Origin of the sequence: Pantoea sp. OVA07A (assembly GCF_019969975.1) — a bacterium.
Classification (GTDB): domain Bacteria; phylum Pseudomonadota; class Gammaproteobacteria; order Enterobacterales; family Enterobacteriaceae; genus Pantoea; species Pantoea agglomerans.
The window spans coordinates 1,372,818-1,487,533 of record NZ_JAHXYM010000001.1; the positions used below are offsets into that span (position 1 = coordinate 1,372,818).

The following is a 114,716-nucleotide window of genomic DNA, read 5'->3' on the forward strand; positions in this document are numbered from 1 at the left end:
TACGCCGGACGCCAATCCTAAACCTTTACCGCCATCTATTTGCTTTTAAAGCGCAAAAAAGCGACGGACACTGCGCAAAACGGCATCGGGTTTCTCTGCATGAACCCAGTGTCCTGCGCCACCGATCACATGCGCCTGAGCGGCCGGGAACTGCTGCAGCAACGCATCGCGATAGCTGTTATCCAGGTAGCTGGAGTCGCCGCCGCGAATAAACAGCGCCGGGTGATTCCAGGCGGGAACCGGCTGCCAGCCAGAGATCGTGGTGTAGTTATCCCACAGCACCGGGACGTTGAAGCGCCACTCCCCCTCCTGGAAGGATTTCAGCAGGAACTGGATCACCCCTTCTTCCTCTATCAGCGTTCGCATGACCTTCGCCGCCTCGCTGCGGGATGAGACGCCCGCATCGGTGACGGCACGAATGCCGGCAAATATCTGGTCATGACGGCGCGTCTGGTAATCCACCGGGGCGATATCGATCATCACCAGGCGCTCAATGCGTTCCGGCACCAGCGCGCTCATGGTCATGGCGATTTTACCGCCCATCGAGTGTCCGATCACCGCGACACGATCAATGCCATGTGCATCCAGTGTTTCGACCATATCCTGCGCCATTACAGCGTAGTTCATCTCGTCAGATCGTGGTGAAAGTCCGTGGTTGCGGACATCTACCTGCAGCAACGGACCGGCATCTTTCAGCCCGCGCGCCAGCACGCCAAGGTTATCGAGACTGCCAAACAGACCGTGAATAAGCAGGATGGGCAGAGAATCAGCAGGGGATTGTTCAGTTTGCAGACGGGCGTTCAAAATCATAGCAAAGTTCTTAAGTTTGAGACCTGAGCTTAGGTTATCATGGTTTCACCTTTTCAGGCGCGCCGGTTCCGGCGGCATTAGGACATATTCTGACTTTTGCCCGTAAACCGTTTGATTGCTATCAACCCGCCTGACTTTAACTTTATAATCCTGATGTTAGAACCCACACACCCTTTGAATTGCCTGACTATACTCAGAGCTTTTCAGGAAACAGGTGGTTCTGTCATGAGAAAGAACCGTACGGAATAAGATGAAAACGATCGAAGTTGACGAAGAGCTCTACCGTTATATTGCCAGCCACACGCAACACATTGGTGAAAGCGCATCCGACATTCTGCGTCGCATGCTGAAGTTCACGGCCGGTCAGACTGCACCCGCTTCGCCTGCACAGCCAGCCTCAAAAGATGCAGCGAAAGAGTCCCAGCCTGCGTCTGTGGGTTCGCGCCCGCAGGATCGTGTCCGCGCGGTGCGCGAGCTGCTGCTTTCCGATGAATATGCGGAGCAGAAGCGGGCGGTGAATCGCTTTATGCTTATCTTGTCAACGCTCTATCGTCTTGATACCGCAGCCTTTGCTGAAGCTACTGCATCTCTGCAGGGCCGCACCCGCGTCTATTTTGCAGGTGATGAGCATACGCTGTTGCAGAATGGCACCCATACTAAGCCGAAGCATGTGCCCGGCACGCCGTACTGGGTGATCACCAACACCAATACTGGTCGTAAATGCAGCATGATCGAACACATCATGCTCTCGATGCAGTTCCCTGCGGAACTGACCGAGAAAGTTTGCGGCACCATTTAAAACTTAAGCGTCAGGGAGCAGCGCCAATGGCCAATCACCCACGTGCCGGGCAACCCGCCCAGCAGAGCGATTTGATTAACGTTGCACAATTAACGTCACAATATTATGTCCTGCAGCCCGATGTGGCGAACCCGGAACATGCGGTGAAATTTGGCACTTCCGGCCATCGCGGCAGTGCAGGGCGTCAAAGCTTCAACGAGATGCACATTCTGGCGATCGCTCAGGCGATTGCCGAAGAGCGTAAAAAGAATGGTATCACCGGGCCTTGCTACGTCGGTAAAGACACCCATGCGCTGTCAGAACCCGCCATCCTGTCTGTTCTGGAAGTGCTGGCGGCGAACGGCGTTGATGTGATTGTGCAGCAGGATAATGGCTATACGCCGACCCCTGCGATCTCGAATGCGATTCTTGAGCACAACAAAGCGGGTGGCGCGCTGGCTGACGGCATCGTGATTACGCCGTCGCATAACCCACCAGAAGATGGCGGCATCAAGTACAACCCACCTAACGGCGGACCTGCTGATACCAACGTCACCAAAGTGGTTGAAGATCGTGCCAATCAGCTGATCAAAGATGGCCTGAAAGAGGTGAAACGTCTGCCGCTGGAGCAGGCGATGGCCAGCGGTCATGTGGTCGAGAAAGATCTGATCCAGCCTTATGTTGAAGGTCTGGCAGAGATTATCGACTTCCCGGCGATTCAGAAAGCAGGCCTGAAGCTGGGTGTGGATCCACTGGGTGGTTCCGGTATTGCTTACTGGCAGCGTATTGCTGAGCACTACAAGCTGGATCTGACGCTGGTAAATGACGCGGTCGATCAGACCTTCCGCTTTATGCATCTGGATAAAGATGGCGTGGTCCGCATGGACTGCTCGTCTGAAAGCGCAATGGCAGGCCTGCTGGCTTACCGTGACAAGTTCGATCTGGCGTTCGGCAACGATCCCGATTATGACCGTCACGGCATTGTGACCCCGGCGGGTCTGATGAATCCAAACCACTATCTGGCGGTGGCGATTAACTATCTGTTCCAGCACCGTCCACAGTGGGGTCAGGATGTTGCCGTGGGTAAAACTCTGGTCTCCAGCGCCATGATTGACCGTGTGGTCAACGAGATTGGTCGCAAGCTGGTGGAAGTGCCGGTGGGTTTCAAATGGTTTGTTGATGGTCTGTATGACGGCAGCCTCGGTTTCGGTGGCGAAGAGAGCGCAGGCGCTTCATTCCTGCGTTTCGACGGTACGCCGTGGTCTACGGACAAAGATGGCATCATCATGTGTCTGCTGGCCGCTGAAATTACTGCAGTGACCGGTAAAAACCCGCAGCAGCACTATGACGAACTGGCAGCGCGCTTTGGCGCACCAAGCTACAACCGTCTGCAGGCATCAGCCACCTCAGCGCAGAAAGCCGCGCTGTCGAAGCTGTCACCGGAGATGGTCAGCGCTGATACCCTGGCGGGTGATCCTATCACCGCTCGTCTGACTGCCGCGCCAGGTAATGGTGCATCTATCGGCGGTCTGAAAGTGATGACGGAGAATGGCTGGTTTGCTGCCCGTCCTTCAGGCACCGAAGACGCTTACAAAATCTACTGTGAAAGCTTCCTGGGCGCTGAACACCGCGCGCAGATTGAGAAAGAAGCCGTTGAGATTGTCAGCGAAGTGCTGAAAAACGCCTGATTAGTCGGGCAGATAAAGAGGCGCATCGCGCGCCTCAGACTGCTGGTAAAGCGCGGCCTTCATCGCTGTGAGGCCGTGTAGCTAGCTCAGGAAACGCGGCCAGATCGGAAAGACGCAAAAGCCGTCATCCATGACACGCTCGGCCCACGCGATTACGCACCTCATCCCTGAGGTGCGCCCGTTGCCGGGCCAACGCGTTGCGTTGTTCAAAAACGCTCCCGGCGTTTTTGTCCCTGGCGTGGGACGCTTTCCTCTTCTGGCCGTGTTCCCTGCGCTTTGAATTTATTCATTGCGGTGAGATTCACAGGATTTGGCTTTATCAGCACTCTGAAGGCGCCTCTGGCGCCTTTTTTTATGGCATAAAGCGATAGCCGATCCCGGTTTCCGTCAGCAGATGAGCCGGTTGTGTCGGATTGGCTTCCAGTTTCTGGCGCAGATGTCCCATATAGATGCGCAGATAGTGGCTGTGCTCAACCGCATTGGGTCCCCAGACCTGGCTCAGCAACTGCCGCTGCGTCAGCACCTTGCCGGCATTGTTAAGCAGAATACTCAACAGACGAAATTCAATCGGGGTAAGGTGAATCTCGCTGCTGCCGCGCTGTACCCGTCGTGCGGCGAAATCGACGCTGACGTCGGCGAACGTCACCCTGGCATCCGGCTGCTGGCCACTATGACGACGCAGCGCAACCCGGACGCGCGCCAGCAGTTCGCCAATGCCAAAGGGTTTAGTCAGATAGTCATCTGCCCCCGCGTCCAGTGCGGCGATCTTATCCTGCTCATCGCTGCGCGCTGACAGCACAATCACCGGTATGGCGCTCCACTGTCGCAGGTCACGAATGAAATCGGTGCCATCTCCATCCGGCAGACCCAGATCCAGGATCACTAAGTCCGGCTTGCGGGTCGCCGCTTCAATCAGTCCGCGTTGCAGCGTATCGGCATCAAACACCTTAAGGGCTTCATTTTCCAGCGCCAGCCGGACAAAGCGCCGGATCTCTTTTTCATCTTCAACGATCAAAACCGTGGTCACGCAATACCTGCCTTGAGTGGGGACCGAAGCGCTACTTTATCAACATTTTATGCTGGCGTCCGCGACCATAATCTGTCGGCCCTTTCAACGCTCACGCAACCAGGCGGTAACCTTTTTGTAACTTAATTACAGGTTAATTCTTAAACAGCAAAAATAGCGATAAATAAGTGGTCAGATGAGTAGTAAAATTACACAACCTGGCGTAAAGTTGAACACAGATCACATTCACACTATTTCACTTACCGGGAGGAGAAACCATGTATTGGGCTTATCCACGTTATAAAATTATTGCGCGACGTACGCTGGTGGTTCTTCTCGGCGTACTGGCGCTTCCTGTTATGCTGTTTCGACAGGATCGGGCACGTTTCTACAGCTATCTGCACCGCGTCTGGTGTAAGACCAGCGCCAAGCCGGTCTGGCTGGCGCAGGCTGAAGCGGGTGGTGGCGCGTTCTGGTGATTTCCCCTGCCGCAAAACAGGCCTGGTCAACTGACCGGGCTTTTTTTTGCGTTTTTTCTGAGAATAAGCGATCCGGAATCCCGTTTTAACCCTTTATTCCTGACCATTTTACGCTACACTTAAACCTCTACAAGATTTCGGAGGTTGTACAAGTATGAGCAAAAAAATCCCCGTTGGAATCAGTGCATGCCTGCTCGGCGACCGCGTCAGATTTGATGGTGGGCATAAGCGTCTTACTTTTGCGACCGACGATCTCACCCCATTTGTCCGTTTTGAGCCCATCTGCCCTGAGATGGCGATTGGTCTGCCAACGCCGCGCCCGGCATTGCGTCTGGTGAAGCAGGGCGATGATGAGCTGCATCTCTGCTTCAGCAAAGATGGCGGAGAAGAGGTTACAACGCAGATGCGTGACTGGTCTGCTGAGCGGGTAAAATCGCTGCATCACCTCTGTGGCTATATCCTCTGCGCCAAATCACCCAGTTGTGGCATGGAGCGGGTGCGGGTCTATGAGCCCGATAACAACAATAACCGCAAAGCAGGCACCGGTATTTTTACTGAATTCCTGAAGCGCGAGATGCCCTGGCTGCCGCTGGAAGAAGATGGTCGTCTGCACGATCCCGCCCTGCGTGAGAACTTTATCGGTCGTGTCTGCGCGCTGCATGAATTTAATCAGATGTGGGAAAGCGGTTTGACCCGGCAGGGACTGATCGCCTTCCACAGCCGTTACAAGCTGATGATGCTGGCGCATTCGCAGGAGAAATACCGCGAGCTGGGACCCTTTGTCGCCTCCATGAGCCAGTGGGAGTCGCTGGACGCCTTTGCCTTTGAGTACCGCAATCGCATGATGGAACTGATGTCACGTCCCGCCTCACGTCGCAATCACACCAATGTGCTGATGCATGTGCAGGGCTACTTCCGCACGCACCTGAGTTCACCGCAGCGCCAGGAGCTGGCAACGCTGATTGACCGCTATCGTCAGGGCACACAACCGCTGCTGGTGCCGATTACCATTCTCAAACACTACATGGCGGAGTACCCGCACCCGTGGCTGGCCCAGCAACGCTATTTCGATCCCTATCCCGAAGCCTTGTGCTTACGCTACGGACAGTAATACAGGAGGAGTATGACCACCCATCTGGTCTGGCTGCGTAACGATTTACGCGTCAACGACAATCTGGCGCTGCACGCCGCCTGCCGCGACAGCGATGCAAAAGTGATTGCGCTCTACCTTGCCACGCCAGCACAGTGGCAGCAGCATGAGATGTCACCGAAGCAGGCGGCGTTTATCCACGCCAGTCTGTTGCAGGTGCAGCGTGCGCTGGCGGAGCGGGGCATTGAACTGCACTACCAGGCGTGTCACGCCTTCAGCGACAGTATTGATGCGCTGCTGCAGTTCTGCGCTAAGCAGCAGGTCGATCAGCTCTTCTACAATTACCAGTATGAAGTTAATGAACGCCAGCGCGATGCGGAGGCTGAAAAGCGTCTCGACGACGCGGGCGTGATTTGCCAGGGCTTTGATGACAGCCTGTTGCTGCCGCCCGGCAGTGTGCAGAGCGGCGATCGCTCGATGTATAAGGTATTTACCCCGTTCAGCAAAGCCTTTGTCCGCCGCTTGCAGCAGGGGCTGCCTGAATGCGTGCCTGCGCCGAAAGCGCGCGAAGGCGCACCGCTGAAAGCTACCCCGATTCCCGCCTTTGACTATCCAACCGAAGACTTTGATCAGGATCTGTTTCCGCCAGGCGAAGCGGCGGCGCTGAAGCGGTTGCGCCATTTCGCCACGCAACCGGTTATCGACTATCCCGCTAAGCGCGACCTTCCGGCGCTGGACGCCACCAGCCGTCTGTCGGTTTATCTGGCTACCGGCGTACTGTCGCCACGTCAGTGCCTGCATCGCGTGCTGCATGAACATCCCGATGCGCTGGACAACAGCCGCGCGTTCACCTGGCTGAACGAGCTGATCTGGCGTGAATTCTACCGTCATCTGCTGGTTGCCTGGCCGGCGCTGTGCCGACACAAGCCGTTTATCGACTGGACGCGAAACGTTGAATGGCAGCGTAACGACGCACATTTCGACGCCTGGAAAGCGGGTAAAACCGGCTATCCGATTGTCGATGCCGCAATGCGTCAGATGAAGGCGCTGGGCTGGATGCACAACCGCTTACGGATGATCACCGCCAGTTTCCTGGTCAAAGATCTGCTGATCGACTGGCGTGAAGGTGAACGCTATTTCATGCAGCAGCTGATTGATGGTGACCTGGCCGCGAACAACGGCGGCTGGCAGTGGGCGGCCTCGACCGGCACGGACGCGGCGCCCTATTTCCGCATCTTTAACCCGACCACGCAGGGCGAGCGCTTCGATGAGAAGGGGGATTTTATCCGTCACTATCTGCCGGAACTGGCCGGGGTCCCTGACAGTGATATTCACCAGCCCCATGTCTGGGCGGAGAAGCATCATAAGAAACTCGATTATCCGGCACCAATCGTGGATCATAAGGTGGCACGCAAAAAGACATTAGACGCCTTTGAGCGCGCCAAGAGCGCAGCCTGAGGCCTCGAAGGAGCCTGAATGAACCATTACGAATTAGAGACGCTGATCAATCAGCAACTCGATAGCCACAGTTTCAGCGATTACGCCCCCAACGGTTTGCAGGTTGAGGGACGCAGCGAGATCAAAACGATTATCACCGGCGTCACTGCCTGTCAGGCGCTGCTGGATGAGGCGGTGGCGCGTCAGGCCGATGCGATTATTGTCCATCATGGCTATTTCTGGAAAAGTGAACCGGCCGCGATTAAAGGTATGAAGCGCCGTCGTCTGCGGACCCTGCTGGCCAACGATATCAATCTCTATGGCTGGCACCTGCCGCTCGACGCGCATCCTGAACTAGGCAACAACGCCCAGCTGGCGAAACTGCTGGATATCGAAGTGCGCGGCGAAGTGATGCCGCTGGTGTTCTGGGGTGAGCTGGCTGAGCCCCTGTCCGGCGAACAGCTGGCCCGCCGAATCGGTGAGCGGCTGGGACGTGAACCGCTGCATTGTGGTGACAACGCGCCAGCGCTGATCCGTCGCATTGCCTGGTGCAGCGGGGGCGGGCAGGGCTTTATCGACCAAGCGGCGGCGGCGGGCGTCGATGCCTTTATCACCGGTGAAGTCTCTGAACAGACCATTCACAGCGCGCGTGAGCAGGGGCTGCATTTCTTTGCCGCAGGCCATCACGCCACCGAGCGCGGCGGCGTAAAAGCGCTGGGCGACTGGCTGGCGCAACACCACGATCTTGATGTGTCCTTCATCGATATCCCTAATCCTGCCTGACACTCTCCCTTGTCCTGCGCGCCTGCGCAGGACCTAAATCTGTTGACACATCCCTGTCACTTTCGCATAACTGTTTGCTTTACGTAGATAAGCAATGGGCTGCACCGGGCATCCGGTCAGGTCGGCCAGGCGCGATCTCAACTGAGCGGGAGGTAGCTGTTGCAACGAGCACGGTGTTATTTATTGGGTGAACGCGCTGTCGTGCTGGAGCTGGAACCGCCGGTCTCACTGGAGAGTCAGCAACGAATCTGGGGACTGAATCAGCGCCTGCACGCCTATGCCAGCGTGCTGGAGGTGATCCCCGGCATGAACAACATCACCCTGATCCTGCGTGATCCCCAGCAGAGCGCGCTGGACGCAATAGAGCGGCTTCAGCGCTGGTGGGAAGAGAGTGAAGCGCAGTTGCCGGAGTCGCGTCAGGTGGAGATCCCGGTGATCTATGGCGGCGAGTCTGGCCCCGATCTGACGGTGGTGGCGGAACACGCCGCGCTGACGCCCCGTCAGGTGGTTGAGCTGCACAGCAGCAGCGACTATGTGGTCTTTTTTATCGGCTTTCAGCCCGGTTTTCCCTATCTGGGCGGACTGGATCCGCGCCTGCACATTCCGCGGCGTGCTGAGCCCAGGGTTGCAGTGCCCGCCGGCTCGGTGGGCATCGGCGGCAGCCAGACCGGCGTCTACCCGCTGGCTTCGCCCGGCGGCTGGCAGTTGATTGGCCAGACGCGCACCGCGCTGTTTGATCCCCTGCAGCAACCGCCCACGCTGCTCCGTCCCGGTGACAGGGTTCGCTTTGTGCCGCAACAGGAGGGCGTATGTTAAACATTCTGCGAGCCGGCCTGGCCGCGACTATTCAGGATGCGGGCCGTTACGGCTGGCGTCAGTATGGCATCAGCCCTGGTGGTGTGCTGGATCATCCCGCGATGTTCACCGCCAATGTGCTGGTGGGCAATGATCCCGACAGCGCAGTGCTGGAGATGGTGCTCGGCCAGTTCAAAGCGGAGTTCACCCGCGATGGCTGGTTTGCGCTGACCGGCGCAGGCTGCCATGCGGAGCTTGACGGCAAGCCGGTCTGGACGGGCTGGCGTACCCCGGTGAAACGGGGGCAGCTCCTGTCACTGGCGATGCCGCAGCGCGGCATGCGCAGCTATCTGGCAGTGCAGGGCGGTTTTGATATTCCTGCGATGCTCGGCTCTGCCAGCACCGATCTAAAAGCAAAATTTGGCGGCTTTCAGGGGCGAACCTTGCAGGATGGCGATCAGCTCCCGCTGGGTAAACCGACCCGCACGTTTGACCGTAAAGTCGGGGTGCGGCAACTGCTATGGGGCAACCGCATCCGCGCACTACCTGGCCCGGAGTATCACGAGTTCAGCCGCGAAGCGCAGCAGGCGTTCTGGCGTACCGCATGGAAACTCAGCCCGCAAAGTAACCGGATGGGATACCGGCTTGAGGGACGCAAGCTTGAGCGCGAGAGCCCGCGCGAGCTGCTGTCACACGGCGTGATGCCGGGTGTGATTCAGGTGCCGCCGAACGGACAGCCTATCGTGCTAATGGCGGATGCCCAGACCACCGGCGGCTATCCGCGCATCGCCTCGGTTATCGAAGCCGATCTCTATCACCTGGCACAAATCCGGCTGGGTGAGCCGATTCATTTTATTCACTGCACCCTGCCGGAAGCGATGCTGGCACGTCAGCATCAGCAACGCGCACTGGACCAGATGAAGTGGGGACTCCATGAAAATTGATTTAAACGCCGACCTGGGCGAGGGCTGCGCCAGCGATCAGGCGCTGCTGCAACTGGTGAGTTCCGCCAACATCGCCTGTGGCTTTCACGCAGGTGATGCGCAGACCATGCTGCAGTCGGTGCGCTGGGCACAGGCATCTGGCGTCGCGATTGGTGCACATCCCGCTTTTCCCGATCGGGAGAACTTTGGCCGCAGCGCCATGCAGCTGCCGCCGGAAACGGTCTACGCCCAGATGATCTACCAGATTGGTGCGCTGAAAAGTCTGGCGGAAAGCGAAGGTGCGCGGCTGCTTCATGTTAAACCGCACGGCATGCTCTACAACCAGGCTGCGGCCGATCCGGTGCTGGCGGATGCCATTGCCCGTGCCATCAGGGCGGTCGACAGCCAGCTGATTGTGGTGGGACTGGCTAACAGCGAATCGATTCGTGCGGCGGCGCACTACGGCTTACGCACGCGGGAAGAGGTGTTCGCCGACCGTGGCTATCTCAGTAGCGGTGCGCTGGTGCCGCGCAGCGAGCCGGGCGCGCTGATTGAAGATGAACAGCAGGCTATCAGTCAGACGCTGACGATGGTGCAGCAGGGCAAAGTAAAAAGTATCACCGGAGAATGGGTTGCGGTGAATGCACAGACCGTCTGCTTACATGGCGACGGCGCGCACGCCCTGCAATTTGCACAGCGGTTGCGTGATGCGTTTGCCGATCAGCAGATTCGTGTCACCAGCAACTGAACAACCACACTTAGCCCGGCGTATGCCGGGTTTTTCAACTCTGAGGGAAACCCATGGATAGTGCAGTAAATCTCTGGCCATTACTGGGCATCGCCGCCATCGTCGTCGGCTTCCTGTTACGGTTCAATCCGGTGCTGGTGGTGATTGTCGCCGGGTTTGTGACCGGTCTGGCCGCGATGATGCCGCTGGCGGACATTCTGGAAAAGCTCGGGGCAGGTTTTCTCAACACCCGCAACCTGCCGCTGATCCTGCTGCTGCCGCTGGCGGTCATTGGCCTGCTGGAGCGTCACGGACTGAAAGAGCGGGCGCAGGCGTGGATTGCACAGATCAAAACGGCAACCGCCGGACGGCTGCTGATCGTCTACCTGTTTGTGCGCGAAATCACCGCCGCGCTGGGGTTAACCAGTCTCGGCGGACATCCGCAGATGGTGCGTCCGTTGCTGGCACCGATGGCGGAAGGAGCAACTGAAAGCCGCTATGGCGAGATCTCACCTGAGCTGCGCCATCGGCTGCGCGCGATGTCAGCGGCGACCGATAATGTCGGTCTCTTCTTTGGTGAGGATATCTTCGTGGCGTTTGGCGCGATTATCTTTATGCACAACTTTATGCAGGAGTCAGCCGGGATTCAGACCGAACCGCTGCACATCGCCTTATGGGGCATTCCGACTGCCGTCGCCGCGTTCCTGATCCACTCGGCACGTCTGGTGCGGCTGGATCGGCAACTGGCGCGAGAGCTGCAGCAGCTGAACCGTCAGGCGCTGAAAGCCAAAGGAGGTGAGTAATGTTCCAGCAACAATATCTGATGTGGCTGGCGGGCATTATCCTGCTGGTGGTGGCGGTGCTTTCCTGGCGTGACAGCGCGAATCCACGTCGCTTTACCACCGGACTGTTCTGGGCCTTGTATGGCCTGGTTTTTCTGGTCGGTGACTGGACGACGCAACTGATGAGCGCCTGGATGGGTTCAGATGCGGCGGGCACCCGTATGCTGCACATTGGCATCGGTGTCATTGTGGTGGTGATGGCGCTGATTGCCGGGTTTGGCGGTGTCAGGCTGGGTCGCTATCATCAGCGCAGCGATGAAGAGAAACAGGCCAGTGCGCTGCGTCTGCGCAATAAACTGTTTCTGCCTGCACTGTCGATTCCGGTCGTGACCGTGGTCGGTGTGCTGGCGTTTAACCATATTCCCGGTTTGCAGGATGCGGTGTTCGGCCCCGGTAACCACGCTACGCTGGTGACGCTGTTTTCAATGATGGTCGGCTGTGTGATTGGCTGGCTGGTGGCGTTAAAACTGACCCACGAGAAACCGGTGCAGTCGATGCAGGAGACCCGTCGCCTGCTGGATTCGATTGGCTGGGCCTTTATCCTGCCGCAGATCCTTGCCACCCTGGGGCTGCTGTTTACCAGCGCGGGCGTGGGCAGCGCCATTTCGCATCTGACAGAAACCTGGCTGGCGGTAGATAATCGCTTTGTCGCGGTCACCGTCTATGCCGTCGGGATGGCGCTGTTAACCATGATCATGGGTAATGCTTTTGCGGCGTTTCCGATTATCACCGCAGGCGTCGGCATCCCGATTCTGGTGTTGCAGCACGGCGGAAATCCGGCAGTGATGGCGGCAATTGGCATGTTCTCCGGCTACTGCGGCACGCTGATGACGCCGATGGCGGCCAACTTCAATATCGTCCCGGCGGCGCTGCTGGAACTGCCCGATCGTAACGCGGTGATCAAGGCTCAGATTCCGACCGGTGTGCTACTGTTAATCGTTAATATTTTCCTGCTCTATTTCCTGATGTTCCTGTGAGGTTGCATGAAAACTGTCCTGATGACCGCCTTTGAACCTTTTGGCGGTGAAACGATTAACCCTTCATGGGAAGCGGTGCGCGCACTGGAAGGTAAACAGATTAGCGGGGCGACGATAGTGATCCGCCAGTTGCCGGTGGTATTCAGCGACGTACTCAGGGTGCTGAATCAGGCGCTGGAAGAGGTGAAACCGGATGCGATTCTGTCGGTGGGGCAGGCGGGCGGCCGTAGCGACATTACCGTTGAACGTATTGGTATTAATGTCGATGACGCCCGTATCCCGGACAACGCCGGTCATCAGCCGGTGGATGAGCCCGTTGTAGCAGGTGGCCCGGCAGCCTATTTTTCCCGTCTGCCCATCAAAGCGATTGTGGCGGCGGTGCGTGAAGCGGGGATCCCCGCTTCAGTGTCGCAAACGGCGGGCACCTTTACCTGTAACCGCGTAATGTACGGCCTGCTGCACTGGCTTGAGCAGCATGACAGTCCGGTGCGGGGAGGCTTTATCCATATTCCTTATCTGCCTGAACAGGCGGCGCAGCATCCGGGCGCACCGAGCATGGCGCTGGCGTCCATTATTCAGGCGCTGGAAATTGCGGTAAAGGTTACGCTGGAGACCGGCGAGGATATCAGACAGGCTGGCGGCGCCACCCATTAAGAGGATGAACGATGCCTGAAGGACCGGAAATTCGCCGCGTGGCGGATAAACTTGAAGACGCCATTGTGGGTCAGCCGTTAACGGAAGCGTGGTTCGCGTTTCCTCAGCTCAAAACCTATGAACCGGCGTTGATTGGTGAGCAGGTTAATGCGATTGAGACGCGGGGTAAAGCGCTGCTGACTCATTTCAGCAATGGCCTGACGCTCTACAGCCATAACCAGCTTTATGGTGTCTGGCGCATTGTAAAACCTGATACCGAACTCAATTCCACCCGTCAGTTGCGGGTGCGACTGGCGACGGCGGGCAAAGCGATTCTGCTCTACAGCGCCTCAGATATTGAGCTGCTCAACGCAGATACGCTGGCGGCGCATCCGTTTCTTAATCGTATCGGGCCGGATGTGCTGAACAGTGCGCTGACAGTGGAAGAGGTGAAAGAGCGGCTGCTGTCACCCCGTTTCCGGCGGCGGCAGTTCAGTGGTCTGCTGCTGGATCAGGCTTTTCTGGCCGGGCTGGGAAACTACCTGCGTGCCGAAATTCTCTGGCTGGCACAGCTGCTGCCAAATCATCGGGCGCAGGATCTCAGTAACGATCAGCTGACTGCTTTCAGCGAAGCGCTGCTTTCAGTGCCGCGCCATGCCTATCGGATGCGTGGAACCATGAAGAAATATCATGAGGAAGCGGCGTTTCAGTTTGAGGTTTTTCATCGGCAGGGCAAAAAATGCCGACGCTGCGGCACGGTGATTGAGAAGGGCACGCTCTCATCACGGCCTTTTTACTGGTGTCCGGGTTGTCAGAGATAGGGGCGACCGCATTGACGAACAAAACAGGAAAAGGTTCTTACTGCAAACAGCTGACAAACTCGAATCCGGGTGAGTCCAGCCGCTACGAAGAAGTCTGACGCGCAGGGAATACGGTCAGAGGAGGAAAGCGTCCCGCGCCAGGGACGGCGCGGGCCGAGCGGCCATGGATGGTTTAAGCGACTTTCCGATCTGACCTTGTTCTCTGCGCAGGCGCGGTATCACAGCCAACCGCCCCCGGCTTTAAAGCAACATCAGGCGGAGATCCCTCTCCGCTATCCACTGAGCCTTACTTTTTCAGCTGTGAGCTGAATTCGCGCTCGGTATAACCGGTGTAGAGCTGACGTGGACGGGCAATCTTCATGCCTTCGTCGTGCATCTCTTTCCAGTGTGCAATCCAGCCAACGGTACGGGCCATCGCGAAGATCACCGTAAACATGGAGGATGGAATACCCATCGCTTTCAGGATAATACCGGAGTAGAAGTCCACGTTTGGATAGAGTTTACGCTCGATGAAGTACGGGTCGTTCAGCGCAATGTGTTCCAGCTCCATCGCTACTTCCAGCAGGTCATCCTTCATACCCAGCTCATTCAGGACTTCATGGCAGGTATCGCGCATCACGGTCGCGCGTGGATCGTAGTTTTTGTAAACGCGGTGACCAAAGCCCATCAGACGGAAGGAGTCATTTTTGTCTTTGGCGCGTTTAACAAATTCCGGAATATGCTCAACGGTGCTGATCTCTTCCAGCATACGCAGGGTCGCTTCGTTGGCACCACCGTGCGCCGGTCCCCACAGGGAGGCGATCCCGGCGGCGATACAGGCAAACGGATTCGCGCCGCTTGAACCAGCGGTACGAACGGTAGAGGTTGAGGCGTTCTGCTCATGGTCAGCATGCAGGATCAGGATGCGGTCCATGGCGCGTTCCAGCACCGGATTCACTTTGTACTCTTCGCACGGCGTGGCAAACATCATGTGCAGGAAGTTACCCGCATAGGAGAGATCGTTGCGCGGATAGACAAACGGCTGGCCGATAGAATATTTGTAACACATCGCTGCCATGGTCGGCATTTTAGAAAGCAGACGGAATGCTGCGATTTCGCGGTGGCGCTCAATGTTTACATCCAGCGAATCGTGGTAAAACGCAGCCAGTGCACCAGTGACACCGCACATTACCGCCATCGGATGCGAATCGCGACGGAAGCCGTGGAACAGGCGGGTAATCTGCTCATGAATCATGGTGTGGCGGGTAACCGTGGTACGGAACTCATCAAACTGTTTCTGGTTTGGTGCTTCGCCGTTCAGCAGGATATAGCAGACTTCCAGATAGTTAGAGTGGGTCGCCAGCTCAGAAATAGGGAAACCACGGTGCAGCAGGATACCTTCATCCCCATCGATAAAGGTGATTGCAGATTCGCAGGACGCGGTAGACGTAAAACCGGGATCGAAGGTGAACAGGCCACTTGAACCCAGAGTGCGGACATCAACGACATCCTGGCCCAGCGTACCTTTCAGCACGTCCAGTTCAATAGATGTTCCATCTTGCAGGGTTAGCGTTACTTTTTTATCTGTCATTTTCGTCTCCATAGCGCCTTATGTGGGTAAGGATCTTTAGACACCTGAAACGCGTTCATGTTGCGGTTGGCAAAACTACACAGTATCACTCTGCGGGGATAAAACGGGTGCAGGGTACAGAGTGAGCGGCGCGTTCCCAGCGGGAACCGGTGAGCCATGGACATGCTGCATATCGCGGTTGTTAAAGATCCGGTCAGGACATAACTTCTTGGTAACCAATAACCTGATGCTTTTTAATGCTCATTATCGCAATGTTACATAACTTGCGCTTAGGGGAAAGTGTATCCCCATAACTTTTGCGCATCATAGGAATTTACAGGCTTAGTTTGTAACTGAATTGTTGAACTATTGTCAAATCAGATAATTAAAATTGTATCAATTGTGAAAATCGTGAGTAGGATCACTGTTCCACCTAAAATATACCAAAGAGTTTGTAGGGGAATTGTAATCAGAATGTGATCCTCCTATACTCCAGGCAGGTCTCCGGAACACCCTGACACCAGGAGCCACCCAGCGTTTACTACCGCGTCAATTAACACTGGATGTTGCTTTTTTGGTGACGGTTAAAGTCTGCCACGCGTTGTGATTAGACTCCGCCTCAGGTCCGGAGGAAGCAAAATAAAAAAGAGCTGTGTGGGCAAAACCGTGAAAAAACAAAGACCTGTCAACTTGGATCTCTCGACGATCCGGTTTCCCGTTACTGCAATATCGTCCATTCTTCACCGCGTCTCCGGCGTAATCACATTGGTTGCCATTGGCATCCTGCTGTGGCTGCTCGGTCTCTCTCTCTCCTCTCCTGAAGGTTTCCAGCACGCTGCGTCCATCATGGATGGCTTCTTCGCGAAGTTCATTATGTGGGGCATCTTAACGGCGCTGGCCTATCACGCGGTGAGCGGGATTCGTCATATGTTGATGGATTTTGGTTATCTGGCCGAAACGCTGCAGGTTGGTAAGCGTTCCGCTCATATGACTTTTGTGATCACTGTCGTGCTGGCAATTCTGGCGGGAGTCCTCGTATGGTAAGCAATGCATCCGCATTGGGTCGCAACGGCATTCAGGACTGGCTGCTGCTGCGGGCAACTGCAATTCTCATAACGCTCTACATCGTCTATATCCTCGGTTTCGTGGTGATGACAGACACGCTGACTTATGACCTGTGGCGTGGCTTCTTCGCTTCCGCATTCACCAAAGTGTTCACGCTGCTGACGCTGTTCTCCATTCTGATCCACGGCTGGATTGGCATGTGGCAGGTGTTAACAGACTACGTTAAATCACTGCCAACCCGCTTGTTGTTGCAGTTTGTGATTGTCGTGGCGCTGTTGTGGTATGCGATTTATGGATTTGTTGTGGTGTGGGGTGTGTAAATGAGTTTGCCAATCAGAGAGTTCGATGCCGTGGTAATCGGCGCAGGTGGCGCAGGAATGCGAGCCGCACTGCAAATCTCCCAGGGCGGCCAGAGCTGTGCCCTGTTATCTAAAGTTTTCCCGACCCGTTCCCACACCGTATCTGCGCAGGGCGGTATTACCGTTGCGCTGGGTAATACCCATGAAGATAACTGGGAATGGCACATGTACGACACCGTCAAAGGTTCCGACTACATCGGCGACCAGGACGCGATTGAATATATGTGTAAAACCGGCCCGGAAGCGATTCTGGAACTGGAACACATGGGTCTGCCTTTCTCGCGTCTGGAAGATGGTCGAGTCTATCAGCGTCCGTTTGGTGGCCAGTCAAAGAATTTCGGTGGCGAGCAGGCGGCACGTACGGCGGCTGCGGCTGACCGTACCGGTCACGCGTTGCTGCACACCCTTTATCAGCAGAACCTGAAAAACAAAACCACTATCTTCTCTGAGTGGTATGCACTGGATCTGGTGAAAAACGCCGATGGCGCAGTCGTGGGTTGTACCGCTATCTGCATCGAAACCGGCGAAACCGTTTATTTCAAAGCGAAAGCGACCATTCTGGCCACCGGCGGCGCGGGCCGTATCTACCAGTCCACCACCAATGCACACATCAACACCGGCGACGGCGTAGGTATGGCACTGCGTGCGGGCGTACCGGTGCAGGATATGGAGATGTGGCAGTTCCACCCAACCGGTATCGCCGGTGCGGGCGTGCTGGTCACCGAGGGCTGCCGTGGTGAAGGCGGCTATCTGCTGAACAAACATGGCGAACGCTTCATGGAGCGTTATGCGCCGAACGCCAAAGATCTGGCGGGCCGCGACGTGGTTGCGCGCTCGATGATGATTGAAATCCGTGAAGGTCGCGGCTGTGATGGCCCGTGGGGTCCACATCTCAAACTGAAACTGGATCATCTGGGTAAAGAGGTGCTTGAGTCACGTCTGCCTGGCATCCTTGAGCTGTCACGCACCTTTGCGCACGCCGATCCGATTAAAGAACCAATTCCGGTCATTCCTACCTGCCACTACATGATGGGCGGTATTCCGACCAAAGTGACCGGCCAGGCACTGCGCGTCAATGAGCAGGGCGAAGATGTAGTGATTCCAGGCCTGTTCGCCGTCGGTGAAATCGCCTGCGTATCGGTGCATGGTGCCAACCGTCTGGGCGGTAACTCACTGCTTGACCTGGTGGTCTTTGGCCGTGCAGCGGGTCTGCATCTGCTGGCGAGTATTCAGGAGCAGGGCGACCTGCGTGATGCTACAGAAGATGAGATCGCCGGGGCGATGGCGCGTTTCAACCGCTGGGAAAATAACACCACGGGTGAAGATCCGGTTGAGATTCGTAAAGCGCTGCAACGCTGCATGCAGAATAACTTCTCGGTATTCCGTGAAGGCGAAGCGATGGCTCAGGGTCTGGAAGAGCTGAAAGAGATTCGTCAGCGCCTGAAGTCAGCGCGTCTGGATGACCGCTCACCGGATTTCAACACCCAGCGTATTGAGTGCCTGGAGCTGGATAACCTGATGGAGACGGCCTTTGCCACGGCGGTAGCGGCTAACTATCGCACCGAAAGCCGCGGTGCGCACAGTCGCTTCGACTTCCCGGATCGTGATGATGAAAACTGGCTGTGCCACAGTCTTTATGTCCCGGAAACCGAAAGCATGACGCGCCGTGAGGTGAACATGCAGCCGAAACTGCGCGCGGCCTTCCCGCCGAAAGTGCGTACCTACTAATTTCGGAGACGATCATGAGACTCGAGTTTTCAATTTATCGCTACAATCCGGATGTCGATGACAAACCGCGCATGCAGGATTACACCCTGGAAGCGGAAGATGGTCGCGACATGATGCTGCTGGACGCACTGATTCGCCTGAAAGAGAAAGATCCGACCCTGGCGTTTCGTCGCTCCTGTCGTGAAGGCGTCTGCGGTTCCGATGGCCTGAACATGAACGGTAAAAACGGACTGGCCTGCATTACGCCCGTCTCGGCGCTGGGCAACGGCAAACAGAAAATTGTTATCCGTCCGCTGCCAGGTTTACCGGTGGTGCGTGACCTGGTTGTAGACATGAGCCAGTTTTATGCACAGTATGAGAAAATTAAGCCTTTCCTGTTGAATAATGGGGAAAATCCGCCAGCTCGTGAACATCTGCAGTCGCCGGATGAGCGTGAACACCTGGATGGCCTGTACGAATGTATACTCTGTGCCTGCTGCTCAACCTCATGCCCATCATTCTGGTGGAATCCTGAGAAGTTCATCGGTCCTGCTGGCCTGCTGGCCGCGTACCGCTTCCTGATTGACAGCCGCGACACCGAAACCGAGGCGCGTCTCGACAATCTGAATGATGCTTTCAGCGTATTCCGCTGCCATAGCATCATGAACTGTGTGAGCGTATGTCCGAAAGGGCTGAACCCGACGCGCGCCATCGGCCATATCAAGTCGATGCTGCTGCAGCGCGGCGCATAAGCAGTTTCTGCCGGGAACCTCAGGTTCCCGGTGTTTTACGGAAGCCTCTGTAAGCGCGGTGATTACCACGTTTACAAAGGTTCCCTTACGGGCCACGCGCGCTGCGCAAAGTGCTCGTATCGCTGAACTCACTACGGCAAACCGCGAAAGCGGCAACAAATGAAACCTCAAAAAAGCATAGCAATGCTTAAGGGATCACAATGCAGAACAGCGCGATGAAGCCCTGGCTGGACTCTTCCTGGCTGGCCGGCGCGAATCAGTCTTACATAGAGCAGCTCTATGAGGATTTCCTGACCGATCCTGACTCTGTCGATGCAGTGTGGCGCTCGATGTTCCAGCAGTTACCGGGCACCGGAATGAAACCTGAGCAGTTTCACTCCACCACACGTGAGTACTTCCGTCGCCTGGCGAAAGACGCATCTCGTTACACCTCATCTGTCTCCGATCCTGAAACCAACTCCAAGCAAGTAAAAGTGCTGCAGCTGATTAACGCGTTTCGTTTCCGCGGTCATCAGCACGCCAATCTTGACCCGCTTGGTCTGTGGAAACAGGACCGGGTAGCCGATCTCGATCCCGCTTTTCACGATCTGACCGAGGCCGATTTTCAGGAAAGCTTTAACGTCGGCTCTTTTGCCATTGGCAAAGAGACCATGAAGCTGGCCGAACTGTTCGAGGCGCTGACTCAGACTTATTGCGGCTCGATCGGTGCAGAATATATGCACATCAACAACACTGATGAGAAACGCTGGATTCAGCAGCGTCTTGAGTCAGTCGCGGGCCGTGCAGCCTTCAGCAATGAAGAGAAAAAAGGTTTCCTGAAAGAGCTGACCGCGGCCGAAGGGCTGGAAAAATATCTCGGAGCGAAATTCCCGGGTGCCAAACGCTTCTCGCTGGAAGGCGGCGATGCACTGGTTCCGATGCTGCGCGAAATGATCCGTCATGCCGGTAAGAGCGGAACCCGTGAAGTGGTACTGGGTATGGCGCACCGTGGCCGTCTCAACGTGCTGATCAACGTGCTGGGTAAAAAGCCACAGGATCTGTTCGACGAGTTCGCCGGTAAGCACAAAGAGCATCTGGGCACCGGTGACGTGAAGTACCACATGGGCTTCTCGTCTGACGTGGAAACCGAAGGCGGCCTGGTTCACCTGGCGCTGGCGTTTAACCCGTCGCACCTGGAGATCGTCAGCCCGGTAGTCATGGGTTCAGTACGTGCCCGTCTGGATCGTCTGGATGAGCCAGCCAGCAATAAAGTCTTACCGATCACCATTCATGGTGATGCGGCCGTGATTGGGCAGGGCGTGGTTCAGGAAACTCTGAACATGTCACAGGCGCGCGGTTATGAAGTGGGCGGTACCGTTCGCATCGTCATCAACAACCAGGTTGGCTTTACCACCTCCAACCCGAAAGATGCGCGTTCGACCCCTTACTGCACCGATATCGGCAAAATGGTGCTGGCACCGATTTTCCACGTCAATGCTGACGATCCGGAAGCGGTCGCGTTTGTGACCCGTCTGGCGCTCGACTATCGCAACACCTTTAAGCGTGATGTGTTTATCGATCTGGTCTGCTATCGCCGTCATGGTCACAACGAGGCGGATGAGCCAAGTGCGACCCAGCCGCTGATGTACCAGAAAATCAAAAAACACCCGACGCCGCGTAAAATCTATGCCGACCGTCTGGAAGGTGAAGCCATTGCCACGCAGGAAGATGCGACCGAAATGGTCAATCTCTACCGTGACGCGCTGGATGCGGGTGAGTGTGTGGTGCCGGAATGGCGTCCAATGAGCCTGCACTCCTTTACTTGGTCACCTTACCTGAATCATGAGTGGGATGAACCTTACCCGGCTCAGGTCGACATGAAACGTCTGAAGGAGCTGGCGCTGCGTATCAGCCAGGTGCCGGAAGAAGTGGAAGTGCAGTCGCGTGTTGCCAAGATTTACAACGACCGTCGCCTGATGGCTGAAGGCGAGAAAGCCTTTGACTGGGGCGGCGCGGAAAACCTGGCATATGCCACGCTGGTTGATGAAGGCATTCCGGTGCGTCTGTCGGGTGAAGATACCGGTCGCGGAACCTTCTTCCATCGTCACGCGGTAGTCCATAACCAGGCGAACGGCTCAACCTATACCCCTCTGCACCACGTGCACAGCGGACAGGGTCAGTTCAAGGTGTGGGACTCCGTGCTGTCAGAAGAGGCGGTACTGGCCTTTGAATATGGTTATGCCACCGCAGAGCCGCGCATCCTGACCATCTGGGAAGCGCAGTTTGGTGACTTCGCCAACGGCGCACAGGTTGTTATCGACCAGTTCATCAGCTCCGGTGAGCAGAAATGGGGCCGGATGTGTGGCCTGGTGATGCTGCTGCCGCACGGTTATGAAGGTCAGGGGCCAGAGCACTCCTCTGCGCGCCTGGAACGTTATCTGCAACTCTGCGCTGAGCAGAACATGCAGGTCTGCGTGCCGTCTACCCCTGCGCAGGTTTACCATATGCTGCGTCGTCAGGCGCTGCGCGGTATGCGCCGTCCGCTGATTGTGATGTCGCCGAAATCACTGCTGCGTCATCCACTGGCGATCTCCACGCTGGATGAACTGGCTAACGGCAGCTTCCAGCCTGCGATTGGCGAAGTCGATGATCTGGATCCGCAGGGCGTGAAACGCGTCGTGCTGTGCTCCGGTAAAGTCTATTACGACCTGCTGGAGCAGCGTCGTAAAAATGAGCAGACCGATGTGGCTATCGTGCGCATCGAGCAGCTCTATCCGTTCCCGCATCACGCGGTACAGGAAGCATTAAAAGCGTATGCTCACGTGCAGGATTTTGTCTGGTGTCAGGAAGAGCCACTGAATCAGGGCGCCTGGTATTGCAGCCAGCATCATTTCCGTGAAGTTGTGCCGTTTGGTGCCACCTTACGTTATGCAGGCCGCCCGGCATCCGCCTCACCGGCCGTGGGTTACATGTCCGTACACCAACAACAGCAGCAAGACCTGGTTAATGACGCGCTGAACGTTAATTAATTAAAAGGAAAGATAATGAGTAGCGTAGATATTCTCGTTCCCGACCTGCCTGAATCGGTTGCCGATGCCTCTGTGGCAACCTGGCATAAAAAACCAGGCGATGCAGTCACTCGCGATGAAGTGCTGGTCGAAATCGAAACTGACAAAGTTGTGCTGGAAGTGCCAGCCTCTGCGGACGGTATCCTGGAAGCCGTTCTGGAAGAAGAGGGCGCCACCGTCACTTCCCGCCAGATCCTGGGTCGTCTGAAAGAGGGCAACAGCGCCGGTAAAGAGAGCAGCGCGAAGTCTGAAAGCAAAGAGTCTACCCCGGCTCAGCGTCAGACTGCGTCACTGGAAGAAGAGAGCAACGATGCGCTCAGCCCGGCTATCCGCCGTCTGATTGCAGAGCACAATCTCGATGCCTCACAGATCAAAGGCAGCGGTGTCGGCGGTCGTCTGACCCGTGAAGATGTTGAAAAACATCTGGCCAACAAACCGCAGGCTGCCAAAGCCGCTGCGCCAGCTGCTGATGCGGCCGCCGCGCAGCAGCCAGTGGCTAACCGCAGCGAAAAACGCGTGCCGATGACCCGTCTGCGTAAGCGTGTTGCCGAGCGTCTGCTGGAAGCGAAGAACAGCACCGCGATGCTGACCACCTTCAACGAAATCAACATGAAGCCCATCATGGATCTGCGTAAGCAGTATGGTGAGGCCTTCGAGAAGCGTCACGGTGTACGTCTGGGCTTTATGTCCTTCTACATCAAAGCGGTTGTTGAAGCGCTGAAACGCTATCCGGAAGTGAATGCTTCTATCGATGGTGAAGATGTGGTTTACCACAACTACTTCGACGTCAGCATTGCGGTCTCTACGCCACGTGGTCTGGTTACACCCGTCCTGCGTGACGTGGATGCGCTGAGCATGGCGGACATCGAGAAGAAAATCAAAGAGCTGGCAGTGAAAGGCCGTGACGGCAAACTGACAGTTGAGGATCTGACCGGCGGTAACTTTACCATCACCAACGGCGGCGTCTTTGGTTCACTGATGTCCACCCCGATCATCAACCCACCGCAGAGCGCCATCCTGGGCATGCACGCCATCAAAGATCGCCCGATGGCGGTCAATGGTCAGGTTGTGGTGCTGCCGATGATGTATCTGGCGCTCTCCTACGACCACCGTCTGATCGATGGCCGTGAATCAGTTGGTTATCTGGTTGCAGTGAAAGAGATGCTGGAAGATCCAGCGCGCCTGCTGCTGGATGTCTGATTTTCACCGGGCGCGCCTTGCCGCGCGCCCAACCTCATTACTCTTTTCAGACCTGAATGGATAGAACATCATGAACTTACACGAATACCAGGCGAAACAACTGTTTGCACGGTATGGCATGCCGGCACCAACGGGTTACGCCTGTACTACACCACGTGAAGCGGAAGAAGCAGCCTCTAAAATTGGCGCAGGCCCGTGGGTAGTTAAATGTCAGGTTCATGCCGGTGGCCGCGGTAAAGCGGGCGGTGTGAAAGTGGTTAACAGCAAAGAAGAGATTCGCGCTTTTGCTGAAAACTGGCTGGGCAAACGCCTGGTCACCTATCAGACAGACGCAAACGGCCAGCCGGTAAACCAGATTCTGGTTGAAGCGGCGACCGATATCGATCAGGAGCTCTATCTGGGCGCTGTGGTCGATCGCGCAACGCGTCGCGTAATTTTCATGGCCTCCACTGAAGGCGGCGTGGAAATTGAAAAAGTGGCGGAAGAGACCCCGCACCTGATCCACAAAATGGCGCTGGATCCACTGACTGGCCCGCAGCCTTATCAGGGCCGTGAGCTGGCGTTCAAACTTGGCCTGACTGGCAAGCTGGTTGGCCAGTTCACCAAGATCTTCATGGGTCTGGCGACACTGTTCCTGGAGCGCGATCTGGCGATGGTTGAGATCAACCCGCTGGTGATCACCAAACAGGGCGACCTGATCTGCCTGGATGGCAAACTGGGTGCCGATGGCAATGCCCTGTTCCGTCAGCCAGAGCTGCGCGAAATGCGCGATCCAAGCCAGGAAGATCCGCGTGAAGCCCATGCGACACAGTGGGAACTGAACTATGTTGCGCTGGAAGGCAACATCGGTTGTATGGTTAACGGCGCAGGTCTGGCGATGGGCACCATGGACATCGTTAAACACCACGGCGGTCAACCGGCCAACTTCCTTGATGTCGGCGGCGGCGCAACCAAAGAGCGCGTGACCGAAGCCTTCAAAATCATCCTGTCTGACGATGCGGTTAAAGCCGTATTCGTTAACATCTTCGGCGGTATCGTACGCTGCGACCTGATTGCCGACGGCATCATCGGCGCAGTCGCTGAAGTGGGTGTGAACGTGCCAGTTGTGGTACGTCTGGAAGGTAACAACGCCGAGCTGGGCGCCCAGAAACTGGCGGACAGCGGTCTGAACATCATTGCAGCAACCAGCCTGACAGACGCCGCACAGCGTGTTGTTGCTGCCGCGGAGGGTAAATAATGTCCATTCTGATCGACAAAAACACCAAAGTCATTTGCCAGGGTTTCACCGGTGGCCAGGGGACTTTCCATTCTGAGCAGGCGCTGGCATACGGCACCCAACTGGTTGGCGGCGTGACGCCAGGCAAAGGTGGCACGACCCATCTCGGCCTGCCGGTGTTCAACACCGTTCGCGAAGCGGTAGAAGCAACAGGCGCGACCGCCACTGTGATCTACGTTCCGGCTCCTTTCTGTAAAGATGGCATCCTGGAAGCGATCGACGCGGGCATCAAACTGATCATCACCATTACCGAAGGCATCCCGACCCTGGATATGCTGACCGTGAAAGTGAAGCTGGATGAAGCAGGCGTGCGGATGATCGGTCCAAACTGCCCAGGCGTTATCACCCCAGGCGAATGTAAAATCGGCATCATGCCGGGCCACATTCACCAGCCGGGCCGCGTCGGTATCGTGTCACGTTCAGGCACCCTGACCTATGAAGCGGTTAAGCAGACCACGGATATCGGCTACGGCCAGTCAACCTGCGTTGGCATCGGTGGTGACCCGATCCCAGGCTCTAACTTCATCGACATCCTGAAAATGTTCCAGGATGATCCACAGACTGAAGTTATCGTGATGATTGGTGAGATCGGCGGTAGTGCAGAAGAAGAAGCTGCAGCCTTCATTAAAGAGCACGTGACCAAGCCGGTTGTAGGCTACATTGCTGGCGTCACCGCGCCAAAGGGCAAGCGTATGGGCCATGCTGGCGCCATCATTGCCGGTGGTAAAGGTACCGCAGATGAGAAATTTGCTGCGCTTGAAGCGGCAGGCGTGAAAACCGTCCGCAGCCTGGCGGATATCGGTGACGCAGTTAAAGCCGTATTACCGGCTAAATAAGTCAGCGTCATCTGAGACTAAGCCACCTTCGGGTGGCTTTTTTTATGCCTGTAAATGAGAGCTATAACGCAGGGAGCTAAAGAGAAGAGTGCGCGGTGAAATAACCGGCCCGCGACTCATCACGTTAAGAAAAAGTGTCAAAGGTAAATGATTCCTTCGCGCTTTATTTCATTACTGACATCTCATTAACAAGAAACCTACCTGACCCTATCTGGAAACTTATTGCGTTAATCCAGATCAATTAATCGCGACTTATATCCAACTATATCTCTGGCAAAGCGCAACGCTAAGGGCGTAAATTGCGCTGCATCAATCCAGCCTTTTACACAAATTTTCAAACGTCTGCTCAACCCGGGATAACACCCGCTTTCCTCCTGTTAAAGCACGCGTTAACGAAAGCGCTGATTGACAATTTTCTGAGCTGCTTCATTCGCTACTCGCCTGTTCGGGCAGCTCACAGACCTGTTCTGCGGGTAATAAAAAACTGGAATCAATAAACAGTCGTTGCTGACTCTGATTGCGTTCGATCTGATCGCGCGCGTGACGGAGACAAAGCGAGGAGCAAGGAGTCCTTATGTTAGATATCGTCGAGCTGTCGCGGTTACAGTTTGCCTTAACGGCGATGTACCATTTTCTGTTCGTCCCTTTAACGCTGGGTATGGCGTTTTTGCTGGCGATCATGGAAACGGTATATGTCCTGAGCGGCAAACAAATCTATAAAGATATGACGAAGTTCTGGGGCAAGTTATTTGGTATTAACTTTGCGCTGGGTGTCGCCACCGGCCTGACCATGGAATTTCAGTTCGGGACTAACTGGTCATATTACTCTCACTACGTTGGCGATATCTTCGGCGCGCCGCTCGCCATCGAAGGTCTGATGGCGTTCTTCCTGGAATCCACCTTTGTTGGCCTGTTCTTTTTTGGCTGGGATCGCCTGGGCAAAGTGCAGCACCTCGCCGTCACCTGGCTGGTGGCGCTGGGCTCAAACATGTCGGCGCTGTGGATTCTGGTGGCTAACGGCTGGATGCAGAACCCGATCGCCTCTGAGTTCAACTTCGAAACCATGCGCATGGAGATGGTCAGCTTCTCAGAGCTGGTGCTGAACCCGGTCGCGCAGGTGAAATTCGTTCACACCGTGGCAGCCGGTTACACCACCGGTGCAATGTTTATTATGGGCATCAGCGCCTGGTACATGCTGAAAGGTCGTGACTTCGCCTTTGCTAAACGCTCGTTCGCTATCGCAGCCAGCTTTGGCATGGCGGCGGTGCTGTCAGTCATCGTTCTTGGCGATGAGTCAGGTTACGAAATGGGTGACGTTCAGAAAACCAAACTGGCCGCTATCGAAGCGGAGTGGGAAACCCAGCCGGCACCGGCCTCGTTTACCCTGTTTGGCCTGCCCGATCAGGCAACTCAGGAGAACCGATACGCAGTACAGATCCCCTGGCTGCTGGGCCTGATCGCCACCCGATCTACCGATACGCCGGTAACCGGCCTGAAAGATCTGATGGCACAGCATGAAGTGCGCATCCGCAACGGCATGAAAGCCTATGCCCTGCTGAATGAGCTGCGCGGTGGCAGCCAGGATCCGGCGGTGCGTGACGCGTTCAACAGTCACAAACAGGATCTCGGCTACGGTCTGCTGCTGAAGCGTTATACCGACAACGTGGCTGATGCAACCGAAGCGCAGATTAAACAGGCGACGCAGGACTCTATCCCGCGTGTCGCCCCGCTCTATTTCGCCTTCCGCATCATGGTGCTGTGTGGCGTACTGCTGCTGGGCATTATCGCGCTGGCGTTCTGGAGCGTACTGCGTAACCGCATCGGCAAAAATCGCTGGTTACTGAAAGCGGCGCTGTTTGGTATTCCGCTGCCGTGGATCGCTATCGAATCAGGCTGGTTTGTGGCGGAGTATGGTCGTCAGCCGTGGGCTATCGGTGAAGTTCTGCCGACTGCGGTGGCCAACTCCTCCCTGACCGTTGGCGATCTGCTGTTCTCAATGATCCTGATCTGCGGACTCTACACAATGTTCCTGGTGGCTGAGATGTACCTGATGTTCAAATTCGCCCGCCTTGGGCCGAGCAGCCTGAAAACCGGGCGTTATCATCATGAGCAGATCACGGCAATCACCCAGCCGGTACAGGGATAAGGAGAGCGACCATGTTTGATTATGAAGTTCTGCGCTTTGTCTGGTGGCTGTTGATTGGCGTACTGCTGATTGGCTTTGCCGTCGCAGATGGTTTTGATATGGGTGTCGGGATGCTGACGCGCATTCTGGGCCGGAATGATACTGAACGTCGCATCATGATTAACAGTATCGCCCCACACTGGGACGGTAACCAGGTCTGGCTGATCACCGCAGGTGGCGCGCTGTTTGCCGCCTGGCCGATGGTCTACGCGGCAGCCTTCTCTGGCTTCTACGTGGCGATGATTCTTGTGCTCGCGTCGCTGTTCTTCCGTCCGGTTGGCTTCGATTACCGTTCGAAGATTGAAGACAATCGCTGGCGCGGTGCCTGGGACTGGGGGATTTTCATTGGCAGCTTCGTGCCGCCGCTGGTGATTGGCGTAGCGTTTGGCAACCTGTTACAGGGCGTGCCGTTCCATGCCGATGAGTATCTGCGCCTGTTCTATACCGGTAACTTCTTCCAGCTGCTGAATCCGTTTGGGCTGCTGGCGGGTGTGGTCAGTGTGGCGATGATTCTGGCGCAGGGTGCAACCTATCTGCAGATGCGCACTACCGGCGAACTGCATCTGCGTTCACGCACCGCAGCACAACTTGCCGCCCTGGTGATGATGGTCTGCTTTATCCTGGCGGGCGTCTGGGTGAAATATGGTATCGATGGTTATGTGGTGACCAGCACCATGGATCACTTCGCCGCCTCTAACCCACTGGGTAAAACCGTGGTGCGCGAAGCGGGTGCCTGGATGGTCAACTTCCAGAACCACCCTGTGCTGTGGCTGTTCCCGCTGCTGGGCGCTGTGCTGCCGCTGCTGACCATACTCTGCTCGCGGGTTGAGAAGGGCGCCTGGGCGTTTCTGTTCTCTTCACTGACGCTGGCCTGCGTCATCATGACAGCCGGCATTGCAATGTTCCCGTTCATCATGCCATCCAGCACGGTGCCGGGTGTGAGCCTGACCATGTGGGACGCAACGTCCAGCCTGCTGACGCTGCAAACCATGACCGTTGCCGCCGCTATCTTTGTGCCGATCATTCTGGCTTACACCACCTGGTGCTACTGGAAGATGTTTGGTCGTATCACCAAAGAGCATATTGAAAGCAACAGTCACTCACTCTATTAATTAAGGAGACGTCGCATGTGGTATTTTGCCTGGATTCTCGGCACGTTGCTGGCCTGTGCCTTTGGTATCGTGACCGCGCTGGCGATTGAGCACATTGAAGCGCAGGATGAGCCTCACTGATGCGAACGCTAATTCGGATGCTGTATGATCTGATGGATAAGGGCCCGTTAAGGGCCCTTTCACTGCTGCTGGCGCTGCTGACCGCAGGCGGCGTGATCTGGGATCCGACACGCTTTGCCAATCAGGCAGGCCAGTTACCGGCTCTGCAGGGGCTGGTGCTGATCTGGGCGGTCTGCAGTGGGGTAATCCACGGTGTGGGCTTCCGGCCAAAGCAAACCCGATGGCAGGCGCTGTTTGCCCCGTTATCCGCCATGCTGGTGCTATTTATTGCGCTTTACCGTTTTTATCTTTAAGACCCCGCCTCATCGGCGCTGTCAGTGAATTTTTGTCAGCGTCTGGTCAATTAATCTCCCTGAAATCGTTCCGTTTGTTACGGAGCGATAATTATTTTCGCCTGGCTCTGACGAGCCATTCCCAACCCCAATTCTCTTGCGTATAGTAACAACGTTTAAAACGAGGCCGGGATGTAGAGTGAGTACAACGCTGTTTCGCTGGCCGGTTCGGGTCTACTACGAAGATACTGATGCCGGTGGTGTGGTTTATCACGCCAGCTATATCGCTTTTTATGAACGAGCACGTACTGAAATGTTGCGACAGCACCATTTCAATCAGCAGACGCTGTTAGAACAGCAGATCGCTTTTGTGGTACGGCGTATATCGGTGGACTATCTGGCGGCGGCGCGTCTTGATGACCTTCTGGAGATCCAGAGCGAGGTCACATCAATGACACGGGCTACCATGACGTTCACTCAGCGTATCGTGAATACTGAAGGCAAAGTGCTCAATGAGGCAGAAGTCCTGATTGCCTGCATTAACCCACATCTAATGAAGCCGATTGCGCTTCCCAAGTCTATTGTCGCGGAGTTCAAGCAGTGACTGACATGAACATTCTTGATTTGTTCCTGAAGGCGAGCCTTCTGGTCAAACTTATCATGTTGATTTTGATCGGCTTTTCTATTGCCTCCTGGGCCATCATTATTCAGCGCACACGTATTCTGAATGCGGCGGGAAGAGAAGCGGAGGCGTTTGAAGACAAATTCTGGTCCGGCATCGAACTCTCGCGCCTCTATCAGGAGAGCCAGGAGCGCCGGGAAGAACTGGGTGGTTCGGAGCAGATTTTCTATTCCGGCTTTAAAGAGTTCGCCCGCCTGCATCGCGCCAACAGCCATGCGCCGGAAGCGGTCATTGATGGTGCGAGCCGTGCGATGCGTATCTCAATGAATCGTGAGCTGGAAGCGCTGGAAAACCACATTCCATTCCTCGGCACCGTCGGTTCTATCAGCCCTTATATCGGACTGTTCGGCACCGTCTGGGGGATCATGCACGCCTTTATCGCACTGGGTGCCGTGAAGCAGGCAACCCTGCAGATGGTTGCACCGGGTATCGCTGAAGCGTTGATTGCGACCGCTATCGGTCTGTTTGCCGCGATTCCGGCGGTGATGGCGTACAACCGTCTGAACCAGCGCGTAAACAAACTGGAGCAGGGCTACGACAACTTCATGGAAGAGTTCACTGCCATTCTGCATCGCCAGGCTTTCTCCAGCGATAGCGCTAAGTAAATAGAGGTTAATGATGGCCAGAGTACGTGGTCGCAAACGCCGCGACCTGAAGTCGGAAATCAACATCGTTCCGCTACTGGACGTCCTGTTGGTGCTGTTGCTGATCTTCATGGCAACGGCGCCCATTATTACCCAGAGCGTGGAAGTGGATCTGCCTGATGCGACCGATTCGAAAACCGTTGCCAGCGATGATAATCCGCCGGTGATTGTCGAAGTAGCGGGCGTGGGTCAGTACAGCCTGGTCGTGGATCACGATCGTATGGATCAACTTCCGCCAGAGCAGGTCATCAGCGAAGCGCAGCGTCGACTGGAAGCGAATCCTAAGACGGTCTTTTTGATCGGGGGCGCGAAAGAGGTGCCTTACGATGAAATTATTAAAGCGCTCAACCTGCTGCACCAGGCGGGTGTTAAATCTGTCGGTTTGATGACGCAGCCGATTTAAAATCGAACCGTTTTTTGGGAACCGAGTGTGTCGAAGGCAACCGAGCAAAACGAGAAGTTAAAGCGCGCGATAATCATTTCGGTGATTCTGCATATCGTGCTGATCGCGCTGCTGATTTGGAGCTCGTTTAATGAGCACATTGACGCCAGCAGTGCGGGTGGCGGAGGCAGTGATATTGATGCAGTGATGGTCGATCCCGGTGCCGTCGTGAGTCAATACAATCGCCAGCAGAACCAGCAAAGTGACAGCCAGCGGGCTGAGCAGCAGCGTAAAAAGCAGGCGCAGCAGCAGGCTGAAGAGCTGCAACAGAAACAGGCTGCTGAACAGCAGCGTCTGAAAGCGCTGGAAAAAGAGCGTTTAGCCGCGCAGGAAACCGCGAAAGAAGAGGCAAAACAGCAGGCTGAGCAGCAGAAGGCTGCCGAAGACGCTGCTAAGCAGGCGCAGGAGCAGCAAAAAACGGCGGAAGCGGCGGCTGCCAAAGCCAAAGCGGATGCAAAAGCTCAGGCAGATGCGCAGGCAAAAGCCGCGGCTGAGCAGGCGAAACAGGCCGCAGCCGAAGCAAAGAAGCAGGCTGATCAGCAGGCGAAAGCCGCCGCTGCCGCTGCTGCAAAAGAGAAAGCCGTTGCGGAAGCGAAGGCGAAATCTGAAGCAGATGCGAAAGCCGCAGCTGAAGCCAAAGTGAAAGCGGCGGCGGATGCCAAAGCCAAAGCGGCTGAAGAGGCTAAACAAAAAGCTGCTGAAGCCAAAGAAAAAGCCGCAGAGGCGGCGAAAGAGAAAGCCGCAGAAGCAGCAAAAGAGAAAGCGGAAGCGGCTAAAGAGGCCGCCAAAGAGAAGGCAGAAGCTGCCGCGAAAGCGAAAGCCGATGCCGCGGCGAAAGCCAAAGCCGATGCTGCCGCTAAGGCCAAAGCGGATGCTAAAGCGAAAGCCGCCGCCGATGCTGCCAACGACAGCGATGTCGATGATTTGCTGGGTGGACTCGCTTCCGGTAAAAATGCACCGAAAAGCGGCACCTCTGGCGGCGCAGCAGGGCAGGGAAACCAGAAGAAAGCGGGTGCATCAGGCGCGGAAATCAACTCCTACATGGGTCAGGTTGTGAGTGCGATTCAGAGCCGATTCTATGATGCGGATCTGTATCGCGGAAAAACCTGTGATTTGCGGATTAAACTTGCGCCTGATGGCTTGTTGATTGATGTTAAGTCAGAGGGTGGCGATCCCGCGCTCTGTCAGGCCGCGATTGCTGCCGCAAAACAGGCACGTATTCCGAAGCCGCCTTCGCAGGCGGTCTACGAAGTGTTTAAAAACGCCCCAATGCGTTTTAAACCGCAATAATGCAGTAACGGGCGGCAAGTTGATCTATGTTTAGCGTGCCGTACTTAAGTTGTACTCGTGGTTTCCAGGAACAGTGCCAATTATCGTGGACTGAGGTTCAGATAAGGGAGATAAAATGAAGCAAGCTCTTCGCGTTACGTTAGGCTTTTTTATCCTGCTGTGGGCAGCCATGCTGCATGCAGAAGTTCGAATTGAGATCACCCAGGGTGTCAACACTGCGCGCCCGATTGGCGTGGTGCCGTTTAAATGGGCCGGTGCTGGCGCAGCGCCGGAAGATATCGGCGGCATCGTTGCAGCTGACCTGCGCAACAGTGGCAAATTTAATCCACTGGATCGCTCGCGTCTGCCACAGCAGCCTGCCAGCGCGCAGGAAGTTCAGCCTGCCGCGTGGAGTGCACTCGGCATTGATGCCGTGGTCGTCGGTCAGGTCGCGTCTAACCCGGATGGCAGCTATCAGGTTTCGTACCAGCTGGTCGACACCGGCGGTGCTCCCGGTACCGTGCTGGCACAAAACAGTTATAAAGTGACGAAGCAGTGGCTGCGTTATGCCGCTCATACGGCCAGTGACGAAACGTTCCTGAAGCTGACCGGCATCAAGGGCGCTTTCCGTACCCGTATCGCCTATGTGGTGCAGACCAACGGCGGCCAGTTCCCGTATGAGCTGCGCGTTGCTGACTACGATGGTTACAACCAGTTTGTCGTGCATCGTTCACCACAGCCGCTGATGTCGCCAGCCTGGTCTCCGGATGGCAGCAAAGTCGCTTACGTGACCTTTGAAAGCGGCAAATCTGCGCTGGTGGTTCAGACGCTGTCGAACGGTGCTATCCGTCAGATCGCCTCCTATCCACGTCACAACGGTGCCCCAGCGTTCTCGCCGGATGGCTCTAAACTGGCGTTCGCGCTCTCTAAAACCGGCAGCCTGAACCTCTATGTGATGGATCTGGCCTCAGGTCAGACGCGTCAGATTACCGATGGTCGCTATAACAGCACCGAACCGACCTGGTTCCCGGACAGCCAGACGCTGGCTTACACCTCCGATCAGGCTGGTGCTCCACAAATCTACAAAGTCGGACTTAACGGTGGCGCGCCACAACGTATTACCTGGGAAGGCGGTCAGAACCAGGATGCGGATGTCGCAACAGATGGTAAGTCAATGGTGATGATTAGCACCAACGGTGGTGCTCAACACGTCGCCAAACAGGATCTGGAAACGGGAGCCGTTCAAACGTTAACGGACACGTTCCTGGATGAAACGCCGAGCCTGGCACCCAATGGCACAATGGTAATCTACAGCTCTACTCAGGGTATGGGTTCCGTGTTGCAGTTGGTTTCTACCGACGGCCGTTTCAAAGCGCGTCTTCCGGCAACTGATGGACAGGTAAAATTTCCTGCCTGGTCGCCGTATCTGTAATGTCTGACAGTTCAGACATCACAAACAATAAACAATAATGGGATTTTGAAATGCAACTGAACAAAGTGCTGAAGGGTTTGATGCTGGCTCTGCCGGTTCTGGCAGTAGCGGCTTGTAGCTCACACAAGAACAACAACAATGACCAGACTGGCATGGGCGCTGATGGCGGCGCTTACGGTGCAAATTCTGGCATGAACGGCAACGGCGGCAACATGTCTTCTGACGAGCAGGCTCGTCTGCAGATGCAGCAGCTGCAGCAGAACAACATCGTGTACTTCGGCCTGGACAAGTATGACGTTCAGTCTGATTACGCACAGATGCTGGATCAGCATGCAACCTTCCTGCGCAGCAACCCGTCATACAAAGTGACCATCGAAGGTCATGCGGATGAGCGCGGTACGCCGGAATACAACATCGCCCTGGGCGAACGTCGTGCTAACGCGGTTAAAATGTACCTGCAGGGTAAAGGCGTGTCGGCTGATCAGATGTCTATCGTATCTTACGGTAAAGAGAAGCCAGCCGTTCTGGGTCATGACGAAGCAGCGTATTCTAAAAACCGTCGTGCCGTTCTGGTCTACTAAGAGAATCACATGGTTAGTAACTTCAGACATCACCTGTTGAGTCTGTCGTTACTGATTGGCGTAGCGGCCCCCTGGGCCGCTAATGCCCAAGCGTCAATCAGTAGCGTTGGCTCCGGCTCGGTCGAAGACCGTGTCACCACTCTTGAACGAATTTCTAATGCCCAGGCACAGCTGATGCAGCAATTGCAGCAGCAGATGAGCGATAACCAGCGTGATATCGACGCGCTGCGTGGGCAAATCCAGCAAAACACCTATCAGTTGAATCAGGTGGTTGAGCGGCAGAAGCAGCTTTACCAGCAGATTGACAGCCTGAGCAGCGCCAGCACCAGCGGCGGTCAGCAGGCAGCCGGCAGTAATGCCGCAGCGGATACCGGCGCAGCAGCAACCGCAGGCGCGGCAGCATCAACGGATAGCGCACCTGCGCAGACCGGTGACGCTAACAGCGATTACAATGCGGCTGTGGCGCTGATTCTGGAGAAGAAACAGTATGATCAGGCGATCAGCGCGCTCCAGGCGTGGGTAAAACGTTACCCGGATTCGACCTATCAGCCGAACGCCAATTACTGGCTGGGACAGCTGAACTATAACAAAGGCAAAAAGGACGACGCGGCTTACTATTACGCCACGGTAGTGAAAAACTATCCGAAGTCGCCGAAAGCTGCAGAAGCGTTGTTGAAAGTGGGCGTCATCATGCAGGAGAAAAAAGACACAGCGAAAGCTAAAGCGGTCTTCCAGCAGGTGATCAAACTTTATCCAGACACCGAATCTGCTAAGCAGGCGCAAAAACGTCTGACAAGTCTGTAATCTGTACGGTTCAGGCCAGATATCGTGTGATTTCTGGTCTTGCCGTATGAAAGGTAAGCAACTGAAGCATTTAGCAGAAATAAGAGTTGCGCTACCCCGCTAAATCAGTAATATATGCCGCCGTTGCCGGGACACATTGCAAAGTGTCTGGTAAGCCTGAAGATGGGTCGTTAGCTCAGTTGGTAGAGCAGTTGACTTTTAATCAATTGGTCGCAGGTTCGAATCCTGCACGACCCACCATCTTCCTCAGACGCGCTTTTACCGCGCAGTTTTAAGAAGAACACTTCAGCATTGCTTCACAACCTAAGATGGGTCGTTAGCTCAGTTGGTAGAGCAGTTGACTTTTAATCAATTGGTCGCAGGTTCGAATCCTGCACGACCCACCATCTTATCTCAGCCGCCTGGCGTGTTGAACGGTTGTAAGCCCCCAGCGGGTCGTTAGCTCAGTTGGTAGAGCAGTTGACTTTTAATCAATTGGTCGCAGGTTCGAATCCTGCACGACCCACCAATTAAGAAAAAAGCGCCCTCAGGGCGCTTTTTTTGTTTATGCGGCACGGCGTTCCCCGTGCAGGGTGAGAACCTGCAGCAGGTTCGACTGAATCGCCAGGCGATTCAGGCTGATGCGACAGCATCACCCGAAGGGCGAGGCCCCGGATGGGCCGAGGCAATCCTGCACGACCCACCAATTAAGAAAAAAGCGCCCTCAGGGCGCTTTTTTTTGTTTCTGCGGTATCTGAAAACTTTTTCAAAGCAAAACGTCACTGGTTTTTGAAGTTGTTGGCAAACTCTGGCCCGTTCCGCTGAGAGATCGAGCCTGCGCAGAGAACAGGGTCAGATCGGAAAGACGCTAAAGCCAATCCCTGACCTGCTCGACCCGCGCGATTACGGCCCGTAGCCGGGCCAACGCGTTGGGTTGTTCAAAAACGCTCCCGGCGTTTTTGTCCCAGGCGCGGGACGCTTTCCTCTTCTGACCCTGTTCCCTGCGCGTTGAGCTTTTTCGTTGCGGCCAAATCCAGTCGGGTGCGAGTTTGTAAGCAGTCTGGAAAAGCCTCTGGCGATGGCTGTCGGCCCGCGCCATTCTCTTCTGACCCTGTTCCCTGCGCGTTGAGCTTTTTCGTTGCGGTCAGATTCAGTCGGGTGCGAGTTTGTAAGCAGTCTGGAAGAGGCTCTGCATTTTTAGTTTCTGCGATACCGACTATGCAGGTCAGGGCAGACTATCTGCATCCTTACAATCAACCGTCACGGTTTTTTCTTTGCCTTTGCTACTGCCAGGCTCTCCCAGATATGCATCACTGCATAGCTGCGCCAGGGACGCCATGACTGCGATCGCGCCTCCGCTTCTTTCGATGACATGCCGCCCAGGTTATTCCGGATGGCAATATCCTCTTTGGGAAAGGCATCCGGCCAGCGCAGGGCGCGCATCGCGATGTAGTGCGCGGTCCAGGGACCAATACCCGGCAGGCTGACCAGTTTTTTGATGACCTCGTCTGGCGCCTGAGCGGCACTGAGACGCAGATCTCCGCTGGCGCAGGCATTTGCAAAGGCGATGATGGCGCGGGAGCGGGCGGCACTGACAATCCCCATCGGCGCGACATCGTCTACCGTCAGTGCGGCGATGCGTTCAGGATGGGCGGTGTAGCGGGTCAGATCGGCGAACGGCGTCTCACAGGGTTCGCCAAAGGCGGCGGCAAAACGGCTGCTGACCGTGGTGGCCGCTTTGACCGTCACCTGCTGGCCGATAATGGCGCGCACGCCCAGCTCAAAGGCGTCGAATGCGCCAGGCACACGCAGACCCGGATGCGAGATCAGGCTGGGTGCCAGCAGTGGGTCCTGCGCCAGACAGGCGGCGATACGCTGCGGCTGTGCGTCGAGATCGAACAGATCGCGCAGACGGCGCAGCAGCAGAGGCAGAACCGGCGTCAGCGAGGTGGAGAGCGTCACCTGCAGCGCGTTCTTTTGCGGCAGATGCGAAACAGAAACCCAGCCCCGGCAGCGGCCGAGCACCACGGTGCGTCGCCAGCAGCCATCTTCCACCGCCTCGACCTCTTTCATCAGATGTGTCTGCAAAAACCAGAGCATCGCCGCCCAGTCATAGGGAGGGCGATAGGCCAGCCGCAGCGTCACGCGGTCGCCGGGCTGCGCGCATTGAGTGCCCGTATCGTCCCTGCGCAGCGCGCCTGGCGTCATGCGGTAACGCGCCTGGAACACATCATTAAAGCGCCGCAGGCTGCCAAAGCCGCTGGCATAGGCAACGTCAATAATCGGCAGTCGGGTTTCGGTCAGCAGTTGTTTAGCCAGCAGCATGCGCCGCGTCTGCTTCAGTTCCAGCGGCGAGACACCCAGCTCCTGCTGCACGATACGGCGCAGCTGACGCAGGCTGATACCGAATTCAGCGGCAATCGCCTCCAGTCCTTCACGTTCCTCCAGCATGCCTTCCTCGATACGCTGAACCAGCCGCTCTGCCACACGGTGCGGCTGATCAACCGGCGCATTACCGGGTGCCAGTTCAGGCCGACAGCGCAGGCAGGGGCGAAAGCGGGCTTTCTCCGCCGCTTCGGCGCTGCTGAAGAAAAGGCAGTTCTTCTGCATCGGCGCTTTGACCGGGCAGACCGGACGACAATAGATACCGGTTGAGGTCACGCCAACAAAGAAAACGCCGTCAAAGCGGGTATCACGAGAGGTCAGCGCCTGATAGGCAATGTCGGGATCGAGCATGGCAGTTCTCCGGTAAATAAGCGCAGCCTACACCGGTGAATCCCGGCAGACTGGCTGTTTTCGGACAGCACAACAGTTTATCGCCATGACCGAAAACAGCCAGTCAGGCTGATGAAAAGTGCGATAATAGGCGACAGAACCGTGACGGGAGAATCACCATGTACTACTTCAAACCGATAGTCACCCCGGTGGGTGAACTGAAACTGGTCGCCAGCGATAGCGGCCTGGCGGGTATTTTGTGGGAAAACGACGATCCAAAACGCACCCGGTTTTTGCCGCAAACGCGCGATGACGATCATCCCATTCTGATCGAAACTGAGCGTCAGCTCAGCGAGTACTTCACCGGTGCTCGTTGCTGCTTTGAGCTGCCGCTCGATTTTGTCGGCACTGAGTTTCAGAAAAAAGTCTGGCAGGCGCTGGTGGCTATCCCGTTTGGTGAGACGCGCAGCTACAGCCAGATTGCGCGGGAGATCGGCCATCCGCTGGCGGTGCGTGCCGTCGGGGCGGCCAATGGGCGTAATCCGCTCTCGATTGTCGCACCGTGCCACCGCGTGATTGGAGCCAACGGCAAGCTGACCGGCTTTGCGGGCGGACTGGATATCAAAGCCTTTCTGCTGGCACTGGAAGCGCCGCAAAAACCGCTGGTACTGGCAGATGAAACGCAGCCCGGCAGGGTCGGCGCTGTGATGCAGACAGAATAAATATCGCACGACACAGCCAGGCTTTTCCGCTATCGTGTTTAGCATATAAAACACGATGGTGGATTAGACGCCATAAGTCGCCGGAACAGGCGATTTTCGTTAATTAGACAAAACGAGAGCTGTGTCATGAGTGTGATGTTCGATCCAGAAAGCGCCGTTTATCCCTTTCCGCCCAAACCCGCTCGCCTGAGTGACGACGAGAAGGCGTTCTACCGTGAGAAAATTAAAGCGCTGCTGAAGACGCGAAACGCGGTGATGGTGGCGCACTACTACACCGATCCGGAAATTCAGGCGCTGGCAGAAGAGACAGGCGGCTGCGTTTCCGACTCGCTGGAGATGGCACGCTTTGGCAGCAACCATTCGGCAACGACACTGCTGGTGGCGGGCGTGCGCTTTATGGGGGAAACCGCCAAAATCCTCAGCCCGGAGAAAACCGTACTGATGCCGACGCTGCAGGCGGAGTGCTCACTGGATCTCGGCTGCCCGATTGAAGAGTTTAACGCCTTTTGCGATGCCCATCCCGATCGCACTGTGGTGGTCTACGCCAATACCTCGGCGGCGGTAAAAGCGCGGGCCGACTGGGTGGTGACCTCAAGCATTGCGGTCGAGTTGATTGAGCACCTCGACAGTCTGGGCGAAAAAATTATCTGGGCGCCGGATCGCCATCTTGGCCGTTACGTTACCCAAAAATCGGGCGCGGACGTGCTCTGCTGGCAGGGCGCGTGCATTGTGCACGACGAGTTCAAAACCCAGGCGCTGCAGCGTATGAAAGCGCTCTATCCCGACGCGGCAGTGCTGGTGCATCCTGAGTCACCGCAGGCGATTGTCGATCTGGCCGATGCGGTCGGCTCGACCAGCCAGCTGATTCAGGCCGCCAAATCCCTGCCACATCCGCAGATGATTGTGGCGACCGATCGCGGCATCTTCTACAAAATGCAGCAGGCGGTGCCGGATAAAGAGCTGCTTGAAGCGCCGACCGCCGGTGAAGGTGCCACCTGCCGCAGCTGTGCTCACTGTCCCTGGATGGCGATGAACGGCCTTAAAGCCATCGCAGAGGCGCTGGAGTCGGGTGGGGTGGAACATGAGATTCAGGTGGATGAGACGCTGCGTGAGGCGGCGTTACTGCCGCTTAATCGCATGCTATCCTTTGCAGCGGAACTTAAACTCAACGTGAAGGGAAACGCGTAAGCGTTTTCCGGACAGGTGCTCAGCATGGACTTCTTCAGCACACATAATATTCTGGTTCACATTCCTCTGGGTGCCGGAGGCTACGATCTCTCATGGATTGAGGCTATCGGCACGCTGGCGGGCTTACTCTGCATCTGGTTTGCCAGCCTGGAAAAAATCATCAACTATCCCTTTGGCCTGATTAACGTCACGCTGTTTGCGGTGATTTTCTTTCAGATCCAGCTCTACGCCAGCCTGCTGCTGCAGCTCTTCTTTTTTGCCGCCAATATCTACGGCTGGTACGCCTGGAGTCGGCAAACCTCCGATCATCAGGCGGCGCTGAAAATCCGCTGGCTGCCGCTGCCTAAGGCGCTGGCCTGGACGGCGGGCTGTGTGATTGCGATTGCGCTGATGACCCTCTATATCGATCCGGTGTTTGCGCTGTTAACCCGTGCGGCCGTCACGCTGATGAACGGCCTTGGCCTGTCGGTGGCGATGCCCGCGCTGCAGCCGGATGCGTTCCCGTTCTGGGACTCCTGCATGATGGTGTTGTCGATTGCGGCGATGGTGCTGATGACGCGCAAATATGTTGAGAACTGGCTGCTGTGGGTCATCATCAACGTGATTAGCGTGATGATTTTTGCCCGACAGGGCGTCTATGCGATGTCGCTGGAGTATGTGATTCTGACGCTGATTGCGCTGAACGGCTCGCGCATGTGGATCCGCAGCGCGCGGCAACAGGGTTCCCGCGCGCTGTCGGCTCAGTGAGTGTGCGCTTCGCCTTTAGCATGAGCATGCTCATGGTCGTGTGAATGGCTGTGATCATGGCCGGTGGCGGCAGCGCCGCTTAAGCCGAGTTCACACTCGGCACCGGCACAGGGCTGATACTCCATCTGCACGGTCGCATGCGCAATCTGATAGTGCTGGCGCAGATAGTCGTGGATACGATGCAGCAGCGCATCGTGATCGTAAGGCGGGATCACCTGCGCATGCAGCGTCAGCATCGGCTTTTCGCCCACCTGCCACAGATGCACATGGTGAACATTGCGCACCTCTGCGATGTTCAGGGTGAGATCACGTATCAGCCGGTTCACATCCAGCGAACGCGGCGCCCCTTCCAGTAACTCCTGCAGACTCTCACGCAGCAGCGCCCAGGCGCTGCGCAGCACCAGCAGTGACACCAGCAACGACAGAATCGGATCGATTGGGGTCCAGCCGGTCAGCATAATAATCACCGCCGCGACAATCGCACCCACCGAGCCAAGCAGGTCGCCCATCACATGTAGCGCCGCGGCCCGCACATTAAGATTCTTCTCTTCGCTGCCGTGATGCAGCAGCCAGAACGACAGAATATTGGCCAGCAGGCCGCCAATAGCAATCCCCAGCATCAGGCTGCCGGACACCGGTTGCGGGTCGGCAAAGCGGCGCACCGCCTCCCAGACGATCAGTGCGGTAATGCCCAGCAGCGCAATGGCGTTAACAAATGCGGCCAGCGTGGTCAGACGCAGCAGGCCAAAGGTGTGGCGTGCATTGGGTTTACGGCGCGAGAACTGCACCGCCAGCAGGGCCATCAGCAGCGCGGCGGCATCGGTCAGCATATGCCCGGCGTCCGCCAGCAACGCCAGTGAACCCGAGAGCCAGCCGCCAATCACTTCAGCCACCATAAAGACAACGGTCACCCCGAAGGCGGCCGCCAGACGCGTGCGATTACTATCCTGCCCGCTATGAGTGTGGGTATGTGCCATAAGATTCCAGTTTTTTCAGTAACCTGTTTGCTAATAATATCAGTAATTGCCACGTCTCAGACGTGTCCTGATGCTGTTTTGCCTGCTCCGCCAGTTGCTGGCTGAGCTGTGCGCCGTGATCCAGTCCCACCAGTAACCAGCTTCCTTTCATCCGGTGTGCCGCTTCGGCGAACGGCATCCACGCCTCGCGCTCGCGTGCTTCGCGCATCACGGCCAGATCCTGCGTCACCGTGTTGTGCAGCGTCTGGCTCAGACGGCGGAGGAATTTCTCATTCTGCTGCGCCAGTTGCCACAGATTATCATCCAGCGCCGCCAGCGGATCTTCCTGCCACTCTGCCAGCAGCGCGCTGAGATCGGCTAACTGCACCGGTTTTATCATTACCCGCTCCCGCGCCTCCAGCGGTCGTGACAGCAGCTGGGCATCCGCGGAGCAGAGCACCCGCATCGCCTGACGCTTCCGCAGACGGTCACGCCGCCGCAATATCCGCAGCAGCAGCGTGCCGTCAGGCCGCGGCATCATCTGGTCGATAAACAGCAGGTCATAAGGCTGTTGCGCATCGGCCTGCAGTAGTGCGCGTCCCTGCTCAAAGATGTCAGCCTGAATCGCAAAACGCGACAGCTGCTGCTGCATCACCAGCAGATTGGTCGGATGGTCATCGACAATCGCCACCCGCAGCGGTGGAAGGTCGGGAAGGGCGGTTTCATCCACGTGGTTTGCTGGTGCGCAGACCTCCAGTGGCAGCGTCACGGTGACCTGGGTGCCGTGACCGGGTTCAGAGGCGAGCCGGATGTCGCCGCCCATCCGCTGCACCATTTCCCGGCAGATAAACAGCCCCAGGCCGCTGCCCTGCACCGAAACCGATTTACCGGACGGCGCCTGATACCAGGGATCGAACAGCTTCTGCTGCTCCTCTGGCGGAATGCCGCTGCCGCTGTCGCTCACCGTCAGAATCAGCTGTTGTTGCTGTGCGGCCAGCGTCAGGCGAATCGCGCCGTGGCGGGTAAATTTCAGCGCATTGGTCATCAGGTTGTTGACCACCTGCTGCAGGCGATCGGCATCGATCATCACGGCATCAGGCAGCGGCGTCAGCGCCTCGACGATCAGATGCGGGCCGTCTTCGCGCATTAACGGATGATAAAAGTGCTGCTGCTGATTGAGCCACTGCGCCAGCGCCAGCGGACGGGGCGCCAGGGTAAAACTGTTGCTCTCGATGCGCGCATGATCCTGCAGATCATTCAGCAACGTCAGCAGCGATTGCGCACTGCTGTGCAGCAGCGTCAGGTTCTGGCTGCTGTGCTGCTGCTTCTCCAGCTCCAGCAGTCCGAGGATCGCCTGCATCGGCGTGCGCAGCTCATGGCTGACGGTCGCCAGGAACTGGCTCTTCATCGCATTGGCGTGCTCAGCCTGTTCACGCTGCTGACGCTCCCGGCGCTGTTGCCAGTAGCGGCGCGCCAGCAGCAGCAGCAGCAGCGCAATGGCCGCACCTGCCACCGCCAGCACCATCATCGGCAGCGAACGCATCACCATCACGCTGCCGGGCTGTGGCGGGGTTGACCAGCTGTCGCGCATCTGACTCTGTGTGTCAGCCGGGATCTGCTGCAGCGCGCGATCCAGCAGGGTGCGCAGCACCGGCTGGTCAGCTGTCACGCCCAGCGCGATCGGCCAGGCGATGTCGCTGGCGGCAAAGGCGAGGTGGATGCGCGCATCATCGCGGCTGGCGATACGCCAGCGGGCGGAGAGCACGTTATCGACCAGCGCATCGATCTGCCCTTTTGCCAGCGCGTCATAGAGACTATTACGATCGGCAAACTGCAGCGGCTGCAGATCCGCAGGCAGCAGACGCAGCGCCAGGTCATCCTGCAACACGCCGACCCGCTTGCCGCGCAGGTCGCGCCAGTGCGCCAGCGTATCGGGCTGCAGGCTGTAGATGCCCCACAGCGCGCGCCACACCGGCAGCGAGGTGCTCTGCATCGCATCGCCGTTCAGCGGCTGCATCAGCTGCAGCATCGCCTGCTGCTGGCCGATCAGCGTGTTCGCCTGACGCGGATTGCTGACCCACACCGGTTCAAACTGCAGGCCGGTGCTCTGAGCTATCGCTTTCAGCAAATCCACGCCATAGCCTCTGGCGGTCCCGCTGGCATCGCGATAACTCCAGGGATAGTTGTCCGGTTCGGCGGTGTAAGTAATACGCGGATGATCGGCAATCCAGGCGCGTTCAGTGGGGCTGAGCATCAGGGTCTGCGTATCCTGGTAGCGCGGCAGGGTACTGCTCCAGCGCGCCTGTAGCGTGTTCATCAGTTCTGCTGGCAACTGACGCAGACTCTGATTAATCCAGCTGATAAGCTCCGGATCGCGGGAGACCGCGCGCAGGTTGAGCTGTCCGGCCTCGATGTGTGAGGCGATCTGATAAATCTGGCCCTGTTGCAGCTGGCTCAGCAGAAAACCGGCGCTGGTTTCATCCGCCACCACATAATCATTCTGCTGATTCAGCAGGGTATAGAGCGCCTGCAGATCACTGCTGTAGCGTCGCCAGCTGTGGCGGGCCGCCAGCGCAGGCGGCAGTTGTGCCAGCGTGCTTTCGCTGATCGCCAGTTGGGCATTCTGGCTGTTAAACATCACGGCACGCTGGTTTTGCTGATTGCGGTAGACCCGAAGCGGGCTGCTGTACCAGTTATCGCTGCTCAGCGCGCCGGCTGGCAGGGGAGAAATCCACATGCCAAGCGCAAAATCGATCTGGCCGCTGTTCAGCGCCTGCATCAGATGCGGCTGATCGCTGTAGAGGTTGAGGCTGAACTGCGCGCCAGTCAGCTGTCGCAGGGCGGAAAGATAGTCGGCATTGATGCCATACAGGTCGTTGCCGATGCGCATCGCCCAGGGGGCGTGGTTCTCTTCCAGCAGGCCAACACGCAGGATTTTGCCTTGCATGGTTTCCGCGTGCGTCACCGGCAGCATCATCGGCAGATTGATGCTGCTCACCGGACGCACCTCAGCCAGAACGGAGCCGCACAGCAACAGCAGCATCAGCAGGAGAGTTCTCACTGCTGCGCCTTCCACAGGTCAGCCAGTTCCACCACCGAACGAGCGCCGGTTTTTTCCAGAATGTTCTTTTTATGGGTGCTGACCGTTTTGTTACTGATGTGCAACTGGGCGGCGATTTGCAGATTGGAGAGGCCGCTGGCCAGCAGCGCCAGAATCTGACGCTCTTTCTGGGTCAGCGGGAGTTCTTCGGGCTCATCATCCATCACCGGAAACGCCGTCTGACCGCCCAGCACCGCCAGGATAGCGCTAAGCAGCTGCGCCATACGCTGGCTCTTCACCACATAACCGGCGGCACCCAGCGCCTGGGCACGACGCACATAGTGGCGGGTCTGCTGAGCAGAGTAGATCAATACCGGACAGTCGGGCCGATGGATCTTCAGGCGACGCAGGAACTCCAGCCCATCGCTGTCCGGCAGGCCAATATCCAGCACGATGATGTCCAGTGGCTGCTGAAGCAGGGGACGGGCGGCTTTTTCACTGCTGGCAGAGAGGAGCTGAACCGGAATAGGCGACTGGCTCAGAGCGGCTTCAAGTGCCACTTCAACCAGCGGATGATCGTCAATCAGAAGCAAAACGGCCATGAAGGATTTCCTGTAAAATTCACAGGATTAGCATAGCGGAAGAGTGGGACAGAGGGGAGAAAAACCAGGAGAGCGTCAGCTCTCCTGGCTAAACAGAATTACTGGGTGGTGCCGTCGGTTTTGGTATCTACGTCACCGCCGCCCACTTTAGTCTGAACTTTTTTATTGATGTTCGGACATTTACCATCTTTACACTGGGCGTTCTGGTCCATTTCGTTAGCAGACATATTACCATGGCTGGTGGTGCTGCCAGACGTTGCAGGATTGGTATCGTTGCCAGTGTTATTAATTTTGCTGTTATCGACATTATTTGGCGGCAGATTCTCTTTCGCTCCGCCCGCTGCTGCACCTGCACTGGCTGCCTGATTCGATGTACCGTTATTGCTGCTGCTGTCTGCAGCCAGTACCGCACCGCTGCTCAGTGTCATTGCTGCTGTCAAAAAGAGTAAGGCAAACTTTTTCATCATTATGCTCCCGTTAATAAATGAAGATGCTTTAAGCCCAGAGGTGCAATTTCGGGTAAGAAAATCCCTGACGAAATATAATTCGCCGGTTGGCTTAAACAGGGTGATTTAATTTGGTAAGCGGGACGTTCCTCAGTGCTTACCATTAAAAAGTCTAGTCGCTAACCTGATTAATGCAAATATCACCCGCACATTTAACCCGCAGCGGGAATTTACACCCCAGGCGCTTCGGGCTACATTGGGCAGGTTGTGTCCGGCGGGCGCCGGGCCAGAAATAATATGGAATCAGTATGAATTACCAGAACGATGACTTACGCATCAAAGAGATTAAAGAGCTGTTACCTCCGGTTGCGCTGCTCGAAAAATTCCCGGCGACCGATCGTGCTGCACAGACCGTTTCACAGGCCCGTCAGGCGATTCATCAGATCCTGCAGGGCAAGGACGATCGCCTGCTGGTGGTGATCGGCCCCTGCTCAATTCATGACACTGAAGCGGCAAAAGAGTATGCCGACCGCCTGCTGGCGCTGCGTGATGAGCTGAAAGGCGAGCTGGAAGTGGTGATGCGGGTCTATTTTGAAAAGCCGCGCACCACGGTGGGCTGGAAAGGGCTGATCAACGATCCCTACATGGATAACAGCTACCAGCTCAACGACGGTCTGCGTCTGGCGCGTAAACTGCTGCTGGATATTAACGACAGCGGCTTACCGGCGGCGGGCGAGTTTCTGGATATGATTACCCCGCAATATGTGGCTGACCTGATGAGCTGGGGCGCGATTGGCGCGCGCACCACGGAATCCCAGGTACACCGTGAGCTGGCGTCCGGTCTCTCCTGTCCGGTCGGCTTCAAAAACGGCACCGATGGCACCATTAAGGTGGCGATCGATGCCATCAACGCGGCGGGATCGCCGCACTGTTTCCTGTCTGTGACGAAGTATGGTCACTCCGCCATTGTGGAAACCAGCGGCAACGGTGACTGCCATATCATTCTGCGCGGCGGCAAAGAGCCGAACTATAGTGCGCAGCATGTTGCAGAGGTCAAAGAGGGCCTGGCAAAAGCGGGTCTGCCACAGCAGGTGATGATCGATTTCAGCCACGCCAACAGCAGCAAGCAGTTCCAGCGTCAGATGATCGTGGCAGACGATGTCTCACAGCAGCTGATTAACGGTGAGCAGGCGATTGTCGGTGTGATGATTGAGAGTCATCTGGTGGAGGGCAACCAGAGCCTGGAGAGCGGCGAGCCGCTGGTCTATGGCAAAAGCGTCACCGACGCCTGTATCGGCTGGGAAGATACCGACAAGGTACTGCGTCAGCTGGCGGCAGCGGTTAAACAGCGCCGCGGCTGAGTGGGATAACTGACAAGGTCTGACCCGGTTCGCGTTGAGGATTGTGCCTCTGACCGTATTCCCTGCGATTTGAGCCAATCAGTTGTTGCCAGGCTCATTGACTTCTTTATTCTGACAACGAACACAGTGCGCAGCGTTCATGCGCGCATCCCAATAAAAAAGGCCAGACTTTCGTCTGGCCTTTTTGCATTTCAGCGAGAAATTACTTCGCTTTACCCTGATTCGCAACGGCTGCAGCTTTCGCGGCAATCTCGTCCTGGTCGCCCAGGTAGTAGCGTTTCAGCGGTTTGAAGTTTTCATCGAACTCATAGACCAGCGGTACGCCGGTAGGGATGTTCAGTTCGAGGATTTCATCTTCGCTCAGGTTATCCAGATATTTCACCAGCGCACGCAGTGAGTTGCCGTGTGCGGCAATGATCACTTTCTCACCGCTTTTGATGCGCGGCAGAATGGTTTCGTTCCAGTAAGGGATAACGCGGTCAATAGTCAGCGCCAGGCTTTCGGTGGTTGGCAGCTGCTCTGGGGTCAGTTTCGCGTAACGCGGATCATGGCCCGGGAAGCGCTCATCTGAACGATCCAGCTCTGGCGGAGTAACGGCAAAGCCGCGACGCCACTGCTTAACCTGCTCATCACCATATTTGGCAGCGGTTTCCGCTTTATCCAGACCCTGCAGCGCACCGTAGTGACGCTCGTTCAGACGCCAGGTTTTCTCAACCGGCAGCCAGGCCTGATCCAGCTCATCCAGCACATTCCACAGCGTGTGAATGGCACGCTTCAGTACTGAGGTGTAAGCGAAATCGAAAACGAAGCCCTCTTTTTTCAGCAGCTGACCTGCTGATTTGGCTTCGCCACGACCTTTCTCTGAAAGGTCAACATCATACCAACCGGTAAAGCGGTTTTCGTTGTTCCACTGGCTTTCGCCGTGTCGCACCAGAACCAGCTTAGTTACAGCCATAGCTTAACTCCTTAATACTGTGATGTTTCTGTGAGATTGGAAACCTGCTGCTGCCCGCCTGACACGCGAGCTGATTGCGCCATACCATAACGGAAAAGCGGGCAGCGCGTAAGCCTGTGTGTGACGCACTGCGCGTTTTTCAGCCGGAGGCTCAGCGCGGCGTGAAGCGATAACGCGTCACGGATTCCCAGCGATCTCCCGGCTGCAGCCAGCAATCAGGCTGAGGCCATTCATCATGATTAGGCGAATCCGGTAAAAATTCGCTTTCCAGCGCAATACCCTGAAATGCAGTATAGCTCGCCTGCTCACGGGCACGGGTGCCCGCCAGGTAGTTGCCGGAGTAGAACTGCAACGCCGGTGCCGAAGTGGTCACGCTGAGCTGCAGTCTGCCATCTTCCGACCAGAGTTCTGCCGCAGGCTGAGTGTCGTCGCCTGCGCTGTTGAGCAGAAACGCATGGTCATAGCCCTTCACCGCTCGCTGGTCGTCGTCTGCCAGAAACTCCTGTGCCACGACTTTGGCCTCGCGGAAATCAAAACTGGTTCCGGCAACCTCTTTCAGCGGCGCATTAGGGATGCCTTCGCTGTCGACCGGCAGATAATGGTCGGCGTGCAGTTGTAAGCGATGCTGGCGGGCGTCGCCATGATGCGCATCAAGGTTAAAGTAGGCGTGGTTAGTCAGATTGACCGGGCAGGGCTGATCGCAGCGCGCTTCATAGCTTATGCTCAGGCAGTTCTGGTCATCCAGCTGATAGCGCAGATCGGCAATCAGATTGCCGGGATAGCCCTGATCGCCATCAGGCGAATCAATGCGGTAGTGCACCTCGCTGTCAGACTGGCTGACAATCTGCCAGCGGCGCTTATCAAAGCCTTCCGGTCCGCCATGCAGCTGATGTGCGCCCTGGTTCGGCACCAGCTGGCGGTTCAGTTTATTCAGTTTTGCCCCGGCGATGCGGTTAGCGTAGCGGCCGACCGTCGCGCCCAGATAGGCATCCTGATGGAGATAGTCAGAGGGCGTGGCGCAGCCGAGCAGCGCTTCACGCACCGTGCCATCCTGCATCGGCACGCGGGCGGAGAGCCAGGTTGCGCCCCAGTCCATAAAGGTGGCCAGCATGCCGTTGGCATTGCGCAGCACCGTTATGCGCCACGGCTGACCGTCGGGCGCATGGGAGTTGACGTCGTTCAGCATTGGCCAGCTCCTTCAGAGGCTTTGCAGACGTAGAAGGTCTCTTTGATGCCGGTTGCTGCTTCATACTGCTCCGCTACGGCGGCTTTGACCTGATCGACCAGATCCAGTGGCATCAGCGCGACGATACAACCACCAAAGCCGCCGCCGGTCATACGCACGCCGCCGCGCTCACCGATCTGCGCTTTCACGATCTCTACCAGGGTATCGATCGGTGGCACGGTGATCTCGAAGTCGTCACGCATCGAGGCGTGAGATTCGGCCATCAGCTGGCCCATACGGGTCAGGTCGCCCTGCGTCAGCGCATCGGCTGCTTCCAGGGTGCGGGCGTTCTCGGTCAGAACGTGACGCACGCGTTTTGCCACCTGCGGGTCGAGCTGCGCCTGTGCCGCTTCAAACTCGACCAGTTCAACGTCACGCAGTGCCTTCTTATTGAAGAAACGCGCGCCCGCTTCACACTGCTCACGACGCGTGTTGTATTCGCTGCCAACCAGGGTACGACGGAAGTTGGAGTTGATGATCACCACCGCGATATCTTCCGGCATCGACACCGGACGCGTGCCCAGCGTGCGGCAGTCGAGCAGCATGGCGTGATCTTTCCGGCCCAGCGCTGAGATCAGCTGGTCCATGATGCCGCAGTTACAGCCGACGAACTGGTTTTCCGCTTCCTGACCATTCACGGCAATGGCGGCGCCATCCAGCGGCAGATTATAGAGCTGCTGCACCACGGTGCCGACCGCCACTTCCAGCGACGCAGATGAGCTGAGGCCCGCGCCCTGAGGCACGTTGCCGCTGATCACCATATCGATACCGCCGAAATCGGCATGACGCTGCTGCAGATGTTTCACCACGCCGCGCACATAGTTAGCCCACATCGGTTCCTGCAGGCTGACGATCTCTTCATCGAGAGAGAATGTGTCCTGCGCATTTTCATAATCCGCAGCGACCACACGAATCTGACGATCGTCACGGCGGGCACAGGCAATCACCGTCTGGTAATCGATGGCGCACGGCAGCACGAAGCCGTCGTTATAGTCGGTATGCTCGCCAATCAGGTTAACGCGGCCCGGTGCCTGAATGGTATGCGTAGCGGCGTAACCGAAGGTGTCAGAGAAAAGCTGCTGCGTGATGGTTTTTAAGCTCATTGTTGTGCCTCACGGAAGTGAACGTCGCTGACCGAACGCAGACGTTCCGCCGCCTGTTCCGCCGTTAAATCGCGTTGGGTTTCGGCCAGCATTTCATAGCCAACCATAAATTTACGCACCGTTGCTGAGCGCAGCAGCGGCGGATAGAAGTGAGCATGCAACTGCCAGTGATCGTTGGCTTCGCCGTTAAACGGCGCGCCATGCCAGCCCATGGAGTAGGGGAATGAGCACTGGAACAGGTTGTCGTAGCGGCTGGTCAGCAGCTTAAGCGCCAGCGCCAGGTCGGTACGCTGCGCCTCATTGAGGTCGGTAATTCGTTTGACGTGCGCTTTCGGCAGCAGCAGGGTTTCAAACGGCCAGGCGGCCCACCACGGCACCACCGCCAGCCAGTGATCGGTTTCCACCACGGTGCGGCTGCCATCCTGCTGTTCGCGAGCCAGATAATCGACCAGCATCGGCGAGCCATGTTTAGCGAAATAGTCGCGCTGATGATCATCTTCACGCTGCGCTTCATTCGGCAGGAAGCTGTTGGCCCAGATCTGACCATGGGGATGCGGGTTGGAACAGCCCATCGCCGCACCTTTGTTCTCAAACACCTGCACCCACGGATAGTGCTGACCCAGATCGGCGGTCTCTGCCTGCCAGGTACGCACCACCTCTTCCAGTGCGTTCAGCGACATCTCCGGCAGGGTTTTGCTGTGATCGGGCGAGAAGCAGATGACCCGACTGGTGCCGCGTGCGCTTTCACAACGCATCAGGATATCGTCGCTCTCGGGCGCGTCTGGCGTGTCGGTCATCAGCGCAGCAAAGTCATTGGTAAAGACGTAGGTGCCCGAATAGTCCGGGTTTTTGTCGCCGGTGATGCGGGTGTTTCCGGCACACAGGAAGCAGTCCGGATCGTGCGCCGGTAACGTATTGACCGCCGGGGTTTCCTGCGCGCCTTGCCACGGACGTTTGGCCCGATGAGGTGAAACTAAAATCCATTGATCAATCAGTGGATTGTAACGGCGATGCGGGTGATCGACCGGGTTGAATTTTTCCATGTTAGATCCTGGTAAGCGTCAAAAGCCAAGGAGGCATCGGTAAAAAGTAGCACATCAGCGCGCACGAAAGCGTGATCAAGTCTGAATAAATGGTATCGTTTACACAAGCTGAATATTCTTATTTCGTGGCAATGTGCGCGGATATATGGCGTGAAAGGTGATGTGGAATGGTAGCGCTTACACAAGGGTGCTTTAAAACGCCGCAGCAGCGGCGTGGGGTGACGCGTTACAAGAGCCCTAGTGCAGGGTTTCCTGCTGATAGTGATAGCCGCCGTCATGGGCGATAAAGCTCAGGCGATGTGTAATGCAGGCGGGCGCATCTTCCGCGTGATGCGAAACAAACAGCAGCTGAGTCCGTCCCTCGCCAATCAGCACATCGACAAAGCGCCGCACCAGCTGGCGGTTAATCGGGTCGAGCCCCTGTAGTGGCTCATCCAGTATCAGTAGCGTCGGATGCTTAACCAGCGCGCGGGCAATCAGCACCAGCCGCTGCTGTCCCCATGAAAGCGAGTGGAACGGCGCATCGGCCTGTCCGTTATCCATCCCCAGCAGTGCCAGCCACTGCTGTGCCAGCGCTTTTTGCCGGTCAGAAGCCGCCTGATAGAGACCAATAGAGTCGAAGAAGCCCGACAGGATCACCGTGCGCACATTGGTGCTGACGCGGTAATCGAGATGCAGGCTGCTGCTGACATAGCCAATATGCTGCTTGATATCCCAGATGGTTTCACCACTGCCGCGACGGCGGCCAAACAGGGTTAAATCATTGCTGTAGCCCTGAGGATGATCGCCGGTCACCAGGCTGAGCAGGGTCGATTTTCCGGCGCCGTTCGGGCCGGTAATCTGCCAGTGCTCGCCGGCGTTGACCTGCCAGTTCAGCCCCTGAATTACTGGCTTATCGTTATACGAGACGGTGCCGTTGCGCAGGATAACGCGCGGCGCATCATCCGCCAGCGATGGCAGCTGATCCGGCGCATCCGCCTCAGGTAACGCCATTCCCATCAGCTGTTCACTGTGTGCCAGCTGCGCCACCAGCGCTTCCGTTAAAATGGCCTGGCGTGGCCCGCTGTGGGTGAGGGTGCACTCCGCCAGCACGCCAACCTGCTGAATGAAATCGGGAATATCGTCAAAGCGATTGAGCACCAGCACCAGGGTAAATGTCGGTTGCTGCAGGCCGCGCAGCGTGTCGGTCAGGCTGGCGCGCGACGCCACATCCAGCCCGTCAAACGGCTCATCCAGAATCAGCAAATCTGGCTGGTTCATCAATGCCTGACAGAGCAGGGTTTTGCGGGTTTCGCCGGTAGAGAGATATTTGAAGCGGCGTGAAAGCAGCGCTTCGATGCCGAACTGCTGGGCCAGCTGCTCGCAGCGCTCGGGGTGCTGCACCTCTGCCTGAATCACCTCTGCCACGGTCAGCCCGGTATCCTCTTCACCTTCGCTGAGCATATCGGTGTTGTTGCGCTGCCACTCCTGCGCCACCAGGGTTTGTAGCTGCTCCAGCGACAGCCGGACCGGCCGTCTGAAATCGCTGCTGACTGAACCGGCCAGCGGCGGAAGTTCACCAGAGAGTGCGCGCGCCAGTGATGATTTGCCGCTGCCGTTGGCTCCGACAAACGCCCAGCTTTCGCCGCGCTGCAGTTCCACCTGATTCAGACTCAGTATCCGGGTATCGCTAAGACGAAACGTGCCTTGCGAAATGTGCAATGAAGCCATGATCTGTTCCATTTTTTGCATCGTGTCACTGAGTTGTAACCATTGCCTGTAATGAAGTCAAATCAACCACTAGAGCAGGGTGGCGACGATCGCATGTTCGGCATTGAAACTGGCGATCACGGCGTCGCCGGGCTGCAGCGTCAGTTGCTGCAGCTGATCGTTGCTCAGGGTCGCGCACAGGGTTTCGCCGCTGGCGAGCTTCATCAGCACTTCACTCATCTGCTCGCCGGGTTCGATGGCACTGACCGTCGCTGCCAGCTGATTGTCATCCTGTGCGGCGTCACGACTGATGCGGATCCACGGCGCTTTGATCAGCACCAGCACCTCTTTACCTGAGGCCAGTTGCAGGCGATCGGCGCTGCGCTGGGTCAGCGCCACATTAAGCTGCGTGACGCCATCGGCCAGTTGAATCAGCAGATGCTGGACCACCTGCTGCGCATCGTTACTGACGACGGTGCCAAACAGCTGGTTACGGGCGCTGGTCTGCAGAGAGAAACGGGCGATGGCCGCCAGCAGACTGTCGAGCGGTAACGTATCCTGCTGCAGCGCATCAAAGGCTTTCTGCTGGATCTGCTCCATCAGCTGGAACAGCTGAATCAGGCGTTCACCGTAGCGAGTCAGCGTTGCACCGCCGCCGCCTTTGCCACCGGTGGCCCGCTCCACCAGCGTTTCATCCGCCATCTGGTTCATCTCATTAATCGCATCCCAGGCACTTTTGTAGCTGATACCGGCCAGCTTCGCACCCTGACTGATCGACCCGGTCTGCTGTACGCGTTTCAGCAGCTCAATACGTCGCGGATCGGCAAACAGTTTCTGTTGTAAACGGATATGAAGGGACAGTTCGGCTTCCATGACAGCTCCGGCAAAGGGTTAAGGCGAAGGCCGATGATAGCGGCGTTTTGTGACCAAAGTAAAAGCACGAAAAGGGCTCCGCAAAATTTTGCTGACCCGTTACAATCTCTTTTTTGTTAGCAGAGTGAGACTCTCCATGCTGGAATTACTTAAAAGCCTCGCCGTTGCCATACTGATGGTGCCTGTCGTGATGGCGCTGATGCTGGGCATGATTTATGGCCTGGGTGAAGTGTTTAACGTCATCTCTAAAATTGGTCATCGCGAAAAATCCTCAGCCCGTTCGCACAATTAATTGCTGCCACGCCCGCCATCTGCGCGGGCGTGGTCGTTTTTATCTCTCCTGATTTAACCTTTTGTTCCCCCTGCCGATAATTTACTGAACCTCACTGACATTGCGCTATATTATCCGCTACACAACGAATAGCCGGAGAAAATCATGTCATTTAAACACTATCGCTGGGGCGTCGCGGCCCTGATCACCGTTTCGCTGGCCGGGCAGGCTGTGGCCGCCGACAACATCACTGTGTTTGCCGCGGCTTCTCTGACCAACGCGATGCAGGATATTGCCAGCCGTTACAAGCAGGAAAAGGGGGTGACGGTGGTCTCTTCGTTTGCCTCCTCTTCAACGCTGGCGCGCCAGATTGAGCAGGGTGCTCCTGCCGATCTCTTTATCTCTGCCGATCAGCAGTGGATGGATGATGCGGTGGCGAAAAAAAGTGTGATTACCAGCAGCCGCTATACCCTGCTGGGCAACGATCTGGTATTGATTGCGCCACGCAGTGCCGCCGTGAAAGCGGTGACGCTGGACCCGCAGACTGACTGGAAAACCTTGCTGCACGGTGAGCGTATGGCAGTCGGCGATCCGGACCACGTTCCTGCGGGCATCTACGCCAAAGAGGCGCTGCAAAAGCTGGGTGCCTGGGAAGGCGTTGCGCCTTCGTTAGCGCCAGCCAATAATGTGCGGGCAGCGCTGGCGCTGGTCGAGCGTAATGAAACGCCCTATGGCATTGTCTACGGTTCCGACGCGGTCGCCAGCGACAAAGTGCAGGTCGTCGGGCATTTTCCGGCAACCAGCCATAAACCCGTAGAATATCCGATGGCGATCGTGAACGATCACGACAACGCCGCCGTTAAAGCGTTTTATGATTATCTGAAAGGGCCCCAGGCCGCGGCTATCTTTAAACATTACGGATTCACACCGACGAAATGATACTCAGCGATCCCGAATGGCAGGCGGTACTGCTTAGCCTTAAAGTCTCTGGCATAGCCGTGATAGGCAGTCTGCCGTTTGGCATCCTGATGGCCTGGATTCTGGTGCGCTGCCGTTTTCCCGGTAAAGCGCTGCTCGACAGCCTGATCCACCTGCCGCTGGTGCTGCCGCCGGTGGTGGTGGGGTATCTGCTGCTGATTAGCCTTGGGCGACGCGGCATCATAGGCGAAAAACTTTATGACTGGTTCGGCTTCAGCTTTGCTTTCAGCTGGCGCGGTGCCGCACTGGCCTCTGCCGTGATCGCCTTTCCGTTGATGGTGCGTGCCATCCGGCTGGCGCTGGAGGCGGTGGATTGCCGGCTGGAGCAGGCGGCGCGCACGCTGGGCGCCGGACGCTGGCGGGTCTTTTTCACCATTACGCTCCCGCTGACGTTGCCGGGCGTGATCGTCGGTACGGTGCTGGCGTTTGCCCGATCGCTGGGCGAGTTCGGCGCCACCATCACCTTTGTTTCCAATATTCCCGGCGAGACGCGCACGCTGCCGCTGGCGATGTTTACCCTGATAGAGACACCGGGCGCGGAAGGGGCGGCGGCACGGCTCTGCGTCATCGCGATCGTACTGGCGCTGGCGTCACTGCTGGCGTCGGAATGGCTGGCACGTGCAGGCCGTAAGCGGATGGGAAACTGATGCTATCACTCAACGTTATGCAGCAGCAGGGCGATCACGTGCTGGAGGTCGACCTGCAGATCCCGGCCAAAGGGATCACTGCTATTTTCGGCGTGTCAGGCGCCGGAAAAACCTCTCTGATCAACGCGATCAGCGGGCTGACCCAGCCGCAGCGGGGACGGATCCAGCTACACGATCGCCTGCTGTTTGATGCAGAGCAGAAGATTGCGCTGCCGCCGGAAAAACGGCGTATCGGTTATGTCTTCCAGGATGCGCGGCTGTTCCCGCACTATCGGGTCCGAGGCAACCTGCAATATGGTATGGCACCTAAGATGAAAGCGCAGTTCGACAGTCTGGTCTCACTGCTGGGTCTGGAGGCGCTGCTGCCGCGCTTTCCGCTGTCGCTGTCGGGCGGGGAAAAGCAGCGGGTCGCGATTGGCCGTGCGCTGCTGACCGCACCGGATATGCTGCTGCTGGATGAGCCGCTGGCGTCACTGGATCTGCCACGCAAACGTGAACTGATGCCGTATCTGCAAAAGCTGGCGAAGCAGGTCGATATTCCGATGCTCTACGTCTCGCACAGTCTGGAGGAGATCCTGCAGCTGGCTGATAACGTGCTGGTGCTGGATGCGGGCAAGGTCAAAGCCTTTGGTCCGCTGGAGCGGGTCTGGAGCAGCAGCGCGATGCGGCCCTGGCTGCCGGTGAGTGAACTGACCAGCGTGCTGCGGGTGCAGGTGCTGGAACAGCATCCCGACTATCCGATGACCGCGCTGTCGCTGGGCGATCAGCACATCTGGGTCAGCCGGGTGAATCAGCCGGTTAAAACCCCGCTGCGTATTCGCATTGCCTCGGCCGATGTCTCTCTGGCGCTGCAGCCGCCGCAACACAGCTCCATCCGCAACATTTTACCGGCACAGGTGGTGGAATTGCTGGAGGTCGGGGACCAGGTTGAGGTGAAGCTGCGCATCGGCATCAGCGAACTCTGGGCGCGCATCACGCCGTGGGCGCGGGATGAGCTGGGCATCCGGCCGGATCAGTGGCTTTATGCCCAGATCAAAAGCGTCTCGGTGACGCCCTGATTACAACACGTACTGATAGAGGGTATCGGCAATACCGGTTTCAAGGTTGGTGCCGATCACCATTTTCGCCCGCGCTTTGATCGCCTCATCGGCATTACCCATCGCCACGCCCAGTCCGGCCGTTTCCAGCATGCTGAGATCGTTATAGTTATCACCAAACGCGATCACATCGGACATACTCAGCCCCAGTGATTCAACCCACTGCGCCAGTCGTTTGCCTTTGCTGTTGCCGCCTTTGGCGATATCCACCTGATCGTGCCACGACCATTCGCAGGCCAGTCCCAGTTCCGCTTCCACCCTGGTGGCGAACTGCTGCAGTTCCGGGATGTTGTTGTGCGACAGGGCAAACTTCCAGATCGAACCGGCGTCGCGTGCCGCCTGGGCCAGGTCGGGCACCTGACGGAACAGTGGACGCTGGTGGGCAGGCAGCGATTCGGCCCACTTCAGGGTGCGCATCACGTGGCCGGTCGGGGTCTGATAGAGCATCGCATCATCCACGTAGAGCAACCCGTGAATCTGCTGCTGATTCAGCATCTCAATCACCTGTAACGCCAGCTGCGGGTCGAGGGGATCGGACGCCAGCACCTTTTTCGCCTGGTAATCATACAAATAGGTGCCATTACAGCAGATTGCGGGTGTATCCAGCTGTAACGCCTGATAAAAAGGGTGGATAGCGCAGTGATGGCGTCCGGTCACGATAGCGACATGAAGGCCCGCCTGGCGTGCCTGATTTAGCGCTTCGATTGACTGCGGCAGAATCGTTTTGGCTGGGGTCAGCAGCGTGCCGTCGAGGTCGAGGGCAATTACACGGTAGCTCATTAATCCTCTCGTTTTTCCTGGTTTGCAGGGGCTGAAGTCTACACCTCACCACGGTCCGGAGACAAAAAACAGGGCACAAATGATCCCAGCGTAGGGCAATAAAACAGGCTACAGTGATTCACAGATCATGATCAGGCAGCAAAAAAGGAGAATGCATGAAACAAGTTGTCTACACCGCCAGTCCCGAGAGCCAGCAGATCCACGTCTGGCAGATGAATGATGAGGGCGGGCTGACGTTGCTTCAGGTGACCGATGTCGCCGGCCAGGTTCAGCCGATGGTGGTGAGTCCGAACCGCGATTTTCTCTATGTCGGTGTGCGTCCCAATTTCCGCGTGCTGGCGTTTCGCATTGCCGCCGATGGCACGCTGACCGAAGCGGGTCAGGCGCCGTTGCCCGGCAGCCCGACTCACATTTCCACCGATCGCCAGGGCAGATTCCTGTTCTGCGGCTCCTACAATGATGCCTGCGTCAGCGTCAGCCCGATTGGCGATGACGGCATTCCGCAGGCCCCGCTGCAGGTGATCAGCGGACTGGATGGCTGTCACTCGGCCAACATCGATAATGACAACAAGACGCTCTACGTGCCGGCTCTGAAGCAGGACCGTATCTGTTTGTTTACGCTGGGCGAAGATGGTCAGCTGACGCCGCGTAAACAGACGCAGGTCACGACAGTAGAAGGCGCTGGCCCGCGTCATATGCAGTTCCATCCGGGCGGTCAGTACGCTTACTGCGTGAATGAGCTCGACAGCACGGTTGAGGTCTGGGCATTAAATACGGGCGAAGGTGAAGCAGAAAGCGTGCAGACGCTTGATATGATGCCGCCTGACTTCAGCGGTACGCGCTGGGCAGCCGATATTCATCTGACGCCGGATGGCCGTTTCCTCTATGCCTGCGACCGCACCAGCAGCACGCTGGCAGTCTTCAGCGTCAGCGACCTGGGCGATGAGCTGACCCTGGAAGGGTTCCAGCCGACGGAAACGCAGCCGCGCGGATTTAATATCGATCACAGCGGACGCTATCTGGTGGCGGCGGGACAGAAATCTCATCACATCGAAGTTTATGCGATTACCGAACCGAAAGGGCTGTTAAAGCCGCTGGGACGTTATGCGGTGGGGCAGGGCCCGATGTGGGTTGTGATTCATCAGTTACAGGCGTAACCCGCTACGAAAAACGCCTCTCCTGTCAGGGAGAGGTATGAGATAGTTGACGAAGTCTGCCACAGCCCAGCTGTGAGATCGAGCAGACACAGGGAACGGCGTCAGATCGAAAAGACGCAAAAACCGCCATCCATGGCACGCTCTGCCCCCGCCATCCATGGCACGCTCTGCCCCCGCCATCCATGGCGTGGGACGCTTTCCTCTTCTGACGCCGTTCCCTGCGTTTTGAGCTAATACGTTGCTGCCAGGTCACCCAGCCTTGGGTTTGCCAGTAGTCTGGCGTGCTGAATTACTGATAATTCACGGTCAGCGAGGCGCTCGCCAGTGCGTGGAAATGCACATTAAAGCCGACCATTGCGCCACTGGCGCCTTCATCTACTTCAATCGTCTCAACATCCAGCGCATGCAAGGTGAAAATGTAGCGATGGGTTTCGCCCTGTGGCGGCGCCGCGCCACCGTAGCCCGCCTGACCGAAATCGGTACGGGTCTGGATTGCGCCTGCTGGCAGTGACGCTTTGCCGGAACCGGCACCCTGCGGCAGTGACGTCGTGCTGGCCGGAATATTCGCCACCACCCAGTGCCACCAGCCGGAACCGGTCGGGGCATCAGGATCGTAGCAGGTCACCACAAAACTTTTGGTACCCTCTGGTGCCGCTTCCCAGGCAAGATGGGGAGAGATATTCTCGCCCTGATAACCCATGCCGTTGAAAACATGCTTTTCAGGCATCTTCTCGCCGTCATTAAAATCCTGACTAAAAACGCGCATCACATCTCCTTAATTGTCGATGAATAGCCTGTCATCATAACTAAAAGTGCCGTCAGTGCCAGCGGTCAGCCCGCTTCAGGCGGCAAAATGTTGAGAATGCTCCAGCGCGCCGCCAATCGCCTGCACCAGCCTGCTCAGCGCCTGCGGCGTGATGATGTAGGGTGGCATCAGGTAGATCAGCCGGCCAAAAGGCCGGATCCAGACGCCCTGTTCAACAAAGAACTGCTGCAGCGCCGCCATATTTACCGCCTGATGGGTTTCCACTACGCCAATCGCGCCCAGCACGCGCACATCGGCCACCTGCGGTGAACTGCGCAGTGGCAGCAGCTCAGCCCGTAACTGCTGTTCGATCGCCGCCACCTGGCGCTGCCAGTGACCTTCCGCCAGCATGGTCAGGCTCTCCGCCGCGACCGCGCAGGCCAGCGGATTGCCCATAAAGGTCGGGCCATGCATAAAGCAGCCCGCCGCGCTGCGGCTGATGGTGTCCGCGACCTCGCGGGTAGTCAGGGTCGCCGCCAGCGTCATCATGCCACCGGTCAGCGCTTTGCCGACGCAGAGAATATCCGGGGTAATGCCCGCATGCTCGCAGGCAAAAAGTTTGCCGGTACGGCCAAACCCGGTGGCGATCTCATCTGCAATCAACAGCACGCCATAGCGATCACAGACTTCCCGTACCTGCTGCAGATAGCGCGGATGGTAGAAACGCATGCCGCCCGCACCCTGCACAATCGGCTCCAGAATGACGGCTGCCAGTTGCCGGTGATGCTGTTCTATCAGCCTGGCGAAATCATCGAAATCAGGCTGGTGCCATTCATCATCAAAGCCGCAGGCCGGGGCCGCCGCAAAGTGATGCTCGGGCAGATAGCCGCGCCACAGGCTGTGCATCGAGTTCTCGGGGTCGCACACCGACATCGCTGCAAAGGTATCGCCGTGATAGCCGCGTTTCAGCGTCAGGAACTGCTGACGCGTCTCGCCACGCCCCAGCCAGTACTGCAGCGCCATCTTCATCGACACTTCCACCGCCACCGAGCCTGAATCGGCCAGGAAGACGCACTCCAGCGCCTCAGGCGTCATCGCCACCAGCTGACGGCAGAGCGCCACCGCCGCCGGATGGGTAATGCCGCCAAACATCACATGCGACATCTGGGTGACCTGCTCTGTCAGCGCCCGGTTCAGGCGCGGATGGTTGTAACCGTGGATCGCCGCCCACCACGAGGACATCCCATCCACCAGCTCACGGCCATCGGCCAGTTTCAGCTGAAAACCCTGTGCGGCGACCACCGGGTAGCAGGGCAGCGGATCCTGCATCGAGGTGTAGGGATGCCAGATATGCTGGCGGTCAAAGCGGGCATCGTCTGAGGAGAAAACGGGGATAGTCATCGGAGTTGTAAACCAAAATAAAAAAATATAGTTTACAAGTATAACCCTGCTTTTCGTCGGGATGACACCCTTTTTGGAGTAAGTAATGGCTCAACGCTGGACAATTGCACAGGCGCAAGCGCTGTTTGATCAACCTTTTCTTGAACTGATGTTTAAAGCGCAGCAGGTGCATCGGCAGCACTTCGATCCGCGCCAGGTGCAGGTCAGTACCCTGCTGTCGATTAAAACCGGTGCCTGTCCGGAAGATTGTAAATACTGCCCGCAGAGCGCGCGCTACAAGACCGGCCTGGAGTCGGAGCGTCTGATGGAAGTGGAAGAGGTGCTGACCTCAGCGCGTCAGGCCAAAGCCGCCGGTTCAACCCGTTTCTGCATGGGTGCCGCGTGGAAAAATCCGCACGAGCGAGATATGCCCTATCTGGAGAAGATGGTGGAAGGCGTGAAGGCGATGGGAATGGAAACCTGCATGACGCTGGGCACGCTCAGCGACCACCAGGCGCAGCGACTGGCGGGCGCGGGTCTCGATTTCTACAACCATAACCTCGACACCTCACCGGAATTCTACGGCTCCATCATCACCACCCGCAGCTATCAGGAACGTCTGGATACGCTGGGCAAAGTGCGCGACGCCGGCATTAAGGTCTGTTCGGGTGGCATTGTCGGCCTGGGCGAAACCGTTAACGACCGCGCCGGTCTGCTGGTGCAGTTAGCCAACCTGCCAACGCCGCCGGAGAGTGTACCGATCAATATGCTGGTGAAGGTCAAAGGCACGCCATTGGCGGATAACGATGATGTGGAACCGTTCGATTTTATCCGCACCATCGCGGTGGCGCGCATCATGATGCCGACCTCGCATGTGCGCCTCTCAGCGGGCCGTGAGCAGATGAGTGAGCAGACCCAGGCGATGTGCTTTATGGCCGGGGCGAACTCGATTTTCTACGGCTGCAAACTGCTGACCACGCCGAATCCGGAAGAGGACAAAGACCGCGTGCTGTTCCGCAAACTGGGTCTTAACCCGGAGCATACTCACACTCAGCACGGCGATCAGCAGCAGGAGCAGCAACTCAGCGAGCAGCTATTCCATGCCGACACTGAACAGTTCTACAACGCGGCGCTGTAATGGGCTGGCAGCAACGTATCCGTCAGGCGCTGACGCAGCGCCGGGCGGCCGATGGCTGGCGGCAGCGACGGGTGATCGATCAGCAATCGACCCGCACGCTGCACAGCGGCGGCCGCAGCTATCTCCACTTTTCCAGCAATGATTATCTCGGCTTAACCCAGCATCCGGCGGTGATTGCGGGCTGGCAACAGGGCGCGGCGCAGGCGGGCGCAGGTGCCGGTGCTTCAGGGCATGTCACCGGTTATCACCGTCAGCACGCCGATCTTGAGGCGCAGCTGGCCGACTGGCTCGGCTACGACCGTGCGCTGCTGTTTATCTCTGGCTTTGCGGCCAATCAGGCGGTCATTCATCTGCTGGGTGAGAAAAACGATCGCATCCTGGCCGATAAACTCAGCCACGCCTCGCTGCTCGACGCCGCCAGCCATAGTCCGGCACAGCTACGACGTTTCCATCACAACGCGCCGGAGAGCCTGGCAGCCCGGCTCGCCTCTCCCTGCGAGGGCGAAACGCTGGTGGTGACGGAAGGTATTTTCAGCATGGATGGCGACAGTGCGCCGCTGGCCGCCCTGGCGCAACAGACGCGCCAGGCAGAGGGCTGGCTGCTGGTGGATGATGCGCACGGCATCGGCGTGGTGGGTGAGCAGGGGCGCGGCAGCTGCTGGCAGCAGGGCGTTAAACCGGAACTACTGGTGGTCACCTTTGGCAAAGCCTTTGGCGTCAGCGGTGCCGCGCTGCTGTGCGACGCAGCCACCGCCGACTATTTTCTGCAGTTCAGCCGACATCTGATCTACTCCACCGCGATGCCCGCGGCGCAGGCGAGCGCGCTGCAGGCGGCGTTGCGTGAAGTTCAGCAGGGCGATGCCCTGCGGCAGCAACTGCAACAGAACATTGGCCATTTCCGGCGCGGTGCGGCCTCGCTGCCGTGGCAACTGATGGACTCCGGCAGCGCGATTCAGCCGCTGCTGGTGGGCGAAAATGGCGATGCGATGGCGCTCTCCCAGCGGCTGGCTGAGGCGGGCTGCTGGGTCAGCGCGATCCGGCCACCGACCGTGCCGCCGGGGACGGCCCGGCTGCGCATCACTCTGACCGCGGCTCATCGCCCCGAGGATATTGACCGGTTACTGGAGGCGCTGCATGACGCTGCGGGTTGACAAGCAGGCGGTGGCACGCGCCTTTGGCCGGGCGGCCAGCCATTACGATGCCCATGCGGCGCTGCAACGCCTCAGCGGCGATGCCCTGCTGGCACTGGCGCCCGCACAGAGCGGTCTGCAGCTGCTGGATGCCGGTTGTGGCACCGGCTGGTACAGCAGGCTGTGGCGCGAACTTGGCAAACAGGTAACGGCTCTGGATCTCTCTCCGCAGATGCTGCAACAGGCGCGGGACAATGACGCGGCGCAGCACTATCTGGCCGGTGATATCGACGCGCTGCCGCTGGCGGATAACACGATTGACCTGGTGTGGAGCAACCTGGCGGTGCAGTGGAGCGAGGATCTGCCCGGCGCGCTGAGCCAGTTCCGGCGGGTGCTGCGGCCCGATGGCACGCTGCTGTTTTCCACTCTGGGCGACGGGTCTCTGCAGGAGGTTCATGAAGCCTGGTCCCATCTGGATGCGCTGCCTCACGCCAATCGCTTTCTCAGCGAGCCGCAGATTGCGGCGGCCTGCCACGCAGAGCACCTGCGCTGTACCTCAGAGGTGGTGACCCTGCATTTTCCCGATGCGCTCAGCGCCATGCGCTCCATGAAGGGGATTGGCGCGACCCATCTGCACCAGGGGCGTGACGGGCAGGTATTAACCCGACAACGGCTCAACCAGTTAGAGGCGCACTGGCCGCGCGATCGGCACGGCTATCGCCTGAGTTACCATTTAATCTATGGAGTAAGTGCATCATGAAACGCCTGTTTATCACTGGCACCGACACCGAGGTCGGTAAAACCGTTGCCAGCGGCGGGCTGCTGCAGGCGGCGGCCGCCGCGGGCTATCGCTGTGCGGGCTATAAGCCGGTTGCCTCAGGCTGTGAGATGACGCCAGAGGGCATCCGTAACAGCGATGCGCTTGCGCTGCAGCGTTACAGCAGCGTGCCGTTAAGCTATCAGCAGGTCAATCCGCTGGCGTTTCTCGAGCCGACTTCGCCGCACATCGTCAGCGCCGAAGAGGGCAGGCCGATCACCCATCTGGCGCTGTCGGCGGGTCTGGCGGCGCTGCAACCGCTGGCAGACTGGATTCTGGTAGAGGGCGCGGGCGGCTGGTACACCCCATTGTCGGAGACGCACACTTATGCGGACTGGGTGGTCAGCGAAAAGCTGCCCGTGATTCTGGTGGTAGGGATTAAGCTCGGCTGCATCAATCACGCCATGCTCACCGCTGACGCGGTGCGGGCAAGCGGCCTGCCGCTGGTGGGCTGGATCGCCAACACCGTCGAACCGCCGGGTAAACGCTATCAGGAGTATCTCACCAGCCTGAAAAACAGGTTACCTGCGCCCTGTCTGGGCACCATCCCGTTTCTCACCGATGCGGCGCAGCAGGCGTCCTGTGGTCACTACCTGACGCTGCCGGAGTAACCGCGTAGCCTGGCTATTTTATTTGTCGTGCTGAATCCGGGCAGTGCTCACCATCCTCACGCGCTGTGCACACGCTCCGGTGGTTCCGCGCGCTCCGTCTCCAGCCTGCCTGCAACACTTACGCCCGGTGGGGCAGGCGCTGAGTGTCAGGCCACCGTCAGCCATTTATCGACGGTGTGGTCATCAAGCTGTTCCATGCTGCCCTGCGCCACATTGCGGCCGCGGTGCAGCAGCAGGAAATAGTCCGCCACGCGACGGATCAGCGACAGGCGCTGCTCCAGCAGCAGGATGGTCAGCCCGTAGTCGAGGTTAAGCCGACGGATCAGATTGCCCATCTCCTCTTCCAGCCACGGCGACATCCCGTCGGTCGGCTCATCCAGAATCAGCAGTTTGGGCTGCAGCACCAGCGCGCGCGCCAGGGCCAGCTGTTGCTGCTGATCGATCGGCAGATCGCCACTGCGCTGCTGGCGCAGAGAGTAGAGCGCCGGGAAGAGGTCGAATACCATTTCGGGAATGGCGCGATGGCGGTCGCGCTGGCTGGCACCCGCCAGCAGGGCAATCAGCAGATTATCTTCCACGCTCATCTGGGTAAAAATATGGCGGCCCTGCGGCACATAGCCAATCCCCATCTGCGCCCGCTGTTCAGCCGGTTGCAGCAGCAGATCTTCCGGCGGCGAGCCATCCTCTTTCCAGGAGATAGAGCCGCTGTTAATCGGCAATCTGCCCATGATGCAGTTCACCAGCGTGGTTTTACCCATGCCAGGACGGCCCAGAATGCCGGTGCAGGTGCCAGGCGACAGATCCAGGTCCACATCCCACAGAATATGGTTTTGACCGTAAAATTGATTTACCGAACGTAAACTCAGCATCTGACACTCTCCTTCCCGATCGTTAGCCTGATTGCTTCCGCGCTCTGTCGTCTGGCAAACAAGTCATCAGCAATGGCAGCCTCGCCATTGCAGCACAGTGCGCGTTCCGCGCGGTGACGCCACTGAACTCCTGCAATTCCCAGGCCAGATCTAAAAACGGCCCTGTTTCCTGCCGGAGCGCCGCGTGTCAGGGAAGAAAGGTGAGAAAAACTTATCAATTCCCCACGGTGACCACGCGCCTGCACTTTTGCAGTGCCCTGGAGCGCTGTTTCTGGTGCAGACGTACTGTAACGTGGCAGGAAGTCCGATTAAGAATCTTAGTATGAGGCGTGCAAATTTGCGTACGGCACCCGGTGACAGATTAAAATTGCAGAATAATCGGTCAGCAGGCAACGCGAAATTTAACGCAAAAAAAATTATTTTCACGGTAGTGAGAAGGCAGGGAAAAATTATACACAGCTGATGGCGTCGGGGCTGCCATCACTTATCCACCATTCCTGTGGATAACCTTGTGCATTAGGTAATGAAAACCAGTTGGAAGCGAGGAAATACGCGGCCTGGTAACATAATGACGAGAATCTGGCCTCATAGCCTTATGTCAGTAAAATCAGTTGCTTATCAAAAAACAAGCCTGAGAATTATCTGTCAGGTAACCGTACTGTAATTTTGTGACACTCTATTGACAAATGTTAAATCAGATCCCTTCCTGGGGATAACATTGCGCAACATGCTGAGCAATAACGCTGCCAGCCTGCAGGGACATCAGGTGCCATCCTGCTGGCGTTAACATTGCACCAATACTGTTTTTATATCCAGTATTATTTTCTGGCAAAATCACCATAGCAGAGTAAAATAAGTGCCTGCCCGCCGACTTCTCCAGCAGGAACTGCATTCATGAGCAAAGCCTTTAAATTGAACTCCGCCTTTAAACCTTCGGGCGACCAGCCTGAGGCGATACGTCGCCTGGAAGAGGGGCTGGAGGATGGACTGGCCCATCAGACCTTATTAGGCGTAACCGGCTCCGGTAAAACGTTTACCGTCGCCAACGTGATTGCCGACCTCAACCGTCCGACCATGGTGCTGGCACCCAACAAGACGCTGGCCGCCCAGCTCTATGGCGAGATGAAAGAGTTTTTCCCGGATAACGCCGTCGAGTTTTTCGTCTCTTACTACGACTACTACCAGCCTGAAGCCTATGTGCCGAGCTCCGACACCTTTATCGAAAAGGATGCGTCGGTGAACGAACATATCGAACAGATGCGTCTGTCGGCCACCAAGGCGCTGCTGGAACGGCGCGATGTCATTGTGGTGGCATCGGTTTCGGCTATCTACGGTCTGGGCGATCCCGATCTCTATCTGAAAATGATGCTGCACCTGACCCGCGGCATGATTATCGATCAGCGCAGTATTCTGCGCCGTCTGTCAGAGCTGCAGTACACCCGCAACGACCAGGCGTTCCAGCGCGGCACCTTCCGGGTGCGCGGCGAAGTGATCGATATCTTCCCGGCGGAGTCGGACGATATTGCGCTGCGCGTCGAGCTGTTTGACGAAGAGGTTGAGCGTCTGTCGCTGTTTGACCCGCTGACCGGCCAGATTGATTCGGTCGTGCCGCGCTTTACCATCTACCCCAAGACGCACTACGTCACGCCGCGTGAGCGTATTCTGCAGGCGATGGAAGATATCAAAGTTGAGCTGGCGGACCGCCGCCGGGTGCTGCTGGAGAACAATAAGCTGCTGGAAGAGCAGCGCATTACCCAGCGTACCCAGTTTGACCTGGAGATGATGAGCGAGCTGGGCTACTGCTCCGGCATCGAGAACTACTCACGCTACCTCTCCGCACGCGGACCGGGCGAAGCGCCGCCGACGCTGTTTGACTATCTGCCCGCCGACGGCCTGCTGGTGGTGGATGAGTCGCACGTGACCATTCCGCAGATTGGCGGCATGTATAAAGGCGACCGGGCGCGTAAAGAGACGCTGGTGGAGTATGGCTTCCGCCTGCCGTCGGCGCTGGATAACCGTCCGATGAAGTTTGAAGAGTTTGAGGCACTGGCCCCGCAAACCATCTATGTTTCGGCGACGCCGGGCAAATATGAGCTGGAAAAGTCGGGCGACGAAGTGATCGATCAGGTGGTGCGTCCTACCGGTCTGCTGGATCCGATCATCGAAGTGCGTCCGGTCGGTACCCAGGTCGACGATCTGCTGTCAGAAATCCGTCAGCGCGTGGCGATCAACGAACGTGTACTGGTGACGGTGCTGACCAAACGCATGGCGGAAGATCTCACCGAATATCTGTCTGAGCATGGTGAGAAGGTGCGTTATCTGCACTCCGATATCGACACGGTAGAGCGTATGGAGATTATCCGCGACTTACGTCTGGGCGAGTTTGATGTGCTGGTGGGCATCAACTTACTGCGTGAGGGGCTGGATATGCCGGAAGTGTCGCTGGTGGCGATTCTCGATGCGGATAAAGAGGGCTTCCTGCGCTCCGAACGCTCGCTGATTCAGACCATTGGCCGTGCGGCGCGTAACATCAACGGTAAGGCGATTCTCTACGGGGATAAAATCACGCCGTCGATGGCGCGCGCCATTGAAGAGACCGAGCGCCGCCGTGAGAAACAGCAGCTGCACAACGAAGAGAATGGCATCGTGCCGCAGGGCCTGAATAAGAAGATCACCGATATTCTGGAACTGGGCAAAAACGTGGTGAAAACCCGCGGCAAAGCGAAACCAGCCCGTCCTGGCGAAGCCCAGGCGCTGGCCGATTTCCAGCTGTTAACGCCGCAGGCTCTGCAGAAGAAGATCCACGAGCTGGAAGGGCAGATGCAGCAGCATGCGCAGAACCTGGAGTTCGAACAGGCGGCCAACGTGCGCGATCAGCTGCATGAACTGCGAACGCTGTTTATTGCGGCCTCGTAGCGCCGTTAAAGCCCTGAATGGCGTGTTCCAGCGCCACCCGTAACAGCTGGCGGTCGTGACGATATTGGATATCGGCGGCCTCCAGCGGTTCACGGACAATCAGTCGGTTTTCAATGCCACGGGTGTCCACTGCCGGGCTGACGACCAGCGCATCAATCACCCGCTTGCCGATATAACGCTCCATCATCTGCAGCTTGTCAGCCACTGAGAGACTGGCGGCGGCAGGACTCAGCTCGCGGCCCAGATTGCCGATAAACACCATAGTGGCAGGCGTGCGACGCAAGGCCTGCGCCATCTCTTCCATCAGCAGAATCGGCATCAGGCTGGTGTAAAAGCTGCCGGGTCCAATCAGGATCAGATCCGCTTCACCAACCGCCTGCAGCGCTTCCCGCGTTGGCTGGACGTTGGGATGCAGCATCAGCTCCTGCGGCGGCTGCTTCATCTCGTCAATTGCGGTTTCGCCATAAACCATGTTGCCTTCAACATCCATCGCCACCAAATCCACAGGCTGCTCCGACATCGGGATTAAAAAGGCGTCGACCTTCAGCAGGTTACGGATGATGTTGATCGCTTCCAGCGGACGAACGCTGAGATGATCCAGCGCCCGCAGCATTAGATTACCCAGGTTGTGTCCGGCCAGTTCGCCATTACCGGCAAAACGGTACTCAAACATCGCCGAAGCGACGCTGGGTTCTGCAATCAGCTGGTTAAGGCAGTTACGCATATCGCCCCAGGCGATACCACCTTCTGAGCGACGAATACGGCCGGTTGATCCGCCGTTGTCGGTGGTGGTGACGATACCGGTGAGACGCGAGCCCAGCGGGGAAAGGGCAGACATGACGCGGCCTAAACCGTGTCCGCCTCCCAGTGCCACAACGCGATCAAGATCGGCCAGTGTGCGATTCATACTTCTCCTTAATATCCGTTCGCGTGGCGTGGCTCTAATCGCTAAGCCCGCGCGGATGACTTACGTCAAAATCTGGATCGCATTTTAACGTATCCTGTCGCGAAAATGCGGTGAAAATTCGATATGTATAAGAATATATAGCGAAAACAGCAAATGGAAGAGTGACGAAAATCACGCTACCATCATGCTTACCGCGCTGATCAACGGGTCAGCGTACACTCAAGCCTGAATGCCTACGTCTGCGGATAGGGGGTTCAGGCCGTAGCCATCGAGCTGCCAGGGTGCAGGAAGAAATGACTGCATCTCCCAATCTGGAAAGGTGTTCTGGTGTCACAATTTACTGATGCATACGCGCGTAAGTTCTATTACCTGCGCCTGTCGGTCACGGATGTCTGTAATTTCCGCTGTACCTACTGTCTTCCTGACGGCTACAAGCCGCAGGGAATTCGTAACAAAAGCTTTCTCTCGCTGGATGAAATCCGCCGCGTCACGCGGGCCTTTGCCGCTGCCGGAACGGAAAAAGTGCGGCTGACCGGCGGTGAGCCGTCGCTGCGCCGTGATTTCACCGACATCATTGCGGCGGTGCGCGAAAACGCCTCCATTCGCCAGATCGCGGTAACCACCAATGGCTACCGGCTGGCGCGTGACGTGAAACAGTGGCGTGACGCGGGGTTAACCGCACTCAACGTCAGCGTCGACAGCCTGGATGCCCGTCAGTTTCACGCCATTACCGGTCAGGATAAATTCCATCAGGTCATGAGCGGTATTGATGCTGCCCTCGACGCCGGTTTTCGCCAGGTCAAAGTCAACAGCGTGCTGATGCGCGATCTCAACAGCCGTAATCTGGCCACGTTCCTCGACTGGATCCGCACCCGTCCGATTCAGCTGCGCTTTATCGAACTGATGGAGACCGGAGACGGCGGCACGCTGTTCCGCGATCAGCATGTTTCCGGCATGGTCATCCGCGATCAGCTGATCGCCCAGGGCTGGCAGCGTCGTGAGAGCGGACGCAGCGACGGCCCGGCGCAGGTCTTTTACCATCCCGATTATGTCGGCGAGATTGGTCTGATCATGCCTTATGCCAAAGATTTCTGTGCCAGCTGCAACCGTCTGCGCGTTTCGGCGCACGGTAATCTGCACCTATGCCTGTTTGGTGACGGCGGTGTGCCGCTGCGCGATCTGCTGGCGTCAGACGACCAGCAGGCCGAACTGCAGGCGCGCATCGCCAGCAGCCTGGGGCAGAAAAAGCAGACGCACTTTCTGCATCAGGGCAACACCGGCATCACACAGAATCTCTCTTACATTGGCGGCTAATTTCAGGAGGCAGTATGGGTAAACCAGCCAGCGAATTTCAGGCAGTGCAGATTGCGGTGATGACAGTGTCAGATCGTCGCGATGCCAGTGACGATACCTCCGGCGACTATCTGCGCGAAGCCGCAGCCGAAGCGGGGCATGAGGTGGTCGATCACGCCATCGTGCCGGATAATCTCTATCGTATTCGCGCCACCGTGTCGCGCTGGATCGCCAGTGAAGATGTTCAGGTCGTGATTATTAATGGCGGAACCGGCTTTAACCTTAAAAACAGCACGCCGGAAGCGCTGCTGCCGCTGTTCGACCGCGAGATTAGTGGATTTGGCGAACTGTTCCGGATGATCTCCTATGAAGAGATTGGCGGTTCGACATTGCAGTCGCGCGCGATTGCCGGTCTGGCTAATCAGACGCTGATCCTGGCCGTGCCGGGTTCCACCAGCGCCTGCCGCACCGCCTGGGAACGCATTATCGCTGATCAGCTTGATGCGCGCACCGCGCCCTGTAATTTTGTCTCACATCTCAAGAAACGGTAAGTATGTCTCAACTCACACACATTAACGCCGCGGGCGAAGCGCACATGGTGGATGTCTCCGCCAAGGCGGAAACCGTGCGCGAAGCGCGGGCAGAAGTGCTGGTGCTGATGCAGCCGGAAACGCTGCAGATGATTATTGAAGGCAGCCACCACAAAGGGGATGTCTTTGCCACCGCGCGCATCGCCGGTATTCAGGCGGCGAAACGCACCTGGGAACTGATTCCGCTCTGTCATCCGCTGATGCTGAGCAAAGTGGAAGTGAACCTGGAGGCTGAACCGGACCACAGCCGGGTCCGCATCACCACGCTCTGTCGCCTGACCGGCAAAACCGGCGTGGAGATGGAAGCGCTGACGGCCGCGTCGGTTGCCGCGCTCACCATCTACGACATGTGCAAAGCGGTGCAGAAAGATATCGTTATCGATCAGCTGCGGTTAATCAGCAAGAGCGGTGGCAAAAGCGGCGATTTCCAGGCGGTCGCGCATGATTAAGGTGCTGTTTTTCGCCCAGGTACGTGAGCTGACCGGCACCTCATCGCTTGAGGTCGGTGCTGATTATCCGGATGTGGCCGCGCTGCGCAGTGCGCTGGCAGAACGCGATGACCGCTGGGCGCTGGCGCTCGAGTCGGGCAAGCTGCTGGCGGCGGTGAATCAGACGCTGGTGCCGATGAGTCATCCGCTGCACGCCGGTGATGAAGTGGCCTTTTTCCCGCCCGTGACCGGAGGCTAAGATGGAAACGCAGATTCGCGTCGGTCCCGCGCCCTTTGATATGGCGGAAGCGTATCGCTGGCTGGCGGCCTGTGATGAAGATGGTGCGGTCGTGACCTTTACCGGCAAAGTCCGTAACCACAATCTGGGCAACGACGTCGCGGCACTGACGCTGGAGCACTATCCCGGCATGACCGAAAAGGCGCTGCAGGAGATTGTTGATGCGGCGCGCGAACGCTGGCCGCTGCAGCGCGTCACGGTGATCCATCGCGTGGGCGAACTGTTTCCCGGCGATGAAATCGTGCTGGTGGGCGTGACCAGCGCCCATCGTGGCAGCGCCTTTTCCGCTGCCGAGTTCATCATGGATTACCTGAAAACCCGCGCGCCGTTCTGGAAGCGAGAAGCGACAGAGAAGGGCGATCGCTGGGTGGATGCCCGCGACAGCGACCATCAGGCGGCTCAGCGCTGGGACTAAGCTGCATTAACGGCTTAGTGGGCAGAAGTGTCTGCGTCCGCTGAGCCGTTAACCGCAGACACGCCGCTGCCCGCATCCCCGGACATCACGACGCTTAGGGCGGGATTAAGGCTGCTTTAGCTGCTCAGCCGGACCAAAACCGGTCTGACCGTGGCTGTGTTCGCCGCCGCCGGCGGTGCGCTTCAGCTGAATGACCTGGCCCTGTTGCCAGGCATTGGCACCTGCCGCGGCAGGATGCGCCACGATATCCGCACGCTGGGCGCGGATCTTTTTGCTGTCGACGTCAAAACGACGATCGCGGTCCGCCAGCAGTCGCGAGTCCATCTGTCCATCCTCCGTAAAGCCCATCATCAGCGCCGGAATGCCGATCGGCAGCGTTTTGTCGCGATCGGTGTGCCAGGTGTGCCAGGTTTTCCCGTAGGTGTTCACAATGCGCTTCATCAGGGCGTGGTCGGCGGCTTCCGGTAAGCCTGGGGCAATCAGCGTGCCCGATTTCACCTCATACTGATGGCTGTGCCAGAGCTTCTTCTCTTCGGGCGGCAGGGTGTTAAACAGCCGTTCGCTGATAATGTACTCCACGCCCATCAGCCGTGCGTCGCGCGTGTTGCCGTCGTAAATCACCGCCTGCATCACATCGTCGTTCAGCACGGTGACATAGTGGTGCGCCTCCATCTGACCGTTCTTATCGCCGTTATAAAAATGGAATCCGTCGAGATAGGTGTTGATGGCGTCGATGGGCGGACGTGACTGCATCACGCTGGCGCCGGTCTCCAGCACCTTAAGCGAGGAGGAGGTGGGGGCGCCCGGAGATTTTACCTGGGCAGGCGTATTATTAGCGCCGCAGCCGGTTAAGAACAGGCTGAACGCCGCAACAGGCCAGAGTTTAAACATCGTAAGTTCCTTTAACGGTAAAAAAGATAACCTTAGTTCAGTTCTCGCCTGCCTGTGAAACTCTGGCGATGGTAGAGTAGAGCTTTGGTTCATTCTGAGGACAGGCATGTCATCCACCCCGATTCTGCAACGTCTGACACTGGTCGCCGCACTGGTGCTGGCAGGTTGTAGCAGCAAGAAAACCCCTGAGGCGCCGGTGCGGCAGCCTGAAGATGTCAAAGCGCAGATCCAGCGGCTGCTGCCGTCGCACGTCAGCAATAAAGCGGCGTGGAGCGACGATATCTACACCACCTTCCGCACTCAGCAGATCGATCCCAGCGCCAGCAACCTCTGCGCGGTGATCGCCGTGGCGGATCAGGAGAGCAACTTCAGCGCCGAGGCCGCCGTGCCGGGTCTGCCAAAAATCGCCTGGGGCGAGATCAATCGCCGTGCGGCGCAGGTGCACGTTCCGGCATTCCTGGTGCGTACCGCGCTGCAGATCAAATCGCCCACCGGTGAAAGCTACGCCGCCCGGCTGGACAAAGTGCGCAGTGAGAAAGAGCTGAGCGCTATTTTCGATGACCTGATCGATATGGTGCCGATGGGCCAGACGCTGTTTGGTAATCTCAATCCAATCCACACCGGCGGGCCGATGCAGGTCAGCATTGCGTTTGCCGAAGCGCATGCCAAAGGCTACCCGTGGCCGATCGATGGCACCATCCGGCGTGAAGTCTTTACCCGTCATGGCGGGATCTACTTCGGGACGATGCACCTGCTCGGCTATCCGGCTGACTACAGCCAGCCGCTCTACCGCTTTGCCGACTACAATGCGGGCTGGTATGCCAGCCGCAATGCGGCCTTCCAGGCGGCGGTGTCGCGCGCCACCGGCATGAAGCTGGCACTGGATGGCGATCTGATTCTTTATGGATCGGATGCGGCGGGCGGTACCGAACTGGCGGTGCGCACGCTGTCGAAGCAGATCGATATGAGCAACAGCGACATTCGCCGCGATCTGGAGAAAGGGGAGAAAGCGTCGTTCAGCGACAGCGAACTCTGGAAACAGGTCTTTACCCTGGCGGATAAAATGGCGGGTCGAAAATTACCGCGTGAAATGCTGCCGGGCATCAAGCTGGAAAGCCCGAAAATTACCCGTAATCTCACCACGGCGTGGTTTGCGCAGCGTGTCGACAGCCGTTATCAGCAGTGCCTGTCGCGACGTTAAGCGGCATGTTGTGGCGCAGTTGAGCTGAGCTGTGCCACACTTAGAGCCAGTTCCGGGCGACTTTTATTGTTATTCTGGCCCTGAACTGTGCGCATCCTCATAAGGCCGTATGGGCCCGTGGCGGTTGTGTCGCGCTGTCGCTGGCCCAACGGGCTGAAACAGAAACAACGTATGCCTGCCAGACCAGGTTATTCATCCGGTTCCCTGTGTGGAGCCGGTCCTAATCCGTTTAACAAGAGGTGCATCATGGACCGATATCCACGAAATGATTCCATCGTTCAATCCGCATCTCGCGGTTTACAAGCCTATATGGCGCAGGTCTATGGCTGGATGACCTGCGGTCTGTTACTGACGGCGTTTGTCTCCTGGTACGCTGCGCGCACGCCAGCGATCATGGAGCTGGTGTTTGCTAACCGCATCACCTTCTTCGGACTGATTATCGTGCAGCTGGGGCTGGTCTTCTTCCTGTCAGGCATGGTGCATCGCCTGAGCGGGGCCGTGGCAACCGGGCTGTTTATGCTCTATTCGGCGCTGACCGGCCTGACCATGGCGAGTATCTTCCTGGTTTACACCAACTCTTCGATCGCCAGCACCTTCTTTATCACGGCGGGGATGTTTGGCGCGATGAGCTTCTACGGCTATACCACCAAACGCGATCTCAGCCGTTTTGGCAGCCTGCTGTTTATGGCGCTGATTGGCATCGTGCTGGCGTCGCTGGTGAACTTCTGGCTGAAAAGCCCGGCGCTGATGTGGGCGATTACCTACATCGGGGTGGTGGTATTTGTGGGGTTAACGGCCTATGACACGCAGAAGCTGAAAAATATCGGTGAGCAGATCGATGCCCGCGATACGGAAAACCTGCGTCGCTACTCGATTATGGGCGCACTGACGCTGTATCTCGACTTTATCAACCTGTTCCTGATGCTGCTGCGGATTTTCGGCAACCGCCGTTAAGCCTGAGGGAGTAGCGGGGGAGGCGCACTGTCTGCGCCTCCCCTTTTTTATTACGACTTCTGCAACTTCTGCTCGTTCTTCTGACGCAGATGCTTCGCCCGACTCTCCAGCCCCAGATAGAGCACCAGCGCTAACAGCAGCGGCAGGATAAAGTAGAGCACGCGATAAGCCAGCAGCGCCGCAATGATAGTGCCATGCGAGGCGTGCTGACCGCTGAGCAGCGCCAGGAAGACCGCTTCCAGTACGCCAATGCCCGCCGGAATATGAATGATTACCCCGGCAATACTGCTGATCAGCAGCACGCCCAGCACCATCGGATAACCGACGTCTCGTCCCAGCAGCAGCCAGATAATCGCCCCCATCACCATCCAGTTGGCACAGGAAACCGCAAACTGCAGCAGCGCCATGCGCAGCGAGGGCAACTGCAGCGTCTGGCCTTTGATCGTCCAGCGACGCTGCTTTGAGAAGGCACAGGCCCAGAGGTAGATCGCCACCAGCACCAGCAGAGCGCCACCAATCAGCCGCAGGGTAGTTTCACCAATAAACCAGCCGCTGGGAATCGACACCATGCCCGCACTGAATACCACGCCCGCCAGCAGAATATAGCCCAGCCAGTTAGTGGCGATGCTCAGAGAGAAGATGCGGGTAATGGTGCCGCTATCCAGCCCTAACCGTGAATAGAGCCGGTAGCGCATCGCGACGCCACCCACCCAGGTACTCAGCGTCAGGTTGAAGGCGTAACAGATAAACGACACCAGCATCACCTGCCGCTTCGCCAGCTTATGGCCGCAGTAGGCGCGTCCAATCAGGTCGTAGCAGCCATACACCAGGTAACTCAGCACCACCAGTCCGGCGGCGGTCAGTACCACAAAGCGGTTGTAATTAACGATGACGTCATAAACATCTTCCCAGTTCACTTTGCGGGCATAGACCACCAGCAGAACCACCACCGCGATGAAAAAGAGCACGGTGAGGATTTTTTTCGCCAGTTGCCAGCGTGGATGTTTTTTTGCCATCAGGATTTTGCTCCCGGGTTATCAGTTTCAACGCGATCCTGCGTCTCCATTTCAGGCTGTACCGGCTCACCCACCTGGGCCAGCAGCGGCGTATGCGCCGGCAGCCAGCCAGCGATGGCCGGGAAATGGCGCAGGAAGTGGAATACCACCACGCTTTTACTCAGTTGCCACCAGTTGCGCGGCGGTAAGCGATCTTCCTGCACGCGCTGGCAATCGTTGGCCAGCAGCGCTTCCAGGTTATCACGCAGTGTCTGGTTAAACGGCCTGTCGTGGATGATCAGATTGGCTTCAAGGTTAAGTGACAGGCTGAGCGGATCGAGATTGCTGGAGCCGACGGTGGCCCAGTAGTCGTCTTTTACCGCGATCTTGCCGTGCAGCGGGCGACGGATATATTCGTAGACTTCAACGCCGCCATCGACCAGATAGTTGTAGAGCAGCTCCGCGCCCACTTTCACAATCGGCATATCCGGCTCGCCCTGCACAATCAGTCGTACCCGGACGCCACGCTGCGCGGCGTTGCGCATCTCACGCAGCAGCCGGTAACCTGGGAAGAAGTAGGCGTTGGCGATAATCACATCCCGCTTCGCCTCGCGCAGCATCTCCAGGTAGTGGACTTCGATGTCATCGCGATGCTCGTCGTTATCGCGATAAACATAGAGCACCTGAGCATCGCCGGGCGTGGCGTTGACCGCCGGACGATGAGAGCGCGATCCCCACCAGCGGCGGGTATTCTGTTCGCTGCCAATCGCCTGTTGCAGATAGCGGGCGATGTCACCCACCACCGGGCCTTTGACCTGTACCGCATAATCCTGTTTCGCTTCCGGGCCATAATCGGTGTTGTGCTCGGCCGAGAAGTTAATGCCGCCCACAAAGGCCACCACGTCATCCACCACCACGGTTTTGCGGTGCAGGCGGCGGAAAACGTTGGTGCGCATCCCCATCACCAGCGGACGCGGATCGTAATAGATGAAACGCACGCCAGCGCTGGTCAGGCTGTTAACAAATTTGTCGGAGAGTTCGGCAGAGCCATAACCATCGACCATCACTTCGACCCGCACGCCGCGCTGGGCTGCCGCCAGCAGTTCGCGGTGCAGGGCGTTGCCCACGTCATCCTCAAACAGAATAAAGGTTTCGATTAATACCGTACGTTCCGCCCGCTGAATGGCGCCAAAGACCCGCGGGAAAAACGCTTCGCCATTTTCCAGCAACAGCAGCCGGTTGCCTTCCTGCCAGCTAAAATTCATAGGTGAATCTCCACCGCCAGCGGCGCATGGTCGGAAAGATGGGACCAGGGCTTGCGCGGCAGCGCCCACGGATGACTGACGGTGGCGTTGCGGACATAGATGCGGTCAAGCCGCAGGATCGGGAAGCGCGCCGGGAAGGTGCGCGCCGGGCGTCCGGTTTTCATGCTGAATACCTCTTTCAGGCCTGCGCCATGTTTCAGAATGGAGTTAGCGCGTCGCTGCCAGTCGTTGAAATCGCCCGCCACCACCACCGGCGCGTCGGGCGGCAGTGAGTTAACCATTTCACATATTTTCTTCATCTGCGCGTGACGATGGGCCACTTTCAGACCCAGATGAACACAGATGACATGCAGCGTGCCGTGCGGCTCGGGCAGGGCGATCTGGCAGTGCAGCATGCCGCGGTTTTCACTGCCCGCCACCGAGATATCCCGGTTCTCATAGTCGGCGATCGGGAAGCGAGACAGCACCGCATTGCCGTGATGCCCCTCCGGATAGACCGCATTACGCCCATAGGCGAAATCGTTCCATATGGTGTCGGCCAGAAACTCATAATGAGGAGAATCGGGCCACTCCTCATGGTTAAGGGAGTGGATGGCATGCGTGCCCATCACCTCCTGCAGAAAGACCACATCCGCCTCCGTTGCGCGAACGGCGTCGCGTAATTCGGGCAGGATGAAGCGGCGATTGAAAGGGGCGAAACCCTTATGTGTATTGATCGTCAGGACTTTTATTGAAAATCCTTGCTTGTTTTGTGGCATACTCGCGACGCACTCCTTTTCATCATCAATAGAATCAAAGTGTAGTCTTTGTCACAAATGGGTGGTGAAAGAGGGCGAAAATTAGGGCGTTATCCGAAAATTGTTTTACATTGAGGAAATCGTTTCCGGCTTGTGCCGGTAGCACTTGGGCGACCTGTTGGGTCTGCCAGGAGAACTGAATGAAATGGTCTAATCGTATTCAAATTATCACGGGTCAAACGTTGTTGCATATTGCTATGCATCTGCTGGTGATCGCTGCACTGATCTGGGGCTGGAAGCACAAAGCGCTGGTTGATGTCTGCAGTACGCTGGTGGCGATGTACGCACTGGTTTTTGTTGCCATGCTGGTGACACAGCGCATTGCCCGTTTACGTACTCTCGGCGATTATCTTGAAGAAGCGACCACCACTTACTACTTTGGCGCCGCCATGATGACACTGTTCCTGGTGTCGCGGATTTACCACAACAACCTGCTGCTGGCGTGTCTCGGCGTAGTGATGTTGCTGGGTCCGGCGCTGGTCTCGCTGCTGGTGAAAGAGCCACCGCGACGAATCGAAAACAAACGTAGTTAAGTTGAAGGCCACCGGAAGGTGGCCTTCCTGTTTTCAGGCGGTTAAGTTGTGTCAGGAAATGTGAGCTATCTCGCACACTTCTCTTAAAGCTGTTACACTCGCCCGCTTACGCATCGTAGTTTGCGCCCTTTTCACGCGTCAGCCCTGGCTGGCGTCACTATCCCTCTGAAAACTACACCGTGAATCACGGTCAGAGCGGACCGGAGTAAATCACTTAATGTCTTTTGACTCTCTCGGCCTGAGTGCCGATATTTTGCGCGCGGTCGCCGAACAAGGCTACAGCGAACCCACACCTATCCAGCGCCAGGCGATTCCTGTTGTGCTGGCAGGCCGCGATCTGCTCGCGAGCGCCCAGACCGGCACCGGCAAAACAGCCGGCTTTACCTTACCGATGTTACAAAAACTCTCTGCCACTGCCACGCCCATCCGCGGTCGTCGCCCGGTGCGCGCCCTGATCCTGACCCCAACCCGTGAACTCGCAGCGCAGGTTGGCGAAAACGTCAGCGACTACAGCAAATATCTCTCGCTGCGTTCCATGGTGGTGTTTGGTGGCGTCAGCATCAATCCACAGATGGTAAAACTGCGTGGCGGCGTCGATATCCTGGTGGCAACGCCTGGACGCCTGCTGGATCTGGCACAACAGAATGCAGTTGACCTGTCACAGGTCGAAATTCTGGTGCTGGATGAAGCGGACCGTATGCTGGATATGGGCTTTATCCACGACATCCGTCGCGTACTGGCACGTCTGCCAGCTAAACGTCAGAACCTGCTGTTCTCTGCCACCTTCTCTGATGAGATCAAAGGCCTGGCTGAGAAACTGCTGACCAACCCGGAAATGATTGAAGTGGCTCGCCGCAACACCGCCTCCGAGCAGGTCGCGCAGCAGGTGGCTTTCGTTGATAAGAAGCGTAAGCGTGAATTGTTGTCGCAGCTGATTGGCGAAGGCAACTGGCAGCAGGTGCTGGTCTTTACCCGGACCAAACACGGCGCGAACCACCTTGCCGAGCAGCTGGGCAAAGATGGTATCTCCGCTGCCGCGATCCACGGCAACAAGAGCCAGGGTGCACGTACCCGCGCGCTGGCCGACTTTAAGTCAGGCGGAATTCGCGTCCTGGTTGCCACCGATATCGCGGCCCGTGGCCTGGATATCGAAGAGCTGCCACACGTCGTGAACTATGAGCTGCCTAACGTCGCCGAAGATTACGTTCACCGCATTGGTCGTACCGGCCGTGCGGCGGCAACCGGTGTCGCACTGTCACTGGTCTGCGTCGATGAGCATAAACTGCTGCGTGATATCGAACGTCTGCTGAAGCGTGAAATCCCGCGTCTGGCCGTTGAGGGTTATGAACCCGATCCGAGCATCAAAGCGGAGCCGATCATCAACGGTCGTCAGCAGCAGTCTCGCGGCGGTGCAGGCGGCGGTGGCGGCGGCCGTGGTCGCAGCCAGGGCGGACAGGGTGCAGGCGCATCGCGCTCATCTTCATCCGGCGAAAAGCGTCCTCAGGCGCGTCGTCAGAGCCAGGCCGCTCCTCAGGGCGATAGGCCCGCAGCCCGTCCGCGTCGTCCGGCAGCAGCGAAGCGTACCGGAAACGTCTGAGTATGAGGGTTTTACTGGCACCGATGGAGGGCGTGCTGGATTCACTGGTGCGCCAGCTGTTATCGGAAGTGAACGACTACGATCTCTGCATCACTGAGTTTTTGCGCGTGGTCGATCAACTGCTGCCGGTAAAATCTTTCTACCGTCTCTGCCCCGAACTGCATAACGCCAGCCGCACGCCTTCCGGCACGCGGGTGCGTATGCAGCTGCTGGGGCAGCATCCCGAATGGTTAGCCGAAAACGCCGCACGTGCGGTGGAGCTGGGCTCATGGGGTGTGGATCTCAACTGTGGTTGTCCTTCTAAACTGGTCAACGGCAGCGGAGGCGGCGCAACTCTTCTTAAAGATCCCGATCTGATCTATCGCGGCGCGAAAGCGATGCGTGAAGCGGTGCCTGAAGATTTGCCGGTAACGGTAAAAGTTCGGCTCGGCTGGGACTCCAGCGCCCGCAGTCTGGAGATTGCCGATGCGGTGCAACAGGCCGGTGCCAGCGAGCTGGCGGTGCATGGGCGAACCAAAGAAGAGGGCTACCGTGCAGAGGCGATTAACTGGCAGGCGATTGGCGATATTCGTCAGCGGCTGCGCATTCCGGTGATTGCCAATGGCGAGATCCGGGACTGGCAAAGCGCGCAACACTGTATGGCGGTAACCGGCTGCGATGCGGTGATGATTGGCCGTGGCGCACTGAACATCCCCAACCTGAGCCGGGTAGTGAAATATAACGAACCACCGATGGCCTGGCCTGATGTGGTGCGGTTATTACAGAAATACAGCCGGCTGGAAAAGCAGGGCGATACCGGCCTCTACCACGTGGCGCGTATCAAACAGTGGCTCGGTTATCTGCGCAAAGCCTATGGCGAAGCCGATGGCTTATTCAGCGAAATCCGTGCGTTAAAATCGTCGGGCGACATTGCACAGGCGATTGATCGTCACGCACATGTTCATGGTTTGTGATAAAAAATCAGGCGACCCCTTAGCGGCCTGACGGTATAGTGGGAAAAATTTCCTGGACCCCTTGCCTGCTATGTCTGACTCCGCTGTGTTGAGCAACAGCCAGCTCAACAAACGAATCCTCTCTGTTATTATCTTCACCTTCTTCTGCTATCTCTCTGTCGGACTGCCGCTGGCCGTGCTGCCAGGCTTCGTCAAAAATCATCTTGGCTTCAGCTCCTTTATCGCCGGACTGATTATCAGCATTCAATACTTTGCGACGCTGCTCAGCCGTCCGCAGTCGGGCCGTCTGGCCGATCGCCTTGGGCCAAAGCGGGTGGTGATGCTGGGACTGCTCTGCTGCGGTATGAGCGGGGTGCTGACTATCGTGGCCGCACTGCTGAGCGGCTGGCCGTGGCTGAGTCTGGCGCTGCTGGCCATCGGACGGCTGTTTCTCGGCGTAGGTGAAAGCTTCAGCAGCACCGGCTCTACCCTGTGGGGTATGAATATCGTCGGGCCGATGCAGACCGCGCGCGTGATCTCCTGGAACGGTGTTGCGACCTATCTGGCAATGGCCGTCGGTGCACCGCTGGGTGTGCTGCTGAACAGTGAATTTGGTATGAGTGGATTTGCCGGGCTGATTGCGCTGATGGGCGTGGCGGGCTATCTGATGGCCAGCCGCAAAGCGGCGGTGACGGTCAGTGTGGGCGAGCGCATTCCGTTTCACCGCGTCTTCTCCCGCGTCTGGCTTTATGGCCTGGCGCTGGGCTTCGGCACCATCGGTTTTGGCGTTATCGCCACCTTTATCACCCTCTATTTTGCCAGCCGCGACTGGCAGGGCGCGGCCTATGCGCTGACGCTGTTCAGCCTGGGTTTTGTGCTGGTGCGTCTGGGGTTTGGTCGCTTTATTACCCGTTTCGGCGGGCTGCGCGTGTCGCTCTTCTCTTTCCTGCTGGAGTGCCTGGGACTGCTGATTATCTGGCAGGCGGACAGCGCCTGGCTGGTAGGGGCGGGCGCATTCCTCACCGGCAGCGGATTTTCGCTGGTCTTTCCGGCGCTGGGCGTTGAGGCGGTTAAACGGGTTGAGCGTCAGGATCAGGGCTCTGCACTGGGCACCTATTCCGCTTTTCTCGATCTGGGCCTGGGCTTAACCGGCCCGGTGGCGGGATTGCTTATCGGACACTGGGGGATGCAGTCAGTCTATCTGGCGGCGGCGTTGATGGTGCTGGGAGCGCTGCTGATTACCCTGCGGCTTTACTGGCAGCAGCGGCTTATCGCCTGAATGACGATAAGCCGCAGACCGTTAAAAATGGCTGAACGCCCAGTAGAGCAGGGCAGAGAGCAGAATAGAAACCGGCAGCGTTAAAATCCAGGCGACGGCCAGGTTACGCAGCGTCGAGAGCTGCAAGCCGGAACGGTTCGCCGCCATGGTGCCCGCCACGCCGGATGAGAGCACGTGGGTGGTAGAAACCGGTAAACCGAAACCGTCTGCCGCGCCGATGGTCATCATCGCCACCAGTTCGGCGCTGGCGCCCTGGGCATAGCTCAGATGGGTTTTACCGATCCGTTCTCCCACTGTGACTACAATCCGGCGCCAGCCGACCATGGTGCCCAGTCCCAGCGCAATCGCCACCACCACTTTCACCCACATCGGAATAAAGCGGGTGGCGCTGTCGAGTTCCGTTTTCACTGCCTTAAGGTTGCGTTCCGTCTCCTGCGGCAGTCTGACCTCAGCGCTCTGCAGATGCTTGATCGATTCTGACGCCAGATACATCTGGTTGCGGGTATTGGTCACCGCCTGAGCTGGAATGTTTTCCATTGAACCGTAACGACGAATCTCATCGCCGACTTCGCGCAGCGTCATCGCCAGCGCGGGCAGCACGTCGGGATTCATGCTGTTGCTGCCAACAAAGCCGGTCAGTACCTCACGGGCCGGTGGAGGATTGGCTGAGGCGGGTTGCAGTTGCAGCAGCTGATGGGCGGTCACTTCGTTCAGCGCCGCGACGCGCGGGATCTGATCGGGTGGCAGCGATCGATTCAGGGCGTAGGCGATCGGCATGGTGCCCACCAGGATCAGCATAATCAGCCCCATCCCTTTCTGACCATCGTTAGAGCCGTGCGCAAACGACACGCCGGTACAGGTCAGGATCAGCAGGCCGCGGATCCAGACCGGTGGCGGCTGATTGCTTTCTGGCGCCTGATAAAGCTGGCGATTGCGGATAAACAGTTTCATCACCCACAGCAGCAGCCCGGCGCAGACAAAGCCGACCACCGGCGACAGCAGCAGTGCATAGCCGACCTTCAATGCCTGATCCCAGTCAACCCCGCTCAGACCGCTGCGTCCGTGCAGCATTGCATTGGCAACGCCGACGCCGATGATCGAGCCGATCAGCGTATGGGACGACGACGACGGCAGCCCTAAATACCAGGTGCCCAGGTTCCAGATAATCGCTGAGAAGAGCAGCGCATAGACCATGGCAAACCCGCTGCCGCTGCTGGCCTGCAGGATCAACTCCACCGGCAGCAGTGAGATAATGCCAAACGCCACCACGCCGCTGGAGAGCAGCACACCCAGAAAGTTACAGAAACCGGACCAGACCACCGCGACGCCGGGCGTCAGCGAATGGGTGTAGATCACGGTCGCCACGGCATTGGCGGTATCGTGAAAGCCATTCACGAACTCAAAGCCGAGCGCAATCAGCAGTGCCAGCCCCAGCAGAAAGAACGGCAGATAGCTGGTGACCGGCATATTGGTCTCTTCAACATCGCTGACCAGATTGAGGCCAGCGAACGCCAGTCCGGCAACCAGCAGAATAAAGAACAGCGGTTTACTGAAACGGCTATTTTTGCCGTTGAAATCGGGGCGACCTCGGGCTGATGAGGAGGAGAGACTGTTTTCGCTCATGGTGTACCTCTGGTGGCTGATGCCGGATGCTGATTTGCACCGGGTCAACGCAGTGTGATACGCGCTTTATATGACAGATTAATGATCGTCGGACGGGGCATTCTGAGCGGAGTGCGGGGAAAAACGCGGAAACGCAGGCAATAAAAAAGCCAGCGACAGGCGCTGGCTTCTGAAAGCAGGGCGGCAATTACGAGCTGGTATTGGCCGCGGCTGCAGGGGCTGCTGGTGTTACCGGAGCGGCCGGTGCGGCTGGCTCAGTGGCCGGCTGCTGTGGCTGCGCGGCATCACTGTTTGCGCCCTGAGAGGTGACTGGCGTCATTGGCTGTTCCTGTGGCACAGCCTGCGGATTTTCCGGCATCGGAACTGGCGCAGTCTGGATGTTGTTCTCCACGCCGTTCACTTTTACTGGCATACCGGTACGGCCCTGAATCGCGCCATTAACCTGATCCTGATTGACGCTGGCATCAACCAGAACTTTGCTCACCGCCTGATTCAGCGTAATCGGCACCAGCTCACGCGAGTTGAACTGCTCTTCGGTGGTCGACAGCGGGTTATGCACTTCTACATACCGTGAACCGTCTGGCTCCACGGTCGCTTTTACCGGCTGATCAACAAACTGTACGCGCGTACCGACCGGCACGTTCTGATACAGCCATTTGATATCGTCAGCGCGCAGACGCACACAACCATGGCTCACGCGCAGGCCGATACCGAAGTTGGCGTTGGTGCCGTGAATCGCATACAGACGACCGATATAGAGCGCATACAGGCCCATCGGGTTATCCGGGCCTGGCGGGAAGACCGCTGGCAGGGTTTCACCGCGCGCCGCGTAATCTGCATGCATGCCTTTGGTTGGCGTCCATGTCGGGCCATCTTTTTTACGTTCTACCGCTGTGGTCCAGTTAATCGGGGTATCTTTACCCAGTTCACCGATACCAATAGGCAACACCACCACGGTTTTGCTGCCTTTCGGATAGTAGTAAAGACGCATCTCCGCGCTGTTAATCACAATGCCTTCACGCGGTGCGTCCGGCAGGATCAGCTGCTGTGGGATGATCATTTTGCTGCCAGCTTTAGGCAGATAAACGTCAACGCCCGGATTGGCTTCCAGCATATTGCTGAGGCCCATCTGGTACTGCGCCGCAAAAGCTTCCAGCGGCAGTTTGCTGTCTTCAGGGACAGTAATTTCGATATTTTCGCCGATCAGACGACTGTTGGCCGGCGGTAACGGGTAAACCACAGCAAAGGCTGACTGGCTGAAGGCCGCCAGAGCCAGTGCGATTGAAGCGAAAGCGCGAATGATTTTCATATTTTACAATTCTTTATCGCCATATTTCAGGCTGTTCAGTGTGTCGAATTCATGCTGGCCAATGTGACCTGCTGCGCATTATATGTTCATTAATCTGACGTTGTGAATCGGGATTTTAACCTGCCTGCAATACTTTACGTAAATTCACCGCGGATGTTAGCGCATTTCCGGAAAGCAGGGCGCTAAAAATGGGGCTTTCCGGGCTTATCGCTGACTAAGGTTGCCACTGTGTTTGTTCGCCGCTGAGTTTGCGGTTCAGGAAAAAGGCGGCACTGATCAACGCCAGATGGGTCAGCGCCTGCGGCGTGTTGCCCAGCGCATGGCCGTGGCTGTCAAACTCCTCCGCGTAGAGGCCCAGTGGATTGGCGTAGCTCAGCAACTTTTCAAATTCAAAATGCGCTTCCTGAATCCGGCCCGCGCGCGCCAGACACTCGACATACCAGAAGGAGCAGGCTCCGAAGGACCCTTCTGAGCCTTTCAGGCCATCGGCGGGCGTCTCATGCGTATTGTAACGGCGCACCATACCGTCGCTGACCAGATTGGTTTTGATCGCATCCAGCGTGGCAATCCAGTCCGGGTCGGTGGCTCCCACAAAACGCACCAGCGGCATCAGCAGCATTGAGGCGTCGAGATGTTCGCCATGACGGGTTGAAGAGAAGTGACCCCGCTCACTGTTCCAGAAGTTAGCCCAGATATCTTCGCGGATCTCCCGGCGCGCCCGATCCCAGCGTTCATAAGGCATCGGCAGCGATCGCTTCATGCCCAGACGCAGCGCGCGATCCATCGCCACCCAGCACATCAGACGTGAATGCAGGAAATGTTCCGGTTCACCGCGCATCTCCCAGATACCGGCATCGGGCTGATCCCAGTTCTCACACAGCCAGTCGATCATTTTGACGACATGTTCCCAGCCGCGCTGAGAGATCGCCTCACCATATTTATTGGCCAGATAGACCGCATCCATCAGCTCGCCATAGATATCGAGCTGTGTCTGCTGCCAGGCGTCATTGCCGATGCGCACCGGACGGGAGTCGGCATAGCCGGAGAGATTCAGCAGCTCCATCTCGTGCAGTTCAGTGCCGCTGTCCAGCCGGTACATGACCTGCAGGCGCATCTCATCGTGATGGCTGTTTTCAACGCAGCGACCAACCCAGTGGGTAAAGTGTTTGGCTTCATCGATATAGCCCAGCCGCATCAGGGCATACATGCTGAACGAGGCGTCACGGATCCAGGAGGCGCGATAGTCCCAGTTGCGTTCACCGCCCAGCTCTTCGGGCAGGCCAAAGGTCGCAGCCGCCGCAATAGAGCCGTGCTGATGTGAGGTCAGCAGTTTGAGGACCAGCGCCGAACGCTGCACCATTTCGCGCCAGCGTCCCTGATAGTTACTGTGGGCGCTCCAGCGTCGCCAGTAGTTCAGCGTCTCTTCAAAGCAGTGTTCGGTGGTCAGCGCTTCGATATGCGCATCATCCACGCTGCCAAATTCAAACTGCGCATGTTCACCGGGTTGTAACGTGAAGAGGGCGGTCGCGCTCTCATCCTCCAGCGTCATCGCCACGCTGGCGGCGAGGCGCAGCGACGGCTGGCCCTCGGCATGAAAATCGATACAGCCGTTGTGCGCCTCTGCACGGGTCTGCGCCCGGGCGTAGTCGTGACGCGGTGAACAGCGCAGGCTAAAGGTCGCGCTGCCGCGAACCATTTTGACCCGCCGGATCAGACGCGGCAGCTTGTCCTTGTCATCACAAATCGGCATGTAGTCGGTGATCTCCGCCACGCCTTCATCATCCAGCCAGCGGGTCTGCAGGATGTTGGTATCGGGCAGGTAGAGCTGCTGACGTCGCGCATTGGGCCAGTCAGGGGCCAGGGAGAAAAGCCCGGCATCATCGCTGTCGAGCAGGGCGGCAAAGACCGACGGGCTGTCGAGTTCCGGCCAGCAGAGATAATCAATGGTGCCATCATTCGCGACCAGTGCGCAGGTGCGCAAATCTCCGATCACGCCATGGTCTTCAATCTTACGTTTTACCTTACTCATCCTCATCTCCCTGTCAGTGTCCATCCTAACTATAGCTGAGCCATCTGATGCGGCTTCGTTTGGGCACAGATGGTTAACGTACGGTTGAATGAGGCAGGGAAGGGGTGAGGGCGGGTGAAACATGGGAAATCGCCAGCAGGGTCGCCTGTCGCTGCTCAGCGTCGGCGACCCTTACCACCGGTCAGCTCACTCTCATAGACGATGGCGTCTGCTGGCGAATCCGTGGTTCATTTATTCCTGATCGGCACGACGATTGTGCCAGCGGCGGATCACCCAGCGCAGCGCAAAGGCGAATACCACTGCGCCGACCAGCCACAGCAGATGCTTCAGATGCTGGTCGAGTTTATGCAGCCATGGCGCGATGATGCCGCCCGCGAAATAGCCCAGGGTGACAAAGATCAGCGCCCAGATGGCCGCCCCGATGACGTTAAGAATAAAAAATTTCATCGGATTGAGGCGGCTGGCCCCGATGATGATTGGGCCAATCAGTCGAAAGCCATACATAAAGCGCACGCCAATCACAAACAGGCTGGGACGGCGTTTAATCAGGCGGTTCGCCTTGACCACTTTATCCTGATGCTTTTTAAAGCGGCGCAGAATCTGTGTGCCCCAGCGGCGACCGACCCAGTAGAGCAGTTGATCGCCGACAATACCGCCACCCATCGCGGCCAGCACCACTCCCACGTAATGCAGCAGCCCCTCATGCGCGGCGACGCCGCCCAGCAACGTAAATGTTTCCCCCTCGGCGATACAGCCAATAAAAAGTGCCAGATAACCGTACTGCGTAATTAATGCGTTGATATCCAGATGCAAAATGACCCTCCCTGTTCAGTGACTGTTTCTTCCAGTCTATACGCGATTTGGCTTCGCTTCCGCCCGTGCCTCATGGGTCCGTTTATTTATGCTGTTTTTTTGTCCGATCACCACGAAAGTTTCGCTGCCGTTTATACTTGAGAGGACGCTGCCCCCAAAGACGGATGCATCATCGGGCGGCCCACTGCATCAGAGGAGTGAATCTATGAATCATGTCTGGGGTCTGCTGGCGCATCCGAATCAGGAAATGCGTCATATCAAGCAAGAGAATGAGAGCGTATCGCACCATTACACCCACCATGTTCTGCTGATGGCGGCGATTCCGGTGATCTGCGCCTTTATCGGCACAACTCAGCTGGGCTGGAATCTGGGCGAGGGGCAATATGTGCAACTCAACCTGTTGACCGGAATTGGGCTTGGCATTCTGTTCTATCTGATTATTCTGGGTGGCGTCGCGGTAATGGGACGCGTGATTCACTGGATGGCACGTGATTATCCGCAGCGCCCCGGCGTACAGCGCTGTACGGTGTTTGCGGGCTATGTGGCCACGCCGCTGTTTCTAAGCGGGCTGGTGGCGCTCTATCCGCTGGTCTGGCTCTGCGTGCTGGCGGGCGCCCTGGCGCTGCTCTACACCGGCTATCTGCTCTATATCGGTATTCCACTGTTTCTGAATATCGACCGCGAAGAGAGTCTGCGCTTTTCCGGTTCAACGCTGGCCATCGGCGTGCTGGTATTTGAAGTATTACTGGCATTAACCGTGGTGCTGTGGGGATATGGACCGCATCTGTTCTGACCGACCGCTGCCGCCGCTCTGGCGGCAGTTCTCTTTTTACGCCCGGAAACACTCTCACCAGGAAATTTCTTAACCTTACGGGTATGATATCGCCGCCAGCCCGCGCTCCGACCTCACTGAAGCGGGCGGCCTGTGTCGGTCTGACACAGTACATATTCATAACCGGGTTTTTTCTACGATGCCTGCAAAAATTCGTTCTACCCTGCTTTCGCTGGCGCTGCTCGTTTCAGGGCAGATTGTTTCACTGCCGGCGCAGGCGACGACGTCGCTGTCGCAACTGGCGCCGATTGCTCAGCCGCAGATCGCCTCTGGCAGTGCGATGATTGTCGATCTCACGACTAATAAAGTGCTGTTTTCCAGCCACCCTGATCGGGTCAGGCCCATTGCCTCCATCACCAAGCTGATGACTGCTATGGTGGTGCTGGATGCGCATCTGCCGATGAACGAGATGATAACTGTCGATGTCAGCCAGACGCCGGAAATGCGAGGTGTATTCTCACGCGTTAAGCTCAATAGCCAGATCAGCCGCCGTAATATGCTGCTGCTGGCGCTGATGTCCTCGGAAAACCGCGCCGCTGCCAGCCTGGCTCATGCTTATCCGGGCGGCTATAACGCCTTTATCCGGGCGATGAACGCGAAAGCGCGGTCACTCGGCATGAAACAGACCCGCTATGTGGAGCCAACCGGCCTGTCGACGCAAAACGTCTCCAGCGCGCAGGATCTGGTTAAATTACTCAAAGCAACGCGGGAATATCCGCTGCTTGGTGCGCTCAGCACCACTAAAGAGGAGACGGCGGTGTTTGCCCATCCGAGCTATGCGCTGCCGTTCCGCAACACCAACCATCTGGTCTATAAAGATGACTGGCATATTCAGCTGACCAAAACCGGTTACACCGATGAGGCGGGCCACTGCCTGGTGATGCGCACCATGATTAATAATCGTCCGGTGGCGCTGGTGGTGCTGGATGCCTTTGGCAAATATACCCACTTCGCCGACGCTAACCGTCTGCGCAGCTGGATTGAGACCGGTAAAGCGGCGCCGGTGCCGGCCGCCGCGCTGGCCTATAAAAAGCAGAAGTCGGGCCAGGTTGCCAGTAATGGGGCCAGCAGCGCCGACGTTGAGTAGAAAACAGCCGGTGTTACGCGCTGCGGACACTGGCATGACCTGCAGGCTGAGCGGGTATCCGGCATGATGCAGGCAGAGGCGTACAGCGATTTTCACGTCTCTGTCTGCACCGAATTAGCCCGAAAAATGCCCGTTATTCCTATATTGCCATCCCTTGCAAAGCCCTACACTACGCGCGACTGGCGAGGGACGATCGCCTGATTTAAGCTGCCGGAATCTTACTCATATGTTTAAGCTACGATCCTTTTTTGCATTGTTAATGCTGGCGCTGGTGGCATTTGCCCCGGCGCTGACGCTGGCCGCGGATGATAAGGCCACTGCTGCTCAGGAACAGGATGCTCCACCGAAGCTGAATGCTGCGGTTGAACTGCCGAAAATGCAGAAGATCCTCGATAAAATTAAAAGTCAGGTTTCCGTTGATGCTGGCGAAAACAAGCTGACTCAGCTGAATGAAATGGCGCTTGAGCTCTCAGGCAGTGCCGACACGCTGGGCCAGGCGCTGCTCCCCGATCGCCAGCAACTGGAAGCCCAGTTGCAGGTTCTGGGGCCGGCACCTAAAGCCGACAGCGGCGTAAAAGAGACGTCGGAAGTTACGCGCAAGCGTAACGCGCTGGAGAGTCAGAAAAGCAAACTCGACGACCAGATCAAACAGGCCGAAGGCATTAAAAATGGCGCGCTGATGCTCTCCTCGCAGATTGTTAACCTGCGCCGCGATCAGCTGAAAAGCCAGCTGGCGCTGAACTCCGGCACCATTCTGGGGCCGCGCTTCTGGTCACCGCTGCTCAATAGTCAGGATCTGGATGGCGAGAAAATCGGTGAATTCCTGCAGGAGTTGCAGGACACTGCGGCACTTTCATGGGAGCCGGGCTGGCGCGTGGGCAGTGTCTTCTGGCTGCTGGCTGCCATGCTGGTAATGACGGCTGGCCGTCGTTACAGCGAAGAGTTTCTGGCCTGGATCAGCATTCACAAACTGCCGGAAGGGAAGCTGCGCCGCAGTTTCCTGGCGGCAGCGATAGCCCTGACCACCCTGGTGGCTGTCGTCCTCACCTTTAACTTTATCGCCCTGGCCTTTACCCGCCGTGATGAGGTTTCTGAAAACGTTCAGGACTTTGTGGATCAACTGGTTCGGCTCAGTGTCTTTTGTGGCCTGATTGCCGGACTGGGACGCGCTTTCCTCTCTACCCGTCGCCCCAGCTGGCGGTTACCGACCATCTCCAATGAAGTGGCGATGGCGTTAAAACCGTTTCCACCGATTACCGCCGTGCTGGTCTTTATCTTCCAGACGGTCGAAGCGTTTAACTACAGCGTCGGCACCAGCCTGAATACCACCATTTTTGCCAACGGGCTGACGGCACTGCTGATTGGTACTACCGCGCTGGCGATCAGCATGCGCACCAACCGGGTTCGTCGCCGTATGACCCAGGCGGGTACACCACCGGAGGCTCGTTCTACGCTGGTGGGACTGATCCAGATGGGCCTGACGCTGACCGGCATCGCCATTCTGGTGTCGCTGCTCATCGGTTACGTCACGCTGGCACGCTTCCTGAGTTATGAAGTGATCTGGTGCGGCCTGCTGTTTGGTTCGTTCTACTTCCTCAGTCATCTGCTCAACGATGGCTGTGAGAGCCTGTTCTCGACCAGTAATGCAACCGGTCGCCGTATTCAGAGTTCGCTTAACATCAATGAGCGTCATCTGCAGCAAACGGCTACGTTGCTGACGGCCATCGGTAAAACCTTCCTGGTGCTGGTTGTGGCGCTGGCGCTGGTCAACGGGACCTTTGCCTCTTCAACGCCGATTGAGCTGCTGCAAAAAGTGATTGAGTTCTGGGGCGGTAAAGGGCTTGAATCCCTGAATATCGTCCCGGCGCATATGGTGAATGCGATTATCTGCCTGATCGTCGGCATCTATGTGCTGCGAACGGTGCGCCGCTGGCTCGACACTGATTTTCTGCCGAAAACCACCATGGATGTGGGCATGCGGGTGTCGCTGGTGACGCTGTTCAGCAACATCGGTTATGTGCTGATTATCCTGCTGACGTTGTCGATCATGGGCCTGCAGTGGAATAAGCTGGCCTGGATCGTCAGTGCCTTGTCGGTAGGTATCGGTTTTGGCTTACAGGAGATTGTGAAGAATTTTATCTCGGGGCTGATTCTGTTGACCGAGCGGCCAGTGAAGGTTGGTGATCTGGTGAGCATCAGCGGTATCGAAGGGGATATCCGCCGGATTAACGTGCGCGCCACCGAGATCCAGCTGGGCGATAAATCCACGGTGATTGTGCCAAACTCGCAGTTTATCTCGCAGAACGTGCGAAATGCCACCATGGGTAATGCGCAGGGGGTGGTCACGATTACGCTGACGTTCCCGCTCGACATCGATCCGGCGAAAGTGCGCGATATCCTGCTGGAGGTCTACAACGAAAATGAACGCATTCTGGAGACGCCAGAGCCATCCGTTTCGTTTAAAGATCTGACTCAGCAGGGAATTATACTGAGCGTCACCGGTAACGTGGCGGGTCAGCGCCAGATCGCAGGGGCGAAGAGCGACCTGCTGTTCGATATTCTGACGCGTCTGCGTAAAGAGGGCATCCTGCTCTCCACACCGCAAACCATGATTATCGAGCGCCGTCAGCAGATGGCGGGTGCGGAGCCGGTCCCCGAAGAGAAGCTGGTTTAAGAGAACCAGGTTTAGGTGTGTAAAGGCCGACTTCTGTCGGCCTTTTTCATATTCAAACGCTGGCTTCTCAGCCCGTTCACACTTCGCTTTCTACAGGGATTCAACGCGGCTGGTGTGCTGCCCGTCTCGGCTCACCGAGCGAATTGCCACCGCACCGCTGACCTGCGGCGGTCTGGTGGCATCGTAGCGCTGCCAGTTTGTGCCCTTGTCCAGGCTGTACTCCAGCGTAACGCCCGGTAGGGCCACATTTATCGACAGGATGCCATCAACGATCCTGGCTCCCGGCACCGGCAGGCGATAATCGATGCCCGCCTTATCCAGCTTCGCCAGTTCCCGCTGTCCCAGCAAATTGGCAAATCTCTGCCAGTCATTCAGACGCGCCTGCTGATCGACCAGATGGGTTTTACCCCCCACATACTCCTGACCTGCCTTGTAATCCTGCTCCCAGCTGGCGCGGTGCCAGCTTCGTTCCGCTACTGCAAACAGGCGAGGATAGATCATGTGCTCCATTTGAGCGTCAGTGCGTACCGTTTCGCTCCACAGCTGGGCCGAAATGCCGTAAGCACCGCTCCAGGGCTTCTCTGATTTGGCGCTGAAAAAGTTGCCATCGCGATCCACCGAGGTTTCAGCATTCTGCGGCAGGTTGTCCGGCGCGAAGCCAAAGATTTTGCGCTCGTCGTTGAAGCGCGTGCCCCAGTAATAGCCGCGTTCCAGCGGGTTAACTTCATATGGAAAATCCAGATAGAGATAGTCGGGGCTGGAGATCACCACGTCGTAACCTTTCTGTGACCAGTCGCTGGCTGTGTCAAAACCGCCCCAGTAGAGGGTGTCCCAGAAGTTGACCGCGACGCGCGGTGTGGCAAAGGCTGCTGAATCTTTGGCATGTTTTAAACCATCCTGCCAGGCCTGCATTTTGCCAATACCGTGTCGGTTAACGATGTCACTAACGGTCAGGGCAAAGTAGCTCGGCAGGTGCGCCAGATCGTCCACTTTGCCGCTCTTCACCAGCGCCTGACAAACCTGCGATTTCGCCCACGGCAGATCTTCTTTACTCCAGTCGCGCAGACCGGTGCCCGGTTTAGGGTCGCGTTTATCCGAGTAGCCAGCACCCAGCCGGATATTCTTCGCTTCGTCACCGCCAAAATGCCAGACACCGAGCGGCTGTCCCGCTTCCCGGTGCATCGCCTGAACTTCACCGATCACTTTATCGACAAACCGCTGTGAACCCGCAATGCAGGGATTGAGATAGCTGGTGCGATCATAGAGCTGCACCGAGGTGGTATTGGAGTCGTCGGTGGGATCGATCAGGCGATACGCACTGGCCTGTTCAGATTGTCCCTCCTTCATCAGTCGCTGATAGCGCGCTTCCATGGCGATGACGGCGGCACGGGCATGGGCGGGCATATCGATTTCCGGGATCACCTGGATGTGACGGGCCTGCGCATACTTCACAATCTCGATGTAGTCGGCACGACTGAAATAGCCGCTGCCGTTGTTATCGCTGAACGGACCAGAACCAAGCTGCGGCAGCAGGCAGCGCTGTTCGCTCAGGTCATGGCAGCGCTTAGCCCCCACGTCAGTCAGTTCCGGTAAGCCAGGAATCTCAATCCGCCAGCCCTCATCGTCACTGAGGTGAAAGTGGAAGCGGTTCATCTTCCAGGCCGCCATCTGATCAAGCAGCCGCATGACCGCCTGTTTACTGTGAAAGTTACGGGCAACATCAAGAAACGCGCCACGATAGGCAAAGCGTGGCGCATCATGGGCTTCCAGCGTGGCAATACGCGGCGCGCCCTCTGTGGGTATCAGCGAGAGAATTGACATCAGACCGTAGAACGCACCGGCAGCATCGTAGCCCACCACAATGGCACGGCGTGGGGTGATATCCAGATCGTATGCGCCCGGTTTAGCCTGTTTGCCGCTGAAGTGACCTGGTTTGATCTGCGTCCTGATGGCAAATCCATCAGGATCTTCTTTCAGACCAAGCAGGGTCAGACGCTGCTTTACCGCCTCACCGGTTTCACGGGTCAACCCGGTCAGAGACAGACTGACGCCACGGCTGAGATCGGCATCCTGCGGACGCAGTTTCACCTCAAGTGGCGTGGGTGTGATTTGACCGCGCAGCGCGGAGGCGGGCAGGGTGGCAACATCGCTGTTTTTATCAAACCGGCTGGCGGGTTGCATCAGGATATTCCGGTCATCGGCACTGCGTCGCCAGTTATCCCCCAACGGCAACACAAACTGGCTGGGATCTTCATGATCGGTGCTGGCAATAATTTTGGGGGTGGCCTGCCCGGACGTCACATACCAGCGCGGCATCACATCCGTGGCAAACAGCTGCCAGTATTCGTTAACGATCGGAATCTGCACCGATTCGCCCGCGCCAATGCCGGTGAACTTCTCAGTCGGCTCCAGCCGGGTCAGGTCGCCGACCAGATGGGTCATTTTAAACTGTTCGTTATCGACCCGCAGCGTCTGGTGGACGTTGCTCATGTAGATTGCCCAGTGTTTATCGGTCAGGGCTGGGCCGTTATTGGTCAGGGTAATGGTGGCGCGATTGCAGGCGGCATAGTCGGCACCCAGCGCGGCGCAGTCGGTGCCATGCAGGGCGGCCTGATTATCGTTCACCTGATAAGTGACGCCAAACTGGCTGATCTGATTCACCACCTGCTGCGCTGACGAGCTGGCGTGGCCTGTGGCTGCAGCGCCCAGCAGAGTGAGCGCGATAAGGCTTAACTTAAACATATTGATTCATCCTTGCTGCTGAAGAGATATCCGGGAGTCTGCAGGGCGTCAGAACAGTGTAAACGGCACGATAACCATAAATTTGATGTCCTTCTCGTCCTGAAAAATGTTGCCGTAACCGCCGCTGTAACTGGGCAGATTGCTGTGATTGTCGTAGCGGGTGTAATGCAGTTTAAACAGGGTATCTTTGGCGCGCCCCTGCTGGATTTGATAGATCAGATCAAGGTTCCAGGCGGACTCTTTCAGCCGCTGGCTCTGGTCAACGGTGGGCAGCGTGGCGGGTCTGGCATCCCAGCCCCAGACGTACGATGCGCCCACTTTCCATCCCGCCAGTTGCCACGGCGTTAAGTCGAGCATCGCCCCGGCAAAGATCGCTTTTTCGCCATTGGCGTTCCAGTCGGAACGGGCATCCCACCAGATATCCAGTCGTCCATTGGAGCTGGCGTAGCCTGGCGTCATGCGCTGCAGGAAGAAGCCCTGATTCCCCTCTGCTTTGACCCAACTGCCTTCCAGGCGCAGATCAACCGGGCCGACGGTATAGCCGACCGTGATCGCCTGTAACCAGGCCAGGCCGTCATAGACATCACGCGGATTAGCGGCACCCCCCGATACTTTGTCGTGGGCGCCGTAAAACTGATAGCTGGTGTAAAGTGCATTGCCACCGGGCGTAGCTGACCACGAGGCTTTGGCAAAATATTGATCCATATAATCCGCCGCCTGGCCAAATGCGCCCTCAAGCACCAGGTTATTTTTGAAGTCATATTTCATGCCGAACGAATGCAGGTAGCTGACAGGGGTTTTGCCATCAGCCTGACGAAAATCATATAAGTCACGATACCAGGGCGCTTTATATTTGTCGCTCCACATCCAGGAGAGCGATAATGTACCAGCCTGCTGGAAATCATACAGCGCACCGGCTTCGACGCCGCGATAGGTTCCGGGTAAGAAACTCCAGTGTGGCGCAATAATTGTCTGGCCGGTTGGCTGAATATAACCGGCACGCAACCAGTAATCGTTATATTTTAATTTCAGTGCGGCTTTATAAACAGAAGCACCGCCGCTGTCGCCATTCCACTTTTCATCCCAGCGGGTTCGCGCCTTACTGAAGCCAATTTCATTGGGTGCGGCGGGGCCGCTGTTGGAAAGCTCAGCAGCACCGAAAATGGCGAGGTCCAGACCAATCCACTCTCCGGCATAGCCTGACTGATAGTCGAGATTACTGTTGAGCGAGGCATGATGTAAATTAGCCCGATAGTGCCCCTGATATTCACTGGCGGGATCGGTGTCTCTGCGATCTCGCTGACGCTGCCAGTAAAAAACATTACCTTTCAGCGATGAGTCCTCAATAAATCCGCTGGCGTAGGCCGCTGATGAACTTATTGCAGTTAACGCTATTAATGCGGTGGCTATTTCAATTAACGCTAACGCGTAATTAATTTTTCGCATGATCACTCCTCCCTGAATGCAATCCGGATAATTAAGCAGAATATTATTATTGTGGAGGTAATCTATTTTTCGCGACGCGAATTATCAATTAGCAGCGTGGTGATTTGTGAACTATTGCGCAGAACCCGATGAGATAAAATAAAGCAGGTGCAATATGGGAGGGGAGATTAATTTTCTGATGAAAATGTTAGCTATTGGCAGGACTGTTGCAATGGGAAGCTGGTGGTGCGAACGGGCCTCCCGGTTGTATGACAATCAGCCTGCTCAGATAAGCAGGCTAATCCATAAGGCGATTAAACCTGCTTCACCGCCCATCCCTTTTGCTTACTGGTTTTGCCAATCCCAGGATTGAAGCTGTTGGTGGGATCGAGCTGGCGATAGAACGCCGCCAGCTGCGGTTTGGCCTGATAAAGATGTCCGACGTTATGTTCAGCGGGATATTCCGCGCCCCGCGCCTGAAGAATCTCCAGCATCTGCGCTTTGAGCGCATGCACATCGACACCTTTTCTGACGATGTAATCCTGATGAAACACATGACAGAAGAAGTGACCATAGTAGAGACGATGGCTCAGCGAGGCACGGATCTCATCGGGCAGGGTTTCGAACCAGTCCGCATCGTTACGACGCAGGGCGATATCCAGCGCCAGAATGTCCTCGACCTCATCAGAATGCACCGCGTGGTAGCGCACCGCCGCACCCGCCGCTGCGAAGCGATGCAGAAAGGCGTGCGCACCTTCTTTGCCTTCACACTCGAAGAATTCGCCACCGCCTTCACGGAAGTAGTCGCGCAGATAGTTACGCGCTTCCGCCACGCCGTCGCCAGACATCTTCAGCATCAGATGGTGTTCATATTTGTCGCGATACTGCTTCATGCGTTTCGGCAGATGCGCCGGGAACAGTTTACTCAGGCGCTGCAACAGGCGATCGCTGAAGTGCGGTTTAACGAAGGAGAGTTTGCTCAGCCAGGCATCAACCCGCCCCTTCAGCGTGAAAAACAGCGGCATCTTGTCGGTGCCCAGCTTGTCGATCATCAGGAAGGTATCTTTGCCGTAGACTTCCGCAATGTCATAGATGTCGCGGTGCATATATTCGCCCGCCACCGGCAGATGGATGAAATGCGCCAGCATGTGACGGCGGATATCGCTGAGAACACCGGGCTCGTTGGTGCCGATGTAAAACACCTGCTGCTGCGGTTCGCTGGCGAAGGTATCGAGTCGCACCGCGAAGACCGCCAGCTTCCCGGCACAACCGGAGGCTTCAAACAGGCGACGCGCATCGGCGTTATAGCGGGCGGGCGTATCCGCATCCACTTCACGAACCCGGTCGGCATATTCATGATCGGAGGCGTGACGGCCATCGTGCTGCACATCTTTGGGCTGCCAGCGGTCATCATCCAGCCGCCCCAGAATCTCTTCCGGCGACGTCCCAAGATCGATACCGAGATGGTTCACCAGCTTCAGTTTTCCCTGCGCATCAATCTGGGCAAACAGCGCCATTTCACTGTAGGCCGGTCCGCGTTTGATCAGCGATCCGCCGGAGTTATTACAGATGCCGCCCAGCACCGAGGCACCAATACAGGATGAGCCAATCACAGAGTGGGGTTCACGCCCCAGCGGCTTCAGCGCTTTTTCCAGCTGGTAGAGTGTGCTGCCGGGGAACGCCAGCACCTGCTGGCCTTCGTCGATCAGCTGAAGCTTGTCCAGTCGCAGGGTGCTGACAATCACCAGCGGACGATCGTAATCGTCCCCATGCGGCGTTGAGCCTTCGGTCAGGCCGGTATTCGCCGCCTGCATCAGGATAATGACATCGGCATTCACCAGCGTTTGCAGTACCCGCCAGAGCTCCAGCAGCGTACCGGGAAACGCCACCGCCAGCGCCTCGCCTTCGCCGGAGCGAAAGCCTTTGCGATAGCGCGCGGTCTGTTCAGGTTCAGTCAGCAGATGGGTGGGGCCGACCAGGCGGCGCAGGTCAGAAAGCAGGGCAGAGGTTTGTATCATGAGCAATTCCCTTGTCTTATCAGTGCGTCCTAACTGTAGCACGTCAACTCACCTCAACGCAGTGTGACAGCGGCAGCTACCTGCTATTCTCATCTTGTGGCACACTGCCGCCTGTTAATTCGATATTGCGCAGTTACTTAAGAGAACCCAACCTGATGAAATGGATTTACTCTGTTAGTCTCGCTGTCTCCCTCGCGATGCAACCGGCATTGGCTGAGACAGTGCCAGGTAACCACCCGATGACCGAACAGGCGCGGGATGCCTTCGTTAATCAACTGCTTAAAAAAATGACGCTGGACGAGAAGATCGGCCAGCTGCGTTTAATCAGCGTCGGACCTGATAATCCGAAAGAAGTGATTCGCGACATGATTCAGAAGAGTCAGGTTGGCGCGATTTTTAATACCGTAACCCGTCAGGATATCCGCGCGATGCAGGATCAGGCGATGCAGCTCAGCCGCCTGAAGATCCCGCTGTTTTTCGCCTACGACGTTATTCATGGTCAGCGCACCATTTTCCCGATTCCTTTGGCGCTGGCGTCGAGCTGGGATTTGGATGCGGTGAAAGAGGTGGGGCGCGTCTCTGCCTATGAAGCGGCCGACGATGGCCTGAACATGACCTGGGCGCCAATGGTGGATGTCAGCCGTGAACCGCGCTGGGGCCGTGGCTCTGAAGGCTTTGGTGAGGATACGTATCTCACCAGCGAAATGGGTCGCAGCATGGTGCAGTCGATGCAGGGCAAAAGTGCTGCCGATCGCTACAGCGTGATGACCAGCGTGAAGCACTTCGCGCTCTATGGCGCAGTTGAAGGCGGACGCGATTACAACACCGTGGATATGAGCCCGCAGCGCATGTTCCAGGACTATCTGCCGCCCTATAAAGCTTCACTGGATGCCGGCAGCGGCGGCGTGATGGTGGCGCTGAACTCGATCAATGGCGTACCCGCCACGGCGGACAGCTGGCTGCTGAAAGATCTGCTGCGCGATAAGTGGAAGTTCAAAGGCATCACCATCAGCGACCATGGCGCAATCAAAGAGCTGATCAAGCATGGCGTCGCCAGCGATCCGCAGGAAGCGGTGCGCATCGCCCTGAAGTCGGGCGTCGATATGAGCATGAGCGACGAATATTACAGCAAGTATCTGCCCGCTCTGGTGAAGAGCGGCGCCGTCACCATGGCGGAGATTGATGATGCGGCGCGCCATGTGCTCAACGTCAAATATGACATGGGCCTGTTTAACGATCCCTACAGCCATTTAGGTCCGAAAGAGAGCGATCCGCAGGATACCAATGCGGAAAGCCGTCTGCACCGGGCTGAAGCGCGCGACGTCGCGCGTAAGAGCATCGTGTTGCTGAAAAACCGCCTGGAAACGCTGCCGCTGAAAAAATCGGGCACCATTGCCCTGATTGGTCCGCTGGCAGACAGCCAGCGCGACATTATGGGCAGCTGGTCCGCCGCTGGTGTGGCGAAGCAATCCGTTTCGCTGCTGCAGGGCATGCGCAATGCCACCGAAGGCAAGGCTACGCTGCTCTATGAGAAGGGCGCTAACGTTACCGACAACAAAGGGATTCAGGACTTCCTGAACCTCTATGAGCAGGCGGTTTCCGTGGATACGCGTTCACCGCAGCAGTTGATTGATGACGCGGTCGCCAAAGCGAAGCAGGCCGATGTGGTAGTTGCCGCCGTGGGCGAAGCGCAGGGTATGGCGCACGAAGCCTCCAGCCGCAGCGACCTGGTGATCCCGCCGAGCCAGCAGAAGCTGTTAGCAGCACTGAAAGCCACCGGTAAGCCGCTGGTGATTGTGCTGATGAACGGACGCCCGCTGTCAGTGGTGAATGAAGATCGGCTGGCCGATGCGATGCTGGAAACCTGGTTCAGCGGCACCGAAGGCGGCAACGCCATCGCCGATGTGCTGTTCGGCGACTACAACCCGTCGGGCAAACTGCCGGTTTCCTTCCCGCGTTCAGTGGGTCAGATTCCGATCTATTACAACCATCTGCCAACCGGTCGTCCTTACAACTTTGCTAAGCCGAACAAGTACACCTCGCACTACTACGACGCGGTTAACGGTCCGCTCTATCCGTTTGGTTACGGCCTGAGCTACACCACTTTCACCGTGTCGCCGGTAAAAATGTCCTCACCGACCATGCCGCGTAACGGCAGCATCGAAGCCAGCGTGACCGTGACCAACAGCGGTAAACGCGATGGCGCGACGGTGGTGCAGATGTACCTTAACGATCCGGTCGCTTCCATCAGCCGTCCGGTGCAGGAGCTGCGTGGCTTTAAGCGCATCATGCTGAAAGCGGGCGAGTCGCAAACCGTGACCTTCAAAATCGACGTGGATGCACTGAAGTTCTGGAACCAGCAGATGCAGCATGTTGCAGAGCCCGGCAAATTCAACGTGATGATTGGACTCGATTCCGTTCGTACCGAGGATGGGCAGTTCAACTATTTATAACCGTCAGCCTTTCCCCTGACGTCAGGGGAAGGTGATGCGGCGCGTCGTTAGCGTCCTGCTACGGCGCGCCGCGTCATATCCACTATCAGAGCCATCATGATTAATCTGCGTGACCGCATTCAGCAGCAGGTATTCCGCCTTAACGGCCTGTCGATGAATGAATTTGACCTCTCTCAACCGCCTGGCGATCCCGGCCTGTTTGGCCCGGACAGCGTGATCTGGCGCGTTCACGGTGACTTCACCTCCATGATGTGCGGTGGGATCAGCGCGCTGCTGTTGCAGATGCTGCATCCGGCGGCGCTGGCGGGCGTCTGGGATCACTCCAATTTCCGTGAAGATATGATGGGCCGCCTGCGGCGCACCAGTCAGTTTATCGCGGTGACCACCTACGGTAATTCGCAGGATGCACAGACGCTGATCGACCGGGTGAAACGCATTCACCTGAAAGTCAGCGGCGTCGACAGCGAAGGTAAACCCTATGCCGCCAGCGATCCGCATCTGCTGACCTGGGTGCATGTGGCGGAGACCAGCCGTTTTCTGGCCGCCCATCTGCGCTACAAAAATCCACACCTCAGCCGCGCCGGGCAGGATCAGTACTATCAGGAAGCGGCGCAGATTGCCGAAGCGCTGGGGGCGGAGAAGGTACCGAAAAGCGTTGTTGATGTTGCGGATTATCTGCAACAGATGCGTTCAGAGCTGCGCTTTGATCATCGCACTGCCGAAGTGACGCGATTACTGATGAATGCCCCTGCACCCAGCTGGCAGGCAAAACCGGTAATGAAAATTATGCTGAAGTCAGGGTTCGGGCTGATGCCAGCCTGGGCGCAGGCAATGTCCGGTACTGAGATCGGCCGCTTTCAGCAGGCGATCATTGACCGGAAGATTAATGCGATTGCGGTGGGGTTAAGGTGGTCGATTCAGCGCGGTGCCTGGTATCGGGCGATGGTGCGGATGGGAAGGGATGTGGGGTGAGGGGTTCACGGGTAAAAGGGTGGGGGGCTAGTGGTCATAAAGAGATTAGGCAGCACTAGTGATTGATGCTGCTAATTGGATAGACGCTTTTGTTCACCCAATAAATTTATTTGGGTTATTCAAAATAGGCTGATCGGGGCAGATATCAACGTCCGCTTTGTGCCAAGAGCGGACAATGTGAGGCACGCTATACATTAATTTTAGAGAGGCAGGTCACCATCGGTTATTTTTCGGCTGTCTCGAGGGCTGGTTAGCTTTGACTATCGGCATTTCTTGTGCTCATGATCCACTGATGAATTATTACAACGAAAAGGAGTGTGACTATGGGAGGGGTTGGTATCGAGTTACGCATGGGGATTTTGCATAATGCCGCCAAGCAACAAATGCTAGGCCCCCTTTTATCCCATGGGTGGATTGCTTCGGTCGTAGAAGAGTCCAAAGATGGTGAATACTTAGTGATAGACGCCACAAAAGGTGCGAAAAAGCATTCAGTCGCATTAATGTATACGTCAGCAACAGATAATCGACACTACAGGCAGTTGGAAAGTAGGGTCAGTCATATTTTCACAAATGGTCAGCTTTACCATGTTGAGGAGTATACAAGAGGAGTCGCTACTCCAGTTTCTTCACTGGATGATTTTTTTCCTCTGCTGGTCGAGTGGAATAGCGAATTAGCACCACCGAAACTAAGTAAAAAAACCGCAAACTCCCCTGACTCGATAACCAGAATTGTTTCAGAAAATCCTTTGGCTGGTATTTGGGCTCGTCTGAATCAGTTCTCCAGCTCTGAGATAGCTAAAAAGCTGGTTTTAAGGCGAGCCGAGAGAGAAGGAGTTGTGCTGGCAGATGAGCAGGTCCTTTCTAAAGCGTCCGGCATCGCGTTTGCGTTGGGCAACGCTGCTGATTATTACAAAGGCGCGCCTTACGAAAGCTTGAATAAGCGAGTTCTTAGCTTGTACTACGGAACCTTGAGCCTTGCATTTGCAGAAATGCTGGCAGCACCTAATGGGCCCTCCGATCTTGATCAGCTGGAAGGCATGACCAAACAGGGGCATGGGCTGTTCGCTCTGTCATCAGTAACCGGTCATTTCGGAGACCTGAAGGTTGGTGTTCTGGCCACTGGGTTTTACCCTAATTGGGTGAGTTTTCTCGGGTATGACACCGCTTTTTATCCTAAGGCTAAAGCGAAATCCGTGGGTGATTTAGATAATTCGGATAAGTATCCCTCACAATCATTTACTGGTATGTCTGTTTTACTATCTGCGATTCCCGAATTGGGGGATCTCTTCACGCAGGTTTACGACGATGAGCCTTCTTGGGTTATCCCGTATATCGATATGATCTCTCAACGCGCACAAAGAGCTGCTAATCCTTCGAGCAGTTACATATTGCTTAAGGATCGGTCTAATAAGATATCCGAGGCACGAATTGCTTTGCAGGATTTGCCGCTTGCTGAGTTAACAAAGGTTGAAACTCCCAACGATGGTGAAGTGTTTCGGGCGCGCGTTAATCATCAGGGGTTGAAGTCTTGGCACGATGCATTGTTATTGCATCGCAGCCCTTATCTAAGCAGCCCCACACTAATCTTGCCGGTATTAGGAGGCGTGTCGGAGTATAGGGTCACCTCTCTTGCAATATTGTATTCGTTGTCAATTCTGGTGAGGTACATGCCAAGCGCCTGGAGGCGGGTGGAAGGAGGTGATTGGGACCAGCATTTAAGTGTCATGCGAGCCGTACTGGACGTATTTGAGAGGATTCTCCCACAACAATTCCTTGAAAGCATTTCAGGTGAGCGTGTTCATACGAGCTTGCCAGGCTCCCTTATTTAACAAACTCTTCTCCTCGCAGAGGCACTTGGGATTTCGTTGTCACCGTACGAATGCTTCTCGCCTATTGCTGCCCCTTCTGTCGGGAGCGATAGGCGACTTTTCGACACTGAGAGCGGCTTATCAAATTGCACCACTGACCAAACGGCAGGTGCCAGCGGTTACTAACAGTTCGTACCACTTAGATCATTGTTAGGACCATAATTTCCGCTTCTCGCTCATAGCGAACTACGCAATTGCAGATCTGCTTTATGCCAGTCGCTTGATTACCTGTATGCGGTTAGCGCAATAAGGCACCTGCCTCTGACAACCAGGATTTCTTACGGTCAGCTGAAAGAGGGGGGGTATGCGCGTTTCAACATAACTGCGCGCTTCAGCAACCGAAAAAATCACTGCGACCGAGCAACGCCAGCGTTATTGGCGTGCCGCAGACCTTTTGCCCACATAGCTGTGGGGGGACCAGTGCGGTTCAGCTGGCTGACTATGATTTGCTACCACGAGGCATACATTAAGACGTATGAACGAAGAACCGTTATGTGTAACTTGCTTAGTCTTGCAGCCTTAAAGTCTTGAAAGATTAGTTTGCTTCGTCCTTCAGCCGGTGACGATAATTTTTCAGGACAACGAGTGTCACGATCTGACTGTAAATAAATCCGCCAAGCCCAGCTAATATTACGGTGCCGACTATGCCGCCAAAGTACGCTCCCGCGCCAGCAAGGACTCCGCAGAGAACGAGACCACCTCAGATCTGCCAGTGCCGGAAAGCCGATTTATACGCGCTCCGCCAACGCCTTCCACGCTCCCTCATAGATAAGTCTTTCAGTTCGGGGATACTTTTGTGGGTCCAGTAGATTTTCATGGCGAAGTCCTAGTTCAGATGGCTAAGCGAAGGAAAACATAAAACGCCAGCATAGGAAAGGTTCTGTCGATATCTGCTTCCCGCTCATAGCGGACTTTAGCCTGCTGAACGTCCGCTTTGTGCCAGGAGCGGACATTTCGTGCTTATGAAAAAAGGGGTAATGCCTATGGCAATCCCCTTTGTATTGAGAAGAATAAATCAGCTTTGACAGAATCGGAGCCGGTTTCCAAATGGGTTGAAGACTTCCAGAATATCTCCCCAGTCCTGCTTCACTATTTCCGGGCGACCATAACGGAGATGGTTGGTGTGAAGCAGCAGAATGCGTCGCTGGTCGAGGAATCTGCGTCGGCCTCGCAGAGCCTGCGGGAACACGTCTCCCCGCAGCTGCAGTCAGTGTCAGTGTCAGTGTTCACGCTTGCTAAAGTCTCACATCCCACAGCCACCCGGCATGCAATTGTATCTTCACCAACCGCAGTTAAGAAGGAAGCGCCTGCTGATACAGACGGAAACTGGACCACCTTCTGATGTCTGGCTGCGTCCTGCAGGGCGCAGCCGCCCTCCTTTATTCATATCATTTCTGTCGTCTCGTAGGCCTGCACGAATATAACTATCTTTGACAGACCAGCCTGCAGGAAGGGAGCCATGTACGGTGTTTTACGCGACAATGTCCAATAAAAGTGATGGACATTATTTTTGCGAACCCGGAGTGCGCCGGAGATACTGTCTAAATGCGAGGCTAACCTTTTAGTAGGCTTGAATATCTGAAGAATAGGCGGTTTTTAATTTTTCATAAATGCTTTTTTAAATAATCTATACAGCCTTTACTATTTTAAGAATGAAATTTTATAATTAATAAAAATGTAATGTGCTTCAGCTTGTAAAATATGTGACCGTGACGTGCATCTCACTTTGTGATTATGCCTAATAAATTAGCGCCGCACAGAAACATGCATTCGAAATCATGCAAATACTTTTGCTGCTTTATACACATCAGCTAATCCCGAGACACTTCTGATTACACCTGAACTTCTTCTATTTTCCTGTTTTTTTTAATTTACTTGAGGTACCCCTACAGCGGGGTTATCCGTAATGTATTTTTTCTCATGTGTTTCTTACTTTAAGGATAGATTATGAGACCGAACAAAATCACTTTTGCTTTAGGGTTGTTACTGATCACTGCAGCTCGTCTGTCTGCCGCAACTCCATTGCACAGTGTGCCTGTCACATCAGACTCTGTGCATCCCTTTGTCTTAATCGGCGATGCCAATGGTGCCCCTGGTTCTGCCGGTGGCAACGGGGGTAATGGTGGTAATGACAACTCACCAGGAGCTCCTGGTGGGGATGGCGGTAATGGTGGTAATGGCGGTAATGCCGACAGTGGAAATGGCAGTAGCAATGGGAATGACAGCGGGGACAATAACGGAACCGGTAATGGTGACGGCAGCGATAATGGCGGCGGAGATGGCGGTGGAGATGGCGGTGCATAATAAAAGGCATGCTTAATTTTAATACGCGGTGGATTATTTCATCGCGTTTTCATTATGGAGATATAAATATGAAATCCAATCATATAGTCATCAACTCTCTTATTTTCTCAGTTCTGACAATCAGTGCCTTGAGCGCCCACGCCTCGAACAAGCATCATCATAAACATAACGACTGCTCATATCTGAATGGGAAAAATGGCGGTACGACTGAAAATGGTGACGCTAATGGAGAAAACGGTAAGAAAGGGGTATCGGGGACGTCATGCATCGACGGTGGCAACGGCGGTAATGGCGGCAACACAAGTAACGGAAACGCAAATGGCGGAAGCGGCGCGCCCGGAGCTAATGGAGCTAACGGATGAATAGCAGAATAAATAAGGTTTTCACGTTGAGCATTTTTACCGTTGTGTCTCTCAACTCAATGGCAAATGCGTGGGCAAATAAGGAAGATACTAATGTAGTGTCTGTTTCCCATCTGGTTCATCAAATAGCTGATGGCGGGAATGGTGGTGACGGTGGCAGTGGCTCTGCAGGGGGAAATGGCGGGAATGGAGGAAACGGAGGAAGCGGGCCTGAGGGTGGTAATGGCGGCAACGGTGGCAACGGTGGCAATGGCAATAGTGCTGATTCGCCTGGGGGGAATGGCGGTGATGGAGGGGATGGGGGCAATAGCGGTAACAATGGGCAAGGAGGAGAAGGAGCTGCAGGAGCGAATGGAGCTGATGGTGGAAATGGAGGTGATGGCGGCAGCAATAATTCACCAGGAGGGAACGGTGGTGATGGTGGTGATGGCGGGGATGGGGGAAACACCTGATTAAATAAAGTGATGAATTGAATGAAGGAGATTTTAAATGCGAATTTTTCCTTTACGCACGTTTTTAAGATCATTATTGGTTATAGCTGTCATAACACTTCGAATAGCAATCTTCTGTACGCCTTCTTTTCTGCTGCCGGCTTTGACTTTCACCGCCAGCTTTAGTGCCATCGCAGACGATGGAGATGGCGGGAATGGCGGTGACGGGTCTGGCAATGGGAACGGTGGTGATGGCGGGAATGCCGGAGCCGGTTCTAATGGAGATGGAGGAGATGGGGGAAGCGGCGGCGAAGAAGGAGGTAATGGAGGAAACGGCGGCAACGGTGACGGTTCAGGCAACGGTGGAAACGGCGGCAACGCGGGACCCGGCGGATTAGGTGGTCAGGGTGGACAGGCAGGCAGCAATGGAGATCACGACGGCTTGCCGGGAATGAGCGGTGCCAGGGCTTCAAAGTAGTGTTGCTATTGAAAAGATAACGTGATGAATATCTGTCAGTCAGGTCACCGAGATTCCGGTATTAAGTGATTTCGCCCTGGCTGACTTCTTGACTCTTCAGTAGTTCCACTTCGTGCTAAAAACGGGCATTTCAAGGTCACGTGTTAAATTTGAACGCAGCTATCGTTTGTTTAAAACAGGAGCCAACAAATGAACATTGACTGGCATAGTTCTTCATTAACACGCTTTACAATCGTAGATAAAGACTACAAAAAACACACAAAACGTTCGCCGTTTTATGGTCAATGAGTGTGGTCCAGATTTCCGGTTTGATCGCGAGTTTATGGCCTGGATACGAAATGACGTACAAAAAAATCTGGGTGATGTGGTTGATGAGTGGAAGCGCAGACATCCACTTTCACTTTAGTGCAGGAACGTCCGGTCTTCGCTCAAAGCGGACCTTCAGTTCAGTTAGCACGTCCGCTCCGTGCCAGAAGCGGACGTTCCTTAATACGTAGGATTATCATGTATTTTTTTAAAAATCTAGGGCCTGACTTTAATAGTAGGCCCGTGAATTCAAATTACATGGAGCGGTTCAAGTTGAACGGGTAGCCATACCCTTTAATTGTCCTGCTCATCGTCGAAGTCATTTTCGTAAGGTGCATGAGAAACTTTGATGACTTCTTCTGCGCCTACATCCTGAAGCGTACCTTCGACAGTTTCCAGGTTTTCCATCGCCTCTTGGAATTTTTCGATAATATCAGCAGCAGGAATTTTACCTTCAGCCAGGTTTTCCAGCGTCTGGATTGCGCTTTCCAGGCCTGGCGTATCATCCTTTACGCGAAGCACTTCTTCACCCAGTGGGATGTCATCCAGAGGAACCCAGCGTGAGCTATCAATGTCGATACCGCGCTCTTCCTCCAATTTGATACGCTCAGCATTATTGATGCCATCGGCAATATCGACGAACTCCTCAGCTATATCTTTCAACGTCTGGGCTCGCTCCAATGCATCATCAATGTCCTGCGTCGTTACTTCACTCATATCTACCACCCTCATGAAATGCGAGGCAACACACCTCGGTGAAGTCACAATGGTATATGGCATTAAAAAAATCAATTTATTTGATTTTATTATTAAGTTGATGTATTTTTTAATTTTATATCTATTTTTTATCAATTTAATTTATTGGTGGTTTATTATAAATTGAAAAATAAAATTTAAAATCAAATAGATAATCTTCGTGATCTTTATGATCGTTCTGCTATGATTTTTCAGATGGAAATATAGGCGGCGGTGTTCAATTCGCCAGCTTTATCATTTTCCTCTTAAGCTGAACGGCATAAACATAATCATAAATTGTGATGGATATCACAAAAAAAGAGGTCCAGATGCACCTTTCTGAACATAATAAGTCTCTGTTCTGCACGTTTCTTTCTGGTGCCGCCAACCCTTTCCCGAACATTTATGATGCAATCAGCGAACAGATACTTCTCCTCATCCTTAAGGCCCGGCAACTGAATGAAAATGCTGAATTCAGCAAGTGGTTTAATGAGCAGCACAAGGTACTGACAAAGCTGCGAGCCCAGAGCAATAAAATCAACAAAATCTACCCTCAGAACACATATGAGACTGGTTTTATGCAACAAAAGCAGGACAGCCTCATGGATGCACTTATTTTCATGCATCAAATCTATGCCGGTTTTGATGATGGCAAGGTCAGTCTGAAGACCTGGAGAGAGATGAACCGGCAGACAACAGAACAGGGGTTCCGCTTTGCGAAACAAAGCAAACTTCTGGAGCAGTTTATTCACGACGATTTGTTTGCCATCCTGGCCGAGGGCCCGACACATTGTTCGCCAATCCCGCCTCAGGCACGAAAAGGCTACTGCCATCAGGACCTTTCCATTGCGCACTCATGCAGCCGGGAGCTGCTTTCCCGATTGAACGATTTCCACAAAATAGATTCATTTCCCATACTCGCTGATTCAATTTACAACTTAATTAACGATTTGCATGATGCCGGCATTGTTATTCCCGACTGTCTGTCCGAATTTGAAAAAGTTCACACAAATTTTCTGATAGGAGAAAGGCGGGAGAACGGCGTATTCCATAAAATAATAAAGTTAATTAACGATGAAGGGCGTGTTAAGTTCATTGAAAGGATTGTTGAACAGTGCGCACCTCAGTACGCCGAATATCTGTTCGACCAGTATGTGGGCATTTATGCTTCGGAGATTATACAGTGGCTGACTGAGCTTCAGAGGTATTTCAAATATTCGCAATCAACTCCATTTGTCTGGAAATTCACCACTGTTACGCCTGATATCAACACCTCTTCACAAGGGAAAGAACAACAACCGACAGTCGCGTGGGAGAGCGATTATTGCCAGATTTCAATCAAGCGAGATACCCTTCTAAAACTCATCCAGACCAACACGTTGCATGATGCTTCAGATTCTCTCGCAGACTGCTTACTACGTATTTATGATCAGCCTGCCGACCAGATGCGCAGGCAGAAAGGTACCATTCCGCAAATCTCTGACCGGGAACGTCACGTCTATAGTTCGAACAGTTATCATTTTCACAGCGCTTCTCAAGGTAACCATCAAAAGAACAGAGATATAGTGCAATCCTTTGAAAAATGGTACGAAAACAATAAAGTGCTTCTGATTAGCCACAAGAAAACACGTACTGAGCGCGTCGGTGTCGAAGTCCGTCTGGCCGGGTTGAAATGCTATGACCTGAAAATGGGCATTCCTGAAGGCAACAGAATGAAAATAAAAGACGGTGTTTACGATCTTGTGAATCAAGACACCAGCCTCCGCTTTGAAAAGTCCATTAGTGATGTCTCACTTCAGCGATACCATTCACAGGTAAAAAAAATCATTGTAAAGGATATTGATGATTTGCTCCGAATCCAGCGGAACAAAAATTCTAAATGTCCATTCAGTGGCGCCTATCACGCTATCAAGCCACTATGGAGCAAGAGCGATTATCATGAGGAAGAATGAACCTTATGGTAGGAATACCTATTTCCAGTCGACTTAGGCATCGTGGTGTACGTAATGTCTTAGTAACGTCTGATTCTCGCTCAAAGCGGGCATCCAATTCAGCCAGCACGTCCGCTTTGTGCCAGGAGCGGACGTTAATAAAATATTAATTTTCTGTCTGGAGAACAACTTCTTAAAAAACACATCAACCTGGACACTTAGCTTTGAATCATGTTACATACCCCGTAGCGTTTACTTTTTATACATGCGCATTATTGAATAACCCAAGATTGGTAATGAATTATTGATTTCTATAATTAACGTCATACTCTTTAACTGAGATGAATAGTAGATCGCAATAGCAATTACCTTTAACTTAATGTGAGGATGGTGATATAAAATCAAGTTAAACTGTTTTTTATGGATAGTAATGAACGATATGTAAACCTTGGATTTTTAATTCTTTTAATAGCCTCAATTAAAACCCTACAACATAATACATAACTATTATGCTCAACCATTAATTTATTTTTCGATACTGCGATGACTTGCGAATCTGGCCTTAATATCACAGGTGTTACCAGGCTATAAGTTAAGAGTGGGAACATCTTATAAATGGATTCATGAAAAACACCTACGGCATGGGTAGGCACTATTTTATATGGATTCTCAATCCGATAAGCCCACCGTCGGTACATTCCCATATGAAATTCTGCAATGATAGGAGAAACATGAGAAGGAAAAACATCCAGTTTGTAATCTTCGTACGCTCCAACAACGTAAAATAATGCCATTAATACGCCCTTCCTTCAATTCCATATTTAGGATTGTATTTCACCAGTTTACCTCTGAGTAATTTACTCAAGTTTCTTATCTTAGGGTTGGATTGATAAGTGTTGGGAATAAATAGCCTCTTGATATGTTTTTCTTGAATGACATATCCTGAATCTAAACAAAATTCGAAAAGCCAAGCATGAGGGTTATCTGATTCATACATAAAATCTATTACTGCTTTTGGAAAATATTTAGTTAGAACTGGCTTTAAAGTCGGGCACGCAACATGGTCATTAATACTATTTAAAGATCCTTCAGGGAGATTTAACAAGTCTGATGTTAGAGAATAGAATCTGTCATAATCGCAGGACGCCATTTTAAGAAAAAGCTCACTATCATAGTCAGGCTTAAGAAAGCCAAATTTAATACTACCAGTATCTATTGGACTTCCCATATTAAAGAAAACAATATTATCAGTGAGAAAGTCTACGTTTAACTCTATCACTATTGAACCGCGTAGAAGAGGAGGGTTGCCCACCGGATAGCCAATATTATAATAATCAGATTTAGAACTCCCATTATCTTGATTGCCAATTATATTTTCAATAATGTGAATTTTGTTAAGAGTGAGCACCTTTGAAAAAAATATCATTTCTCAGCGCTTTTACAATTTTGAATATGATTTTGCCACTGACCATTAGCCGTATTCAGAATGTTTTGATATTGCTCCTGATATTTCATCACATCATTGAGTGTTATTTTACTGGCAGCATCATCTTCTTCCATATTTTTTGCCATAGTAATGACATGCTGTAACTCATAAAGGGAGCATATTGTAGCGATGTTCATAGCCATTCTTTCTTGATACATGAATTTATTCAGCAACTGCCCTGCAATACCCGCACACATACTTGCAAGAAGAGTTAATATGGTCAGAGATAACACATGGATTTCCGCATTAACAGCTATAAGAAGAGTCGTAATAGCGGTTAACACAATTTGAGATACAGAGAAAAACTTATTATTCTTCTGATTACTTCTCCGCTTTTCTTCGAATTCTGAAATACGCCTGGCAATCTGAGACTCCAGTTCGGTCAAACTCTTTAGGCTATGTGTTGTATTCACGAAACACCATCTGGGATAGGTTGTTGGGTAAAAAATAAAAAACTAGGGTTATGTCAATGAGAACAATCAATTCATCTCAAAGTCAAAGCTTTATGTAATCAATGCGATGATTATATCCTAATCCTTTAACAGATATAACACCTGCCCTTACAAAAATAAAAGAAAAAAAGCTGTAAAGCCCTGACCTATCCCCCAATCTAAATATCGAGATGAAAACCTTAATCGATATAATATCTCATTAATATCAGTTGTTTACATTGTTTTTAAAGTCAAATTATAGCATCTATATTGAAAATAGAACCTAAAATCGCACATTTTTTCGTCACAACATAACAAAATTAATATCAATAGGTCTCGTTGTCAGTTGAACGTCCGCAGTTCGCTCATAACGGACCTAAGCCTGCAGTAAGTCCGCTGTGTGCCAGGAGCGGACGTGGCTAACATCGGAATGACTAATCTGCGGGGCTGGTCAGCACATATGACAACGTATGACGCTGTCGTGACCTCAGCTTGTAAAGTTGTATGAGTTGTTCTGCATTTCACACTTGGGATAGTCAGTGACATTACAAGCGACCTATATTGAACAGCTTACGCCCGGCGCTGAAACGGAAGGTGTTTCGATCATCGACGTCAATCCTTTTGGCTCTAAGGGGGAAAAGGATCGGCGACTGCTAATCAGAAACGACGGTGAGCCCCTTCTGATTTTACAGTTATATATACGTGCAGATGAGGATGGCTGGCTTATTTCCAGCGCCTTTTCTGATTTTCTCCTCAATGAATCCCACGTGGCTATCATTTGTGGGGACTATTTTCATGTTTTTGACATAGCCACACACGCGTTCAGAAGCCATCCACTAGGTGATTACGTCGGCCATATTTATTCAGTGCCTGACATCCATACTGACAAGCTACATGATCGGGTTTTGGTTGCAACTTACTGCCACGTTTTTCTGATGGATATTGCTGCAGGCATTCTCTGGAAATCCAGGCAGTGCGCCATTGATGGTGTAATCAAAACATCAATAGAGAATGATACCGTGCTTGGCCAAGGAGAGTGGGACCCGCCAGGAGGCTGGGAATCTTTTAAGCTCGATCTTAAAACGGGTATCCTGATTTGAAAAAGGAGTTACCCTCACAGTAATTGCTAAAAGCGGATTTTGCTAGCATCGCAATATCATAATTTATGGGGACAAGTCAGGTTGACCTGCTCCCATTTGATTAATACACCAAGGTTTAACTAGCTCTTCATGGTACTGAGAACAACCGCTAAGTCTGCTTCTCGCTCATAGCGGACATTGTTTTTGACAGTCCCTGCTTCATTCGTTCGGGCGCACTACTGCTCTATAACTGCGGTCGCAATTAATTCTTTAAAGGGAAATCTGATGAAAGCAGGACTGCTTTCACTGGTTTTGCTGGCCACCACGCTGCTTACCGGTTGCGATGCTGGCGAGAAGAGTATTGATTGGTATAAAGCGCATGACGCGGAGCGCAAAGCTAAATATAAGGAATGCACGAAAGCCTCTGATCAACGCGGTACCGAAGACTGCCGTAATGCCATTGATGCCACTGTCCACGGCGGCTCTTTTACAAAGAGTCCCAATAAAAGTTGGTAAATTCAGACGAGCCGCCGCCTGGCGGTTTTTATGCCCTTCTGCGGGCACAGGTAACGTCCCTTCAGTCAGCCACTCAAAGGCAGACGCCGGGCACAATTGACATTGTTCTCCCAAAAAGCAATAGTTAATTTTTA

105 protein-coding genes, 3 tRNA genes, 1 other RNA gene, 1 pseudogene and 1 riboswitch are annotated in these 114,716 nt (G+C 55.9%); of the genes and pseudogenes, 75 read left to right on the top strand and 35 right to left on the bottom strand.

The annotated features are described in order from the left end of the window. Window positions 1-45 precede the first annotated feature (45 nt). On the bottom strand, window positions 46-810 hold the full coding sequence (gene ybfF / locus LC417_RS06605; RefSeq protein ID WP_033766681.1) for an esterase: 765 nt from the start codon (window positions 808-810) through the stop codon (window positions 46-48). Between the two features lie 250 nt (window positions 811-1,060). Between ybfF and seqA the strand changes: the two genes are divergently transcribed. After that, window positions 1,061-1,609 (top strand): replication initiation negative regulator SeqA, encoded by a 549-nt coding sequence (gene seqA / locus LC417_RS06610; protein ID WP_010260690.1) that lies wholly within the window; start codon window positions 1,061-1,063, stop codon window positions 1,607-1,609. A 26-nt stretch (window positions 1,610-1,635) separates the two neighbouring features. Beyond that, window positions 1,636-3,276, top strand: coding sequence for a phosphoglucomutase (alpha-D-glucose-1,6-bisphosphate-dependent) (pgm, locus tag LC417_RS06615; protein ID WP_223565631.1), 1,641 nt, complete (start codon window positions 1,636-1,638; stop codon window positions 3,274-3,276). 352 nt (window positions 3,277-3,628) lie between these two features. On the opposite strand, the gene kdpE is transcribed toward pgm, so the two are convergent. After that, the gene (gene kdpE / locus LC417_RS06620) at window positions 3,629-4,303 is read right to left on the bottom strand and encodes a two-component system response regulator KdpE (RefSeq protein ID WP_010260694.1); all 675 of its coding nucleotides are present in this window, start codon (window positions 4,301-4,303) and stop codon (window positions 3,629-3,631) included. 257 nt (window positions 4,304-4,560) lie between these two features. Between kdpE and LC417_RS06625 the strand changes: the two genes are divergently transcribed. The 11 genes from LC417_RS06625 (at window position 4,561) to nei (ending at window position 13,789) form a co-directional block, all read left to right on the top strand. Then, complete coding sequence (locus LC417_RS06625) at window positions 4,561-4,761, top strand: DUF2517 family protein (protein WP_223565632.1); 201 nt, start codon at window positions 4,561-4,563, stop codon at window positions 4,759-4,761. 154 nt (window positions 4,762-4,915) lie between these two features. Beyond that, window positions 4,916-5,872, top strand: a complete 957-nt coding sequence (locus tag LC417_RS06630; RefSeq protein WP_033756890.1) for a 2-thiouracil desulfurase family protein — start codon at window positions 4,916-4,918, stop codon at window positions 5,870-5,872. A 12-nt stretch (window positions 5,873-5,884) separates the two neighbouring features. Further along, window positions 5,885-7,309, top strand: a complete 1,425-nt coding sequence (gene phrB, locus LC417_RS06635) for a deoxyribodipyrimidine photo-lyase (RefSeq protein ID WP_033756892.1) — start codon at window positions 5,885-5,887, stop codon at window positions 7,307-7,309. Between the two features lie 18 nt (window positions 7,310-7,327). Further along, a complete protein-coding gene (locus tag LC417_RS06640; RefSeq protein ID WP_223565633.1) occupies window positions 7,328-8,071 on the top strand; it encodes a type 2 GTP cyclohydrolase I in 744 nt (247 codons plus the stop codon). A 159-nt stretch (window positions 8,072-8,230) separates the two neighbouring features. Beyond that, complete coding sequence (gene pxpB / locus LC417_RS06645; RefSeq protein ID WP_031592212.1) at window positions 8,231-8,887, top strand: 5-oxoprolinase subunit PxpB; 657 nt, start codon at window positions 8,231-8,233, stop codon at window positions 8,885-8,887. Beyond that, entirely contained in the window at window positions 8,881-9,810 is a 930-nt protein-coding gene (pxpC, locus tag LC417_RS06650) for a 5-oxoprolinase subunit PxpC (protein ID WP_223565634.1), read from the top strand. Before pxpB ends, pxpC begins: the two co-directional genes overlap by 7 nt. Further along, window positions 9,800-10,537, top strand: a complete 738-nt coding sequence (gene pxpA, locus LC417_RS06655) for a 5-oxoprolinase subunit PxpA (RefSeq protein ID WP_010260713.1) — start codon at window positions 9,800-9,802, stop codon at window positions 10,535-10,537. The genes pxpC and pxpA overlap by 11 nt, the downstream gene beginning before the upstream one ends. Window positions 10,538-10,590: 53 nt before the next feature. Next, window positions 10,591-11,319 (top strand): DUF969 domain-containing protein, encoded by a 729-nt coding sequence (locus tag LC417_RS06660; protein ID WP_010671295.1) that lies wholly within the window; start codon window positions 10,591-10,593, stop codon window positions 11,317-11,319. Beyond that, window positions 11,319-12,335 carry a DUF979 domain-containing protein gene (locus tag LC417_RS06665; protein ID WP_031592206.1) on the top strand — a complete coding sequence of 339 codons (1,017 nt, stop codon included), beginning with the start codon at window positions 11,319-11,321 and terminating at the stop codon, window positions 12,333-12,335. Before LC417_RS06660 ends, LC417_RS06665 begins: the two co-directional genes overlap by 1 nt. A gap of 6 nt (window positions 12,336-12,341) precedes the next feature. Then, a complete protein-coding gene (gene pcp / locus LC417_RS06670; RefSeq protein WP_010671296.1) occupies window positions 12,342-12,989 on the top strand; it encodes a pyroglutamyl-peptidase I in 648 nt (215 codons plus the stop codon). Window positions 12,990-13,000: 11 nt separating this feature from the next. Next, a complete protein-coding gene (gene nei, locus LC417_RS06675; protein ID WP_010671297.1) occupies window positions 13,001-13,789 on the top strand; it encodes an endonuclease VIII in 789 nt (262 codons plus the stop codon). A 286-nt stretch (window positions 13,790-14,075) separates the two neighbouring features. Here the strand turns inward: nei and LC417_RS06680 are convergent, their stop codons facing one another. Next, entirely contained in the window at window positions 14,076-15,359 is a 1,284-nt protein-coding gene (locus tag LC417_RS06680; protein ID WP_010260725.1) for a citrate synthase, read from the bottom strand. A gap of 633 nt (window positions 15,360-15,992) precedes the next feature. Between LC417_RS06680 and sdhC the strand changes: the two genes are divergently transcribed. From sdhC to LC417_RS06795, 23 genes are all read left to right on the top strand, one after another. Next, entirely contained in the window at window positions 15,993-16,382 is a 390-nt protein-coding gene (sdhC, locus tag LC417_RS06685; protein ID WP_029519433.1) for a succinate dehydrogenase cytochrome b556 subunit, read from the top strand. Beyond that, window positions 16,376-16,723: a succinate dehydrogenase membrane anchor subunit gene (sdhD, locus tag LC417_RS06690; RefSeq protein ID WP_009091417.1), complete on the top strand. Its 348-nt coding sequence runs from the start codon at window positions 16,376-16,378 to the stop codon at window positions 16,721-16,723. Before sdhC ends, sdhD begins: the two co-directional genes overlap by 7 nt. Continuing rightward, complete coding sequence (sdhA, locus tag LC417_RS06695; protein ID WP_022626042.1) at window positions 16,724-18,490, top strand: succinate dehydrogenase flavoprotein subunit; 1,767 nt, start codon at window positions 16,724-16,726, stop codon at window positions 18,488-18,490. It abuts the gene before it with no gap. 14 nt (window positions 18,491-18,504) lie between these two features. Further along, complete coding sequence (locus tag LC417_RS06700) at window positions 18,505-19,221, top strand: succinate dehydrogenase iron-sulfur subunit (RefSeq protein WP_010260736.1); 717 nt, start codon at window positions 18,505-18,507, stop codon at window positions 19,219-19,221. Window positions 19,222-19,421: 200 nt separating this feature from the next. After that, window positions 19,422-22,229, top strand: a complete 2,808-nt coding sequence (gene sucA, locus LC417_RS06705; RefSeq protein ID WP_010260738.1) for a 2-oxoglutarate dehydrogenase E1 component — start codon at window positions 19,422-19,424, stop codon at window positions 22,227-22,229. 15 nt (window positions 22,230-22,244) lie between these two features. Next, complete coding sequence (gene odhB, locus LC417_RS06710) at window positions 22,245-23,468, top strand: 2-oxoglutarate dehydrogenase complex dihydrolipoyllysine-residue succinyltransferase (RefSeq protein WP_010260740.1); 1,224 nt, start codon at window positions 22,245-22,247, stop codon at window positions 23,466-23,468. A 70-nt stretch (window positions 23,469-23,538) separates the two neighbouring features. Further along, on the top strand, window positions 23,539-24,705 hold the full coding sequence (sucC, locus tag LC417_RS06715; RefSeq protein WP_003853151.1) for an ADP-forming succinate--CoA ligase subunit beta: 1,167 nt from the start codon (window positions 23,539-23,541) through the stop codon (window positions 24,703-24,705). Continuing rightward, the gene (gene sucD / locus LC417_RS06720) at window positions 24,705-25,580 is read left to right on the top strand and encodes a succinate--CoA ligase subunit alpha (RefSeq protein WP_010260744.1); all 876 of its coding nucleotides are present in this window, start codon (window positions 24,705-24,707) and stop codon (window positions 25,578-25,580) included. Before sucC ends, sucD begins: the two co-directional genes overlap by 1 nt. 574 nt (window positions 25,581-26,154) lie before the next feature. Next, entirely contained in the window at window positions 26,155-27,726 is a 1,572-nt protein-coding gene (gene cydA, locus LC417_RS06725; protein ID WP_010260749.1) for a cytochrome ubiquinol oxidase subunit I, read from the top strand. Between the two features lie 11 nt (window positions 27,727-27,737). Then, window positions 27,738-28,877: a cytochrome d ubiquinol oxidase subunit II gene (gene cydB, locus LC417_RS06730; protein WP_010260752.1), complete on the top strand. Its 1,140-nt coding sequence runs from the start codon at window positions 27,738-27,740 to the stop codon at window positions 28,875-28,877. Between the two features lie 15 nt (window positions 28,878-28,892). Next, the gene (cydX, locus tag LC417_RS06735; protein WP_010260755.1) at window positions 28,893-28,997 is read left to right on the top strand and encodes a cytochrome bd-I oxidase subunit CydX; all 105 of its coding nucleotides are present in this window, start codon (window positions 28,893-28,895) and stop codon (window positions 28,995-28,997) included. Further along, window positions 28,997-29,290, top strand: coding sequence for a cyd operon protein YbgE (gene ybgE, locus LC417_RS06740; RefSeq protein WP_187484262.1), 294 nt, complete (start codon window positions 28,997-28,999; stop codon window positions 29,288-29,290). The genes cydX and ybgE overlap by 1 nt, the downstream gene beginning before the upstream one ends. Window positions 29,291-29,468: 178 nt before the next feature. After that, window positions 29,469-29,873 carry a tol-pal system-associated acyl-CoA thioesterase gene (ybgC, locus tag LC417_RS06745; RefSeq protein WP_010260759.1) on the top strand — a complete coding sequence of 135 codons (405 nt, stop codon included), beginning with the start codon at window positions 29,469-29,471 and terminating at the stop codon, window positions 29,871-29,873. Beyond that, window positions 29,870-30,556 carry a Tol-Pal system protein TolQ gene (gene tolQ / locus LC417_RS06750; RefSeq protein ID WP_010260762.1) on the top strand — a complete coding sequence of 229 codons (687 nt, stop codon included), beginning with the start codon at window positions 29,870-29,872 and terminating at the stop codon, window positions 30,554-30,556. The genes ybgC and tolQ overlap by 4 nt, the downstream gene beginning before the upstream one ends. A gap of 13 nt (window positions 30,557-30,569) precedes the next feature. Continuing rightward, window positions 30,570-30,998 carry a colicin uptake protein TolR gene (tolR, locus tag LC417_RS06755; RefSeq protein ID WP_010260764.1) on the top strand — a complete coding sequence of 143 codons (429 nt, stop codon included), beginning with the start codon at window positions 30,570-30,572 and terminating at the stop codon, window positions 30,996-30,998. Between the two features lie 27 nt (window positions 30,999-31,025). Then, window positions 31,026-32,327: a cell envelope integrity protein TolA gene (gene tolA / locus LC417_RS06760; RefSeq protein WP_022626037.1), complete on the top strand. Its 1,302-nt coding sequence runs from the start codon at window positions 31,026-31,028 to the stop codon at window positions 32,325-32,327. A gap of 115 nt (window positions 32,328-32,442) precedes the next feature. Next, window positions 32,443-33,738, top strand: coding sequence for a Tol-Pal system beta propeller repeat protein TolB (gene tolB / locus LC417_RS06765; RefSeq protein ID WP_010260769.1), 1,296 nt, complete (start codon window positions 32,443-32,445; stop codon window positions 33,736-33,738). A 50-nt stretch (window positions 33,739-33,788) separates the two neighbouring features. Further along, the gene (pal, locus tag LC417_RS06770) at window positions 33,789-34,319 is read left to right on the top strand and encodes a peptidoglycan-associated lipoprotein Pal (RefSeq protein WP_010260771.1); all 531 of its coding nucleotides are present in this window, start codon (window positions 33,789-33,791) and stop codon (window positions 34,317-34,319) included. Window positions 34,320-34,328: 9 nt separating this feature from the next. Next, complete coding sequence (gene cpoB / locus LC417_RS06775) at window positions 34,329-35,123, top strand: cell division protein CpoB (protein WP_010260773.1); 795 nt, start codon at window positions 34,329-34,331, stop codon at window positions 35,121-35,123. Window positions 35,124-35,287: 164 nt separating this feature from the next. After that, window positions 35,288-35,363 (top strand) — tRNA-Lys (locus LC417_RS06780). A 70-nt stretch (window positions 35,364-35,433) separates the two neighbouring features. Beyond that, window positions 35,434-35,509: transfer RNA gene (locus LC417_RS06785), tRNA-Lys, on the top strand. 46 nt (window positions 35,510-35,555) lie between these two features. Beyond that, window positions 35,556-35,631 (top strand) — tRNA-Lys (locus LC417_RS06790). A gap of 43 nt (window positions 35,632-35,674) precedes the next feature. Continuing rightward, window positions 35,675-35,808: non-coding RNA, RtT sRNA (locus tag LC417_RS06795), on the top strand. Between the two features lie 554 nt (window positions 35,809-36,362). On the opposite strand, the gene LC417_RS06800 is transcribed toward LC417_RS06795, so the two are convergent. Continuing rightward, window positions 36,363-37,838 (bottom strand): AlkA N-terminal domain-containing protein, encoded by a 1,476-nt coding sequence (locus tag LC417_RS06800; protein WP_207254375.1) that lies wholly within the window; start codon window positions 37,836-37,838, stop codon window positions 36,363-36,365. Between the two features lie 158 nt (window positions 37,839-37,996). Between LC417_RS06800 and LC417_RS06805 the strand changes: the two genes are divergently transcribed. The 3 genes from LC417_RS06805 to pnuC all read left to right on the top strand — a co-directional run bounded on the left by LC417_RS06805 (window position 37,997) and on the right by pnuC (window position 40,474). Beyond that, entirely contained in the window at window positions 37,997-38,539 is a 543-nt protein-coding gene (locus LC417_RS06805) for a methylated-DNA--[protein]-cysteine S-methyltransferase (protein WP_033771153.1), read from the top strand. Between the two features lie 126 nt (window positions 38,540-38,665). After that, entirely contained in the window at window positions 38,666-39,727 is a 1,062-nt protein-coding gene (nadA, locus tag LC417_RS06810) for a quinolinate synthase NadA (protein WP_010669655.1), read from the top strand. A 24-nt stretch (window positions 39,728-39,751) separates the two neighbouring features. Beyond that, entirely contained in the window at window positions 39,752-40,474 is a 723-nt protein-coding gene (gene pnuC / locus LC417_RS06815) for a nicotinamide riboside transporter PnuC (protein ID WP_010260155.1), read from the top strand. Here the strand turns inward: pnuC and zitB are convergent. From zitB to LC417_RS06835, 4 genes are all read right to left on the bottom strand, one after another. Continuing rightward, on the bottom strand, window positions 40,468-41,451 hold the full coding sequence (zitB, locus tag LC417_RS06820) for a CDF family zinc transporter ZitB (protein WP_223565635.1): 984 nt from the start codon (window positions 41,449-41,451) through the stop codon (window positions 40,468-40,470). The genes pnuC and zitB overlap by 7 nt on opposite strands. After that, entirely contained in the window at window positions 41,429-44,473 is a 3,045-nt protein-coding gene (locus LC417_RS06825; RefSeq protein WP_223565731.1) for an ATP-binding protein, read from the bottom strand. The genes zitB and LC417_RS06825 overlap by 23 nt, the downstream gene beginning before the upstream one ends. A gap of 14 nt (window positions 44,474-44,487) precedes the next feature. Then, window positions 44,488-45,072, bottom strand: coding sequence for a response regulator transcription factor (locus LC417_RS06830; RefSeq protein ID WP_154209663.1), 585 nt, complete (start codon window positions 45,070-45,072; stop codon window positions 44,488-44,490). 98 nt (window positions 45,073-45,170) lie between these two features. Next, window positions 45,171-45,539: a YbgS-like family protein gene (locus LC417_RS06835; protein ID WP_022626030.1), complete on the bottom strand. Its 369-nt coding sequence runs from the start codon at window positions 45,537-45,539 to the stop codon at window positions 45,171-45,173. Window positions 45,540-45,826: 287 nt separating this feature from the next. Here LC417_RS06835 and aroG point away from each other — a divergent pair, with 287 nt between their 5' ends. Beyond that, window positions 45,827-46,879 (top strand): 3-deoxy-7-phosphoheptulonate synthase AroG, encoded by a 1,053-nt coding sequence (gene aroG / locus LC417_RS06840; protein WP_033785477.1) that lies wholly within the window; start codon window positions 45,827-45,829, stop codon window positions 46,877-46,879. 202 nt (window positions 46,880-47,081) lie between these two features. Here the strand turns inward: aroG and gpmA are convergent, their stop codons facing one another. The 6 genes from gpmA to modE form a co-directional block, all read right to left on the bottom strand. After that, window positions 47,082-47,834, bottom strand: coding sequence for a 2,3-diphosphoglycerate-dependent phosphoglycerate mutase (gene gpmA, locus LC417_RS06845; RefSeq protein WP_033756988.1), 753 nt, complete (start codon window positions 47,832-47,834; stop codon window positions 47,082-47,084). Window positions 47,835-47,985: 151 nt separating this feature from the next. Continuing rightward, window positions 47,986-49,020 (bottom strand): galactose-1-epimerase, encoded by a 1,035-nt coding sequence (galM, locus tag LC417_RS06850; protein WP_033779565.1) that lies wholly within the window; start codon window positions 49,018-49,020, stop codon window positions 47,986-47,988. Then, window positions 49,014-50,162 (bottom strand): galactokinase, encoded by a 1,149-nt coding sequence (gene galK / locus LC417_RS06855; protein WP_033771167.1) that lies wholly within the window; start codon window positions 50,160-50,162, stop codon window positions 49,014-49,016. The genes galM and galK overlap by 7 nt, the downstream gene beginning before the upstream one ends. Continuing rightward, window positions 50,159-51,205, bottom strand: a complete 1,047-nt coding sequence (gene galT, locus LC417_RS06860; protein ID WP_022626027.1) for a galactose-1-phosphate uridylyltransferase — start codon at window positions 51,203-51,205, stop codon at window positions 50,159-50,161. Before galT ends, galK begins: the two co-directional genes overlap by 4 nt. A 237-nt stretch (window positions 51,206-51,442) precedes the next feature. Then, window positions 51,443-52,915 carry a molybdate ABC transporter ATP-binding protein ModF gene (modF, locus tag LC417_RS06865; protein WP_223565636.1) on the bottom strand — a complete coding sequence of 491 codons (1,473 nt, stop codon included), beginning with the start codon at window positions 52,913-52,915 and terminating at the stop codon, window positions 51,443-51,445. 69 nt (window positions 52,916-52,984) lie between these two features. Then, window positions 52,985-53,767: a molybdenum-dependent transcriptional regulator gene (modE, locus tag LC417_RS06870; protein WP_223565637.1), complete on the bottom strand. Its 783-nt coding sequence runs from the start codon at window positions 53,765-53,767 to the stop codon at window positions 52,985-52,987. 136 nt (window positions 53,768-53,903) lie between these two features. Here modE and LC417_RS06875 point away from each other — a divergent pair, with 136 nt between their 5' ends. The 4 genes from LC417_RS06875 to modC all read left to right on the top strand — a co-directional run bounded on the left by LC417_RS06875 (window position 53,904) and on the right by modC (window position 56,721). Continuing rightward, on the top strand, window positions 53,904-54,059 hold the full coding sequence (locus LC417_RS06875; protein WP_010260183.1) for an AcrZ family multidrug efflux pump-associated protein: 156 nt from the start codon (window positions 53,904-53,906) through the stop codon (window positions 54,057-54,059). Window positions 54,060-54,203: 144 nt separating this feature from the next. Beyond that, on the top strand, window positions 54,204-54,977 hold the full coding sequence (gene modA / locus LC417_RS06880) for a molybdate ABC transporter substrate-binding protein (RefSeq protein WP_223565638.1): 774 nt from the start codon (window positions 54,204-54,206) through the stop codon (window positions 54,975-54,977). Then, the gene (gene modB / locus LC417_RS06885) at window positions 54,974-55,663 is read left to right on the top strand and encodes a molybdate ABC transporter permease subunit (RefSeq protein WP_010669664.1); all 690 of its coding nucleotides are present in this window, start codon (window positions 54,974-54,976) and stop codon (window positions 55,661-55,663) included. Before modA ends, modB begins: the two co-directional genes overlap by 4 nt. Beyond that, a complete protein-coding gene (modC, locus tag LC417_RS06890; RefSeq protein ID WP_010260194.1) occupies window positions 55,663-56,721 on the top strand; it encodes a molybdenum ABC transporter ATP-binding protein ModC in 1,059 nt (352 codons plus the stop codon). Before modB ends, modC begins: the two co-directional genes overlap by 1 nt. Here modC and LC417_RS06895 read toward each other — a convergent pair whose 3' ends face one another. After that, window positions 56,722-57,540, bottom strand: coding sequence for a pyridoxal phosphatase (locus LC417_RS06895; RefSeq protein WP_050680597.1), 819 nt, complete (start codon window positions 57,538-57,540; stop codon window positions 56,722-56,724). It abuts the gene before it with no gap. Between the two features lie 155 nt (window positions 57,541-57,695). Between LC417_RS06895 and pgl the strand changes: the two genes are divergently transcribed. Further along, a complete protein-coding gene (pgl, locus tag LC417_RS06900; RefSeq protein ID WP_010669667.1) occupies window positions 57,696-58,697 on the top strand; it encodes a 6-phosphogluconolactonase in 1,002 nt (333 codons plus the stop codon). Window positions 58,698-58,986: 289 nt separating this feature from the next. Here pgl and LC417_RS06905 read toward each other — a convergent pair whose 3' ends face one another. Together LC417_RS06905 and bioA are read right to left on the bottom strand one after the other, a co-directional pair. Beyond that, window positions 58,987-59,463 (bottom strand): kinase inhibitor, encoded by a 477-nt coding sequence (locus tag LC417_RS06905; RefSeq protein ID WP_223565639.1) that lies wholly within the window; start codon window positions 59,461-59,463, stop codon window positions 58,987-58,989. 75 nt (window positions 59,464-59,538) lie between these two features. Continuing rightward, window positions 59,539-60,843 carry an adenosylmethionine--8-amino-7-oxononanoate transaminase gene (bioA, locus tag LC417_RS06910; RefSeq protein WP_223565640.1) on the bottom strand — a complete coding sequence of 435 codons (1,305 nt, stop codon included), beginning with the start codon at window positions 60,841-60,843 and terminating at the stop codon, window positions 59,539-59,541. A gap of 85 nt (window positions 60,844-60,928) precedes the next feature. On the opposite strand from bioA, the gene bioB reads away from it, so the two are divergent. From bioB to bioD, 4 genes are read left to right on the top strand one after another with little or no spacing between them, the layout of a single operon-like run. Then, on the top strand, window positions 60,929-61,960 hold the full coding sequence (gene bioB, locus LC417_RS06915) for a biotin synthase BioB (protein WP_022626019.1): 1,032 nt from the start codon (window positions 60,929-60,931) through the stop codon (window positions 61,958-61,960). Then, on the top strand, window positions 61,960-63,111 hold the full coding sequence (gene bioF / locus LC417_RS06920; protein WP_033771178.1) for an 8-amino-7-oxononanoate synthase: 1,152 nt from the start codon (window positions 61,960-61,962) through the stop codon (window positions 63,109-63,111). Before bioB ends, bioF begins: the two co-directional genes overlap by 1 nt. Next, on the top strand, window positions 63,095-63,850 hold the full coding sequence (gene bioC, locus LC417_RS06925; RefSeq protein WP_223565641.1) for a malonyl-ACP O-methyltransferase BioC: 756 nt from the start codon (window positions 63,095-63,097) through the stop codon (window positions 63,848-63,850). Before bioF ends, bioC begins: the two co-directional genes overlap by 17 nt. Next, window positions 63,847-64,518 carry a dethiobiotin synthase gene (gene bioD, locus LC417_RS06930; RefSeq protein WP_062758126.1) on the top strand — a complete coding sequence of 224 codons (672 nt, stop codon included), beginning with the start codon at window positions 63,847-63,849 and terminating at the stop codon, window positions 64,516-64,518. The genes bioC and bioD overlap by 4 nt, the downstream gene beginning before the upstream one ends. Before the next feature lie 146 nt (window positions 64,519-64,664). On the opposite strand, the gene LC417_RS06935 is transcribed toward bioD, so the two are convergent. Next, on the bottom strand, window positions 64,665-65,387 hold the full coding sequence (locus LC417_RS06935) for an ABC transporter ATP-binding protein (RefSeq protein ID WP_010260222.1): 723 nt from the start codon (window positions 65,385-65,387) through the stop codon (window positions 64,665-64,667). Window positions 65,388-66,281: 894 nt separating this feature from the next. Here LC417_RS06935 and uvrB point away from each other — a divergent pair. Then, window positions 66,282-68,303, top strand: a complete 2,022-nt coding sequence (gene uvrB, locus LC417_RS06940) for an excinuclease ABC subunit UvrB (protein WP_010260230.1) — start codon at window positions 66,282-66,284, stop codon at window positions 68,301-68,303. Here the strand turns inward: uvrB and yvcK are convergent. Continuing rightward, entirely contained in the window at window positions 68,287-69,210 is a 924-nt protein-coding gene (gene yvcK, locus LC417_RS06945; RefSeq protein WP_010260233.1) for a uridine diphosphate-N-acetylglucosamine-binding protein YvcK, read from the bottom strand. The two genes, uvrB and yvcK, sit on opposite strands and share 17 nt — an antisense overlap. Window positions 69,211-69,414: 204 nt before the next feature. After that, window positions 69,415-69,548: riboswitch (molybdenum cofactor riboswitch) on the top strand. On the opposite strand from yvcK, the gene moaA reads away from it, so the two are divergent. From moaA to moaE, 5 genes are all read left to right on the top strand, one after another. Then, on the top strand, window positions 69,538-70,524 hold the full coding sequence (moaA, locus tag LC417_RS06950) for a GTP 3',8-cyclase MoaA (RefSeq protein ID WP_022626014.1): 987 nt from the start codon (window positions 69,538-69,540) through the stop codon (window positions 70,522-70,524). Its footprint overlaps the riboswitch before it by 11 nt. A 14-nt stretch (window positions 70,525-70,538) precedes the next feature. Beyond that, the gene (gene moaB / locus LC417_RS06955; protein ID WP_167429912.1) at window positions 70,539-71,054 is read left to right on the top strand and encodes a molybdenum cofactor biosynthesis protein B; all 516 of its coding nucleotides are present in this window, start codon (window positions 70,539-70,541) and stop codon (window positions 71,052-71,054) included. Between the two features lie 2 nt (window positions 71,055-71,056). Beyond that, entirely contained in the window at window positions 71,057-71,542 is a 486-nt protein-coding gene (gene moaC, locus LC417_RS06960; RefSeq protein ID WP_010260240.1) for a cyclic pyranopterin monophosphate synthase MoaC, read from the top strand. Further along, window positions 71,535-71,780, top strand: coding sequence for a molybdopterin synthase sulfur carrier subunit (gene moaD, locus LC417_RS06965; protein ID WP_022626012.1), 246 nt, complete (start codon window positions 71,535-71,537; stop codon window positions 71,778-71,780). The genes moaC and moaD overlap by 8 nt, the downstream gene beginning before the upstream one ends. A gap of 1 nt (window position 71,781) precedes the next feature. Continuing rightward, window positions 71,782-72,234, top strand: a complete 453-nt coding sequence (gene moaE / locus LC417_RS06970) for a molybdopterin synthase catalytic subunit MoaE (protein ID WP_010669678.1) — start codon at window positions 71,782-71,784, stop codon at window positions 72,232-72,234. A 105-nt stretch (window positions 72,235-72,339) separates the two neighbouring features. Here moaE and LC417_RS06975 read toward each other — a convergent pair whose 3' ends face one another. Next, entirely contained in the window at window positions 72,340-73,125 is a 786-nt protein-coding gene (locus LC417_RS06975; RefSeq protein WP_111533530.1) for an OBAP family protein, read from the bottom strand. A 106-nt stretch (window positions 73,126-73,231) separates the two neighbouring features. Here LC417_RS06975 and LC417_RS06980 point away from each other — a divergent pair, with 106 nt between their 5' ends. Both LC417_RS06980 and LC417_RS06985 read left to right on the top strand, forming a co-directional pair. Next, complete coding sequence (locus tag LC417_RS06980) at window positions 73,232-74,326, top strand: DUF1615 domain-containing protein (RefSeq protein ID WP_010669679.1); 1,095 nt, start codon at window positions 73,232-73,234, stop codon at window positions 74,324-74,326. A 246-nt stretch (window positions 74,327-74,572) separates the two neighbouring features. Next, entirely contained in the window at window positions 74,573-75,280 is a 708-nt protein-coding gene (locus tag LC417_RS06985; protein ID WP_010260256.1) for a Bax inhibitor-1/YccA family protein, read from the top strand. Between the two features lie 50 nt (window positions 75,281-75,330). On the opposite strand, the gene LC417_RS06990 is transcribed toward LC417_RS06985, so the two are convergent. From LC417_RS06990 to LC417_RS07000, 3 genes are read right to left on the bottom strand one after another with little or no spacing between them, the layout of a single operon-like run. Continuing rightward, window positions 75,331-76,296, bottom strand: coding sequence for a lysylphosphatidylglycerol synthase domain-containing protein (locus tag LC417_RS06990; protein WP_086905457.1), 966 nt, complete (start codon window positions 76,294-76,296; stop codon window positions 75,331-75,333). Further along, entirely contained in the window at window positions 76,296-77,540 is a 1,245-nt protein-coding gene (gene clsB / locus LC417_RS06995) for a cardiolipin synthase ClsB (protein WP_010260263.1), read from the bottom strand. Before clsB ends, LC417_RS06990 begins: the two co-directional genes overlap by 1 nt. Next, window positions 77,537-78,298 (bottom strand): endonuclease/exonuclease/phosphatase family protein, encoded by a 762-nt coding sequence (locus LC417_RS07000; protein ID WP_022626009.1) that lies wholly within the window; start codon window positions 78,296-78,298, stop codon window positions 77,537-77,539. The genes clsB and LC417_RS07000 overlap by 4 nt, the downstream gene beginning before the upstream one ends. 179 nt (window positions 78,299-78,477) lie before the next feature. Here LC417_RS07000 and LC417_RS07005 point away from each other — a divergent pair, with 179 nt between their 5' ends. The 4 genes from LC417_RS07005 (at window position 78,478) to LC417_RS07020 (ending at window position 82,678) form a co-directional block, all read left to right on the top strand. After that, complete coding sequence (locus tag LC417_RS07005) at window positions 78,478-78,870, top strand: YbhQ family protein (protein WP_010669681.1); 393 nt, start codon at window positions 78,478-78,480, stop codon at window positions 78,868-78,870. 217 nt (window positions 78,871-79,087) lie between these two features. Next, window positions 79,088-80,467: an ATP-dependent RNA helicase RhlE gene (rhlE, locus tag LC417_RS07010; protein WP_022626008.1), complete on the top strand. Its 1,380-nt coding sequence runs from the start codon at window positions 79,088-79,090 to the stop codon at window positions 80,465-80,467. A gap of 2 nt (window positions 80,468-80,469) precedes the next feature. Next, window positions 80,470-81,420, top strand: a complete 951-nt coding sequence (gene dusC / locus LC417_RS07015) for a tRNA dihydrouridine(16) synthase DusC (protein ID WP_223565642.1) — start codon at window positions 80,470-80,472, stop codon at window positions 81,418-81,420. A gap of 70 nt (window positions 81,421-81,490) precedes the next feature. After that, a complete protein-coding gene (locus LC417_RS07020; RefSeq protein WP_033766739.1) occupies window positions 81,491-82,678 on the top strand; it encodes an MFS transporter in 1,188 nt (395 codons plus the stop codon). Between the two features lie 21 nt (window positions 82,679-82,699). Here the strand turns inward: LC417_RS07020 and LC417_RS07025 are convergent, their stop codons facing one another. The 4 genes from LC417_RS07025 to LC417_RS07040 all read right to left on the bottom strand — a co-directional run bounded on the left by LC417_RS07025 (window position 82,700) and on the right by LC417_RS07040 (window position 88,452). After that, window positions 82,700-84,301, bottom strand: coding sequence for an inorganic phosphate transporter (locus LC417_RS07025; protein WP_060679790.1), 1,602 nt, complete (start codon window positions 84,299-84,301; stop codon window positions 82,700-82,702). Window positions 84,302-84,488: 187 nt separating this feature from the next. Next, window positions 84,489-85,610 (bottom strand): L,D-transpeptidase family protein, encoded by a 1,122-nt coding sequence (locus tag LC417_RS07030; protein WP_223565643.1) that lies wholly within the window; start codon window positions 85,608-85,610, stop codon window positions 84,489-84,491. 214 nt (window positions 85,611-85,824) lie between these two features. Continuing rightward, window positions 85,825-87,639: a glycoside hydrolase family 15 protein gene (locus tag LC417_RS07035; protein WP_010669684.1), complete on the bottom strand. Its 1,815-nt coding sequence runs from the start codon at window positions 87,637-87,639 to the stop codon at window positions 85,825-85,827. A 231-nt stretch (window positions 87,640-87,870) separates the two neighbouring features. Continuing rightward, complete coding sequence (locus LC417_RS07040; protein WP_010260294.1) at window positions 87,871-88,452, bottom strand: DedA family protein; 582 nt, start codon at window positions 88,450-88,452, stop codon at window positions 87,871-87,873. A 205-nt stretch (window positions 88,453-88,657) separates the two neighbouring features. Between LC417_RS07040 and LC417_RS07045 the strand changes: the two genes are divergently transcribed. The 3 genes from LC417_RS07045 to LC417_RS07055 all read left to right on the top strand — a co-directional run bounded on the left by LC417_RS07045 (window position 88,658) and on the right by LC417_RS07055 (window position 93,045). Then, entirely contained in the window at window positions 88,658-89,245 is a 588-nt protein-coding gene (locus tag LC417_RS07045; protein WP_010260296.1) for a Yip1 family protein, read from the top strand. Window positions 89,246-89,423: 178 nt separating this feature from the next. Beyond that, window positions 89,424-90,371: a D-alanyl-D-alanine endopeptidase gene (gene pbpG, locus LC417_RS07050; protein WP_010669685.1), complete on the top strand. Its 948-nt coding sequence runs from the start codon at window positions 89,424-89,426 to the stop codon at window positions 90,369-90,371. Between the two features lie 226 nt (window positions 90,372-90,597). Further along, window positions 90,598-93,045, top strand: a complete 2,448-nt coding sequence (locus LC417_RS07055; protein WP_050680587.1) for a DUF3772 domain-containing protein — start codon at window positions 90,598-90,600, stop codon at window positions 93,043-93,045. A 90-nt stretch (window positions 93,046-93,135) separates the two neighbouring features. On the opposite strand, the gene LC417_RS07060 is transcribed toward LC417_RS07055, so the two are convergent. From LC417_RS07060 to dld, 3 genes are all read right to left on the bottom strand, one after another. Next, complete coding sequence (locus LC417_RS07060) at window positions 93,136-95,787, bottom strand: beta-N-acetylhexosaminidase (protein ID WP_223565644.1); 2,652 nt, start codon at window positions 95,785-95,787, stop codon at window positions 93,136-93,138. Between the two features lie 48 nt (window positions 95,788-95,835). Further along, the gene (locus tag LC417_RS07065; RefSeq protein WP_064690044.1) at window positions 95,836-97,233 is read right to left on the bottom strand and encodes an OprD family outer membrane porin; all 1,398 of its coding nucleotides are present in this window, start codon (window positions 97,231-97,233) and stop codon (window positions 95,836-95,838) included. Between the two features lie 293 nt (window positions 97,234-97,526). Then, on the bottom strand, window positions 97,527-99,230 hold the full coding sequence (dld, locus tag LC417_RS07070) for a D-lactate dehydrogenase (RefSeq protein WP_187505320.1): 1,704 nt from the start codon (window positions 99,228-99,230) through the stop codon (window positions 97,527-97,529). A 155-nt stretch (window positions 99,231-99,385) separates the two neighbouring features. Between dld and bglX the strand changes: the two genes are divergently transcribed. The 3 genes from bglX (at window position 99,386) to LC417_RS07085 (ending at window position 104,484) form a co-directional block, all read left to right on the top strand. After that, the gene (bglX, locus tag LC417_RS07075; protein ID WP_062758113.1) at window positions 99,386-101,683 is read left to right on the top strand and encodes a beta-glucosidase BglX; all 2,298 of its coding nucleotides are present in this window, start codon (window positions 99,386-99,388) and stop codon (window positions 101,681-101,683) included. 96 nt (window positions 101,684-101,779) lie between these two features. Beyond that, window positions 101,780-102,655 carry an oxygenase MpaB family protein gene (locus LC417_RS07080; protein WP_033779532.1) on the top strand — a complete coding sequence of 292 codons (876 nt, stop codon included), beginning with the start codon at window positions 101,780-101,782 and terminating at the stop codon, window positions 102,653-102,655. A gap of 323 nt (window positions 102,656-102,978) precedes the next feature. Continuing rightward, a complete protein-coding gene (locus LC417_RS07085; protein WP_223565645.1) occupies window positions 102,979-104,484 on the top strand; it encodes a YaaC family protein in 1,506 nt (501 codons plus the stop codon). A 1,054-nt stretch (window positions 104,485-105,538) separates the two neighbouring features. Here the strand turns inward: LC417_RS07085 and LC417_RS07090 are convergent. After that, complete coding sequence (locus tag LC417_RS07090) at window positions 105,539-105,712, bottom strand: glyoxalase superfamily protein (RefSeq protein ID WP_223565646.1); 174 nt, start codon at window positions 105,710-105,712, stop codon at window positions 105,539-105,541. 894 nt (window positions 105,713-106,606) lie between these two features. Between LC417_RS07090 and LC417_RS07095 the strand changes: the two genes are divergently transcribed. The 5 genes and pseudogenes from LC417_RS07095 to LC417_RS22530 all read left to right on the top strand — a co-directional run bounded on the left by LC417_RS07095 (window position 106,607) and on the right by LC417_RS22530 (window position 108,504). Further along, window positions 106,607-106,843 (top strand): hypothetical protein, encoded by a 237-nt coding sequence (locus LC417_RS07095; protein WP_223565647.1) that lies wholly within the window; start codon window positions 106,607-106,609, stop codon window positions 106,841-106,843. 52 nt (window positions 106,844-106,895) lie between these two features. Next, window positions 106,896-107,189 carry a hypothetical protein gene (locus tag LC417_RS07100; RefSeq protein WP_181955252.1) on the top strand — a complete coding sequence of 98 codons (294 nt, stop codon included), beginning with the start codon at window positions 106,896-106,898 and terminating at the stop codon, window positions 107,187-107,189. Between the two features lie 132 nt (window positions 107,190-107,321). Continuing rightward, on the top strand, window positions 107,322-107,645 hold the full coding sequence (locus tag LC417_RS07105) for a hypothetical protein (protein ID WP_010670456.1): 324 nt from the start codon (window positions 107,322-107,324) through the stop codon (window positions 107,643-107,645). A 160-nt stretch (window positions 107,646-107,805) separates the two neighbouring features. Then, window positions 107,806-108,018: a hypothetical protein gene (locus tag LC417_RS07110; protein ID WP_156311575.1), complete on the top strand. Its 213-nt coding sequence runs from the start codon at window positions 107,806-107,808 to the stop codon at window positions 108,016-108,018. A gap of 269 nt (window positions 108,019-108,287) precedes the next feature. Next, window positions 108,288-108,504 (top strand): annotated as a pseudogene (locus LC417_RS22530) (DUF6434 domain-containing protein). Window positions 108,505-108,698: 194 nt separating this feature from the next. Here LC417_RS22530 and LC417_RS07120 read toward each other — a convergent pair. Next, the gene (locus LC417_RS07120) at window positions 108,699-109,121 is read right to left on the bottom strand and encodes a hypothetical protein (protein ID WP_223565648.1); all 423 of its coding nucleotides are present in this window, start codon (window positions 109,119-109,121) and stop codon (window positions 108,699-108,701) included. 320 nt (window positions 109,122-109,441) lie between these two features. Here LC417_RS07120 and LC417_RS07125 point away from each other — a divergent pair, with 320 nt between their 5' ends. Then, window positions 109,442-111,091, top strand: a complete 1,650-nt coding sequence (locus LC417_RS07125; RefSeq protein ID WP_223565649.1) for a hypothetical protein — start codon at window positions 109,442-109,444, stop codon at window positions 111,089-111,091. A 380-nt stretch (window positions 111,092-111,471) separates the two neighbouring features. Here the strand turns inward: LC417_RS07125 and LC417_RS07130 are convergent, their stop codons facing one another. Genes LC417_RS07130 through LC417_RS07140 form a run of 3 tightly spaced genes read right to left on the bottom strand, consistent with a single transcriptional unit; the run spans window position 111,472 to window position 112,969 of the window. After that, window positions 111,472-111,864: a hypothetical protein gene (locus tag LC417_RS07130; protein WP_223565650.1), complete on the bottom strand. Its 393-nt coding sequence runs from the start codon at window positions 111,862-111,864 to the stop codon at window positions 111,472-111,474. After that, window positions 111,864-112,496: a hypothetical protein gene (locus LC417_RS07135; protein ID WP_223565651.1), complete on the bottom strand. Its 633-nt coding sequence runs from the start codon at window positions 112,494-112,496 to the stop codon at window positions 111,864-111,866. The genes LC417_RS07130 and LC417_RS07135 overlap by 1 nt, the downstream gene beginning before the upstream one ends. Next, window positions 112,493-112,969 (bottom strand): SLATT domain-containing protein, encoded by a 477-nt coding sequence (locus tag LC417_RS07140; protein WP_223565652.1) that lies wholly within the window; start codon window positions 112,967-112,969, stop codon window positions 112,493-112,495. The genes LC417_RS07135 and LC417_RS07140 overlap by 4 nt, the downstream gene beginning before the upstream one ends. Window positions 112,970-113,526: 557 nt before the next feature. On the opposite strand from LC417_RS07140, the gene LC417_RS07145 reads away from it, so the two are divergent. Together LC417_RS07145 and LC417_RS07150 are read left to right on the top strand one after the other, a co-directional pair. After that, window positions 113,527-114,087 (top strand): hypothetical protein, encoded by a 561-nt coding sequence (locus LC417_RS07145; RefSeq protein ID WP_223565653.1) that lies wholly within the window; start codon window positions 113,527-113,529, stop codon window positions 114,085-114,087. A gap of 264 nt (window positions 114,088-114,351) precedes the next feature. Next, the gene (locus LC417_RS07150) at window positions 114,352-114,582 is read left to right on the top strand and encodes an EexN family lipoprotein (protein ID WP_223565654.1); all 231 of its coding nucleotides are present in this window, start codon (window positions 114,352-114,354) and stop codon (window positions 114,580-114,582) included. Window positions 114,583-114,716 lie beyond the last annotated feature (134 nt).

What these genes read in the sequence shown, in the direction of transcription:
- ybfF (WP_033766681.1), bottom strand. Translation starts at nt 810, where the DNA reads ATGATTTTGAACGCCCGTCTGCAAACTGAACAATCCCCTGCTGATTCT.
- seqA (WP_010260690.1), top strand. Translation starts at nt 1,061, where the DNA reads ATGAAAACGATCGAAGTTGACGAAGAGCTCTACCGTTATATTGCCAGC.
- pgm (WP_223565631.1), top strand. Translation starts at nt 1,636, where the DNA reads ATGGCCAATCACCCACGTGCCGGGCAACCCGCCCAGCAGAGCGATTTG.
- LC417_RS06625 (WP_223565632.1), top strand. Translation starts at nt 4,561, where the DNA reads ATGTATTGGGCTTATCCACGTTATAAAATTATTGCGCGACGTACGCTG.
- LC417_RS06630 (WP_033756890.1), top strand. Translation starts at nt 4,916, where the DNA reads ATGAGCAAAAAAATCCCCGTTGGAATCAGTGCATGCCTGCTCGGCGAC.
- phrB (WP_033756892.1), top strand. Translation starts at nt 5,885, where the DNA reads ATGACCACCCATCTGGTCTGGCTGCGTAACGATTTACGCGTCAACGAC.
- LC417_RS06640 (WP_223565633.1), top strand. Translation starts at nt 7,328, where the DNA reads ATGAACCATTACGAATTAGAGACGCTGATCAATCAGCAACTCGATAGC.
- pxpC (WP_223565634.1), top strand. Translation starts at nt 8,881, where the DNA reads ATGTTAAACATTCTGCGAGCCGGCCTGGCCGCGACTATTCAGGATGCG.
- pxpA (WP_010260713.1), top strand. Translation starts at nt 9,800, where the DNA reads ATGAAAATTGATTTAAACGCCGACCTGGGCGAGGGCTGCGCCAGCGAT.
- LC417_RS06660 (WP_010671295.1), top strand. Translation starts at nt 10,591, where the DNA reads ATGGATAGTGCAGTAAATCTCTGGCCATTACTGGGCATCGCCGCCATC.
- LC417_RS06665 (WP_031592206.1), top strand. Translation starts at nt 11,319, where the DNA reads ATGTTCCAGCAACAATATCTGATGTGGCTGGCGGGCATTATCCTGCTG.
- pcp (WP_010671296.1), top strand. Translation starts at nt 12,342, where the DNA reads ATGAAAACTGTCCTGATGACCGCCTTTGAACCTTTTGGCGGTGAAACG.
- nei (WP_010671297.1), top strand. Translation starts at nt 13,001, where the DNA reads ATGCCTGAAGGACCGGAAATTCGCCGCGTGGCGGATAAACTTGAAGAC.
- LC417_RS06680 (WP_010260725.1), bottom strand. Translation starts at nt 15,359, where the DNA reads ATGACAGATAAAAAAGTAACGCTAACCCTGCAAGATGGAACATCTATT.
- sdhD (WP_009091417.1), top strand. Translation starts at nt 16,376, where the DNA reads ATGGTAAGCAATGCATCCGCATTGGGTCGCAACGGCATTCAGGACTGG.
- sdhA (WP_022626042.1), top strand. Translation starts at nt 16,724, where the DNA reads ATGAGTTTGCCAATCAGAGAGTTCGATGCCGTGGTAATCGGCGCAGGT.
- LC417_RS06700 (WP_010260736.1), top strand. Translation starts at nt 18,505, where the DNA reads ATGAGACTCGAGTTTTCAATTTATCGCTACAATCCGGATGTCGATGAC.
- sucA (WP_010260738.1), top strand. Translation starts at nt 19,422, where the DNA reads ATGCAGAACAGCGCGATGAAGCCCTGGCTGGACTCTTCCTGGCTGGCC.
- odhB (WP_010260740.1), top strand. Translation starts at nt 22,245, where the DNA reads ATGAGTAGCGTAGATATTCTCGTTCCCGACCTGCCTGAATCGGTTGCC.
- sucC (WP_003853151.1), top strand. Translation starts at nt 23,539, where the DNA reads ATGAACTTACACGAATACCAGGCGAAACAACTGTTTGCACGGTATGGC.
- sucD (WP_010260744.1), top strand. Translation starts at nt 24,705, where the DNA reads ATGTCCATTCTGATCGACAAAAACACCAAAGTCATTTGCCAGGGTTTC.
- cydA (WP_010260749.1), top strand. Translation starts at nt 26,155, where the DNA reads ATGTTAGATATCGTCGAGCTGTCGCGGTTACAGTTTGCCTTAACGGCG.
- cydB (WP_010260752.1), top strand. Translation starts at nt 27,738, where the DNA reads ATGTTTGATTATGAAGTTCTGCGCTTTGTCTGGTGGCTGTTGATTGGC.
- cydX (WP_010260755.1), top strand. Translation starts at nt 28,893, where the DNA reads ATGTGGTATTTTGCCTGGATTCTCGGCACGTTGCTGGCCTGTGCCTTT.
- ybgE (WP_187484262.1), top strand. Translation starts at nt 28,997, where the DNA reads ATGCGAACGCTAATTCGGATGCTGTATGATCTGATGGATAAGGGCCCG.
- tolR (WP_010260764.1), top strand. Translation starts at nt 30,570, where the DNA reads ATGGCCAGAGTACGTGGTCGCAAACGCCGCGACCTGAAGTCGGAAATC.
- tolB (WP_010260769.1), top strand. Translation starts at nt 32,443, where the DNA reads ATGAAGCAAGCTCTTCGCGTTACGTTAGGCTTTTTTATCCTGCTGTGG.
- pal (WP_010260771.1), top strand. Translation starts at nt 33,789, where the DNA reads ATGCAACTGAACAAAGTGCTGAAGGGTTTGATGCTGGCTCTGCCGGTT.
- cpoB (WP_010260773.1), top strand. Translation starts at nt 34,329, where the DNA reads ATGGTTAGTAACTTCAGACATCACCTGTTGAGTCTGTCGTTACTGATT.
- LC417_RS06800 (WP_207254375.1), bottom strand. Translation starts at nt 37,838, where the DNA reads ATGCTCGATCCCGACATTGCCTATCAGGCGCTGACCTCTCGTGATACC.
- LC417_RS06805 (WP_033771153.1), top strand. Translation starts at nt 37,997, where the DNA reads ATGTACTACTTCAAACCGATAGTCACCCCGGTGGGTGAACTGAAACTG.
- nadA (WP_010669655.1), top strand. Translation starts at nt 38,666, where the DNA reads ATGAGTGTGATGTTCGATCCAGAAAGCGCCGTTTATCCCTTTCCGCCC.
- pnuC (WP_010260155.1), top strand. Translation starts at nt 39,752, where the DNA reads ATGGACTTCTTCAGCACACATAATATTCTGGTTCACATTCCTCTGGGT.
- zitB (WP_223565635.1), bottom strand. Translation starts at nt 41,451, where the DNA reads ATGGCACATACCCACACTCATAGCGGGCAGGATAGTAATCGCACGCGT.
- LC417_RS06825 (WP_223565731.1), bottom strand. Translation starts at nt 44,473, where the DNA reads ATGCTGCTGTTGCTGTGCGGCTCCGTTCTGGCTGAGGTGCGTCCGGTG.
- LC417_RS06830 (WP_154209663.1), bottom strand. Translation starts at nt 45,072, where the DNA reads ATGGCCGTTTTGCTTCTGATTGACGATCATCCGCTGGTTGAAGTGGCA.
- LC417_RS06835 (WP_022626030.1), bottom strand. Translation starts at nt 45,539, where the DNA reads ATGATGAAAAAGTTTGCCTTACTCTTTTTGACAGCAGCAATGACACTG.
- aroG (WP_033785477.1), top strand. Translation starts at nt 45,827, where the DNA reads ATGAATTACCAGAACGATGACTTACGCATCAAAGAGATTAAAGAGCTG.
- gpmA (WP_033756988.1), bottom strand. Translation starts at nt 47,834, where the DNA reads ATGGCTGTAACTAAGCTGGTTCTGGTGCGACACGGCGAAAGCCAGTGG.
- galM (WP_033779565.1), bottom strand. Translation starts at nt 49,020, where the DNA reads ATGCTGAACGACGTCAACTCCCATGCGCCCGACGGTCAGCCGTGGCGC.
- galK (WP_033771167.1), bottom strand. Translation starts at nt 50,162, where the DNA reads ATGAGCTTAAAAACCATCACGCAGCAGCTTTTCTCTGACACCTTCGGT.
- galT (WP_022626027.1), bottom strand. Translation starts at nt 51,205, where the DNA reads ATGGAAAAATTCAACCCGGTCGATCACCCGCATCGCCGTTACAATCCA.
- modF (WP_223565636.1), bottom strand. Translation starts at nt 52,915, where the DNA reads ATGGCTTCATTGCACATTTCGCAAGGCACGTTTCGTCTTAGCGATACC.
- modE (WP_223565637.1), bottom strand. Translation starts at nt 53,767, where the DNA reads ATGGAAGCCGAACTGTCCCTTCATATCCGTTTACAACAGAAACTGTTT.
- LC417_RS06875 (WP_010260183.1), top strand. Translation starts at nt 53,904, where the DNA reads ATGCTGGAATTACTTAAAAGCCTCGCCGTTGCCATACTGATGGTGCCT.
- modA (WP_223565638.1), top strand. Translation starts at nt 54,204, where the DNA reads ATGTCATTTAAACACTATCGCTGGGGCGTCGCGGCCCTGATCACCGTT.
- modB (WP_010669664.1), top strand. Translation starts at nt 54,974, where the DNA reads ATGATACTCAGCGATCCCGAATGGCAGGCGGTACTGCTTAGCCTTAAA.
- modC (WP_010260194.1), top strand. Translation starts at nt 55,663, where the DNA reads ATGCTATCACTCAACGTTATGCAGCAGCAGGGCGATCACGTGCTGGAG.
- LC417_RS06895 (WP_050680597.1), bottom strand. Translation starts at nt 57,540, where the DNA reads ATGAGCTACCGTGTAATTGCCCTCGACCTCGACGGCACGCTGCTGACC.
- pgl (WP_010669667.1), top strand. Translation starts at nt 57,696, where the DNA reads ATGAAACAAGTTGTCTACACCGCCAGTCCCGAGAGCCAGCAGATCCAC.
- LC417_RS06905 (WP_223565639.1), bottom strand. Translation starts at nt 59,463, where the DNA reads ATGCGCGTTTTTAGTCAGGATTTTAATGACGGCGAGAAGATGCCTGAA.
- bioA (WP_223565640.1), bottom strand. Translation starts at nt 60,843, where the DNA reads ATGACTATCCCCGTTTTCTCCTCAGACGATGCCCGCTTTGACCGCCAG.
- bioB (WP_022626019.1), top strand. Translation starts at nt 60,929, where the DNA reads ATGGCTCAACGCTGGACAATTGCACAGGCGCAAGCGCTGTTTGATCAA.
- bioF (WP_033771178.1), top strand. Translation starts at nt 61,960, where the DNA reads ATGGGCTGGCAGCAACGTATCCGTCAGGCGCTGACGCAGCGCCGGGCG.
- bioC (WP_223565641.1), top strand. Translation starts at nt 63,095, where the DNA reads ATGACGCTGCGGGTTGACAAGCAGGCGGTGGCACGCGCCTTTGGCCGG.
- bioD (WP_062758126.1), top strand. Translation starts at nt 63,847, where the DNA reads ATGAAACGCCTGTTTATCACTGGCACCGACACCGAGGTCGGTAAAACC.
- LC417_RS06935 (WP_010260222.1), bottom strand. Translation starts at nt 65,387, where the DNA reads ATGCTGAGTTTACGTTCGGTAAATCAATTTTACGGTCAAAACCATATT.
- uvrB (WP_010260230.1), top strand. Translation starts at nt 66,282, where the DNA reads ATGAGCAAAGCCTTTAAATTGAACTCCGCCTTTAAACCTTCGGGCGAC.
- yvcK (WP_010260233.1), bottom strand. Translation starts at nt 69,210, where the DNA reads ATGAATCGCACACTGGCCGATCTTGATCGCGTTGTGGCACTGGGAGGC.
- moaB (WP_167429912.1), top strand. Translation starts at nt 70,539, where the DNA reads ATGGGTAAACCAGCCAGCGAATTTCAGGCAGTGCAGATTGCGGTGATG.
- moaC (WP_010260240.1), top strand. Translation starts at nt 71,057, where the DNA reads ATGTCTCAACTCACACACATTAACGCCGCGGGCGAAGCGCACATGGTG.
- moaD (WP_022626012.1), top strand. Translation starts at nt 71,535, where the DNA reads ATGATTAAGGTGCTGTTTTTCGCCCAGGTACGTGAGCTGACCGGCACC.
- moaE (WP_010669678.1), top strand. Translation starts at nt 71,782, where the DNA reads ATGGAAACGCAGATTCGCGTCGGTCCCGCGCCCTTTGATATGGCGGAA.
- LC417_RS06975 (WP_111533530.1), bottom strand. Translation starts at nt 73,125, where the DNA reads ATGTTTAAACTCTGGCCTGTTGCGGCGTTCAGCCTGTTCTTAACCGGC.
- LC417_RS06980 (WP_010669679.1), top strand. Translation starts at nt 73,232, where the DNA reads ATGTCATCCACCCCGATTCTGCAACGTCTGACACTGGTCGCCGCACTG.
- LC417_RS06985 (WP_010260256.1), top strand. Translation starts at nt 74,573, where the DNA reads ATGGACCGATATCCACGAAATGATTCCATCGTTCAATCCGCATCTCGC.
- LC417_RS06990 (WP_086905457.1), bottom strand. Translation starts at nt 76,296, where the DNA reads ATGGCAAAAAAACATCCACGCTGGCAACTGGCGAAAAAAATCCTCACC.
- clsB (WP_010260263.1), bottom strand. Translation starts at nt 77,540, where the DNA reads ATGAATTTTAGCTGGCAGGAAGGCAACCGGCTGCTGTTGCTGGAAAAT.
- LC417_RS07000 (WP_022626009.1), bottom strand. Translation starts at nt 78,298, where the DNA reads ATGCCACAAAACAAGCAAGGATTTTCAATAAAAGTCCTGACGATCAAT.
- LC417_RS07005 (WP_010669681.1), top strand. Translation starts at nt 78,478, where the DNA reads ATGAAATGGTCTAATCGTATTCAAATTATCACGGGTCAAACGTTGTTG.
- rhlE (WP_022626008.1), top strand. Translation starts at nt 79,088, where the DNA reads ATGTCTTTTGACTCTCTCGGCCTGAGTGCCGATATTTTGCGCGCGGTC.
- dusC (WP_223565642.1), top strand. Translation starts at nt 80,470, where the DNA reads ATGAGGGTTTTACTGGCACCGATGGAGGGCGTGCTGGATTCACTGGTG.
- LC417_RS07020 (WP_033766739.1), top strand. Translation starts at nt 81,491, where the DNA reads ATGTCTGACTCCGCTGTGTTGAGCAACAGCCAGCTCAACAAACGAATC.
- LC417_RS07025 (WP_060679790.1), bottom strand. Translation starts at nt 84,301, where the DNA reads ATGAGCGAAAACAGTCTCTCCTCCTCATCAGCCCGAGGTCGCCCCGAT.
- LC417_RS07030 (WP_223565643.1), bottom strand. Translation starts at nt 85,610, where the DNA reads ATGAAAATCATTCGCGCTTTCGCTTCAATCGCACTGGCTCTGGCGGCC.
- LC417_RS07035 (WP_010669684.1), bottom strand. Translation starts at nt 87,639, where the DNA reads ATGAGTAAGGTAAAACGTAAGATTGAAGACCATGGCGTGATCGGAGAT.
- LC417_RS07045 (WP_010260296.1), top strand. Translation starts at nt 88,658, where the DNA reads ATGAATCATGTCTGGGGTCTGCTGGCGCATCCGAATCAGGAAATGCGT.
- pbpG (WP_010669685.1), top strand. Translation starts at nt 89,424, where the DNA reads ATGCCTGCAAAAATTCGTTCTACCCTGCTTTCGCTGGCGCTGCTCGTT.
- LC417_RS07055 (WP_050680587.1), top strand. Translation starts at nt 90,598, where the DNA reads ATGTTTAAGCTACGATCCTTTTTTGCATTGTTAATGCTGGCGCTGGTG.
- LC417_RS07060 (WP_223565644.1), bottom strand. Translation starts at nt 95,787, where the DNA reads ATGTTTAAGTTAAGCCTTATCGCGCTCACTCTGCTGGGCGCTGCAGCC.
- LC417_RS07065 (WP_064690044.1), bottom strand. Translation starts at nt 97,233, where the DNA reads ATGCGAAAAATTAATTACGCGTTAGCGTTAATTGAAATAGCCACCGCA.
- dld (WP_187505320.1), bottom strand. Translation starts at nt 99,230, where the DNA reads ATGATACAAACCTCTGCCCTGCTTTCTGACCTGCGCCGCCTGGTCGGC.
- bglX (WP_062758113.1), top strand. Translation starts at nt 99,386, where the DNA reads ATGAAATGGATTTACTCTGTTAGTCTCGCTGTCTCCCTCGCGATGCAA.
- LC417_RS07080 (WP_033779532.1), top strand. Translation starts at nt 101,780, where the DNA reads ATGATTAATCTGCGTGACCGCATTCAGCAGCAGGTATTCCGCCTTAAC.
- LC417_RS07085 (WP_223565645.1), top strand. Translation starts at nt 102,979, where the DNA reads ATGGGAGGGGTTGGTATCGAGTTACGCATGGGGATTTTGCATAATGCC.
- LC417_RS07095 (WP_223565647.1), top strand. Translation starts at nt 106,607, where the DNA reads ATGGTGCCCCTGGTTCTGCCGGTGGCAACGGGGGTAATGGTGGTAATG.
- LC417_RS07100 (WP_181955252.1), top strand. Translation starts at nt 106,896, where the DNA reads ATGAAATCCAATCATATAGTCATCAACTCTCTTATTTTCTCAGTTCTG.
- LC417_RS07105 (WP_010670456.1), top strand. Translation starts at nt 107,322, where the DNA reads ATGGCGGGAATGGTGGTGACGGTGGCAGTGGCTCTGCAGGGGGAAATG.
- LC417_RS07120 (WP_223565648.1), bottom strand. Translation starts at nt 109,121, where the DNA reads ATGAGTGAAGTAACGACGCAGGACATTGATGATGCATTGGAGCGAGCC.
- LC417_RS07125 (WP_223565649.1), top strand. Translation starts at nt 109,442, where the DNA reads ATGGATATCACAAAAAAAGAGGTCCAGATGCACCTTTCTGAACATAAT.
- LC417_RS07130 (WP_223565650.1), bottom strand. Translation starts at nt 111,864, where the DNA reads ATGGCATTATTTTACGTTGTTGGAGCGTACGAAGATTACAAACTGGAT.
- LC417_RS07135 (WP_223565651.1), bottom strand. Translation starts at nt 112,496, where the DNA reads ATGATATTTTTTTCAAAGGTGCTCACTCTTAACAAAATTCACATTATT.
- LC417_RS07150 (WP_223565654.1), top strand. Translation starts at nt 114,352, where the DNA reads ATGAAAGCAGGACTGCTTTCACTGGTTTTGCTGGCCACCACGCTGCTT.